This is a genomic window from Streptomyces sp. R44 (assembly GCF_041053105.1).
GTDB lineage: Bacteria > Actinomycetota > Actinomycetes > Streptomycetales > Streptomycetaceae > Streptomyces.
The window spans coordinates 5,230,456-5,342,129 of record NZ_CP163444.1; the positions used below are offsets into that span (position 1 = coordinate 5,230,456).

Below are 111,674 nucleotides of genomic sequence, written 5' to 3' on the forward strand. Positions count from 1 at the left end.
GCTGCCGAACATGGCCGTCTGGGGAGCGGCGTACGGCCTCGGGCCCGGCTTCACCCTCGGTACGGGCGCGCTCGCGACCCCGCTGGGACTCGTCGGCGACCCGACCGTGCCGCCCTTCCCGCTCCTGGCCGCGCTGCCCGCCGAGGGGCGCGGGACCTGGGTCCACTGGGCGGCCGCGGCGGTCCCGCTGGCCGCCGCAGTGGTGCAGGGCGGCCTCGTGGGCCGTGCGGCGCGGAGCCGCCCGGCCCGGGAGGCGGCCCTGACGGCGCTCGGCGCGGCCTGGGGGTGCGGGGCGGCCGTGGCCGTCCTGGCGGGCGCGGCGGGCGGCCCGCTCGGCACCGGCCGGCTCTCGGCGTTCGGCCCGGTGTGGTGGCAGGCGGGCGCGGCCGCGGTGCTGTGGGGGGTCGGCGTGGGAGTTCCGGTGGCCTTGGGGGTACGGGCCTGGGGCCGCCGGGTGCCGCGCTCCCAGAGGCCGGTGCCCGTGCCGGAGCCCGCGCCGGGCCCGGTGGCGGCCGCGGTGGTCCCTGCCGGTGCGACGGAGGCCCGGCCGGAGGCGGACGAGCCCAAGGCGCCGGACCTGGAGGCCGGCGGCACCGGCCGGGCCGCCGAGAGCGACCCGTACACCGACGCGTACACCGCCCCGATCGGCGACCCCTTCGACGATCCCGGCTTCGAGCCGTACGACTACCTCCCGGCGGCCTGGGAACCGTCCCCTCCGCCGCCCCCCGCGGCCCCGGACCGGCCGTAGGGGACTACTCCCGCACCCCGAAGCCCGCGCGCAGCGGCTTCGGCAGGAGGTCGTTGCAGGCCAGCTGGCCCGCGTGGGTGAGGGCGTCGTCGCGGCACTCGTAGAAGTCGCGGTAGACGAGCTGCATGGTGAAGCCGACCGCGACGATCATCAGGGCCACGCTCGCCGCGACGAGACCGCTGATCGCCGCCGTCCGCATCGAGCGCAGCGGAGCGATCGCGGCGGACGCCCCCGCCGGCTGTCCCTCGGAGGGCGCCGGAGGTGTCGGAGGCTGCGACGGCGACGGCGAGGCCGGCTGTGATGTCGACGACAGTTCCCCGGCCGCCTTCGGCTTGCCGCGCAGCGAGCTGATCGCCCAGTAGAGACCGAGGGCGCCGAGGAGCAGCGCCAGCTCCGGGATCTCGAAGATCGCGAAGAAGAAGGCCCACATGCCCGCGAGGATCGCGTACCGCGCCCGCCGCTGTACCGGGTCCGTCGGGTCCCAGCGCATCCCCGGGCCCTTCCCGGGCCCGCCCTGCCCGGGGCCGCCCTCCGGCCCGCCCTGACCGGCTCCCCGGCGCTCCGGACCCCGGCCGAAGCCGTCCTGGGAGGGGCCCGGCTGGCGCGGGCTCCACCGGCCGTCGGACGGCCCCGACGAGTCCGGGCCGCCGGACGTGTCGTCGTCCGAGCCCTCCGGGTGCCGCGGCTGCCACGGCTGATCCGGGCGGCCCTCGGGCGGCGGCGCGAACGGGTTGTTGTCGTCCGTGGACTGGCGTTCCGGCATCTGCTGAACGTCTTCCCTCTGTCGTCGTGACCGCGGCCGCACCCACGGCCCCTGCTGGCGTCGGACCCTGACGCTACCGCCCTGCTCCGCCCCCGTCCCGTGGGGGCCGTCCCGTGTGCCGGTATCGTTGCTGACGGTCGAGCCATTCGTAGGGTTCCCCGTATCGAGGGGCACGATTCGTTCGTACGACCGCACAAACACCACGGAAAGAGTGACCCAGTGGCTGCCGCCCGCCTCGTCGTCCTGGTCTCCGGCTCCGGCACGAACCTCCAGGCCCTGCTCGACGCGATCGACGCCGACCCCGAGGGCTACGGCGTGGAGATCGTCGCCGTCGGCGCCGACCGCGAGAACATCGTGGGTCTGGAGCGTGCGGAGCGGGCCGGTCTCCCCACTTTCGTGTGCAAGGTGAAGGACCACGCGACCCGCGAGGAGTGGGACCGCGCGCTGACCGAGGCCACCGCCGCGTACGAGCCGGACCTGGTCGTCTCGGCCGGTTTCATGAAGATCGTCGGCAAGGAGTTCCTCGCCCGCTTCGGCGGCCGGGTCGTCAACACCCACCCGGCGCTCCTCCCCAGTTTTCCCGGTGCCCACGGGGTGCGTGACGCCCTCGCCTACGGCGCGAAGGTCACCGGGTGCACCGTCCACTTCGTCGACGACGGTGTCGACACCGGCCCGATCATCGCCCAGGGCGTGGTCGAGGTGCGGGACGAGGACGATGAAGCCGCTCTGCACGAGCGCATCAAGGAAGTCGAGCGCTCGCTGCTCGTCGATGTCGTGGGGCGTCTCGCCCGGCACGGCTACCGCATTGAGGGACGAAAGGTTCATGTCGGTGAACACGGACACCGTTAAGCCCATCCGCCGCGCGCTGGTCAGCGTCTACGACAAGACGGGGCTCGAGGAGCTGGCCCGCGGTCTGCACGAGGCCGGTGTCGAGCTCGTCTCCACCGGTTCCACCGCCGGGAAGATCGCCGCCGCCGGGGTCCCCGTCACCAAGGTCGAGGAGCTGACCGGCTTCCCCGAGTGCCTCGACGGGCGCGTCAAGACCCTCCACCCGCGCGTGCACGCCGGCATCCTCGCCGACCTGCGCCTGGAGTCGCACCGCGAGCAGCTCGCCGAGCTCGGCGTGGAGCCCTTCGACCTGGTCGTCGTGAACCTCTACCCGTTCCGCGAGACGGTCGCCTCCGGCGCCACCCCGGACGAGTGCGTCGAGCAGATCGACATCGGCGGCCCGTCGATGGTCCGCGCCGCGGCCAAGAACCACCCGTCGGTCGCCATCGTCACCAGCCCCGAGCGGTACGCCGACGTGCTCGCCGCCGTCCAGGCCGGCGGCTTCGACCTGACCGCCCGCAAGCGGCTCGCCGCCGAGGCCTTCCAGCACACCGCCGCGTACGACGTGGCCGTGGCCTCCTGGTTCGCCGACGACTACGCCGCCGCCGACGACAGCGGCTTCCCGGACTTCCTGGGCGCCACGTACGAGCGCAACAACGTGCTGCGCTACGGCGAGAACCCGCACCAGGGCGCCGCGCTCTACGTCGACGGCACGGGCGGCCTCGCCGAGGCGGAGCAGCTGCACGGCAAAGAGATGTCGTACAACAACTACACGGACACCGACGCCGCGCGCCGGGCCGCGTACGACCACACCGAGCCCTGCGTCGCGATCATCAAGCACGCCAACCCGTGCGGCATCGCGGTCGGCGCCGACGTCGCCGAGGCCCACCGCAAGGCGCACGCCTGCGACCCGCTGTCCGCGTTCGGCGGCGTCATCGCCGTCAACCGCCCGGTCTCCGTCGCGATGGCCGAGCAGGTCGCCGAGATCTTCACCGAGGTCATCGTGGCCCCCGGCTACGAGGACGGCGCGGTCGAGATCCTCGCCAAGAAGAAGAACATCCGGGTCCTGAAGGCCGAGGGCGCCCCGTCCAACCCGGTCGAGGTCAAGCCGATCGACGGCGGTGCCCTCCTCCAGGTCACCGACCGCCTCCAGGCCGAGGGCGACGACCCGGCGAACTGGACCCTGGCGACCGGCGAGGCGCTCTCCGCCGAGGAGCTCGCCGAGCTCGCCTTCGCCTGGAAGGCCTGCCGCGCGGTCAAGTCCAACGCGATCCTGCTCGCCAAGGACGGCGCCTCGGTCGGCGTCGGCATGGGCCAGGTCAACCGCGTGGACTCCGCGAAGCTGGCCGTCGAGCGGGCGGGCGAGGAGCGGGCGCGCGGCTCGTACGCCGCCTCCGACGCCTTCTTCCCCTTCCCCGACGGCCTGGAGATCCTCACGGCCGCCGGCGTGAAGGCGGTCGTCCAGCCGGGCGGCTCGGTCCGTGACGAGCTCGTCGTCGAGGCCGCGAAGAACGCGGGCGTGACGATGTACTTCACCGGCACGCGCCACTTCTTCCACTGATCCCGGGGATGTGACGGAGGGCCCGTCGGTACGCACCGCGTACCGGCGGGCCCTCCGCGTACGGGTCAGCTCATCCAGCGGTCACAGGAGTTCACCCACTGGTGGGAGCGGATGTTGTTGTTCATGGTGTTGCCGTCGCTGAAGGTGTTCCGGGAGAGGTCGTCGACGAAGAACTCCTCGGCCTTCAGGCAGTTGTAGCCGCCGCCGTTGTTCTCGTAGTAGAAGAACTTCACGATGGAGTAGCTGCCGGTGTAGCCGGCGTTCATGACGGACGACGCCTTGTCGGCCGCGTTGGTGAAACCGCCGCCCGCCGCGTTCCAGTCGGCGTCGTTGCCGGCGGCGCTGCCGAGGTACCCGTTGCAGTACGTGCCGTCGTAGGCGTACACGTTGCCGTTCCGGCCCGGCCAGATGTCGTTGCAGTGGTTGCTCGCCGTGCCGGAGCTCGATGCCTGGGCCGCCGTGGCGGGGGCCACGAGGCCCGCGACGGCGAGGCCGAGGGCGGCGACGGACGTACCGATCCTGCGCATGGTTCGCTCCTTCGGTGGGTGCGGGTGGTGACGGTGGGTCGTTCAGACCCGGGCGCCGGTGATCCCGGCGGCCCGCTCGTAGGCCCCGCGCTGGAGCCGGCGATGCGCGTCGAGCTCCTCGCCGTACTGCTCGCGCAGGGCGTTCAGGTAGTGCGTCTGGCGCTCGCGGGCCACGGCGGCCAGCGAGGTCTCGCGGGCGCAGCGCGCCTCGGCGACCGCGGTGCGGGTCTCGCTCGCGAAGTCCCGCGTACGGGCCGCGGCGTCCCGCGCGGCCGTCGGGTCGGGGTAGGCGAGGCCGGCCCGGCGCATGCAGGCCGCCCAGCCCGCGAGGGCGGTCGTGAACCGCTCGTCCCGCAGGACCCGGGGGACGTACAGGGGCTGCAGATTGGTGACGGCCTTGTCGGCTCGGAACCAGGCGTCCGGGTCCCCGTACAGCTTCCGCTCGGCCTCCTCCGAGCAGCCGCCGAGCCGTTTGCGGACGGTCGCGGTGCCGCCGGGGAGCTTCGTGCTGAGGATCCTGGCCCGACGGCCGCCGTCCAGCGCCTCGTCGTAGGCCGTGCGGCGCTCGGCCGAGAGGCCCTGGCGGTACGCGCCGTTCGGATTCGTCCGCCGGTACCGGTCGGCCGCGGCCGCGATCCGGCTGCCGTAGCCGTGCTTCCGCGCCCACTCGACGTCGTCGCTGACGTAGCCGGGCTCGCGGCTCTCCTCCAGGCTGAGCCGGGGGCTCGTCCAGTACGAGAAGCCGGCCCGGTTCATGCACCGCTTGATCAGCACCTCGTCGGCGTCCGAGATCCGCAGCTGCTCGGCCTGCGTCAGCTCGCGCTCCGGCGGGGCGGCGGGCTCCGGTCGCGAGCAGCCGGCCGTCACCGCCGCGACGACGGCGACGACCGCGCCCGCGCGAACGAGCAGGTGCTTCATCCTCGGCCCCCCTGGTGACTGCGCCGCCCGTCCGCGGCGCAGTCACACCATGCGGCCGCCGGGGGCCGCGGGGTACCTCGTAACTCCTAGGGAAGCGCTACGGTTCCGGCGCCGTCCCAGGTCAGGGGCCTCAGCAGGTCTTGGTCCAGGTGTGCGAGGCGATCGGCCGGCCGAGGGCGAGGTCGCGGCGCGCGCCCTGCCGTACGCAGCCCAGGCCGTCCTTCAGGTTCTTCTCCGCGAAGTAGGCGACGTGGACGAAGCCCTTCGGGTCGGCGGAGCCGTTGTTGAACACCGAGCGGGGCTTCCGCTTCCGCGCCCAGTCGCAGACCGTGTCGCCGTCGAACCACTCGGGATCGTCGTTGAACCACGCGCACATCTCGCCCCGGCCGCCGGGCTCCGAGAAGAAGCAGACGTCGCCCGGCGCGCAGCGCTCGTACCCGGCGGCGGTGTTCTGCGCCGCCTTCTTCCCGACCGGCTCGTCGCGCAGCGAGTTCAGGCCGAAGCCCGCCGCCGTCAGCACGGCGAGCGACACGGCGAGGAGCGGGACGAGCCGTCTTCGACGGCGGCGCGGCATGCGGCCCGCGGCCGCCTCCCGGACCCGGCGGAGCAGGGACGTCGCGTCGTGGACGGCCCGCTCCCCGTGGGTGCGGCTCAGGCAGTCCGTGACGATCTCCCGCCACGGTTGCGGGAGTTCGGGGGAGAGGCGGAGTTCCTCCTCGCCGCGCGCGTAGCGCAGGGCGGCGTCCCGGCGAGCGGTCGGCGTGCCGCCGGGAAGGGGGGAACAGCCGGTGAGGACGAGGTGGGCCAGGACACCGAAGGCCCACACGTCGGCGCTGGGCCGGATGCGGGTGCCCCGGTCGCCGACCTCCGACCAGAGCAGCTCGGGCGGGGTGTAGTCGGGGGTGGCGAAGCCGGAGGCGTAGGCGTGGCTGCCCTCCAGCTCGCTCGCCGTGCTGAAGTCGCCGAGGCGGACGCTGCCGTCCTTCATCAGCAGGACGTTGCCCGGCTTGAGGTCGCCGTGCACCCAGCCCGCCGTGTGCAGCTGGTGCAGGCCCTCGCAGATCTGGACGAGCAGCGCGGGCCCGGACGGCGGCGGCGCGCCGGTCCCGGAGAGCAGTGACTGGAGCGGGCGCTCGGCCTCCTCCAGTACGAGGACGGTGGCGCCGTCCAGGTCCGGATGTGCCGGGTCGTCGACGGTGAGGGTCTCGTACAGCCGGATCAGGCGGGGCGAGCGGAGCCGGCTCAGCAGCTCGACCTCGCGTTCGGCGAGGTCGCGGAGGTGGCGCAGCTGACGCGGGGTGCGGGTGCCGGTCGGGAGGAACTTGAGGGCGGCCCGGGAGCCGTCGCTCCGCCGTGCCGCGTACACGCTGCCGAAGGCTCCCGCGCCCAGCGGGCGCTCGACGACCCAGTCGCCGATCTCGTAGCCGACCGGCACGGTCAGCGGGAAGGCGGTCACCGCGCGACCTCGGCCAGGGTCGACAGGTCGTCCTCGCGGACCAGGTCGAAGCGGAGGGCGAGGGAGACCAGGGACTCCTTCTTGCCGTTGAGGCGCGGGCCCCCGTCGGCTCTGTCGGGGCCCGGCTTGAGCCGTAACTTCACGGCCAGGTAGTCGATGTTCCACTGCACGGAGGCACGGTTCACCGCCGGCCACACCGGGCGCAGCCGCCCCACGATCTGCTCGACCGTCGGCAGCGGCGCGTGCGGGGCGCCGCGCAGGCGGGACTCGCAGAGCGCGGCGAGGACGAGGAAGTAGCGCTTGGTGCGGTCGAGGGGGAAGGCGAGCGCGGTCGGCTCGCCCTCCCCGGAGGCCTGCGCGCACTCCACGTAGTCGTGGCGGGGCGCCCAGACGCAGAAGTCGAGCAGGTCGCCGCCCGCGGGCAGGACGACCCGCGAGAACTCGAACGGCACCGGGGCGTCGACCCGCCCCGGTGCGATCTTGATGTGCTCCCCGGCGCCCTCCGGGTTCTCGACGACGTAGGTGGAGGCGGTGCTGAAGTTGCTGAGCGTCCAGTAGCTCGCCGTCGCGCCGATCTCTCCGGCGGTGCGGGACACCCCGGGGTGGGGGATGTCCAGGTGGCGACGGTGTCCGCCGGCCGTGCGAGGGGTGGTGCGGCCGGAGTCGTACGGGGTGGTGCGGCCGAAATGGAGCCTTTCGCCGGGCGCCAGTCTGAGCTGGCTTCCGGGGTCCGCGGCGTGTGCGGGCACCACGATGATGCTGTACATGACGCTTCCTTTCCCCGAGGTCTGCGGGGGTCAGGCTAGGAAGCTCCGATAAACGAATGCAGAACGTCATCCTCCGTGCACGGATCCGGACGGGGGCCGGGGAGGGCCGGCTGCGACAGATCCGCCGAACGGGTGGACTCTGGTCTAATGGGTTGCTCTTTTGTCGGCCGCCGGTTGTGGGGGACGTGGTGTTGGACGTACTGAACAGGCCCGCTGCGGAGTCCACCGAAGCGGAGCCGTCCGACGGCCTCTCCCCGGCGCCGCTCCGCCCGTACCTGATCCTCGCGGGCGTCCTCTGCGGCCTGTACTTCCTGTACTCCTGGGTGCAGTACGCGCACTTCCGCACGCCCTCCTGGGACCTCGGGATCTTCGGCCAGTCGGTCCGGGCGTACGCCGAGTTCCGGGCCCCCCTCGTCGACATCAAGGGCCCCGGCTTCCCCATACTCGGCGACCACTTCAGCCCCGTCACCGCGCTCCTCGCGCCGCTCTACTGGATCTGGCCCTCGCCGGTCTCCCTGCTCTTCGGGCAGGCCGCGCTCTTCGCCGCCTCCGTCGTCGTCGTCGGCCGCACCACCCAGCAGATCCTCGGCAGCCGGGCCGCCGGCATCGGGCTCACGCTCGCGTACGGCCTGTCCTGGGGGCTCCAGGAGGCCGTCAAGTCCGACTTCCACGAGATCGCCTTCGCCGTCCCGCTGCTCGCCCTGACCTGCCGGGCCCTGCTCCTCGGGCGCTGGACCGCGGCCGCCGCCTGGTCCGCCCCGCTCGTCCTGGTCAAGGAGGACATGGGCCTCACCGTCGCGATGGTCGGCGCGGTCCTCTTCCTGAAGGGGCGCAAGCGTCTCGGCGCGGCCCTGGCCGGCTTCGGCGTGGCTGCCTTCGCACTGACGGTCCTCGTCCTGATCCCGGCGGCGAGCAAGCTCGGCCAGTACGACTACTGGTCGAAGATCGAGAAGACCGGCACGGGCGCCGACACCTCCTTCGGGCAGGTCGTCGCCGACGCCCTCGGCTCCGGCGAGCGATGGGAGATGGTCTTCTACCTGCTCGCGATCACCGGCTTCCTCGCCCTGCGGTCCCCGCTGGTCCTGCTCGTCCTGCCCACCCTCGGCTGGCGCTTCCTCTCCCAGGACGCCAACCACTGGGGCATGCACTGGCACTACAGCGCGATCCTGATGCCGGTCGTCTTCCTGGCCCTCGTGGACGGCGTCCGCTCGGTCCGCACCTCGCCGCGCGCCTGGCTCGTCTCGTACGGGAAGGTCGTGATCCCGGTCGCGACGGCGGTCGCGCTCGCCCTCGCCGCGAACCTGCCGCTGCGGGAGCTGACGAAGGCGGAGACGTACCGGACGGACACCCGGACCCTGGAGGCGCGGGCGGCGGTCGACGCGGTGCCCGAAGGGGCGAGCGTCGAGGCGGACGTCTCGCTCCTCGCCCACCTCACGGCGGACCACCGGGTCTACTGGGTGGGCACCTCGAAGGGGGCCACGCCGGACTATCTCGCCTTCGACCTGCGGGGCTGGGGGCAGCAGGTGTCGGATCCGGCGCAGCTGGCTTCGCAATTGCATCCGGAGGCGCGCTACGAGATCACCTACCGCTCGGACGGGTTCGCGGTCCTGAAGCGGCAGTGACACGCGGGAGGGGCGGGATCCGGAAAACGGATCCCGCCCCCCACCGGTTCACGCTCAGTACTGCTGCCGGTTCCGGTTGAACCAGGCCGAGCCGTCCGACTTCGCCGTGAAGACGATGATCATCACGCCGAGGGCGAGGCTGACGACGCCGAGCGGCAGCGAGAAGAGGCTGAACAGCACCGCGAAGGAGGCCCAGACGATCGCGCCGATCCGGACGCCGTTGCCGCCGGACGCGAACTTGGCGGCGAGCACCATGCCGAGGACCGCGAAGATCAGCGACACGACACCGGCGCCGATCATGATGCCCTGGCCCAGGTTCGCGAAGGTCTCCTCGTCGCCGGACAGGGCGCCCTGCTTCTCCAGCTCGCTGGTGAAGGTGAAGGAGAGGGCGATCGCGGCGATGCCGCCGATCAGGTTGAGGACGCTCATGATCCACAGCATCACGCGCGCCGACTTCACACCGCCCGGCATCTCCATGACCGCGCCCGGGTACCCGCCGCCGTACGGCGAGACCGGCGGGGCCGCCGGGTAGCCGTAGCCCTGCTGCGGGACGCCCTGCGGGGCCTGCTGCGGGTAGCCGTACCCGGGCTGTCCCTGCGGCTGGCCGTACCCGGGCTGCTGTCCCTGCGGCTGGCCGTAGGGGTTGTTCGGATCGCCGAAGCTCATCGCGGGATTCCTCCGTGAAATTCTCTGTGCGGGGACGACGCGGCCCGCGCGGAGGACCTTCACGGCATTTGAGCGGATCTCCCCCCGGCACTTTCCGCGGTACTACGCGGATCATCGTCGTCGCAACGTCGACTTCTTGTCCAGTCGATACGTCGCGGAGTTGTGCAGATGCAACCCGTTGTTCCGCATCGCCGGCCCCCGCGCGAGAGCGAATTGGAACAAGGCGGGGGTCATCCGGGAGGATGTCTCCATGAGCGCCCAGATTCTCGATGGCAAGGCCACCGCAGCCGCGATCAAGTCCGATCTGACCGTCCGTGTGGCGGCCCTCAAGGAGAAGGGCATCACGCCCGGCCTGGGCACGGTCCTGGTCGGTGACGACCCGGCCAGCCAGAAGTACGTCGCCGGAAAGCACCGCGACTGCGCGGAGGTCGGCCTCGCCTCCATCCAGCGCACCCTGCCGGGCACCGCCACCCAGGAGGAGATCGAGGCGGTCGTACGGGAGCTCAACGAGGACCCGGCCTGCACCGGCTACATCGTCCAGCTGCCGCTGCCCAAGGGCATCGACGAGAACCGCATCCTGGAGCTGATGGACCCGGCCAAGGACGCGGACGGCCTGCACCCGACCAACCTCGGCCGGCTCGTCCTCAACGAGCCCGCCCCGCTGCCCTGCACGCCGAACGGCATCGTCACCCTGCTCCGCGCGCACGGCGTGGAGATCAACGGCGCCGAGGTCGTCGTCGTCGGCCGCGGTGTCACCATCGGGCGTCCGATGCCGCTCATCCTGACCCGCCGCTCCGAGAACGCCACCGTGACCCAGTGCCACACGGGCACCCGGGACCTCTCGGCCCACCTGCGCAACGCCGACATCATCGTCGCGGCCGCCGGCGTGCCGCACCTGATCAAGCCCGAGGACGTGAAGCCGGGCGCGGCCGTCCTCGACGTCGGCGTCTCCCGCAACGGCGAGGGCAAGATCGTCGGAGACGTGGACCCGGGCGTCGCCGAGGTGGCCGCCTGGATCTCCCCGAACCCCGGCGGCGTGGGCCCGATGACCCGCGCCCAGCTCCTCGTCAACGTCGTCGAGGCCGCCGAGCGCGCGGCCGCGGCGCTCTGACGTGAGCTCCGGGACCCCGGGGGCGCCCGAGAACCCGGACGGGGACGCGTCGCCGACCGAGGGAACCAAGCCCGTCACGGGCGGTTTCAAGCGGCCGAAGCCCACCCTCACCACCGACACCGCGCGCCCCGAGGGCGGCGGCCGGGCGGCCCCCGGCGACGCCCCGGCGCCCGCGCGCCAGTGGCCGCTGCTCACCGTCCTCGTGCTCGCCGGGCTCGGCCTGCTCGTGGTGGGCACGGACCCGTTCCCGCAGGCCTTCCGGGTGGGGGCGATCCTGGTCGGGGCCGCGCTCCTCACGGGGGCGGCGCTGCGCCGGGTGCTGCCGTCCGTCGGCATGCTGGCCGTCCGCTCCCGCTTCACGGACATGATCACGTACGGGGTGATGGGCGGCCTGATCGTGCTGCTCGCGCTCATGGTCCAGCCGGGGCCCTGGCTGAGGATCCCGTTCCTGGAGGACGTACTCCACCTCACGGTGACGTGACCGTCCGGCTCGTGAGCAACGGCGCCCGCCCTCTCCCCCGTGGGAGGGCGGGCGCCGTCACGATCAAGGGTCATGTACGTGCCAAGGTCGGTTCAAGCTCCGTCGGTGCGCTGTGGCACGGAAGTGACCATTCCGCTACGTCGCCCCCACGTCGGCCTCCGCCGCACGGCCCCGGAGGGCTCCCGGACGGGTGGCAGTGAGCCGGACCACAAGGGGGTGGGGATTCGAGGGGGCCCGGGTCGGATAGCCTGACCGCTGGATATCTCTTCATGTCGAGACACCGATCGATCAAGAGAGCTATCCCGCACCAGGGGCAGGGACCCCCACCGCCAGCTGTCTTACGGAGATCGCCATGACCCGCACTCCCGTGAATGTCACCGTGACCGGCGCGGCCGGCCAGATCGGCTACGCGCTGCTCTTCCGCATCGCCTCCGGCCACCTGCTCGGCGCGGACGTGCCGGTCAAGCTGCGCCTCCTCGAGATCCCGCAGGGCGTGAAGGCCGCCGAGGGCACCGCCATGGAGCTCGACGACTGCGCGTTCCCGCTGCTCAAGGGCATCGACATCTTCGACGACCCGAACAAGGGCTTCGAGGGCGCCAACATCGGCCTGCTCGTCGGCGCCCGCCCGCGCGGCCCGGGCATGGAGCGCGGCGACCTGCTCGCCGCCAACGGCGGCATCTTCAAGCCGCAGGGTGAGGCCATCGCCGCCCACGCCGCGGACGACATCAAGGTCCTCGTCGTCGGCAACCCGGCCAACACCAACGCCCTGATCGCCCAGTCCGCCGCCAAGGGCGTCCCGGCCGAGCGCTTCACCGCGATGACCCGCCTGGACCACAACCGCGCGCTGACGCAGCTGGCCAAGAAGACGGGCTCCTCCGTCACGGACATCAAGCGCCTCACCATCTGGGGCAACCACTCCGCGACCCAGTACCCGGACATCTTCCACGCGCAGGTCGCCGGCAAGAACGCCGCCGAGATCGTCAACGACGAGGCCTGGCTGGCCGAGGACTTCATCCCGACCGTCGCCAAGCGCGGCGCCGCGATCATCGACGCCCGTGGCGCGTCCTCCGCGGCCTCCGCCGCCAACGCCGCCATCGACCACGTCCACACCTGGGTCAACGGCACCGCCGAGGGCGACTGGACCTCCATGGGCGTCCCGTCCGACGGCTCCTACGGCGTCCCGGAGGGCCTCATCTCCTCCTTCCCGGTCACCTGCAAGGACGGCGCGTACGAGATCGTCCAGGGCCTGGAGATCAACGACTTCTCCCGCGCCCGCATCGACGCCTCCGTCAAGGAGCTCTCCGAGGAGCGCGACGCGGTTCGCGAGCTCGGCCTGATCTGAGGCTGAATCCAGCTTCACACTCCCGGCGTCCCCGGGCCGTACGACCGACCGTACGGCGCGGGGGCGCCGTTTTCCGCCGCCCGTTGTGGGCATGCGTTCCTCCCCCAGACTTCGTCCGGGAGGTGCCCCCAGGGCGGAACGATTGCCCACAACGGGGCGGTTCTCAGAGACGCCCCGTCTCCCGGAGTGTCGTCGTCAGGGACCGTACGGCCGTCAGCGTCCGTGTCAGGAGACCGTCCCCGAACGTGATGCGCGTCGCGCCGAGCCCGCCCAGTTCGGGGAAGGTCGGCCCGCCCGGGACGGACAGCGCGTTGACGGGCAGGTCGCCGAGCGCCGCGCGCAGGGCCGGCAGGTCGGACGGCGGCGCCGCGATCGGGTAGACGCAGTCCGCGCCGGCCGACGCGTAGAGCCGGGCCCGGGCGACCGCCTCCGCCAGGGGGTCCGGGGACCGGCGGATGTAGACGTCGATCCGCGCGTTGACGAAGAGCGAAGGGCCCGCCTCCGCCCGTACCGCCGCCAGCCACTCCGCCTGCGCCTCCGGGTCCTTCAGCGCCCGGTCGGGACCGCTGTCCTCCAGGTTGACGCCGACGGCACCGGACTCCCGTACCCGCTCGACCAGTTCCGCCGCCGGAAGGCCGTACCCGCCCTCCAGGTCCGCCGTGACGGGTACGGAGACCGAGCGGACGACGCGTGCCACCGCCGCGAACATCTCCGACGGCGGCGTCGCCCCGTCCTCGTACCCGAGCGAGGCCGCGATCCCCGCGCTCGGCGTGGCGAGCGCCGGATACCCGGCCGCCTCGAAGGCGCGGGCGCTGGCCGCGTCCCACGGGCCGGGCAGCACCAGCGGGTCGTCCGCGGACCGCTCCCGGTGGAGGGCCCGCAGCTCCGCGGCGGTCACGCCGGCTTCGGGGTGTAGTGGCCGGGCGTCATCCGGGTGGTGACGCCGATCCGGTTCCAGGCGTTGATCGTGACGATCGCGGCGACGACCCGGGCGAGTTCGGTCTCGTCGAAGTGCGCGGCGGCCCGCGCGTACACCTCGTCGGGCACGAAGCCGTCGGTGAGGACGGTGACGGCCTCGGTCAGCGCGAGCGCCGCGAGCTCCCGCTCGGTGTAGAAGTGCCGGGACTCCTCCCAGGCCGCGAGCTGCACGATCCGCTCGATGCTCTCGCCCTCCGCCAGCGCGTCCTTGCTGTGCATGTCGACGCAGAAGGCACAGCGGTTGATCTGCGAGGCCCGGAGCTTGATCAGGTGGTACAGGGTCGGGTCGACGTCCTTCGCGGCCGCCGTCTCGAGCCGGACCATCGCCCGGTAGAACTCGGGGAGGCGCTCGGGGAGGGACATCCGGGGCGCGTGCTCGTGCGCGTACACGGTCTGTTCTGTCTCTGCCGTCGTCATGCCGTCCACCGTACGGAGCCGATGGCTCAGCGGTATGGTCCATTTCCATGGCGAACGACTGGGCCACTTTCGGGGCCGACCTCCATCTGGAACTCCGCGGCACCCGGCTCCGCGCGGGCCTCATGGACGCCCTGCGGGAGGCGGTCCGCAGCGGCCGCCTGGAGGCGGGCACCCGGCTGCCGTCCTCCCGCTCGCTCGCCGCCGACCTCGGCATGGCCCGCAACACCGTCGCCGACGCGTACGCCGAGCTGGTCGCCGAGGGCTGGCTCACCGCCCGGCAGGGCTCCGGGACCCGCGTCGCCCGCCGGACCGCGCCGCGCGCGCCGGCGCCGTCCTCCCCGTCGCCGTCGGCCGGAGCGGGCCGGGGCAGGCCCGCCGCGCCCGCGCACAACCTTCAGTCCGGCACCCCCGACCTCGCCTCCTTCCCGCGCGCCGACTGGCTCAAGGCCTACCGTCGGGCGCTCACCGACGCCCCCAACGAGGCCTTCGGGTACGGCGATCCGCGCGGCAGGCCCGAACTGCGCGCCGCACTCGCCGAGTACCTCGCCCGTGCCCGCGGCGTGCACGCCCGGCCCGGGCGGATCGTGATCTGCGCGGGCTTCGTGCACGGCCTGACGCTGCTCGGCCAGGTGCTGCGGGCCCGCGGCGTGCGGGACGTGGCGGTCGAGTCGTACGGGCTCGGGCTCCACGAGGAGCTCCTCAGAAGCGCCGGACTCGGCACCCCCGTCCTGGGCTTCGACGAACGCGGCACGAGGACCGAGGAGTTGGCGGGGCTCGACGGGTGCGGGGCGGTCCTGATGACGGCCGCCCACCAGTACCCGCTGGGCGGCGCCCTGCCCCCGGACCGGCGGGCGGCGGTCGTCGACTGGGCGCGGGCCTCCGGCGGCCTCGTCCTGGAGGACGACTACGACGGGGAGTTCCGCTACGACCGGCAGCCCGTCGGAGCCCTGCAGGGCCTCGACCCCGAGCGCGTCGTCTACTTCGGCACCGCGAGCAAGTCCCTCGCGCCCGGCCTCCGCCTCGCCTGGATGGTCCTGCCGGAGCGCCTGGCGGAGGAGGTCGCGGCGGCGAAGGGGGCCGTGGACTGGTCGTCGAGCGCGCCGGACCAGCTGGCGTTCGCCGAGTTCCTGCGCTCGGGGGCGTACGACCGGCACGTACGGGCGATGCGGCTGCGCTACCGGCGGCGCCGCGACCAGCTGGTGGCGGCCGTCGCCGCGCACTCGCCGGAGACCCGGGTCAGCGGCATCGCGGCCGGTCTGCACGCCGTCCTGGCCCTGCCGCCCGGCACCGAGCAGGCCACCCTGCGGGCCGCCGCCTGGCGCGGCCTCGCCGTCCAGGGCGTCAACCAGTTCCGCCGTACCACCGTGCCGGCCACCCTCGACGGCCTGGTCGTCGGCTACGCCACGCCCCCCGACAGCGGCTGGCAGGGCGCCCTGCGGGCCTTGTGCGGGGTACTGCCCTGAGGGGTCAGGAGGGGGCGGTCGGCTCCGCGGCCGGTTCCGGCTCCGGGGCCGGTGCCTCGCCGAAGCGGGCCAGGGTCAGGGAGCCCGCCACCGCCACCGCGAAGCCGGCGATCGCCAGCCAGCCCAGTCCGTCCCGGGTGCTGTCCCCGAGCCAGATCACCCCGACGATCGCCGGGCCGATCGTTTCTCCCAGCACCGCGCCCGCCGTCGCCGTGGTCACCGAGCCGCGCTGGAACGCCGAGGTCAGCAGCAGGAACGCGGCCCCGCCGCCGACGAGGAGCGCGTACCAGACGGGATCCGTGAAGTCGATGCCCTCGATCAGCCGGACCGCCACCTCCACCACCCCGAAGCCGACCCCCGCCCCGAGACCGAGGACGAGCGCCCGGGACCGCACCGGCAGCCGCCCCGCCACCACGCCGAGCAGCAGGACCCCGAAGGAGATCCCGAGGAGCACCCAGTCCAGCGCCGCCGAGCCCTCCCGGTGCCCCTCCTTGCCCGAGGCGAAGGCCAGCATCGCGAGCCCCAGGCAGACCACGGCCACGGCCACCCACTCCACCCGGCTCAGCTGCACCCGCAGCACCCGGGACGCGATGACCGCCGTGACCGCCAGACTCGCGGCGAGGGCCGCGCCCACCACGTAGATGGGGAGCGTCCGCAGGGCCACGATCTGCAGCACGAAGCCCAGACCGTCCGCCCCCAGGCCGGCGAGATAGCGCCACTGCTGCAGGGCCCGCCACATCAGCGCGACGTCGACACCGCCGCCCGTCCCCGGCTCGGCGGCCCGCGCCGCCATCGCCTGGAGGACCGAGGCGGCACCGAAGCACACGGACGAGGCCAGCGCACAAATCATCCCGAGAAGCACAAAGCGACTCTAGGCCGTGAGGCCGGAAATCACCGGCCTACACTGTGCGGTCGCGAGGCGCGCGCGACGCGTTCGCGAGGGCGAAGGGGAGGCGACGGACATGCGCAGGCTGAGGTCGAGCACGGTGGTGCTCGGCGGGATGGGTGTGCTCGCGGCGACGATCACCGCGTGCGGTTCGGAGCCGGACAAGCGGTGCGTGGACCCGCTGACCCGGGAGGAGCTGCCGAGCTACGAGTGCCAGAGCGGCGGCGGCAGCAGCGACGACGACAACGGCTCCACCCACCGCGGCTCGTACTACTACGGCGGTTCCGTCCGCGACCGCAAGGTGAGCGGCGGCAGCTTCGACAAGACCGCCGTGGACACCGGCGGCTTCGGCTGCTCCGGCACCGGCGGCGGCTGAGGCGGGCCCGGCATCATGCAGCGCCACACCATCGAGCCCCGGCCCGGCTGGCAGGAGACGGTCGAGGAGCAGGGGCTCGTCTATCCGCTGACCCGCTACCCGGACGGTTCGCTGCGCCCGTACTGGGACGAGAGCGCGTACTACTCCTTCTCGCTGCCCGAGGTCGAGGCCCTGGAGGAGGTCGTCGAGGAGCTCCACGCGCTGTGCCTGGCGGCGGCCGCGCACATCGTCGAGGAGAACCGGTTCGCCGAGCTCGGGATCACCGACCCGAGGCTGGCGGGCCTGGTCGCCGAGTCCTGGCGGCGCCGTGCCGAACTGCCCTCCCTGTACGGCCGCTTCGACCTGCGTTACGACGGCACGGGGCCGGCCAAGATGCTGGAGTACAACGCCGACACCCCGACCTCCCTCGTGGAGGCCGCGAGCCCGCAGTGGTTCTGGATGGAGGAGCGGTTCCCCGGCGCCGACCAGTGGAACTCACTCCACGAGCGGCTCGTCGACGCCTGGAAGCGCCAGGCCCACCTGCTGCCGCCCGGCCCCCTCCACTTCGCCCACTCGGACGGCGACGAGCTCGGCGAGGACCTGATGACGGTCGCGTATCTGCGCGAGACCGCCCAGCAGGCCGGGCTGGACACCGAGGCGCTCTCCGTGGAGCGGATCGGCTGGGACCGGCTCTCGCGCCGCTTCGTCGACGACCGGCTCCGCTTCATCCGCAGCTGCTTCAAGCTCTACCCGTGGGAGTGGCTGACCACCGACCGCTTCGGCCGGCACGTCCTGGACACCCTCGACAACGGCGGCGGCACCGGCACCACCTGCTGGATCGAACCGGCCTGGAAGATGCTGCTCTCCAACAAGGCGCTCCTCGCGATCCTGTGGGAGCTGAACCCGGGCCACCCGAACCTGCTGCCCGCCTACCTCGACGGGCCGCGCGAACTCGCCGCCACCACCGGCTGGGTCGCCAAGCCGCTGCTCGGCCGCGAGGGCGCGGGCGTGACCCTGCACGAGGCCGGTACGGAGCCCTTGGTACAGGACGGGGAGGCCTGCTGCTACCAGGAGCTGGCCCCGCTGCCCGACTTCGACGGCAACCGGGTGGTGCTCGGCGCGTGGGTCGTCGAGGACGAGGCGGCGGGGCTCGGCATCCGGGAGTCGGCGGGGCTCGTCACCGACGAGTACGCCCGCTTCCTCCCGCACGTCATTCTGTGACGTAGTCCCGCAGCGGCGCCGGCTTCAGACCGGCCGCCTCCGCCGCGTCCAGGGCCCGCTCCAGGTCCTGCGTCACCGTCTCGTTGAAGTGCAGCAGGATGATGTCGCCGGCCTTGAGCCGCGGGGTCGGCGGGGTCCACCCGCCCCAGGTCGTGAGGTCGTACGTCCACGTGACCAGCGCCTTCGCCCCGCACTCCCGCGCGGTGGTCCGGGTCGTCCCGTCGTACGTGCCGTACGGCGGGCGCAGCAGCCGCGGGCCGTCGCCGAACTGCGCGAGGTGCTGGTCGCGGGCCCCGCACACCTCCGCCTTCTGGCCCGCCGCGTCGAGGGTGGTCAGGTCCGGGTGGCCGACGGTGTGGTTCTCGACGCGGGAGCGGCCCTGGTCGAGCAGGGTGTGGAAGTAGCCGGAGTCGTAGGAGTACGCGCCGGGGAGCAGGAAGAGCGAGGCGGGCACCCGGCGGTCGAGCAGCAGCCGCGCGGCGGCGGGGTCGTGGTACCAGCCGTCGTCGAGGGTGATGAAGACGACCGGGTCGGTGGTCTCCACGTGGGAGACCACCGGGACGGGCTCGGGCCAGGCCGCCTCCGGGGCGGCGTGCGCGGGTCCGGCGACCGCGCCGAGGAGCGCGAGCGGGACGAGGGCGGCGAGCGCGGCACGCAGGGCGTGACGCAGACGGAGTCTCGGCATGGCGGCATCATTGGCCTAGACCAAGTCCGGTGTCAATGCGCCGAGTCGGCCACCCGCCACCCCCTGGAAGCGGACCCCGTCAGTCCGACAGAACCCCCCTCAACTGCTCCAGACCCCAGTCCAGGTCCTCCTTCGAGATGACCAGCGGCGGAGCGATCCGGATCGTCGAACCGTGCGTGTCCTTCACCAGGACCCCACGCTCCATCAGCCGCTCCGAGATCTGCCGGCCCGTCCCCTTCGAGGGCACGATGTCGACGCCCGCCCAGAGCCCGCGACCGCGCACGGCCTCCACCGCACCGCCGCCCACGAGCAGCCCCAGCTCCGCGTGGAGGTGCTCGCCCAGCTCCGCCGCCCGCTCCTGGAACTCGCCCGTCCGCAGCATCGCGATCACCTCCAGGGCCACCGCGCACGCCAGCGGGTTCCCGCCGAACGTCGACCCGTGCTCACCCGGCCGGAACACCCCGAGCACCTCGCGGTCGGCCACCACCGCCGACACCGGCACCACGCCGCCGCCCAGCGCCTTCCCCAGGATGTACACGTCCGGCACCACCCCCTCGTGCTCGCACGCGAACGTCCGCCCCGTCCGGCCCAGACCCGACTGGATCTCGTCCGCCATGAACAGCACGTTCCGCCGACGCGTCAGCTCCCGCACCCCCGCCAGGTAACCGGCCGGCGGGACCAGGACCCCCGCCTCGCCCTGGATCGGCTCGATCAGCACGGCCACCGTGTGCGCCGTGACCGCCGCCTCCATCGCCGTCAGATCCCCGTACGGCACGATCTCGAACCCCGGCGTGTACGGCCCGTAGTGGTCGCGCGCCTCGTGGTCCGTCGAGAAGCTCACGATCGTCGTCGTCCGGCCGTGGAAGTTGTTCGCCGCCACCACGATCTTCGCGTGCCCGTCCGGCACGCCCTTCACCTCGTACCCCCACTTCCGGGCGGTCTTCACGGCCGTCTCGACCGCCTCCGCCCCCGTGTTCATCGGCAGCACCGCCTCCTTGCCGCACAGCTCCGCCAGCTGCGTACAGAAGTCGGCGAACCGGTCGTGGTGGAAGGCGCGCGAGGTCAGCGTCACCCGCTCCAGCTGCGCCTTCGCCGCGTCGATCAGACGCCGGTTGCCGTGCCCGAAGTTGAGCGCCGAGTACCCGGCGAGCATGTCGAGATAGCGACGGCCCTCGACATCGGTCATCCAGGCGCCGTCCGCCGAGGCGACGACGACCGGAAGGGGGTGGTAGTTGTGAGCGCTGTGCGCGTCCGCGGAAGCGATCGCGTCTTCTGTCCTCGACACGGGATCTCCGTTCGTCCTGCGGCTCGGGGGGTGGCTCGTCCCCAGGGGGCTGTGGCCCCTTTCTTATCGTCGCTCGGATGCCGGACAGGGAAACCTCGGCGACGGCGCGCCAGCTACCCTGGAAACACGCACGGCGACTGGCGTACGGGGAAGCGACCCCGGGGGAGCCGTGCGCGCTCCACCACACGAGGTGCCGCTCGCCTGGGCATCACGGGCCCCCGGTCCCGTGCGCACCTCCGCCCCGGGACCGTTCCGCCGAACGCCCGGAGGACACCGCCATGACCACCCCGCAGCAGCACCCCGCGCTCGCCGCCGCCGACCCCGAGCTCGCCGCCCTCGTCGGCGCCGAGGAACGGCTCCAGGCCGAGACCCTGCGCCTCATCCCCAGCGAGAACTACGTCTCCGCCGCCGTCCTCGAAGCCTCCGGCACCGTCCTCCAGAACAAGTACAGCGAGGGCTACCCCGGCCGCCGCTACTACGAGGGCCAGCAGAACATCGACCAGGTCGAGACCCTCGCCGTCGAGCGCGCCAAGGCCCTCTTCGGCGTCGACCACGCCAACGTCCAGCCCTACTCCGGCTCCCCGGCCAACCTCGCCGTCTACCTCGCCTTCGCGAAGCCCGGCGACACCGTCATGGGCATGGCCCTGCCCATGGGCGGCCACCTCACCCACGGCTGGGGCGTCTCCGCCACCGGCACCTGGTTCCGCGGCGTCCAGTACGGCGTCCGCCAAGACACGGGCCTCATCGACTTCGACCAGGTCCGCGAGCTCGCCCTCAAGGAGCGGCCGAAGGTCATCTTCTGCGGCGGCACCGCGCTGCCCCGCACCATCGACTTCGGCGCCTTCGGTGAGATCGCCCGCGAGTCCGGCGCCGTCCTCGTCGCCGACGTCGCCCACATCGCCGGCCTGATCGCGGGCGGTGCCCACCCGTCCCCCGTCGGGCACGTCGACGTCATCTCCACGACCACCCACAAGACCCTCCGCGGCCCGCGCGGCGCCATGCTCATGTCCACCGAGGAGCACGCCAGGGCCCTCGACAAGGCCGTCTTCCCCGGCCTCCAGGGCGGCCCCCACAACCAGACCACCGCCGCCATCGCCGTCGCCCTCCGCGAGGCCTCCCAGCCCTCCTTCCGCGACTACGCCCACGCCGTCGTCGCCAACGCCCGGGCCCTCGCCGAGGCGCTCCTCGCCCGCGGCTTCGACCTGGTCTCCGGCGGCACCGACAACCATCTGATCCTGATCGACCTCACCCCCAAGCAGGTCCCGGGCAAGATCGCCGCGAAGGCCCTCGACCGGGCCGGCATCGTCGTCAACTACAACACCGTCCCCTACGACCCGCGGAAGCCCTTCGACCCCTCCGGCATCCGCATCGGCACGCCCTCCCTCACCTCCCGCGGCCTCACCGCGGACCACATGGACCAGGTCGCCGAGTGGATCGACCGCGCCGTCACCGCCGCCGGCACGGGCGACGAGGACACCCTCGCCGCCGTCCGCGCGGAGGTCGCCGACCTGATGGCCGCCCACCCGGCCCCGGGCCTGCCGGTCTGACCGGCCGCTAACCGGCCACGGCCCCGCGGATCAGGGCCGCCAGGTCCTGGGCGTGGGTGTCGTCCGCGCTCGCGCTCAGGCGGCTGCGGGTGAACGCGAACGACAGCTCGCGTCCGGGATCGGCGAAGGCGATGCTGCCGCCGCTGCCGTTGTGGCCGAACGCGGTGGGCTCGCCGCCCGTCTCGGGCAGGCCGAGGAAGTAGCCGAGCCCCTTGGGGACCGGCGCGCCCAGGATCCGGTCCGGCTCGCGGGTCCGGAGCTCGTACAGCAGCGGCAGCCGCTCGGCCGGGACCAGCCGGACGCCGTCGACCTCGCCGATCAGCGCCGCGTACATCCGGGCCGCGGCGTGCGCCGTGAGGGTCGCGGCGGCCGGTGCGTCGGCGCGCAGGTAGTCGGGGCGGTTGGCGAGCCGGGCGCAGGGCCACACGCCGGGGTTCGGCACGGCCAGGAGGAACGGCGCGTCCTCCGGGATCGCGGCGAGCTTCTCCTCCCAGCTGCCCGCCACCAGCGGGACCACCCGGTCCGCGTGCGCGTCGGGTGTCCCGTAGAAGAGCGAGTCCGCGATGCCCAGCGGCTCGGTGACGTACGTGCGCAGCGCCTCGGCGACGGGGAGTCCCGTGGCGCGGCGCACGGTCTCGCCGAGGACCCAGCCGAAGGTCCAGCCGTGGTAGCCGGTGGCGGCGCCCGGCTCCCACAACGGCTCCTGCGCGGCGATCAGCGCGCACATGTGGTCCCAGTCGCACAGCTCCTCCGGCGTGATCGCCGGCGGCAGCTGCGGCACGCCCGTGCGGTGGGTCAGCGCGTCGCGGACGGTGGCGCGGTCCTTGCCGTGGGCGCCGAACTCCGGCCAGAGGGCGCTGAGCGGGGTGTCGTAGTCGAGCAGTCCGCGCGCGACGAGGACGTGGACCAGCGTCGCCGTGACGCCCTTGCCGGTGGAGAAGCTGTGCAACAGGGAGGCGGCGTCCACCCCCTCGCCCGCGTACGCGTCGACGATCAGCTCCCCGTGCCGGTACGCCGCCACCTGCACCGCCGATTCCCGGCCCGAGTCGACCAGCCTCCGGACGACGTCCTCGACCCGTGCCTGTACGTCTGCCATCGGTTCCCCCTCCGAATGCTTCGAGCACGAGGTGTGTTTCTCGTCTCACGGGGCACGATGCCACGTCCGGTTCCGGGGGTCGCACCTGAGAGAATGATGAACATGGCCTCTGACAGTCCCCGTGTGCTCTCCGGAATCCAGCCCACCGCAGGCTCGTTCCACCTCGGCAACTACCTCGGCGCCGTCCGCCAGTGGGTCGCCCTGCAGGAGTCGCACGACGCCTTCTACATGGTCGTCGACCTGCACGCGATCACGGTCCCGCAGGACCCCGCCGAGCTGCGCGCCAACACCCGGCTCGCCGCCGCCCAGCTGCTCGCCGCCGGGCTCGACCCCGAGCGCTGCACCCTCTTCATCCAGAGCCACGTCCCCGAGCACGCCCAGCTCGGCTGGGTCATGAACTGCCTCACCGGCTTCGGCGAGGCCTCCCGCATGACCCAGTTCAAGGACAAGTCCGCCAAGCAGGGCGCCGACCGCGCCACCGTCGGCCTCTTCACGTACCCGATCCTCCAGGTCGCGGACATCCTGCTCTACCAGGCCCACGAGGTCCCGGTCGGCGAGGACCAGCGCCAGCACATCGAGCTGACCCGCGACCTCGCGGAGCGCTTCAACGGCCGCTTCGGCGAGACGTTCACGATCCCGAAGCCGTACATCCTCAAGGAGACGGCGAAGATCTTCGACCTCCAGGACCCGACGATCAAGATGAGCAAGTCGGCGTCCTCGCCGAAGGGTCTGATCAACCTCCTGGACGACCCGAAGGCCACCGCCAAGAAGGTCAAGAGCGCCGTCACCGACACCGACACGGTGATCCGCTTCGACCCGGAGAACAAGGCCGGCGTCTCCAACCTGCTCACCATCATGTCCACGCTCACCGACACGTCCGTCGAGGACCTGGAGAAGAGCTACGAGGGCAAGATGTACGGCGCGCTGAAGACGGATCTCGCCGAGGTCATGGTGGACTTCGTCACGCCGTTCCGGGCCCGCACGCAGGAATACCTGGACGACCCGGAGACGCTGGACTCGGTCCTGGCCAAGGGAGCGGAGAAGGCCCGCGCGGTCGCCGCCGAGACGCTGGCGCAGACGTACGAGCGCATGGGCTTCCTGCCCGCCAAGCACTGAGTCCTGGGACCCTGGCCGAAAGGGTGGTGCAGGCCGCACACTGGCGGCTGCACCACCACACAACGACTCGACGACGGACGACGGAGGAGAACGACGTGGGGACCGTAACGCTCGGCGTTTCGATCGCGGTCCCGGAGCCCTACGGCAGCCTGCTCCAGGAGCGGCGCGCCGGCTTCGGGGACCCTGCCGCGTACGGCATCCCCACGCACGTCACGCTGGTCCCGCCGACCGAGGTGCCCGAGGAGCGGCTGCCGGAGATCGAGGCGCACCTCGCGGGTGTCGCCGCCGACCACCAGCCGTTCCCCGTGCGCCTGGAAGGCACCGGCACCTTCCGTCCGCTCTCCCCGGTCGTCTTCGTGAAGCTGGCGGAGGGCGTGCCCCTCTGCAACGCCCTCCAGCACCGGATCCGCGACGAGGCCGGCCCCCTCGCGCGCGAGCTGCAGTTCCCGTACCACCCGCACGTCACCGTGGCGCACGGCATCTCCGAGGAGGGGATGGACCGGGCGTTCGAGGAGCTCGCCGGGTACGAGGCGGCCTGGACCTGCCGCTCCTTCGCGCTGTACGAGCAGGGCCCGGACGGGGTCTGGCGGAAGCTGTACGACTACGAGTTCGGCAGCGGCCGCCCGATCGCCGCGGTCCCCGCGCAGGGCGGCAGCCCGGTGGACACCCCGGCGCCCACCGCCTAGCCGGCCAGATCACACCGGAAGGCGGCGGAACAGCGGCCTCGGCACGTGCCGTACCGCCGCCATCACCATCCGCAGCGCCCCCGGCACCCACACCGTCTCCGAGCGGCGCCGCAGCCCCAGCTCGATCGCGCCCGCGACCGCCTCCGGGGTCGTCGCGAGCGGCGCCTCCGCGAGCCCGGCGGTCATCTTCGAGCGCACGAACCCGGGCCGTACGACCATGACGTGCACGCCCGTGCCGTGCAGCGCGTCCCCGAGGCCCTGGGCGAAGGCGTCGAGGCCCGCCTTCGACGAGCCGTAGATGAAGTTGGCGCGGCGGGCCCGTTCGCCCGCCACCGACGACAGCACCACCAGCGAGCCGTGCCCCTGCGCCTGGAGCGCGCCCGCGCACACCAGTCCGGCCGAGACGGCGCCCGTGTAGTTGGTCTGCGCGACCCGGACGGCGGCGACCGGGTCGGACTCGTCGCGGGCCTGGTCGCCGAGGACGCCGAAGGCGAGCAGCACCATGTCGATGTCCCCCTCGGTGAAGATCTTCCCGAGCCGCTCCTCGTGCGACTCGGTGTCGAGCGCGTCGAACGGCACCGTGCGCACGTCCGCGCCGAGCGCGCGCAGCGAGTCGGCGGCGGCCGTGAGCGCGGGGGAGGGGCGGCCGGCCAGCCAGACCGTACGGGTGCGGCGCGCGATCAGCCGGCGGGCGGTGGCGAGCCCGATCTCGGAGGTGCCGCCGAGGACGAGCAGGGACTGCGGGGCACCGAAGGCGTCCTTCACGGGAACTCCTGGAGATCTAGAGACGGAGACGGCGGGCCAGGTCCGAGGTGAGGACCGACCGGGGGTCGAGCGCGGCGCGCAGCGCCCGGAACTCGTCGAGCCGGGGGTACATCGCGGCCAGGGTCTCCGGCCGGACCCGGGAGTCCTTGGCGAGGTAGACCCGGCCGCCGGCACCGACGACCTCCTCGTCGAGCGCGTCGAGGAAGCGGCCGAGCCCGGGGAGGCCGGTGGGGAGGTCGAGGGCGAGGGTCCAGCCGGGAAGGGGGAACGACAACCAGCCGGGATCGCCCGCGCCGAACCGTTTCAGGACGGCGAGGAACGAGGGGCAGCCCCGGTCCGCGATCCGCCGCACGATCCGGCGGAGGGTGTCCTCCTGCCCGTACGGGACGACGAACTGGTACTGGACGAAGCCGCCGGGCCCGTAGATCCGGTTCCAGTGCGGGACGCCGTCGAGGGGGTGGAAGAAGGCCGGAAGCGACTGGAGGCTGCCGGTCGCGGCGCGGGGGGCCCTGCGGTACCAGAGCTCGTTGAAGAGCCCGACGGTGGTGCGGCCGAGGAGCCCGCCGGGGACGTACGGCGGCGGGGCGGGCAGCCGGCCCGGCCGGAAGGCGAGCGGATCGCGGCGGGCCCGGTGGCGGCGGGGGAGTGCGTCGTACGGGGCGTGGTCGCCGCGCGTCAGGACGGCCCGGCCGGTGGCGGCGCCGCGGGCGAGCAGGTCGATCCAGGCGACGGAGTAGCGGTACGCGTGGTCGGTGGCCGTGAGCCGGGCCATCAGCTCGTCGAGGTCCGGGACGCGCTCGGTGTCCACGCGCATGAGGGAGGTCTCGACGGGGAGCAGCCGCAGGGTGGCGGAGAGGATCACCCCGGTCAGGCCCATGCCGCCGGTGGTGGCGTCGAAGAGCGGTGTCCCGGGGAGCACGGTCCTGATCTCGCCGTCGGCGGTGAGGAGTTCGAGCGCGGTCACATGGCGGCCGAAGGAACCCGAGACGTGGTGGTTCTTGCCGTGGATGTCGGCGCCGATCGCGCCGCCGACGGTCACGTACCGGGTGCCGGGGGTGACCGGGACGAACCAGCCGAGCGGCAGCAGGGCCGCCATCAGCCGGTGCAGGCTGACGCCGGCCTCGCAGACGACGAGCCCGGCGGTGGTGTCGACGGCGAGGATCCGGTCGAGACCGGTCATGTCGAGGACGGTGCCGCCGGCGTTCTGCGCGGCGTCGCCGTACGCACGGCCGAGGCCGCGTGCGACGGCCCCGCGGCGCCCACAGGCCCGGAGGGCCTCCGCGACCTCGGCGTGCCCGCGGGGCCGCTGCACGCGCGCGAGGGTGGGGGCGGTGCGGCCCCAGCCGGTGATCGCTTCGCAGTCGTCGTCCAGGACGTGGGTCTCGACAGCCATGAGGGTGACCGTATAGCCGTGCTTGTGCCTTATGCCGGTATTGCATGCCGGTTCGTCGAAATGGGTGATTAAAGGAGTGTCAGGAAAGAGACCTCGTGCCCTCGCCCGCGGCCCGAGCGAGAGTCACGTAGACCGACTCGAACGGCGAGGCCCGACAGGGGGCAACACGGATGCGCGACGCACAACGGGCCGAAGCGGAACGGCCGGGCGGGGCCGCGCCCGGCCGCGCGGACGACGTGGGCCCGGCCGCAGCCCCGGCCGGTCCCACCACCGGGCGCCCGGACACGCCGCCGCCGGCCCCGACGGGACGGCCCGACGAGCCCGACGCCCCGGCGGTGCCGCCCGTTCCTAGGGGCGACGCCCCGGCCGTGTCACCGGCCTCTACGGGCGACGTCCCGGCCGCGCCGCCCGCCCCTACGAGCGACGTCCCGGCCGGGCCGTCCGCCGGACCGCTCGCCGAAGCGTCCGCCCCCGCAGACGACGCCCCGGCCGCGCCGCCCGGCGAGCCGCCTTGGCTCCTCGTCGAGCGCCGGGTGCTCGCCGCGCTGCGGGAATGCGGGCATCGGCCGCGGGTGGCCGTCGCCGCCCGTGGGCTCTCCCTCAGCGGCGAGCACGGCGCCCTCTGGCTGGCCGCCGGGCTCGCGGCCGCCGCCCTCGACCCGCCGCGCCGGCGCGACTGGCTGCGCGGTACCGCCCTCGTCGCCACCGCGCACCTGGCCAGCATGGGCGTCAAGCGGCTCGTACGGCGGCCCCGGCCGGCCCCGGGCACGTACGAGCCCCTGGTCCGTACAGCCGGCCGCCACTCCTTCCCCAGCTCCCACGCCACCTCCGCCGCCGCCGCGGTCGTCGCCTTCGGCGTGCTCCATCCGACCGCCGGCCGGCTCGCCGCCCCCGTGGCCGGCGCGATGTGCCTCTCCCGTCTGGTCGCCGGCGTCCACTACCCGAGCGACGTCGCCGTCGGCGCCCTGCTCGGCGCCGCCACGGCCGCCGCCGGTCGACGTCTCCTCGTCGCCCCCACGCGCGCGCGTGGCGAGGGGCTCTCGTGAGCGAGCGGGCCGGGGCCGCCGTCCTCGAAGCCCCCGCCGTCGTCCAGCACACGCCCGCGCCCACACGCGGTGGGCGGCTGCTCGGGCTCGTCCGGACCGCCCGGCCCCGGCAGTGGGTCAAGAACGTCCTCGTCCTCGCCGCCCCCGCCGCCGCCGGACGCCTCGGCTCCTGGCAGACCGGCGCCCGGCTCGCCCTCGTCTTCGCCCTCTTCACGGCCGCCGCCTCCGCCGTCTACCTCCTCAACGACGCCCGTGACGCCGAGGCCGACCGCGCCCACCCCGCCAAGTGCCGCCGCCCCGTGGCCTCGGGACAGGTGTCCGCGGCTCTCGCCGCCGGCACCGGCATCGTCCTCGGCCTCGGGTCCGCCGTCGCCGCCGCGTTCCTGTGCGGCCCGCTGACCGCCGCCCTGCTCGTCGCGTACCTCGCCATGCAGGTCGCGTACTGCGTCCGCCTCAAGCACGTCCTCGTCGTCGACCTCGCCGTCGTCGCCACCGGCTTCCTCATGCGGGCGATGATCGGCGGGGTCGCGCTCGGCATCCCGCTCTCCCGCTGGTTCCTCATCACGACCGGGTTCGGCGCGCTCTTCATGGTCGCCGCCAAGCGGTACTCCGAGGCCGTCCAGATGGAGGGCACCGACGGCGCCACGCGCGCGCTGCTCACCCAGTACACGACGGGGTACCTCCGGTTCGTCTGGCAGCTCGCGGCCGGCACCGCCGTCCTCGGCTACTGCCTGTGGGCCCTGGAGGCGGGCCCGGTGGAGACGTCCCTGCCGTGGCGTCAGCTCTCCGTCGGCGCCTTCGTCCTCGGGGTCCTGCGGTACGCCGTCTTCGCCGACCGCGGCGCGGCGGGCGCGCCCGAGGACGTCGTGCTGCGCGACCGGCCGCTCGCCGTCATCGGCCTCGCATGGGCCGCGCTGTACGGGATGTCGGTCGCGGGTCTGTGAGCCCCGGCAGGGGATTCTCGTCACCGGGGCATCCGACCACCCGGGTGATCCGACGGCGCGAGGAGTAGACGTACGACATGGACTGGCTGAGCAAGCTCCCCGTCATCGGCCCGTGGGTGACCCGCCTCATGCGGACCCACGCCTGGCACGCGTACGAGACCCTCGACGAGGCGCACTGGACGCGGCTCGCCGCCGCGATCACCTTCGTCTCCTTCATCGCCCTCTTCCCGCTGATCACGGTCGCCGCCGCGATCGGCGCCGCGCTCCTCACGCCGGATCAGCTCGACACGATCGAGAAGAAGATCAGCGACCAGGTGCCCGGCATCTCCGACCAGCTCGACATCGCCGGGCTCGTCGCCAACGCCGGCACCATCGGGCTCGTCGCCGGCATCGTCCTCCTCGTCACCGGCGTCAGCTGGATCGGCTCCATGCGCGAGTGCCTGCGTGCCGTCTGGGGACTGGACGCCGTCGAGGGCAACCCGTTCCTGCTCAAGGGCAAGGACGGGCTGATCCTCCTCGGCCTCGGCGGCGTCGCGGTCGCCTCGCTCGCCGCGTCCTGGCTCGGCTCCACCGCCGTCGGCTGGAGCGCCGACCGGATCGGCATCTCCAGCGGGGGCGCGGGCGGCGTACTGCTCCAGGCGGCCGCCGTCCTCGTCGCCGTCGTCGCCGACTTCCTGATCCTGCTGTACGTGCTCACGCTGCTGCCGGGCGTCGAACCGCGCCGCCGCGACCTGGTGGTGGCGGCGCTGATGGGCGCGGTCGGCTTCGAGCTGCTGAAGCTGCTGCTCGGCGGCTACATGAGGGGGGTCGCGGCGAAGTCGATGTACGGGGCGTTCGGCGTGCCGGTCGCCCTGCTCCTCTGGATCAACTTCACCGCGAAGCTGCTGCTGTTCTGCGCGGCGTGGACGGTCACGGAGCCGGGTCGGAGGAAGACGGAGACGACGACCCCGGACGGTCAGGAGTCCCCTGAGGGTCCTCGGACTCCCGAGTCTCCGGAAGGTCCTCGGAACGGCGGCGCCGCGCAGCCCCCGCGGCCAGCGGCCAGCGGCGGTTGACCAGGAAGACGGCCGCGGCCAGGAGGACCAGGACGCCGCCCGCCACGCCCAGGGCGATCCCGATCCCGCCGGACTTCTGGGCGGCCGACGCGTGGGCGGGCTCCTTCGGGGCGTTCTTGCCGGGTGCCGGCGCCGTCCCGTCGTCGGGGGTGGCGGACGCCGTGCGCTCCGAGCGCGGCGGCACCAGTTCACCGACCGGCGTCACCTTCCCGGCGGCCGCGAAGCCCCAGTCGAGCAGCCGGGCGGCCTCCAGGTAGACCGCGTGCTGCTCCTTCGAGGAGGGGTTCATGACGGTGACGAGCAGGACCCTGCCGTTGCGCTCGGCGACACCCGTGAAGGTCGCGCCCGCGTGCGTCGTGTTGCCGTTCTTGACCCCGGCGATGCCCTGGTACGGGGCGACGCCGATGTCACCGGTGAGCAGCCGGTTGGTGTTCTGGATCTCGAAGGTCTCGCGCTTCTTGCCCGGCTTGGCCTCGCCGGGGAAGGCGGCGCGGGGCGTGGCGGCGTACTCGCGGAAGTCCTCCTTCCGCATGCCGTTGCGGGCGATGAGCGTCAGGTCGTACGCGGAGGAGACCTGGCGCGGGGCGTCGTAGCCGTCCGGGGAGACCACGTAGGTGTCGAGGGCCTGGAGGTCGGCCGCGTGGTCGTTCATGTCCGCGACGGTCCGGCTGAGACCGCCGTTCATGCTGGTCAGCACGTGGACGGCGTCGTTGCCGGAGCGGAGGAAGACCCCGAGCCACAGATCGCGGACGCTGTAGGTCTGCTTCTCCTTGATGCCGACCAGGCTGGAGCCCGCCCCGATGCCGGCCAGGTCCTGGTTGGTGACCAGGTGGTTCTCCGTCTTGTTGGGGAACTTCGGCAGCAGGGTGTCCGCGAAGAGCATCTTCAGCGTGGAGGCCGGGGCGAGCCGCCAGTGCGCGTTGTGCGCGGCGAGGATCTGGCCGCTCTCCGCGTCCGCGACGATCCAGGAACGGCCCGACAGCTCCTTCGGCAGCACCGGGGCACCGGGCAGCAGCTGCACCTGCGTCCCCGGCTTGCCGAGCTGCGCACCGCCGACACCGGACATCACGGCGGGAGGCTTGGGCTGCTTGTCCTTCCCGTCCTTTCCGTCCGCGTGGGCCGCGGGCGCGGCGGTGACGAGCGGCAGGAACACGGCAGCGGCGACCGCCCAAGCGGTCTTCTTCGAAGCAGACACGGTCGAGAACGTACAGGTACGCACGACCGACACGAACCCCGGCAGGCGGTTCAGCCGCGCTCGTCCACCCGGAAGCGGGGGCCATGGGACGGACGGTGATACTGGGGTCATGAAGCTCAGCCGCCGTGTCTCCTGGTTCCTGCTCGCGTTCGGCATGTGGTCCTGGTTCATCTGGGTCACTTTCGTCAAGAACCTCTGGAACGACGGGAGCGGCCTCGCCTTCGACGACGCGGGCGACCCGACGGCCTACTTCTGGGTTCATCTGCTGCTTGCCGTCACGTCCTTTGTCCTGGGGACGGTGATCGGCGTGATCGGGTTGCGCGGGGTGCGCGCCGCGCGCCGCGCGGACGCCTAGAAGAGGGGTTCCGGGGGCGTGGTCGTCTTTCTGCTGGTCCTGGTCGTGGTGCTCGCGCTGCTCGGGACGGTGCACTGGTACGTGTGGCGGCGTCTGGTGCGCGACGTCACGGCGCCCGGCGGGCTGCCGCGCCGGCTCGGTACGGCCGCCGTCGTGGCCCTGCCGCTGCTCTCGATCGCCGCCCTGGTCTCCTCGCGGGCCGGCGCGCCCTTCGCGCTCCAGCAGGCGGTCGCCTGGCCCGGCTTCCTCTGGCTCGCCGTGCTCCTGTACCTGGTCCTGGCGCTGCTGGCCGGCGAGGCCGTCCGGCCGCTCCTGCACGCCTGGCTGCGCCGCCGTGCGGCGGAGCCCGTGGCCGCCCCCGTACCCGTACCCACGTCCGTGACGGCGGCCGCCGAGCAGCCCGAGCCCGCGGCCCTCGGCCCCTCCCGTCGTCTCTTCGTCTCCCGGGTCGTCGCCGGGTCCGCTGCCGCCGTCGCCGTCGGGACCGTCGGGTACGGCACGTACGGGGTGCTGCGCGGGCCCCGGGTCAAGCGGGTCACCGTCCCGCTCGCCAAGATCCCGCGCGCCGCGCACGGTTACCGGATCGCGGTCGTGTCCGACATCCACCTCGGGCCGATCCTGGGCCGCGCCCACACCCAGCGGATCGTGGACTCGATCAACGCCGCCCAGCCCGATCTGATCGCGGTCGTCGGCGACCTCGTCGACGGCACCGTCGAGAACCTCGGCCCGGCCGCCGAGCCGCTCGCCCGGCTCCGCGCCCGGCACGGCTCCTTCTTCGTGACCGGCAACCACGAGTACTTCTCGGGCGCCGACGCCTGGGTCGACCACGTCCGGGAACTCGGCCTGCACCCGCTGCGCAACGCGCGCGTGGAGATCCCGGCCGGCTTCGACCTCGCCGGCGTCGACGACGTCGCGGGGGAGAGCGAGGGCCGGGGCCCCGACTTCGGGCGGGCCCTCGGCGACCGCGACCGGGCCCGCGCCGCGGTGCTCCTCGCGCACCAGCCGATCGTCATCCACGACGCCGTACGCCACGGGGTGGATCTGCAGCTCTCCGGCCACACCCACGGCGGCCAGCTCTGGCCCGGCAACTACCTCGCCGAACTGGCCAATCCGACCGTCGCCGGGCTCGAACGGTACGGGGACACCCAGCTGTACGTCTCCCGGGGCGCGGGTGCCTGGGGGCCGCCGGTGCGGGTGGGGGCGCCCTCCGACATCACGATCGTCGAACTCGCCTCGAAACAGGCCTGAACGGAACGTGTCACTCCCCGCGCCGGAGTCGATACGTGCTGCTCATCGGCTTAAATTCTCATATCCCGGACATATACCTGTGGTGTGAAAGTTTTCTCTTCCACTTGTGAAACCCGTGTGATGGGATGCAGCCATCGCGACGTTTCCGGGGGCCGTCGCATCAGGGGTGGTATCCAAAAAAAGGAAGCACGGCAATGCGGTCGACGGTCCGTCTGCGGATCCTCATCACTTGTGGAGTACTGGTGGCCGCCGGAGTGGGGGGCTGGCAACTCCTGCCCTCCGACGGCGAGCGGACCGACCCGATCACCGTCGGCACCACCGACGAGGTGACCTCGCTCGACCCGGCCGGCGCCTACGACGCCGGCTCCTGGGCCATGTACAGCAACGTCTTCCAGTCGCTGCTGACGTTCAAGCCGGGCCTCAGCCAGCCGGTCCCGGACGCCGCCGAGAGCTGCAAGTTCGTGGGCACCAGGCTCACCACGTACCAGTGCACGCTCCGCGACGACCTGACCTTCGCCAGCGGTCGCAAGATCACCGCCGAGGACGTCAAGTACTCCTTCGAGCGCATGCTGCGCATCAAGACGGACGTCGGCCCGCAGCCGCTCTTCCCGACCCTGAAGAACGTCTCGGCCGAGGGCCGTACGGTCACCTTCCACCTGAGCGGCCGTGACGCCACGTTCCCGCTGAAGGTGGCCACGGGCGCCGGCTCGATCGTGGACAAGGACCAGTACCCGGCCGACAGGCTGCGCACGGGCACCGCGGTCGACGGCTCGGGGCCGTACCTCCTCAAGGAGTACAAGGAGGGCGAGTCCGCCCGCCTGGAGCCCAACCCCCGGTACAAGGGCGCCGTCAGCAAGGCCGGCCACACGGTCCTCGTGAAGTACTTCGGCCAGTCCGAGGACCTCGCCAAGGCCTGGAAGGCGAAGGAGGTCCAGGTGACGCACCGCCAGCTGCCGCCGGCCTTCCTCTCCACCCTGGACACCAAGGACGGGACCCGCGTCACCGAGGCGGAGAGCGCCGAGATCCGCAACCTCAACTTCAACGTCCGGCCCGGCTCGCCCATGGCGGACAAGGCCGTACGGCAGGCCGTCGCCGCCGTCCTCGACCGCCCGGCGATCACCACGGGCGCCTACAAGGGCACGGTCGAGCCGCTGTACTCCCTCATCCCGCAGGGCTTCGTCGGCCACAGCACCGCCTTCTTCGACGTCTACCCGCAGCCGGACGCGAAGAAGGCCAAGGGCCTCCTGAGGGCGGCCGGGGTCAAGACGCCGGTGAAGTTCACGTACGGCTTCCGCAAGGACGCCACCTACGCCGCCGAGGCCGCCGAGGTCAAGCGGCAGCTGGAGGAGACCGGCCTCTTCGAGGTCAAGGTCGTCGAGGCCGACTGGCAGAGCTTCCAGAAGGGTTACGCGAAGGGCAGCTACGACGCCTACCCCGTCGGCTGGCTCCCCGACTTCCCCGACTCCGACAGCTTCACCGCGCCGCTCGTCGGCACCGCGAACACCCTGCACAACGGCTTCTCCAGCAAGCGGATCGACAGCCTGATCTCCTCGACGCAGCAGTACAGCGACCGGGCCAGGGCGACGAACGACTTCAAGGAGATCCAGGACGAGGTCGCCTCCGACGTCCCGCTCGTCCCGCTGTGGCAGAAGAAGGACTACGTCCTGTCCACGGAGGCGGTCGCCGGCTCCCAGTACCTGACGGACGGCACGGGCATCTGGCGCCTGTGGGAGCTCAGCTGGATCTGAGGATCCCTCGGGAGGCCTCTTACGAGGCCTCCTGCGGCTTCGCGCTCGTCTTCTTCTCGGGCTTGCCCGAGGCCGCCATTCCGGCCGCCGTCGGCATGAAGTCGGAGAGCAGTTCGTGCGTCTCCTTGACCAGCGGACGCAGGATCCGGAAGCGGGAGAGCGAGATCGCGCGGGCGGTGACCGGCGCGAGGCGCTCCACCAGGCGCCGGCTGTTCGCCGCGCCCTCCGAGCGGTCGTACACCCAGAACAGCACGAGGCCCATCTGCTGGAGCCACAGCAACCGCGGGAGCGCTTCCCTCAGTTCGGGGTCGACCTTGACCGTGGCTCCGGAGATGACCCGCCGGTGCACCTCGATCGCCGCCTCGCGCGGGCCCTCCGACTCGGGGGAGAAGGGGCTGAGCGGGCTGTCCGGGTCGGCGGCGTTCTTGAAGAACTGGGCCGCGAACTCGTGGTACGGCTCCGCGATGTCGAGCCAGCCGAGGTAGACCCCGCGGATCCGGGCGGTGAGGTCCTTCTCGGGGCCGGTCAGGATGGGCTCGACGGCCGCCTGGTGCTCCTCGGCGATCCGGTCGTAGAAGCCCTGGACGAGGTGCTCCTTGGAGGAGAAGTAGTAGTACGCGTTGCCGACGGAGACCCCGGCCTCCTGGGCGATGGCCCGCATCGTCGTCTTGTCGTAACCGCGCTCCTTGAACAGCCGGAGCGCGGTTTCGAGGATGAGCGTGCGGGTCTGCTCGCTCTTGGGGGCCTTCTTCTCTTCCGTCACGGACCCGAGCCTAACCGGGCGGACCTGGCGCCTCGCAGCGCCCGTCGCCGCACCGCCCGTCCCCGCCGTGGCCGTCCTCCTGTCCCGGCCCCTTGAGGGCCTCGCGCCATTTCGCGGCCGCCAGGACGGTCATCCGGGCGAAGGGCTGTCCGGCGGGGGTGGAGAGCCAATGGGCCTTGGCCCGGTGGTCGGCCAGGGCCCAGAGGCAGACGATCCAGGCGGAGGTCTCCCGGTAGACCTGGCCCCGGTCCCCGATCACGGTGATCTCCCGCAGGGTCGCGGCGTGGTCGAGGGCCGGGAAGAGGCGCCGTGCCTGCTGCGATCCCGCGGGTACGAGGTCGAGCGGGACGAGCTGCCGCTGGCGCAGCAGCCAGTGCCTGAGGTGCACGCAGAGCGGGCAGTCGGCGTCGTACAGCACGGTCAGGCGTCCCACGGGGGTCGTGGGCCTCGCCGGGGCCGGCGCCACGGTCAGGCCTGGGGCGCGGGCGGGGCCCAGGGGCCGCCCTTGGGGTTCGCGGTCCAGCCCTGCGGGCCGACCGGGGGCACCTGCTCGCGCTCCATGACCCCGCGGCGGCGGATCTTGTTGAGCACGTACACGTTCCCGAGGTGCATGACGCCGAGGACGAGCAGGACCACTCCGAGCTTGACGGAGAGGGCCTCGAAGAGTGCCCGGGCGTCGATGACGGCGGCGTCCTGGCTCAGGTAGAGGGCGACGAAGCCGAAGTTGACGAGGTAGAAGCCGACCACGAGGAGGTGGTTGACGGCGTCCGCGAGCTTCTCGTTCCCGTGCAGGACGTCGGAGAGGAAGATCCTTCCGTTGCGGCTGAGCGTGCGGGCGACCCAGATGGTGAGGGCCACGCTGATCAGCAGGTAGACGATGTACGCGACGACAGTGAGGTCCATGCCCCACCCTCCCTTGAACGCGTTCAAAAGCTGGCAGTCATGACTGTAGACCTCCTCTTGAACGTGTTCAAGTCAGTTGGTGGCGGGGGTTCTGTTCGGGGTGGCCAGGCAGGAGCCCGGCGCTTAGGGTCGGGCGGGTGACGCTCTCTCATGACCTGGCCGGCACCGGCCCCTCGACCGTCGTCCTGCTGCACTCCGGGGTCTGCGACCGCCGGATGTGGGACGGGCAGTTCCACGCGCTGGCCGAGGCGGGACACCGTGTCGTCCGCTGCGACCTCCGCGGCTTCGGCGACAGCCCGATCGACGCCCCGCACACCCACGCCGAGGACGTACGCGCCCTCCTCGACCACCTCGGCGCCGAGCGCGCCGCCGTCGTCGGCTCCTCCTTCGGCGGCCGCGTCGCCCTCGAACTCGCCGCCCTCCACCCCGGCCGCGTCTCCGCCCTCGCGCTCCTGGGCCCCGCGATGCCCGGCATGGCGCCGAGCCCGGAGCTGCGCGCCTGGGGCGCCCGCGAGGACGCGCTCATCGAGGCGGGCGACCTCGACGCCGCCGTCGAGCTCAACGTCGACACCTGGCTGGGCCCCGAGGCCCCGGAGGCCGCCCGCGCCCTCGTACGGGACGGGCAGCGGCGCGCCTTCGACCTCCAGCTCGCCGCCCCCGAGGAGCACCACCCCGTCCCCGCCGAGGTCACCCGGGACGACCTCGCCCGGATCCAGGCCCCCGCCCTCGTCGCCGCCGGCGCCCACGACCTGGCCGACTTCCGGGCCGTCGCCGACGAGCTCGGAAAGCTCCTGCCCGCCGCGCGCCGCGTCGACCTCGACTGGGCCGGCCACCTCCCCGCCCTGGAACGCCCCGACGAGACGGCCCGGCTGCTGCTCTCCTTCCTGGCCGAGGTCTCCGAGCTCAGCCCCGGCGTATCTGCGCGGTGATCGTCGCGTCGGTGATCCGGTCGTCGGCGGCGAGCAGCAGCGCCTTCGACAGGATCACCGACAGCAGTCCGCCGTCCTCCTCGAACGGCAGGAACACCTTCCCCCGGTCCCGGGAACGGTCGGTCACGATGCACAGATAGCTGTCGTCCGGCTCCATCAGCACGTTCCCCGAGCCCAGATGGATCCGGTACGCTCGCAGCTCGCCCCGCACCCGCAGGAACCGGTCGGTCAGCTCCACCCGGTCCGCGATCCGGGTCCGGGGCAGCAGCCGGGCCAGCGTCTCGCGCCGGATCAGCGCCGACTCCGTGAGCTCACCGAACGACCAGCTCTCCCAGTACCCGTCGTACGCCCGGTCCTCCCCGCGGTCCCGCCAGTTCGGATCCGCCCCGATCGACGCCACCCCCACGAACAGGTCGACGTCCCGCAGCGCCTCCGAGAGCACCAGCGCCGGTACGCCGGCGAGCGCGACCGCCTCCCAGGCGCCCCGCGCCCCCGTCCTCCTCTCGAACCGCACCTGGTCCGTGGAGCAGAGCCGGGCCACCCCGTCCCGGCTCGCGCCCTCGTCGACCAGCTCCACGAAGAACCGGGCCCGCCAGCGCGCCCCCTCGCCGGCCGGCAGCTCGCCCGGGGCGGGCAGCTCCTTCACCAGCTCCGAGGACCAGCCGTCCGAGAAGTACCCCAGGTGGTTCCCGGTCCAGCCGCGCTCGGTCATCAGGGCCCGCGCCTGCCCGTACCGCAGGACGTGCCCCGCGAAACGGTTGGAGTACGAGCCGGTCACGAGCTCCGCCGGAGTCAGCGGGTACACCTCGCGGAACACCTGCTTGAACGGCTGGCGCTCCTCCCGCTCCGTCACCGCCGTCCGCCAGGCGGAGACCTCCTCGCCGCCGGCCCGCAGCGGATGCCACAGCCGCAGCCGGGCGCCCGGACCGACCGGACGCGCCGTCCCGTCCTCGGCCGCGAGGGCCCAGCCGCCGCCGGTGCGCTCCGGCAGGCCCGCCGTCCACGGCTCCTCGACATCCTCCGTGACCTCCCAGAGCAGGGCGCGGGCCAGTACCCCCGTCACCGGATGGTCGACGTAGTACCGCTGCCAGTCCGCCGCAGACCAGGTCGTCCCCGCCGCGAGGTGCTCCTCAAGGCGCGACCGCTCGGCGGCGACCAGCGCCTTCAGCTCCTTGACCCCGGCCCTGACCTCCTTCAACTCCTCGGCACGCGCCTCCCGGACCGCCTTCGGCGCCGTCTTCAGGAGCCTCCCCTCCGGGCCCCTGAACGACAGCGCGACCGTGCCCGGCTCCCGTAGCGACAGCTCCGCCGTGTACGCCCCGAGCGGCACCTCCCGGACCCCGCGCCCGTCCAGACCGAGCGTGGCGACCCCGCGCTCGCGGAGCATCGACGGGGTGAGCCCGGCGCGGGCGGCGACCGCCTCCAGGGCCTTGGTGATGCCCTTGTTCACCGTCCGGTTCTTCACCGACCTCGGCAGCCGCCCCAGCCACTGCACGGCCTCCTCGCCCCGGGCGCCCCCGCACTCCCCGAGCACCGCGACGGCGGTCGTGGCCAGCGGCTGACTGCGGCAGCTGCCGCCGGAGCCGCCGAGACCGGTCCCCGCGTGGCGCGCGACGGCCCCCACCGCCGGCACCACCCAGTCGGCGTCGATGTCGAGCGCCGCCCACAACAGCCCGCGGACCAGGTCCGTGTTGGGCCCGCTCGTGAGCCCCCAGGAACTCATGGACCAGGGACCGAGATCGCTCAGCCGGTGCTCCTCCTGCGCGAGGAACCCCTCCAGGAGACACCGCACCACCACCGGCCCCCGCTCGGCCCCGGCGAGGAGCTCGGCGGACCGGCGCCGCCAGACCCGGGTGGCGCGCGGCTTGTCGAGCAGGGCGCAGTGCCCGAGGAACTCCGCCACGCCCGCCCCCGCGAGCAGCTCCCCGTGCAGGCCCCGCATCGCCGGCCCGTAGTCGTCGAGCGAGTCGAGCAGCCGGCGGGGGAGCCGACCGGGCACCACCACCGGCTCGCGGTCCAGGAGCGCGTCGATCCTGCCCCGTATCCCGTCGTACCGCGCGCCGCGGTGGTAGACGGTGTCCCGTTCCGTCATGAGCCGGAGCGCCCGCAGCCGCGTCCGGTCGAACTCGCCGCCCCGCGAGGCCACCTGGCCGGCCGCCGCGAGCGCGATCGGGACGACGTCGAAGAAGTCCTCCCGCACCTCGTGCGGGGCTCCCTCGGCGTCCTTGCCGACCAGTTGGGCGAGGAGCAGATCGGACTCCTGCTCCGTCCAGTCCAACTCCCTTTCGACCAGCTCCGCGAGGGCCGCCGAGGCCGCCTCCTGGTACGCCGGACGGAACGCCAGGCGCTGGAGCAGGGGCGCGCACGCCCGCAGCCCCGCGGTGTCGAGCCCGTCCATGAACTGCTCGACCGGGCCCCGCCCTTCGGCGCGCTCGCGGCGCATCGCCTCCATCAGCCCGTCGTGCGGGCTCGTGATCCCCACCATGCCCACGACGGTAGAGGACCCCACTGACAGCGCAGCGCTAGGCGACGAACCGCCTCACGCCCGGCACCAGCGCCGTCCCCGCGCAGCACCCGCCGACCACCACCGCGGCGGCCAGCAGCGGTACTTCGGGGCCCCAGGCCGAGGCCGCGAGCGGGGCCAGGGCGTAGCCCAGGGGCATCGCGGCGAGGGAGAGCAGCCAGTCGTACGAGGTGACCCGGGCGAGCGCGTGCTCGGGCACCGCGCGCTGGACGGCGGTCTGCCACACGGGGGACAGGAAGCCGAGTCCCGCCTGCGCTAGCCCGTACGCCGCGATCGTCAGCGGCGCGGGGGCGGCGAGCGCGAGCAGGACCAGCGGCAGCGCGTAGGTGGCGAGGCCGAGGTTCGCGGTCAGGACCGGGCGGCGGGGGTTGACCCGGTCGGCGAGCAGCGCCCCGAGGAGGAAGCCGACGGCGCCGACCTGGAGGAGGATGACCCAGGTGGTGGCGCCGCCGAGCCGCTGCACGGCGATCGCGGGCCCGAGGGTCATCAGGACGGCGGCGGCGCCGTTCCAGGCGCTGTGGCCGACGAGGCTGGTCCAGTACCAGTCCCGGGAGCGGACCTCCTGCCAGCCCTCGGCGAGGTCGGCGCGGAGCGAACGGCGCGGGATCGGGACGCGCTTCACCCGTACGGCCGTCAGGAGCAGGGCGCTGACGGCGAAGGTGGCCGCGTCCAGGACGAACGCCCAGCCGGGGCCCACGGTCAGGACGAGGGTGCCGGCGAGCGCGGGTCCGGCGAGGCGGCTGCCGCTCTGGGCGACGCTCATGGCGGCGTTGGCCCGGTGCAGCGACTCCGCCTCCACCGTGCCCTTCACCAGGGGCGAGCCGGTCGGCATGGCGAAGGCTCCGGCCGCCCCGCCGAGGGCCTCGGCGACCGCGAGGACGGCGAGGCTGGGGGTGCCGCCGAGCAGCTGGACGCCGACGACGAGCTGGGTGGCGCAGCGTACGAGATCGGTGGTGAGCGCGACCGTACGGGCGTCGAAACGGTCCCCGACGACGCCTCCCACCGGCAGCAGGAGCAGCTTGGGGACCATCGCGCAGCCGAGGACCAGGGCGAGCGCCGAGGTGGAGCCGGTGGCCTCCAGGACGGCGAGGGCCAGGGCGGCGGGGATGGCGGCGTCGCCGAGGAGGGAGAGGGCGCGTCCGGTGAAGAGGAGGCGGAAGGAGCGGGTGCGCAGGGGGTGGGGGACGGGCGGGGGCGCGACGGGGCGCTGGGAGGCGGTGGCCATGGACCGCAGAGTATTTCGGCACCGAATAATTCGTCAACGAAATACTTCTCGTGAGAAGAGTGCCCCGCCGACGTACGATCACCCCATGGCGCACCCCGAGGAACCGCAGGAACCGCAGGAACCGCGCGACTGGACCGACGACCACGTCGCCCGCTGGCAGCCCGTCCTGCCCGGCCTCGACCCCGTCATCGAAGGCGCGGTCACCCGGATGAAGAAGCTCTCGGTCCATCTGCGCCGGGTCAGGGAGCAGTCCCTCGTCGACTTCGACCTGGAGCGCCACGAGTTCGACACCCTCCACAAGCTCGCGGGCCGCGGCGGCAGCGCCGCCCCCTCCGAACTCGCCCAGGACCTCGACCTGGCCCCCGCCTCCGTCTCCGGGCGCCTCGACGTCCTGGAGAAGCGCGGCTTCGTCCGCCGCACCCCGTCCACGACCGACCGGCGCCGGGTCGTCGTCGAACTCACCGCGTCCGGCCGGGAGACCTGGCTCGGCGCGATGGACGTCCTCGGCCACGAGGAGTACCGGCTGCTCGGTGTCCTCGGCCCCGAGGAGCGCGTCCTGCTCAACGACCTGCTGCGCCGGATCATGGTCGAGGCCGAGGCGGGCGGCCCCGCCCAGGGCTGGCACGCCTGACGGGGCGCTGTCAGTGGCCGTCCCTACGCTGCTCGGCATGGGAACGGTGACCTTCGTCGACGAGACGACCTCGGGGGGCCGCACGGCCGGCCCCCGCCTGCCCGTCACGGAAGAACGGCTCACCCTGCGGGAGCTGATCCGCCGCCGGGTCGCCCACGAGGCGGCCGCCGCCGACGCCGAAGCGGCCTTCGCCCGGGCCGTCGAGGCCTTCGGGCGCAACGGCTTCCTGGTCCTGGTGGGCGACCGTCAGATCGAGGAGCTCGACGAGACGGTGACGGTGGGTCCGGAGACCGAGGTCGTCTTCCTCAGACTCGTTCCCCTGGTCGGCGGCTGAACGACCTCCGTCACATGCTCAGCGAGCGCGCGTAGTTGAGCTGCCCCATCACCCACTGGAAGGTGTCCGGCCCGGTCGCCGGGATCATCGTCGAGTGGTGGCGCCCGCCGCTGGTGACCGTGACCTGGATGAAGCCGGTCGTGGTCTTCTCCTTCATCAGCAGGAACAGCAGGCCGAGCAGGCAGAAGATGAAGAAGATCACGGCGAGGACGATCGCCACGGTCGGCATCTTCTCCTCGGTCCGCGACATGTCCATCGCGTTCCACACGGCGCCCTTGAGGGGCATGTTCCCGGCCGGCGTGATGATCTGGTCGCCGACCACGGTGATGTCACCGAGGCTCAGCACCGGCGCCCCGCCGCCCGCCGGCGCGTGCTGCGGCGGCACCGGCACGCCGCCCGGCAGGGTCGGCTGGTAGGGCGGCGGCGTCTGCGGGTACCCGTACGCCGGTGCCCCGGGCGCCGCGTCCTGCGGATACCCGTAGGCCGGCGTCCCGCCCTGCTGCCCCGGCCCCCACTTGTACTCACCCTCCGCGTAAGGGTTCGGCTCGCTCATCAGTCCCCGTCCTCCACAAAGAAAAAAGCCCGCTCCTGCACGCCGCAGCGTACAGAAGCGGGCTTCCCGCCGTACCAGTGGTCAGAAACGACGCGTGATCAGCGCGCGCTTCACTTCCTGGATGGCCTTGGTGACCTCGATGCCACGCGGGCACGCGTCGGTGCAGTTGAACGTCGTGCGGCAGCGCCACACGCCGTCCTTGTCGTTCAGGATCTCCAGGCGCTGCTCGCCCGCCTCGTCACGCGAGTCGAAGATGAAGCGGTGCGCGTTGACGATCGCGGCCGGACCGAAGTACTGGCCGTCGTTCCAGAAGACCGGGCAGGACGACGTGCACGCGGCGCACAGGATGCACTTCGTGGTGTCGTCGAAGCGCTCGCGGTCCTCGGCGGACTGCAGACGCTCGCGCGTCGGCTCGTTGCCCTTGGTGACCAGGAACGGCATGACGTCCCGGTACGCCTGGAAGAACGGCTCCATGTCGACCACGAGGTCCTTGAGGACCGTGAGGCCCTTGATGGCCTCGACCGTGATCGGCTTCTCCGGGTTGATGTCCTTGATCAGCGTCTTGCAGGCGAGCCTGTTCTTGCCGTTGATCCGCATCGCGTCGGAGCCGCAGATGCCGTGCGCGCAGGAGCGACGGAAGGTCAGCGTGCCGTCGACGTCCCACTTGATCTTGTGAAGGGCGTCGAGGACACGCTCCTTCGGGTCGATCTCGATCTGGAAGTCCTCCCAGACCGCGGCGTCCGAGACCTCGGGGTTGAAGCGCCGGATGCGCATCGTGACCGTGATGTACGGGGAGGCGGCGGACTCCGCCTCGACCTTGTCCAGTACGGGGGTAGCCATCAGTACTTACGCTCCATCGGCTGGTAGCGGGTCGTCACGACCGGCTTGTAGTCGAGACGGACGGTCTCGGAGCCGTCCTCGCCGACCTCGCGGTACGCCATGGTGTGGCGCATGAAGTTGACGTCGTCGCGGTTCGGGTAGTCCTCGCGGTAGTGACCGCCGCGGGACTCCTTGCGCGCCAGGGCCGAGACGGCCATGACCTCGGCCAGTTCGAGCAGGTTGCCCAGCTCGATGGCCTCCAGGAGGTCCGTGTTGAAGCGCTTGCCCTTGTCCTGGATGGACACGTTCTCGTAGCGCTCGCGCAGCTCGGCGATCTTCTCGACGGCCGTCTTGATGGTCTGCTCCGTGCGGAACACCATCACGTTGGCGTCCATCGTCTCCTGGAGCTCACGGCGCAGGTCGGCGACCCGCTCGTTGCCCGTGGAGTTGCGCAGCTTCTCGATCTGCGCGACGACGAGCGCCTCGGGGTTCTCCGGCAGCTCGACGTAGTCGTGCTTCGCGGAGTACTCGGCGGCGGCGATGCCGGAGCGCTTGCCGAAGACGTTGATGTCGAGCAGCGAGTTGGTGCCGAGGCGGTTGGCGCCGTGCACCGACACGCAGGCGACCTCGCCGGCCGCGTACAGGCCCGGGACGACGGTGGTGTTGTCCGAGAGGACCTCACCCTCGACGTTCGTCGGGATGCCGCCCATGGCGTAGTGCGCGGTGGGCTGGATCGGGATCGGGTCCGTGTACGGCTCGATGCCGAGGTACGTACGGGCGAACTCGGTGATGTCCGGGAGCTTGGCGTCGAGCTGCTCCGGCGGAAGGTGCGTCAGGTCCAGGTAGACGTGGTCGCCCTCGGGACCGCAGCCGCGGCCCTCGCGGATCTCCGTGTAGATGGAGCGGGAGACGACGTCACGGGACGCGAGGTCCTTCATGACCGGCGCGTACTTCTCCATGAAGCGCTCGCCGTCCTTGTTGCGGAGGATGCCGCCCTCACCACGGGCGCCCTCCGTCAGCAGGATGCCCATGCGCCAGATGCCCGTCGGGTGGAACTGGAAGAACTCCATGTCCTCCAGGGGCAGACCGCGGCGGTAGCAGGCGGCCTGGCCGTCACCGGTCAGGGTGTGCGCGTTGGAGGTCACCTTGAAGAACTTGCCGGTGCCGCCGGAGGCGTAGATCACGGCCTTCGCCTGGAAGATGTGGATCTCGCCGGTGGCCAGCTCGTAGGCGACGACGCCCGCGGAGTGCTTGACCCCGTCGACCTCGGTGATCAGCTGGTCCAGGACGTAGAACTCGTTGAAGAACTCCACGCCCTCCTTGACGCAGTTCTGGTACAGCGTCTGGAGGATCATGTGGCCGGTGCGGTCCGCGGCGTAGCAGGACCGGCGGACCGGGGCCTCGCCGTGGTTGCGGGAGTGACCGCCGAAGCGGCGCTGGTCGATCGTCCCGTTGGGCGTCCGGTTGAACGGCAGGCCCATCTTCTCCAGGTCGAGGACGGCGTCGATGGCCTCCTTCGCCAGGATCTCGGCGGCGTCCTGGTCGACCAGGTAGTCACCGCCCTTGACCGTGTCGAAGGTGTGCCACTCCCAGTTGTCCTCCTCCACGTTCGCCAGCGCGGCGGCCATGCCGCCCTGCGCGGCGCCCGTGTGGGAGCGGGTGGGGTAGAGCTTCGTCAGGACGGCGGTGCGGCTGCGCTTCGTCGACTCGATGGCGGCGCGCATGCCGGCGCCGCCGGCGCCGACGATGACGGTGTCGTACTTGTGGATCTTCATGACGTGGATTACCTCAGCCCCGTGCCTAGCGGATGTTCGGGTCGAAGGTGAAGATCACCAGCGTGCCCAGAAGGATGGTGAACACCGTGGCGGTGTACAGCAGGCCCTTGAGCCACAGGCGCGTGTTGGCCCGCTCCGCGTAGTCGTTGATGACCGTACGGAGACCGTTGGCGCCGTGCAGCATGGCGAGCCAGAGCATCAGCAGGTCCCAGACCTGCCAGAACGGGGACGCCCAGCGGCCGGCCACGAAGGCGAAGCCGACCTTGGTGACGCCGCCGTCCAGGAAGAGCTGGATCAGCAGGTGGCCGAGGACCAGGACGACGAGGACCACGCCCGAGAGGCGCATGAAGAGCCACGCGGCCATCTCGAAGTTGCCGCGGGTCGCGCGCGGGGTCTTGCCCGTGCGCTTGCGGGGGGCCTCGATGTACGGCGCGGGGTTGTCCACGTCGTAGTGCGCGCCGCCCTCGACGGGGCCGATCGCTGCGGAGGTCGTGTCAGCAGACATGAGTGGCGTCAGCTCCCGAACAGTTCACGTGCGGCGTGGCCGAGGACGGGGTACAGCGAGCCCGCCATCAGCACGACCCAGATGCCCACGACGGTCCAGAGCATCTGCTTCTGGTAGCGCGGGCCCTTGGACCAGAAGTCCACGGCGATGACCCGGAGGCCGTTCAGCGCGTGGAAGAGGATGGCGGCGACCAGGCCGTACTCCAGAAGAGCGACGATCGGCGTCTTGTAGGTCGCGACGACCTCGTCGTACGCCTCGGGGGAGACGCGGACGAGAGCGGTGTCCAGCACGTGTACGAACAGGAAGAAGAAGATGAGGACGCCGGTGACTCGATGAGCCACCCAGCTCCACATTCCTTCCCGGCCGCGGTACAGCGTTCCAGCCGGCACGGAAAAACCCTCCGGGAGCGGGGATCAGGGCCGGCCGGCTTCTCTGTCGGTCAGACCCGGCCGGGTACGGTCCACCGGCCCCGGTCATCGTAGCGACGACTTGTCGGTTCGCTCGCGCGGGGTCCATCGGTGTGATCAAACAGGCACGGACGGACTATCACACGGCCCCGAATCGCCGCATTTCGGACGAATTCACGGCGTGGTGACGCCGAAGGTGAGGCGGGCGCGGGCGAGCCGGCGGAGTTCGTCGGCGGCCACCACCCGCTCCTCCTCCGGTTCGTTGCCGAGACGTGACCGGATACCGGCCAGTACGCGGTCGAGACGCTCGTCGGGCCGGACTCCGTCCAGGCTGATCACGAACGCGTGCCCGAAGCGGCTCTCGTACGCGGCGTGCGCGGCGCCCAGCGCCATGAGGGCCGCCGGCGGGGCGTCGGGGTGCGGGGCGGCGGCGGACTCGGCGGCGAGCGCCTCGTCCAGCTCGGCCCGTGACAGGTCGTAGCAGGCCTCGTCCGCGGCGGCGAGCAGGGCGTCGAGCGTCGGGTAGGGGCGGTGCGCGCTCACCCGTTCGGCCCAGCGCCGACTCGCACAGCAATCGAACAGGAGTGCCTCCGCGGCCCCGGCCGACGCGGCGTTGAAGCGGACGAGCCCGGAGAGATGCCGGGCCGCGCCCTGCTGGGTAGGTATCGCAGGCGTGTCCGTGGAGCCCGGCTTCCGGCAGGGGGCGTGGGTGTCGCGGGTCAGCGTGGGCTCCGGTACTCCGGGACGGGCGGGGTGGGCGTGACGCAACGTTATCGACGGGATGAGGGAAGTGTCCGACGGATGCGCGAATTTCACCCGGAAGGGAGAGTTTCGGAACACATGATGGACGATCGGCTTCCGGCTCCGTCGACTGGTCGGACCCTCGTCCGTGGGGGAGGATCCGAGTGATGCGTTACTCCTTCCGGGGGCCTCGCCGGGGCCCCGCACTTCTGGCGACCGCGGTGGCACTGGCCACCGTGGCGGCCTGCTCGAACGGTTCTCCGTCAGGTCCGACCACCCCGGGCGCCTCCGCGAGCAGCGCGCCCACGAGCGCCGCGCCGACCACCCCGGCACCGAAACCGACGCCGACGAAGACCTACCCCCTCTCCACCGCGCCGCGCACCATCCCCTCCGTCAGTGCCCACGAGGCCGCCCGCGGTCCCGGCTGGAAGCCCGCGCCCACGGGCGGGGTCGTCCTCGCCGCGAACAGCGAGGCCCTCGCCGACGAGGGCCGGCTGATCGCGGGGGAGCTCGGCATCCCGTACCGCGGCGCCGCCGCGGCCGGACCCGGGGACGTGGAGCTGGCCGTGGGCGGGACGGGCGCCCCCGAGTCGTACACCCTGACGGTCCGCGACGGCCGCGTCCGGATCGCGGGCCCCGACGAGGCCGGCGTCTTCTACGGCACCCGCACCCTCAAGCAGTCGGTCAAGGCCACCGGCGCGATGCCCGAGGGGACCGTCACCGACCGGCCGGCGAAGCCGCAGCGCGGACTCAACGTCGACATCGCCCGCAAGCCCTTCACCGCCGCCTGGATCGAGGACCGCATCCGCGAGATGGGCGACCTCAAGCTCAACCAGCTCGGGCTGCACTTCTCCGACGACCAGGGCTTCCGGATCGAGTCCGCGAGCCACCCCGAGGTCGTCTCCGCGCAGCACCTCACCAAGGCCGAGGTCCGCCGGATCCTCGCCCTCGCGGCGAGCCGCCACGTCACGGTGATCCCCGAGATCGACTCCCCGGGGCACCTCGGCGCCGTCATCGCCGCCCACCCGAACCTCCAGCTGGTCAGCGCGAGCGGCCGGACCCCGCGCGGGGCCGTGGACATCTCCGACCCCGACTCGGCGCGGATCGTCGACGACCTGCTGCGCGAGTACGCCCAGCTGTTCCCCGGGGCCTGGTTCCACCTCGGCGCCGACGAGTACGTCGCCCTCATGTCGAAGAACCCCGAGGCGACCTACCCGCAGCTGGCGCGGGCCGCGCGCGCGAAGTACGGGCCCTCCGGCCGTGTCCAGGACCTCGCCACCGGCTGGCTGAACGACCGCGCGGCCGTCGTCCGGCCCGCCGGGAAGATCCCCAAGGCCTGGAACGACGGCTTCTTCACGGGCGGGGTGGCGACCGCGGCCAAGGACATCGAGGTCGAGTACTGGACGGGCAAGGAGATCGGCGCCCGGCAGCCCGTCTCGTACCTGGGCGCGGGCCGCAAGCTGGTCAACCTCAACGACCTGTACCTGTATTACGTCCTCGGCCAGCCCAACAAGTTCACGTACCCCACCGGCCGCCGGATCTACGAGGAGTGGACGCCGCTCGTCGTCCGCGGCCGGACCCCGGTGCCGGCGCGGTACGACTCCCAGATCCTCGGCGCCCGTTTCGCGGTCTGGGGCGACCTGCCGAGGGCCCAGACGCAGGCTCAGGTGGCAGCCGGTATCCGCCTCCCGCTCACGGCGCTCGCGCAGAAGCTCTGGGACCCGGCGAAACCGACGCTGACCTGGGAGCAGTTCAAGGCGCTCGCGGCGAAGGTGACCTGATTTTTGTCGTGGACGCGATCGGTCCGCATCGCGTACGTTCCCCCGGCGGCGGCCGAGCGGTCGCCGCACGTCCCTATGGGGGGGACCCACACCATGCGCATGCTCAAGAATCCGAACGGCCTGGCGCAGGCCGTCGTGGCCCTGCTCGCGGGCAACATCCTCTTCGACGTCGTGCTCGCCGGCATCGAAGCGAGTGAGCTGGGGGCCGACGACGCGGGCTACCCCGAATCCGCCTCCTTCGTGCCGGCCGACGGCGCCTACGTCCTGGCCGGCCTGGTGCACCTGGCGACCATCGTCGTCTTCATCATCTGGTTCCACCGGCTGCGGAACAACGCCGAGGTCTGGGCCTCCGACCTGCAGACCCGTACGCCGGCCTATGCCATCGGCGGCTGGTTCATCCCGATCGGCAACTTCTGGATCCCGCGGTCGGTCGCCGCGGAGATCTGGCGGGCCAGCCGCTGGGAGCCGTACGCGGCCGACGCCAAGGGGGAGCTGACGCTGCTCAACAGCTGGTGGGTGTGCTTCGTCGTCAGCGGCGTGACGGACTCGATCGCCGGGCGCCTGTACGAGGACGCCGCAACCGTCGAGGCCTGGGAGATCGCGATCGTCTGGTCCCTCGCGGGCTACGGCCTCAACCTCGTCACCGCCGTCCTCGCCATCCTCCTCGTCCGTCGTCTGACCTCTATGCAGCACGCCAAGGCCACTGGCATGATTCCGGCCGCGCAGTGACGAAAAAGCGCCCCCCGGCGCAGTAGTGGAAGTACTGCGTCCGCATCGGGTGGCGAGGAGGCGTCCATGACGTCGGTGAACGGCCGGAGCCTGCTGGAACTGATCGACGGGGCCGACGAGCGAGGGCTGGCCGCGGCCGGACTCGCCTGCCTCGACCGCTGTCTGCCGCTGCTCGCCCCCGACCGGGCCGACGCCCTGCGCCCCGTGTGGGCCGCCGTCGCGCGCGGCGACGGCGGCGCCTGGGGCGAGGCCGTCGCCAAGGCCCGCGTCGAGCTCGACGTCGACGGTACGGAGGAGGCCGGGGCCGTACGCGCCATGCTCGCCGAAGCCCCGGCGGCCTGGACCGCCGAGGCCCTGCGCGCCTGGGCCGGGGACTGCTCCGTCACGGCGCTCGCCCTGCACGGGCGGTTCGACGCGGCGGGGGTGCCCGACGGTCTCGTCGAGCGCTGCCGGGCCGGGGACGCGGACGGCGCGGGCCCGCTGCTCGCCGGGGAGCTCCGACGCCAGCAGGCCGTCCTCGAAACGGTCGCCCACGGCCCGACCGGACTGCGCCGGGCGCGTGAACTCTCGGTCGAGGGCGGCCGGGTGCTGCGCGCGGTCGTCTCCCGCCGGGCCCGCACCGCCTGACCGTCAGGCCTCCGGCGCCTGGATCGCGATCGAGGCGATCGTCTCCGCGATCTCCCGCTCCGCCGTGGCCTTGTCCAGGCCGAGCCCGCTCAGCACGCCCTGCCCGTCCTCGTGCTCCAGGAGGGCGAGCAGGATGTGCTCGGTGCCGACGTAGTTGTGCCCGAGGCGCAGGGCCTCGCGGAACGTCAGCTCCAGGACCTTCTTCGCCGCCGCGTCGTACGGGACGAGCGCGGGCACCTCGTCGGCGGCCGGCGGCAGTGTCGCCGTGACCGCCGCGCGGACCTGGTCGAGGGTCACGCCCCGCGAGGTGATCCAGTGCGCCGCGAGGCCCTCCGGCTCGGCGAGCAGGCCGAGCGCCAGGTGGGCGGGGAGGGTCTCGGCGTTCCGGGCGGCGGTGGCCTCGTTCTGGGCGGCCATGACCACGTTCCGGGCGCGCGGGGTGAAGCGGCTGAACCCGGCGTTCGGGTCCATCTTCTCGGCGTCCGGCTCCTTGGGGACGAAGCGCTTCTGGGCCGCCTGGCGGGTGACGCCCATGCTGCGGCCGATGTCGGTCCAGGAGGCGCCGGAGCGCCGGGCCTGGTCCACGAAGTGGCCGATGAGGTGGTCGGCGACGTCGCCGAGGTGGTCCGCCGCGATGACCGCGCCGGAGAGCTGTTCCAGGGCGTCCGGATGGACCTTCTTGATGGCTTCGATGAGTTCGTCGAGACGGACAGGGACATTCAGACCGACTGGATTCGTCATGAGGCAACCTTAGGTTGACACCTCTCCACTGTCAACGGTCGGTTGACACCCGAAGGGCGTACTGCGCCCCGGGAAGCGAGACGTCGCGAGAAAGAGTGAGAAAAGAAGGAAAGAAGAAGGGGGAAATGGGGGGAAATGGGAGACGACCGGGGCCGCCACCCCCCACAGGAGAGGCCCCGGTCGTCGTCCACGGAGCCGCAGCACGGCTCCGTACTCCTCTCAGCGCCGCCGGTGCGTTTTCTGTCACACCCCTCCGGACCGGCCGGAGGTTGCAAGTTGTACAAAGACCCCGGACCGCGTGGACGTGACGCCGCGACACCACGTAGCGTGCAGGTGCGCGAGGCCGCGTGGCGGGGTGACCAGCCGCGATGACGCGGGGCGCGACCACGTCACCGACGAACAGGGTTTGGGGAGTGCTGGGGGACGACGCGGAGCTGACGGCCGCGGTGCTCGCTGCGCAGGACGGGGACGAGAACGCGTTCCGTACTGTGTACCGCGCCGTGCAACCCCGGCTGCTGGGCTACATACGCACACTGGTCGGCGAGGCGGACGCCGAGGACGTCGCCTCCGAGTCCTGGCTCCAGATAGCCCGCGACCTCGACCGCTTCGACGGCGACGCCGACCGGTTCCGCGGCTGGGCCGCCCGGATCGCCCGCAACCGCGCCCTCGACCACATCCGGATGCGCGGCCGCCGTCCCGCCGTCGGCGCCGACGAGACCGAACTCGCCGACAAGCCCGCCGACGCCGACACGGCCGGCGAAGCCCTGGAAGCCCTCGCCACCGGCGACACCATGCACCTGATCGCCCAGCTCCCGCAGGACCAGGCCGAGGCCGTCGTCCTGCGCGTCGTCGTCGGCCTCGACGCCAAGAGTGCCGCCGACACCCTCGGCAAACGCCCCGGCGCCGTGCGCACCGCCGCGCACCGGGGGCTCAAGAAGCTCGCCGAACTCCTCGGGGCCGACGGGCAGGGCGACGGCGCGGGAACCGTCGTCCCCCTGGACGGCGTCCCTCCGCAACGCGGCCGGACACCGGGGTCCGTGGCCCCCGGCGGTGTGACGCAATCACGTCCGCGTACGCAGAAGGACATGTGATGGCCGACGAGCGGTACCAGTGGCTCGACCAGGAGGCCGCGGAGCGGCTGCTCCGCGGCGAGCCGGTCGAGGCCGTCGACGACCGTGCGCGCGCCCAGGCCGAGCGCCTCGCCGAGGCCCTCGGCACGGCCCGTGTCCCCGCCGTCCCGCCGGCCGCGCGGACCGAACTGCCGGGCGAGGCGGCGGCGCTCGCCGCCTTCCGCAAGGCCACCGCCGAGCGGGCCGCCGCGGCCACCGCGTCCGCGTCCGCCGGCCGCACCGGCGCGGCCGACCTGGGCCGGGTCCGGCTCGCCCCCGTCACCGCCCCGGCCCGCCGCTGGGGACGTTCCGTGCGGTACGGACTGGCCGCCGCGGTCGCCGCCGTCACGGTCGGCGGCGTGGCCGTGGCCGCCGGCACGGGTGTGCTGCCGCTGGTCGGCCCGGCGCCCGCCAGCTCCGTCTCGGCGGGGGAGACCACCGACCCGCTCGTCTCGAAGGAGCCCGGCATACGCCAGGACCCCGAGACGCCCCCGACGGGACAGGACGGCGGCGAGCCCACGCCCGGCTCGTCCCCCTCGGCCGACTCCGGGTCCACCACCCCGACCCCCCGCGTCCCGGACGGACGCGGCACGGTCACCCCGGGCACGGGCACCCCCGAGCCCGGCAAGCCGTCGGGCAAGGACACCTCTCCCGAAGCCGCACGCGAGAAGGCCCTCATCGCCTGCCGTGAGTACCGGACGGGGAAGCTCGACGCCGCCGGCCGGCAGCAGCTCACGGGCGCCCTGCGCAAGGGCGAGACCCTGCGCGTCTACTGCGACCGGATCCTCTCCGGCGACACCGGTGCGCCCCAGGACGGATCCAAGGGCGACGGCAAGGACGACGGGGGCAAGGACGACTCCGGAAACAGCTCCGGCAGCGACCGCGGGAGCGGCTCGCTGGGCGGTTCCAACGGCGGTTCCAACGGCAGCTCCAACGGCACCGACAGCGGCTCCGCCAGCTCCGGGAACCGGGCCGGGAGCGTCCTTCCGGACGCCCAGCTCCAGGCCGGGGCCACCCTCGCGCTGCCCGCCGGAATCACCGCCGAGGCGCGCCTCCCGCTCGGGGTGTAACACTTCTCGGCCCGTCGGCGCAGTAAGAAATGCCGACTGGTCATCGGCCGCGCAGAGAGCCGGGGTTCCCCCCGTACCTACGGCTCCGCGCACTCGGCGCGGGTGGGACACGTTCCCCCGGTCCCACCCGCGCCCCTTCTTCTCCCTCCGCTGCTACCAGTGGACGACGACCTTGTCGCCGACCTTCACCTGGTCGAAGAGCGCGGAGAGCTTGACCTTGTCCCGGACGTTGACGCAGCCGTGCGAGGCCCCGGCGTAGCCACGGGCCGCGAAGTCCGCCGAGTAGTGCACGGCCTGGCCGCGGCTGAAGAACATCGCGTACGGCATGGGCGTGTGGTAGATCGTCGACGTCCAGTCCTTCGCCTTCCACTCCACCTTGAAGAGGCCCTCACGGGTCGGCGTGTTCTCCGAGCCGAAGCGGACGTCCATCGACGAGACGACCTTGCCGTCGATCATCCAGGCCAGCGTCCGGCTCTCCTTGCTGATGCACAGCACCCGGCCGGTCATGCACCGCGGGTCCGGGGTGTCCAGCTTGTTCGTCGTCGACGGCTTCAGCTCGTCTGCGGTCGGCTTCCGGGTGGCGGAGAGCAGCTGCCGCCACGTCGCCTCGTCGACCGAGCCGGTCTGCGCCAGCCCCCGCCGCGCCTGGAACTTCTTCACCGCGGTCGCCGTCATCGTGCCGTAGAAGCCGGTGGGCGCCCGGTCGAAGAAGTCGAGCTGACGCAGCCGCGCCTGGAGCTCGCGCACCTGCTCGTTCTCGTCCCCGTCACCCATGAGCCGCTTCGCCACGGGCTTCCCGGAGGTGGGCGCGGCCGTGGGCGACGGCGGCTTGTCGTCCGTGGTCGGGGTCGAGCTCGGGGACGTCGTCCCGGGCGCGGTCGTGCTCGGCGCGGGAGCCGTGCTCGTACCCGTACCGGGTCCGGTACCCGCCGCGTCCGGCGTACAGCCGGCGGCGAGTGCCACCGCCGCAGCCGCCAGGACCACTCTGCGTATGACGGACGTGGACCGCTTCATCGTTTCCCCCCGGGGTGTGTCGTGTGTACGTAGGGATGCTTCCCGGGCGCGTGCGGTTGCGCACGTGAGGAAGAGAGTGCGCATCCTGTGAGGAAGGTCCCGGCGCGCCGCCCTCCATCGCCCCACTACAGTCCGTCGCGAGGGTCGGTACCGCCGGGTGATCAGGTCGATCGGGAGGCACAACGCATGGCGCGCGAGTCGGAGTCGGGACTGCCCATCGAGCCGGTCTACGGACCGGACGCCCTGGACGGATGGGATCCCGCCGAGAAGCTGGGCGAGCCGGGCTCGTACCCCTTCACGCGCGGTGTGTACCCCTCGATGTACACCGGGCGGCCCTGGACCATGCGGCAGTACGCCGGCTTCGGCACCGCGGTGGAGTCCAACGCCCGCTACAAGCAGCTCATCGCCAACGGCACCATGGGCCTGTCGGTCGCCTTCGACCTGCCGACCCAGATGGGCCACGACTCCGACGCCCCGATCGCGCACGGCGAGGTCGGCAAGGTCGGCGTCGCCATCGACTCGATCGACGACATGCGCGTCCTGTTCGACGGGATCCCGCTCGACAAGGTCTCCACGTCGATGACGATCAACGCCCCCGGCGCGCTCCTCCTGCTGCTCTACCAGCTCGTCGGCGAGGAGCAGGGCGTCCCGGCGGACCGGCTGACCGGCACGATCCAGAACGACGTGCTCAAGGAGTACATCGCCCGCGGCACGTACATCTTCCCGCCGAAGCCCTCGCTGCGGCTGATCGCCGACATCTTCAAGTACTGCAGGGCCGAGATCCCGAAGTGGAACACCATCTCGATCTCCGGCTACCACATGGCCGAGGCCGGTGCCTCGCCCGCGCAGGAGATTGCGTTCACCCTCGCCGACGGCATCGAGTACGTCCGCACGGCCGTCGCCGCCGGCATGGACGTCGACGACTTCGCGCCCCGCCTCTCCTTCTTCTTCGTGGCCCGCACGACGATCCTGGAGGAGGTCGCCAAGTTCCGCGCCGCCCGCCGGATCTGGGCGCGGGTGATGAAGGAGGAGTTCGGCGCCGAGAACCCGAAGTCGCTGATGCTCCGCTTCCACACCCAGACCGCCGGCGTGCAGCTCACCGCCCAGCAGCCCGAGGTCAATCTGGTGCGCGTCGCGGTGCAGGGCCTCGCGGCCGTCCTCGGCGGCACGCAGTCGCTGCACACCAACTCCTTCGACGAGGCCATCGCCCTGCCGACGGACAAGTCCGCCCGCCTCGCCCTGAGAACCCAGCAGGTCCTCGCCTACGAGACGGACGTCACCGCCACCGTCGACCCCTTCGCCGGCTCGTACGTCGTCGAGAAGATGACGGACGACGTGGAGGCCGCCGCCCTGGAGCTGATGGGCCGGGTCGAGGAGATGGGCGGCGCGGTCAGCGCCATCGAGCGCGGCTTCCAGAAGAACGAGATCGAGCGCTCGGCCTACCGGATCGCGCAGGAGACCGACAGCGGCGAGCGGGTCGTCGTCGGCGTCAACCGCTACACGGTCGACGTCGAGGAACCGTACGAGCCGCTCCGCGTCGACCCGGCGATCGAGGCCCAGCAGGCCGAGCGCCTGGCGAGGCTGCGCGCCGAACGGGACAAGGCGGCCGTGGACGCGGCCCTCGCCGAGCTGAAGAAGGCCGCGGAGGGCACGGACAACGTCCTCTACCCGATGAAGGACGCCCTCAGGGCCCGGGCCACCGTCGGCGAGGTCTGCGACGCGCTGCGCGCCGTCTGGGGCACCTACGTCCCGACCGACGCGTTCTGACCGATTCCGCCTGTTGAAATTTAAAGCGGAGTGTCGTACCGGTATGCGACACTCCGCTCCATGCTGGGTGTCACCGATCTTCCGACCTATCTCGCAGGGCTCGTCCTCATCATCCTCCTCCCGGGGCCGAACTCGCTGTACGTGCTGTCCGTCGCCGCCCGCAAGGGCACCCGCACCGGATACAAGGCCGCCGCCGGGGTGTTCACCGGCGACGCGGTCCTCATGACGCTCGCCGCGCTCGGCGCCGCCTCGCTCCTGCAGACCACCCCGCTCCTCTTCATGATCGTGAAGTACGCGGGCGCGGGCTACCTGGCCTGGATGGCGTACGGGATGCTGCGCGCCGCCCTGGCGATGTGGCGCACCCGGCACGAGGCCGTCACCGAGTCCGCCGCCGAGCCGGACGCCGGGCCGTCCGAGCACCCGTACCGCCGCGCGCTGATCATCAGCCTCTTCAACCCGAAGGCGATCCTCTTCCTGATCTCCTTCTTCGTGCAGTTCGTGGACCCCTCCTACGCCTACCCGGCGCTGTCCTTCCTGGTCCTCGGCACCCTGCTCCAGCTCGGCAGCTTCCTCTACCTGACGACCCTCATATTCGGCGGCACCCGCCTCGCCGCCGCGTTCCGGCGCCGCAAGCGCCTCTCCGCCGGCGCCACCACCGCGGCCGGCGCCCTCTTCCTCGGCTTCGCCGCGAAGCTCTCCCTGGCCGGTGCTTGACCCTGGCGCCACTCGTTCACCCGTTCGCGTGAATCCTCCGGGTGCGCGAAAAAACAGCCTGAGGTGGCATTACGGTCGCACCGTGACGACCTCCGCCACGGCAGCCGGTGGCACGGCCTATGCCCGGTACTCGTATCGGCTGCGCGTGTCATCCACGGCGCTTGCCGCTCTGCTTGGGGAGTGGGATCGGTGCCGGTGGATCTGGAACGAGTGCGTCGTACGGTCGAAGAAGGCGCATGCCGACGGCGAGAAATGCGGACCGGCCAGGCTGGACAAGATGCTCACCGAGGCACGAGCTATCACGCCGTGGCTCGCGCAGGGTTCATCGGTGCCGCAGCAACAACTCATCCGCGACTTCGGCAGAGCCCGCACGAAAGCGCTTAAGGACATCAAAGACCGCGTGCCTGTTCGGCGGCGGGCGGGACTCCCGACGTACAAGAAGAAGCGCGAGGCCGATCCGACACTCAACTACACGCGGAACGGTTTCTGTTTGAAGGGTGGACGTCTGCACCTCGCGGGCAGGGTCGTACTGTCGGTGGTGTGGTCACGGGCGCTACCGGCCGATCCGACGTCCGTGCGTGTCTACCGGGACGCCCTCGGACATTGGTACGCCTCTTTCGTGGTCCCTGCCACGACCCAGCCCCTGCCCGAGACCGGAGCGGCGCTTGGCGTCGACTGGGGCGTGAAGGAGATCGCCACCACCACAAGCGATGCCCACGACCTTCCGCATCCTGAGTTCGGCCGAAAGTCGAAGGAGCGGCTGTCCCGGTACGACCGGATGATGGCCCGCCGCAGGCCCGGACGGGGGAAGCCGGCTTCAAAGGGATACCGGGAGGCGAAGCGGCTGCGGGTGAAGGCGCATCAGAAGGTCGTCAGGCAACGCGTGGACACTAGTCGCAAGTGGGCGAAGAAGGTCGTGCGCGACCATGACGCCATCGCGATGGAGGATTTCCGTCCCCGGTTCCTCGCCAAGACGACGATGGCCCGGAAGGCCGCCGACGCGACGATCGGCGCGACCAAGAACGCCCTGATCGAAATGGGCCGCAAGCACGGGCGAGACGTCCGTCTCGTGAACCCGGCATACACCACCATGGACTGCGCGCGGTGCGGAGCGAGAGCCAAGCACGTGCTGCCGCTGTCGGAACGTACGTACACGTGCGAGGCATGCGGAGCGACGTCCCCGAGGGACAAGAACTCGGCCCGCGTGATGCTCGTCCGGGCAGGTCTGGACCCGGCTGGTGTCGAGGGCGTGAGACCTCTTGGGGCGCAGCTCCAGGAGGCGGCCCGAGCCAGGAATCCTCTCCCTGAGCAGGGATGGGAGCATTCAAACGGTGTGAGGGTCGAAACTCGAAGCTCGTGACACCGCGCTTGACTCTCACGCCGTGTCAGAGTTTTGAGTAAGGGGCGTCATGTTCGCCATCGGAGACTTCGCCCGGCACGGGCGGGTGTCGGTCCGGATGCTGCGCCATTACGACGCCATCGGACTGCTGCGCCCGGCCCACGTCGACCCGTACAGCGGCTACCGCTTCTACTCGGCGGACCAGCTCGCCCAGCTCAACCGCGTCATCGCGCTCAAGGACCTCGGCTTCACCCTCGAACAGGTGGGGGCGATCCTCCGGGACGAGATCGGCGCGGAGGAGCTGCGGGGGATGCTGCGGCTGCGCCAGGCCGAGCTGGAAGCCGCCCTGGAGGCGGCGCGGGCCCGGCTCGCCCAGGTCGGTGCGAGGCTCCACGCCATCGAGAGCGAGGGACGCATGTCCACGCAGGACGTCGTCGTCAAGAAGGTTCCCGCCGTCCGGGTCGCCGAGCTGAGCGGGGTCGCCGAGAGCTTCGGCCCGGAGGACATCACTCCGGTCATCGGACCGCTGTACGAGGAGCTGTGCGGCCGCCTGGAGGCCGCAGGCGTCACCGGGTTCGGCCCGGCCGTCGCGTACTACGAGGACGCGGGCAGGGGGGACGGTTCGGTCCGCGTGCACGCGGCGACGACCGTGCCCGAGGGCACCGTCGCGGAGGGCGTCGAGGTGCACGTCCTGCCCGGCATCGAGGAGGCCGCCACCATCGTCCACCGCGGTTCGATGGACGAGATCCTGCCGACCGTGCAGACCCTGGCCGCCTGGATCGACACCAACGGCTACCGCTCGGCCGGCTACGCCCGTGAGCTGTACCTGGAGTGCCCGGAGGACCCGGCCGGCTGGGTCTCCGAGATCCAGGAGCCGATCGTCCGCGCCTGATCGCACCGCTGCGGGCCCGGGACCCCCGCACGGGTTCCCGGGCCCGCCGTTCCGGTGGGGGTCGCTACTTCCTCAGCGCCTTGCGCAGCCGCAGCGCGCGGCGCGCGAGCCGGCGGACCTGGGGGTGGCGGGGGATCGGCAGACCCCCCGGCAGGTTCAGGACGGTGAGGCGGCGGCGGGTGAAGTGGTGCCGGGTGCGCTCGGCGAGCGGCCCCGACAGGTGCCGTACCGCCGCCTCCCGCAGCTCCGGGCGTATCTTCGGCTGCATCGCGAAGCCGACCGCCGCGACCAGGTCGTTGAGCTCCTCCGTACCGATCCCGTCGGCGCCGCCCTCCTCCCGGGGCTCCAGGGGCGGGACGACCGCGTCGACGACCGTGAGCGGGATCCGGTTGCTGTTCTGGAACGGGCTGAGCCGCTCCAGGAGGGTGCGCGTCCCGACCCGGGCGACCGGCACCCCGTAGAACGCCGACGCCGTGAGCAGCGCCGTCGAGAAGCAGCCGACGACGAGCGCCGGCCGCAGCTCGCGGTAGAGCACCTCGGCGAGGACCGGCCGGTCCTCGACGGTCAGGACGGCGCCGAGCTCCTCCGCCGCCTCCACGAGGGTCCGCGACCAGGCGTCCGGGGCCATCGGGTGCGGCTTGAAGACGAGACGCCGGTGGCCGCGGGCGATCGCGCCCCGGACCATCCGCAGGTGCAGCTCCTCCTCCTCGGCGACCGTCAGCAGGTTCAGCGCGGCCAGGTACTGGCCGAGGAGCAGCGCGGGGCCGTCCTCCGAGGAGGCCGCCGGCCCCGCCAGCTCCTCCACGACCTTGGTGAACGCCTCCGTCGCCACCCGCTCCGGCACCGCCCCGAACTCGCCGAGCAGCAGCGGTTCCAGGCCGGGGACCAGGTCCAGGTGGAGCAGCCGGCCCACGCGCCCGCCGATCAGCGGGTCGATCTTGTTGCGGGTCGGCCCGTAGCTCATCAGCCCGTCCGCGTACACCGTGATCGGCGCGTCGGGCAGCAGCTGGGCGATGGCGAGCGCGGGCGTCACCTGGAGCGACTCCAGGGCGAGTTCGACGCGGTCGTCGCCGAGGTCCCAGAGCTTGCGCAGATGGCGCTGGAGCATCGGGAGGTCGCCCGGGCGCGGGGTCCAGCCGGACGGGTGGAGCGGGGAGATCGTCTCGTTCCAGGACAGGACGGAGTCGAAGCGGCCGCGCAGCGCCCCGAAGCCCTCGGCCTCGTCCAGGGCGGGGGTCGTCTCCGGGACGGGCGCGTTGTGGGTGACGAGGAGGATCCGCCGGTCGGCGGGCCCGAAGCAGCCGCTGTCGAGGGCGGCGGCGAGCGTCACCGCGCCGTAGAGGGTCGAGGCGCAGAAGATCTGGGTGGTCCGGCGGGCGCTCACGCGGCCACCTCCGGCTTCGCGTCCTCGCCGGCCGCACGGGCCGGTGCCGCCGGCGGTGGTGCGGGGCGGCGCCTGCGCAGCCGGCGCAGCATCGCCGCGCGGTCCCCGCCCATCGCGGTCAGGGCCTCGTCGAGGACCTCCTGGGGCATCCGCCGCAGCGCGCCCGCGCTCATCGACTTCAGCAGCCGCGCCACCTCGGGTTCGAACCTTTCGATCGAACCGATGTGATGGGAAATGACCGCGCAATACGTGCGGACGGCTTTGGGGAGAAGGAGCTCCGCGTCCGCGTCCTGTGCCGTTTCCTCGATCACCTGGTCGAATGCGCGGATGAAATCCAATTGACGGACATCACCGATCTGGGTGAGCGAGGTCGTCACCCCGCGCCGGTAGAACACACCGATTTCTCCGACAGCGGCGAACGATTCCGCCTCGCGGTGGAGTTTCCAGATCCAGGGCCGGTCCTCGGCCGTGCGGAGGCCGTGCGGGAAGTGCAGGAGACCCCGGTCCAGGAGCCGCCGGTGGTAGATCCCGGCCCAGGCGTACGGATAGTCGACCGAGGTCGTCCGGTGCGAGGGCAGGATCGCGTCCCGGGGCCGCAGCACCTCGCCGCGCCGGGCGACCGGCGCCCGGCGCACCGCGCGGTTGCGGCCGGTGACCGTGACGTGGTCGGTGCGCAGGAAGTCGCACCCCAGCTCCTCGGCGGCGGCGACGAGCCGCCCGTAGTAGCCGGGCGCGAGCCAGTCGTCCCCGTCGAGGAAGGCGATGTACTCCCCGCGGGCGGCGTCCAGGCCGGTGTTCCGGGCCGTGGCGAGGCCCTCGTTGTGCGCGTGCCTGATCAGGACGGCACCCGGGATCTCGCGCGCGGCCCGTTCGAGGAGCTCCGGGGTCCCGTCCGACGAGCAGTCGTCGACAAGGAGGAACTCGAAGTCCTCGCGGGCGTTGGCCCGCAGGCTCGTGAGGGTGTCGGGGGCGTATGTCTGCACGTTGAAGAACGGCACGACGACGGAGAGCTTGACCACGCGGCCGACGCTAGGCGCCGCCCCGGCATTACCGCCGACCGCCGGGCAGCCTTTCGGTGAACACCAAGCGGCGGGCCGATTAACCGCCTTTACCGGCAGGGGAAATCGGCCTCACGACGTCCGGAAAACGCCCCGCTTCAACGGGCGGAGAGGCTCTGTTCACCGTTTGTTGTGGCCCAGTTGGGCCGGAAAGCGGAATGCCCTTCTAGCGTCCTCGGCGTGCCAGCAAGTACCAGAGAAGCGGTACGGGTCGCCGTACTCGCCGACTCCGACACCCGGTGGAAATGGGGCGCCCTCACGGCGCGCCGCATCACCACGGCGACCGCCGAACCCACCGGCTTCGTCCTGCGCGGACGGGCCACGCCCACCGCGCGCCAGCTCGCCGAGACCGGGGTGTCCCGGACCGCCCCGCGCGAGGTGACGGGCGCCGAGTTCCTGCGCGCGATACGGGACGCGGAGGCGCGCGGCGAGGGATACGACGTCCTCGTGCTCGCCCTGGTCGGCGGCACCGTCCGGGCCGTCCTCCAGGGCCTGGCCGACCTCGCCCTCGACCGGCGACCGGTGATCGTCACCGGCTACGTCGGCGTCGTCTACGAGAAGCTGACCGACGGCCTCCTGCTGCGCCACGGCGCCGACGTGGTCCTCGCCAACTCCCGCCACGACGCCGAGCGTTTCCGCGCCGTGTACGAGGGCGTGGGCGCCGGCGCCGCATCCGTCGTCGAGGCCGCACTGCCCTTCCTCGGCGGCGCCCCGCACACCCCCGAGGCCGGCCGCGACACCCTGGTCTTCGCCGCACAGCCCTCCGTCCCCGCCACCCGCGCCGAACGGGCCTACGTCCTGCGGCGGCTGATCGGGCACGCCCGGCTCCACCCGGACCGCGAGGTCCTCCTCAAGCTCCGCTCCAAGCCGGGCGAACACACCACGCACCTGGAGGAGTTCCCCTTCCAGAAGCTGGTGCGCGAACTCGACCCGCCGGCCAACTTCCGCCTCGTGTACGGGCACATGGGCGAGGTCCTCGACCGCACGGACCTCCTTGTCACGGTCTCCTCGACGGCCGCCCTCGAAGCGCTCCACCGCCGGATCCCCACCGCGATCCTCACCGACCTCGGGGTCCGCGAGGCGCTCGGCAACCACCACTTCGTCGGCTCCGGCCTGCTGACCTCCTTCGACCGGCTCGACAAGGGGGACGCGCCCACGCCCGACGAGACCTGGCTCGCCCGGCAGGGCGTGGCCTCCGACAGCCCGTACGAGGCCGCCTTCGACGCCGCCCGCGACCGGGTCGCCGCACTCCTCGCGCAGCCCGCCCTGCCCCCGATCAGCCCCTACTACACCGCGGAGACGGCCCCCGGCTACCTGCCCGGGATCCTCGCCCGCCACCGCCTGGACGTCACCGCGCCCGAGCCCCGCGAGAGCGGACTGCGCCGGGTCGTCCGGGAGGCCGCCCGGGGCGCGTACCGCCACGGCGTCCAGCGCGTGGCCCCCGTCATCCGCCGCCTGGGAGAACTGTGATGACCCCGACCGTGCCGACCGTCCTCGCCGTCATCCCCGCCCGGGGCGGCTCCAAGGGCGTGCCCGCCAAGAACCTCGCCCCGGTCGCCGGGATCCCCCTGGTCGCCCGCGCCGTGCGGGCCTGCCTCGGCGCCCGCCCCGTCACCCACGTCCTGGTCTCCACCGACGACCCCGCCATCGCGGCCGCCGCCCGCACCGCCGGGGCCGAGGCCGTCCGGCGGCCCGCCGAGATCGCGGGCGACACCGCCACCAGCGAGGCCGCCGTCCTGCACGCGATGGACGCCTTCGAGGCCACCCACGGCCGCCCGGCAGACGTGGTCCTCCTCGTCCAGTGCACCAGCCCCTTCCTCACCTCCGCCGAGGTCGCCGAGACCGCCGAGCGCGTCACCTCCGGCGCCGCCGACACCGCCTTCACGGCCGCCCCGTCCCACGGCTTCCTCTGGCGCGAGACCGAGTCGGGCGCCGAGGGCGTCAACCACGACAAGGCCCACCGCCCGCGCCGCCAGGACCGGGAGCCCGAGTACCTGGAGACCGGCGCCGTCTACGCGATGGACGCGGCCGGCTTCCGCGGCCACGGGCACCGCTTCTTCGGCCGCACCGCGCTCGTCGTCACCGACCCCGCCCGGGTCCTGGAGATCGACGACCCGCACGACCTCGCCCGCGCCACGGCCCTCGCGCCGCTCCTCGACGAGCCCGTCACGCCCGGCTTCGCCGACGTCGACGCCGTCGTCCTCGACTTCGACGGCACCCAGACCGACGACCGGGTCCATCTCGACGCCGAGGGACGCGAGTTCGTCTCCGCGCACCGCGGCGACGGCCTCGGCATCGCCGCCCTGCGCCGCGCCGGACTGCCCGTCCTCATCCTCTCCACCGAACAGAACGCCGTCGTCGCCGCCCGCGCCCGCAAGCTGAAGATCCCCGTGCTGCACGGCATCGACCGCAAGGACCGCGCCCTCAAGGAGTGGTGCGAGGCCGAGGGCATCGACCCGCAGCGCGTCCTCTACGCCGGCAACGACGTCAACGACCTGCCCTGCTTCCACCTCGTCGGCTGGCCCGTCGCGGTGAGCAGCGCCCACGACTCCGTACGGGCCGCCGCCCGCGCGGTCACCGTCACCCCGGGCGGCTCCGGAGCGATCCGCGAGATCGCCGCCTGGCTCCTCGGACCCGAGCTGAACACCCCCAACCCGTAAGGAACCGCACCATGAGCACCCGTCTGCGCACCCTCGGCACCAAGACCGCCGGCCCGGGCCACTCCGTCTACGTCTGCGGCGAGATCGGCATCAACCACAACGGCGACCTCGACAACGCCTTCAAGCTGATCGACGTGGCCGCCGAGGCCGGCTGTGACGCCGTCAAGTTCCAGAAGCGGACCCCGGAGATCTGCACCCCGCGCGACCAGTGGGACATCGAGCGCGACACCCCCTGGGGCCGGATGACGTACATCGACTACCGCCACCGCGTGGAGTTCGGCGAGGACGAGTACCGCGCCATCGACGAGCACTGCAAGGAGCGCGGCATCGACTGGTTCGCCTCCCCGTGGGACACCGAGGCCGTCGCCTTCCTGGAGAAGTTCGACGTCCCCGCCCACAAGGTCGCCTCCGCCTCCCTCACGGACGACGAGCTGCTCCGCGAGCTGCGCGCCACCGGCCGCACGGTGATCCTCTCCACCGGCATGTCGACGCCGAAGCAGATCCGCCACGCGGTCGAGGTCCTGGGCAGCGACAACATCCTGCTCTGCCACGCCACCTCCACGTACCCGGCCAAGGCCGAGGAGCTCAACCTGCGCGTCATCCAGACGCTCCAGGAGGAGTACCCGAACGTCCCGATCGGCTACTCCGGCCACGAGACCGGCCTCCAGACCACCCTCGCCGCCGTCGCCCTCGGCGCCACCTTCGTCGAGCGCCACATCACCCTCGACCGCGCCATGTGGGGCTCCGACCAGGCCGCCTCCGTCGAGCCGCAGGGACTCCAGCGCCTCGTCCGCGACATCCGCACCATCGAGGCCGCGCTCGGCGACGGCGTGAAGAAGGTGTACGAGTCGGAGCTCGGCCCGATGAAGAAGCTCCGCCGGGTCCAGGGCACCGTCGCCGCATGACCCGGCAGCTGGCGTTCGTCGAGAGCCCGGTCCAGCTGCTCAATGTCCTGGAGTGGGCGCACACGCAGGATTCCGGGGGCCGTACGGCCCCCTCGACCGGTGGGTCCGCGGACGCCACCCCCCTCACCGTCGTCGTGCTCTCGCCGACCGACCCCATGTCGCGGGGCCAGCTGCGCCGGATGGCCCAGCTGGCCCGCGACCAGGGCCTCACCGTGCGCTGGCAGGAGGCCCGCGGCGGCCGCGGCGCGCTCGTGCGCACCCTGCGGGAGCTCGCCCGGCCGCTGCGCTCGGCGGAGCGGGTGATCATCGGGGACCCGTTCTCCCGGTACGTCCAGCTCCTCCTGACCCTGTTCGCCCCCCGGCACCTCACGGTCGTCGACGACGGCACCGCGACCATGGAGTACGCCGCCCAGCTCGGCCGTGGCGAGCGCCTGGTGCGCTGGCACCGCAAGGGCAGCCTCGGCCCGCGCGAGCTGGTCCTCGCCCCGGTGACCACGCTCGCCCGGCGGAAGCTCGCCCCCACCCGGGGCCGTACCGTCGAGATCTTCACCTCGCTGCCCCTGGAGGCCCCGCCCGGAGTCACGGTCACCGAGAACGCGTACGCCTGGACCCGGGACACCTTCGGCCCGCCACTGCTCACCGGCGGCGCGGACCTGGTCGGCACCTCGCTCGTCGAGACGGGCGTCGTCGACGCCGACCACTACGCGCGCGTGGTGAGCGAGCTCGCCCGCGCCCACGGCGCCACCCGCTACTTCGCGCACCGCCGGGAGAGCGCCGAGAAACTGCACCGGATCGCCGTCGAGACGGGCCTCCAGGTCGTCCGGCCCGATCTGCCCCTGGAGCTGATCGCCCGGCGCGGCCCCATCGGACGCACGGTCGTCAGCTTCCCGTCCACGGTCGTGCACACCCTGCCCCTGGCCCTCGCCGGCACGGGCGTGAAGGTCGCCGTCATCGACATAGCGCCCGAGTGGCTGCGGGCGACCGCCTCACCGCGCGCCCAGGGCTTCCTGGCCGGGATCACGGGCACCGCGGCCCACGAGGTCGACCGGCTCACCACCCGGGCGGCACATCCGGCCGATCGGCTCGAATTCGGCTGAGGGTACCCACAAGGAGTGAGCTTCATGCCTGCGAAACCGAGATTCTTTCCCCTAAGGGGCTGAACTTTTCGTGATCAACGGGCAGTTGACCTCTCCACGGGCCTACCCTTCAAAGGGTGAACCAGTTGAAGTCCCGTGAGCCAGACTCCGTCACCCTGCCCGGAACGCTGTCCGACTCCCTGCGCGCCGAACTCGTCGCCTTCCGCAGGGACTTGCACATGCACCCCGAGCTCGGCAACCAGGAGTTCCGTACGACCGCCGCGCTCAAGGCCCGCCTGGAGGCGGCCGGCCTCGCGCCGAAGGTCCTTCCGGCGGGCACGGGACTCATCTGTGACATCGGCACCCGGGACCCCGGCCGGTCCATGCTCGCGATCCGCGCCGACCTCGACGCGCTGCCCATCCCCGACGTCAAGACCGTCGCCTACCGCTCCACCGTGGCCAACCGCGCCCACGCCTGCGGACACGACGTCCACACCACCACCGTCCTCGGCGCCGGCCTCGTCCTCGCCGAGCTCGACCGCCGCGGCCTGCTGCCGAACGCCGTACGGCTGATCTTCCAGCCCGCCGAGGAGGTCCTGCCCGGCGGCGCCGCCGACGCCGTCGAGGCCGGCGTCCTGGACGGCGTCGGCCGGATCATCGCCGTCCACTGCGACCCCCGCGTCGACGCCGGGAAGATCGGGCTCCGGGTGGGCCCCATCACCTCCGCCTGCGACCGCCTGGAGATCACCCTCGACGGCCCCGGCGGCCACACCGCCCGCCCGCACCTCACCACCGACCTCGTCACCGCCGCCGCCCGGGTCGCCACCGACGTCCCCGCCGTCCTCGCCCGCCGCGTCGACGCCCGCTCGGGCCTCTCGGTCACCTGGGGCCGCATCGAGGCCGGCCACGCGCCCAACGTCATCCCGCAGCACGCCGCCCTCTCCGGCACCGTCCGCTGCCTCGACCTGCCGACCTGGCGGGAGGCGCCCGACCTGGTCCACGCGGCCATCGACGAGGTCGCCGCCCTGCACCGGGCCAAGTCGACCGTCACGTACGTCCGCGGCGTCCCCCCGGTCGTGAACGACCCGCTCGTCACCGAACTGCTGCACGACGCCATGACGGCCCGCCGGGGCACGCACGCGATCGAGGACACCGAGCAGAGCCTCGGCGGCGAGGACTTCTCCTGGTACCTGGAGCACGTCCCCGGCGCCATGGCCCGTCTCGGCGTCCGCACCCCCGGCGACACCCGGGTCCGTGACCTGCACGCCGGCGACTTCGACGTGGACGAGCGGTGCATCGACGCCGGGGTGGAGCTCTTCACGGCGGCGGCCCTGCTCGACGGGACGCCCGAGCGCTGATTTCCGGCCGGACGGAGACGGGGAACGGCGCCGGACGGACGTGACCGGCGCCGTACGAAGGCCGAGAACCGCCTCGAACACGCTCGCTCGTCCGTCCGGCCCACCGCCGTCCCACGTCCGGCCCAGCGCCCGGCGCGTCGCCTCCCGCGCCCTGTCCGGGCACCCCGCGTCCGCGGTATAACCGGCGGTACCGGGCCGAACGCCCCCGGTCGCCTCCGTCGGCCGGTTCGCGACGATCCGATAACGACTCATGAACGGGTCTTTAACTGACATCTACGCGCGTTACGATCGCCGCGAAACCAGCGCCGGAAGAGGCGCTTTCGGTCAGTCTTGAAGGGACCCTCCTCTTGCGCCGGATCACCAGGATCACGACCGTGGGCATCGCCTCCGCGGCGCTCGCCCTGTCCGTCACCGCGTGCGGCAAGTCGTCGAACGACACGAGCTCCAGCTCCAGCTCGACCGCGGGCGCCGTCAAGGCCGCCATCGCGTACGACATCGGCGGCCGCGGCGACCAGTCGTTCAACGACGCCGCCTTCGCCGGCCTGCAGAAGGCCGAGAAGGAGCTCGGTGTCAAGGGCTCCGAGGCCGAGCCGTCGCAGGGTGAGAGCGACGCCGACAAGGTCGCGCGTCTGACCTCCCTCGCCCGCGCCGGCAACAACCCGGTCATCGGCGTCGGCTTCTCCTACGCCCCGGCCATCGCGAAGGTCGCCAAGTCCTTCCCGAAGACCACGTTCGGCCTCATCGACGACACCTCGGTGACCGCCCCGAACATCGCCAACCTCGTCTTCAACGAGGAGCAGGGCTCCTACCTGGCCGGCGTCGCCGCCGCCAAGGCGTCCAAGTCCGGCACGGTCGGCTTCATCGGCGGTGTCGAGGTTCCGCTGATCAAGAAGTTCGAGGCGGGCTTCACCCAGGGCGTCAAGGACACCAACCCCAAGGCGAAGGTGCTCACCCAGTACCTGACCCAGCCGCCGAACTTCGACGGCTTCTCGAAGCCCGACCTCGGCAAGGCCGCCGCGCAGGGCCAGCTCGACAAGGGCGCCGACGTGATCTACGCCGCCGCCGGTCTCGCCGGCGCCGGTGCCATCGAGGCCACCGCCACCGCGGGCAAGTGGGCCATCGGCGTCGACTCCGACCAGTACAACCAGGCGGGTCTGGCCTCGTACAAGGACCACATCCTGACCTCGGTCACCAAGGACGTCTCCGGCTCGGTCTTCAACGTGATCAAGTCGGTCAAGGACGGCAAGCCGCAGACCGGTGAGATCCGCTACGGCCTCGCCACCAACGGCGTCGGCCTGGCCGACTCCAACCCGGCGTACATGAAGATGACGGACCTCATCGCCGCGGTGGACAAGGCGAAGAAGGACATCGTCGACGGCAAGATCACGGTCAAGACCGCTCCGTAAGGACACCCAGGTCACGACCTGAGCCCGGGCCCGGCGTCCGGTGGCACCCCCACCGGACCCGGGCCTCGGCCCCATTCCCGTACGGGTTTTCATTTTTCGGCAGCGCTACGCGTGTAGATGTCTCCCTGGCACGATAACTTCGCCCCGCCCTGCCCTCCCGCTCCCACTCCTTCCGGCCAAGGAGAGTGCGTCATCAACGCGTCCAGCCCCCCTGCCGTAGAACTGCACGGCATCACCAAGCGATTCCCCGGCGTCGTCGCCAACAAGGACATCGCCATCACGGTCCGCAAGGGCACCGTGCACGCCCTCATCGGCGAGAACGGCGCCGGCAAGTCGACCCTCATGAAGATCCTCTACGGCATGCAGAAGCCGGACGAGGGCACGATCGCCGTCGACGGCGAGCAGGTCACCTTCTCCAGCCCCGGTGACGCCATCGCGCGCGGCATCGGCATGGTGCACCAGCACTTCATGCTCGCCGACAACCTCACCGTCCTGGAGAACGTCGTCCTCGGCGGCGAGAAGCTCTACGGCATCGGCGCCAAGGCGCGGAAGAAGATCAAGGAGATCTCCGACGCGTACGGCCTCGGGGTCCGCCCCGACGCCCTCGTCGAGGACCTCGGCGTCGCCGACCGGCAGCGCGTGGAGATCCTCAAGGTCCTCTACCGCGGCGCCCGGATCCTCATCCTCGACGAGCCGACCGCCGTGCTCGTCCCGCAGGAGGTCGACGCGCTCTTCGACAACCTGCGCGAGCTCAAGTCCGAGGGCCTCACGGTCATCTTCATCTCGCACAAGCTGGGCGAGGTCCTGAAGGTCGCCGACGACATCACCGTCATCCGCCGGGGCACCACGGTCGGCACCGCCGACCCGAAGACCGCCACCACCAAGCAGCTCGCCGAGCTGATGGTCGGCAGCGAGCTGCCCTCTCCGGAGACCCGCGAGTCGACGGTCACGGACATCCCCATGCTGAAGGTCGAGAACCTGACGCTGGTCGAGAGCGGCATCACGGCAGTCCCCCAGGTGTCCGCCGCCCGCATGGTGTCCCCGATGGACACCTACGTGCACGAATCCGCCGAGGTCGGCCGCAAGCTCCTCGACGACGTCTCGCTCACCATCCACAAGGGCGAGATCCTCGGCATCGCCGGCGTCGAGGGCAACGGCCAGACCGAGCTCATCGAGGCCCTGATGGGCATGTCCACCCCCGACGCGGGTGTCATCACCCTCGACGGCGAGGACATCTCCAAGGTCTCCGTGCGCAAGCGCCGCGAGGGCGGCATCGGCTACATCCCCGAGGACCGCCACCGCCACGGCCTGCTCCTGGAGGCCCCCCTCTGGGAGAACCGCATCCTCGGCCACGTCACCGAGGCGCCCAACTCCAAGCGCGGCATCCTCGACCCGAAGGCCGCCCGCAAGGACACCGAGCGGATCGTGCGCGAGTACGACGTCCGCACGCCCGGCATCGACGTCACCGCGTCCTCCCTCTCCGGCGGCAACCAGCAGAAGCTGATCGTCGGCCGCGAGATGAGCCACAACCCCAAGTTCCTGATCGCCGCCCACCCCACCCGCGGTGTGGACGTCGGAGCGCAGGCGCAGATCTGGGACGCGATCCGGGACGCCCGCCGCGCGGGCCTCGCGGTGCTGCTGATCTCCGCCGACCTCGACGAGCTGATCGGCCTCTCCGACACCCTCCGGGTCATGTACCGCGGCAAGCTGGTCGCCGACGCCGACCCCGCCACCATCACGCCCGAGCAGCTGGGATCCGCCATGACCGGCGCGGCCACCGGCCGGCTCGAAGGCACCGAAGAGCAGCCCGAAGACGGTGACGCCCGATGAAGAAGATCGACAAGGACAAGCTGATCATCGGGGCCGCAGGCCCCGTGCTCGCGCTGGTCTCGTCCTTCGTGCTCACCGTCCTGGTGCTGCTCGCGACGGGCCTCGACCCGATCGAGCCGATCCGTCTGATGATCGAGAACGCCGGGTACTCCGACGTCCAGGTCCTGATCGTCAACTACACCGGAATCCTCTATCTGGCGGCCCTGGGTGTGGCCATCGGCTTCCGGATGAACCTCTTCAACATCGGCGTCGAGGGCCAGTACCGCCTCGCCGCGATGGTCTCGGCGCTGGTCGGCGCGGCCGTCGACCTGCCCGGTCCGCTGCACATCCTGCTGATCGTGGTCGTGGCCATCGCGACCGGTGCGATCTGGGCCGGTATCGCGGGCATCCTGAAGACCACCCGCGGTGTCTCCGAGGTCGTCTCCACGATCATGCTCAACGCCATCACCACCTCCCTGGTGGCCTGGCTGATCCTCCCGAAGAACTTCGGCGTCCAGCCCGCCGGCTCCAACGACCTCACCACCGGTCAGATCCCCGAGTCCGGCTGGTTCCCCGGCATCGACATGGGCGACGGCGGTGAGATCTACGGCTTCACCTTCGTCGCGCTGGCGCTCGGCGTCGTCTACTGGTTCGTCATCAACCGCACCCGCTTCGGCTTCGACCTGCGCGCCACCGGTGAGAGCGAGTCCGCGGCCCAGGCCAGCGGCGTCGACGCCAAGAAGATGATCCTCACCGCGATGCTGATCTCGGGTGGCCTCGCCGGTCTGGCCGGCATGCCGATCCTGCTCGGCGAGTCGCACACGTACAGCCTCGCGTTCCCGGTCGGCGTCGGCTTCACCGCCATCACCGTCGCCCTGCTCGGCCGCAACCACCCGGTCGGCATCCTCTTCGCCGCCCTGCTCTTCGCGTTCCTCGAGAAGGCGTCCTCCAGCCTGGACATCGCGGGGTACCCGAAGGAGATCACGCAGATCATGCAGGGCATCATCGTGATCGCCGTGGTCGTCTCCTACGAGCTCGTCCGCCGTTACGGCACCCGCCGCCAGCAGCAGAAGGTCGGCGAGGAGCTCGCCGCCGGCGGCGCCATCAAGACCGACAAGGAGGTCTCGGCATGAGCACCGGCACCGTCGCCAAGCCGAGCGCCGCGCCCAAGAAGGCCGGACGCCGCAAGCTGACCTGGCCCTGGATCCTGCTGATCGTCGCGGCCGGCCTCGTCCTCTTCTCGTTCGTCCGCGCGGTCTCCGGGGCCGACGACCTCACCTCCGTCGGCCAGATCTCCGGCGCGCTCCAGCTCGCCGTGCCGATCGCCATGGCCGGTCTCGGCGGTCTGTGGGCCGAGCGCGCGGGCGTCGTGAACATCGGCCTCGAAGGCATGATGATCCTCGGCACCTGGTTCGGCGCCTGGGCCGGCTACCAGTGGGGCCCGTGGACGGGTGTCGTCGTCGGCATCCTCGGCGGCGCTGTCGGCGGTCTGCTGCACGCGATCATCACGGTCACGTTCAACGTGAACCACATCGTCTCCGGTGTGGCGATCAACATCCTCGCGGTCGGCTTCACCCAGTACCTGTCGAACTTCACCTTCGCCGAGGCCGAGGGCGGCTCCTCCAAGCAGTCCCCGCGCATCGACAAGATCACCGACATCACCATCCCGGGACTCTCGGACTGGCTGATCGACCTCCAGCAGAAGCACTGGTTCCTGATCTCGGACCTCGCCGGCATCCTCGGCGGCCTGGTCACCCACCTGTCGCTGCTGACGATCGTGGCCGCCCTGCTCATCCCGGCCACCTGGTGGCTGCTCTGGCGCACGTCCTTCGGCCTGCGCCTGCGCTCCTGCGGTGAGAACCCGGTCGCGGCCGAGTCGCTGGGCGTCAACGTCTACAAGTACAAGTACATCGCCGTCGTCGTCTCCGGCGGTCTCGCCGGCCTCGGCGGCGCCTTCCTCGCGATCGTCTCCACCGGCATCTACCAGGAGGGCCAGACCGGCGGCCGCGGTTACATCGGTCTCGCCGCGATGATCTTCGGCAACTGGATGCCCGGCGGCATGGCGCTCGGCGCGGGCCTCTTCGGCTTCACCGACAGCCTCAAGATCCGTGGCGGCGCCGAGAACGTCCACGCGCTGCTGCTGCTCGTCGCGGTGCTCCTGGTGATCGCCGCCGCGTGGCAGCTGTACAAGAAGAAGTACTTCTCCGCGGTCGCCTCCGCGATCTTCTCCGCCGGCTTCTTCATCTGGTACTTCGTCACCGACGAGGTCCCGAGCCAGTTCGTCGACGCCGCCCCGTACGTCACCACCCTGCTCGTGCTCGCCCTCTCGGCGCAGCGCCTGCGGATGCCGAAGGCGGACGGTCTGCCGTACCGCAAGGGCGAGGGCAAGTGACGCCCGCCGCTGCGAAGCCCGACTGGGACCTGCTCCGGGAGACCGCCCGCGAGGCGATGTCCCACGCGTACGCCCCGTACTCGGGCTATCCGGTCGGCGCGGCGGCCCTCGTGGACGACGGGCGGGTGATCTCCGGCTGCAACGTGGAGAACGCCTCCTTCGGCCTCGGCCTGTGCGCCGAGTGCGGGCTCGTCTCGCAGCTCCAGGCGACCGGCGGCGGCCGGCTCACGCACTTCGTGTGCGTGGACGGCCGCGGCGAGTCCCTGGTCCCGTGCGGGCGCTGCCGGCAGCTCCTCCACGAGTTCGGGGGCCCCGAGCTCGTCCTGGAGACCCCGGCCGGGTTCCTGACCCTGGCGGAGATGCTCCCGCAGGCCTTCGGCCCTGACCACCTCGCGAAGTAGCACGAGGTCGCGGCCCCTGCCCTTCGGGCAGACGACGGGATTTCGCGGCCGCGACCTGAGCGGCCCTTCCGCCACCATGGAAGGGTCGCTCCCCCTTTCCCCCTCTATGCGCGTAGAAAGAGGCACCACCATGGACGTCATCTCCGTCATCCGCACCAAGCGGGACAAGGGCGAGCTGAGCCCCGAGCAGATCGACTGGGTCATCGACGCGTACACCCGCGGCGAGGTCGCCGACGAGCAGATGTCCGCCCTGGCCATGGCCATCCTGCTCAACGGCATGAACCGCGCGGAGATCGCCCGCTGGACCGCCGCGATGATCGCGTCTGGCGAGCGCATGAACTTCGACTCCCTCTCCCGCCCGACCGCCGACAAGCACTCCACCGGCGGAGTCGGCGACAAGATCACCCTCCCGCTCGCCCCGCTCGTCGCCGCCTGCGGCGCGGCCGTGCCGCAGCTCTCCGGCCGCGGCCTCGGCCACACCGGCGGCACCCTCGACAAGCTGGAGTCCATCCCGGGCTGGCGCGCGCTGCTGTCCAACGAGGAGATGCTGCACGTCCTCGACACCACGGGCGCGGTCATCTGCGCGGCGGGCGACGGCCTGGCCCCCGCCGACAAGAAGCTGTACGCGCTCCGCGACGTGACGGGCACGGTCGAGGCGATCCCGCTGATCGCCTCGTCGATCATGTCGAAGAAGATCGCCGAAGGCACCGGCTCCCTGGTCCTCGACGTCAAGGTCGGCACCGGCGCCTTCATGAAGAACATCGAGGACGCGCGCGAGCTGGCGCGGACGATGGTCGGTCTCGGCACGGACAGCGGCGTGAAGACGGTCGCGCTCCTCACCGACATGGCGACCCCGCTCGGCCTCACCGCGGGCAACGCCCTGGAGGTCCGCGAGTCGGTCGAGGTCCTCGCGGGCGGCGGCCCGAAGGACGTCGTCGACCTGACGGTCGCCCTCGCGGCCGAGATGCTCGCCGCCGCCGGCATCAAGGACGCCGACCCGGCGAAGGCCCTCGCGGACGGCTCGGCCATGGACGTCTGGCGCCGGATGATCGCGGCCCAGGGCGGCGACCCGGACGCGACCCTCCCGGTCGCCCGCGAGCAGCACGTCGTCACGGCCCCGTCGACCGGTGTCCTGACCCGCCTCGACGCCTACGACATCGGCATCGCCGCCTGGCGCCTGGGCGCGGGCCGCGCCCGCAAGGAGGACCCGGTGCAGGCGGGCGCGGGCGTCGAGCTCCACGCGAAGCCGGGCGACACGGTGACGGCGGGCCAGCCGCTGCTCACCCTCCACACGGACACCCCGGAGAAGTTCGACTACGCCCTGAAGTCGCTGACGGCCACGTGGGACATCGCGGCTCCGGGCACGGAGTTCACCCCGAACCCGATCGTCCTCGACCGCATCGCCTGAGGTCCGGGACGGCGACGGGAGCCGGTGCGAGGACTACACCGGCTCCCCGAGCAGCCCCGGCAGCTCCCGCATGTGGTCGAAGACCACCGTGCGCGGGCCCATCAGGCGGTCCGCCCGCGTCAGGCCCCCGCAGTAGCCGAAGGCGCGCATGCCGGCCGCGCGGGCGGCCTGGACGCCGTACGGGCTGTCCTCGACGACCGCGCAGCGCTCCGGCGGCACGCCCATCGTGGCCGCCGCGTGCAGGAACAGGTCCGGGGCGGGCTTGGCGCGGGCGACGTCACGGGCGCTGAACACCCGACCCTCGAAGCGGTCGAGCAGTCCCGCCCGGCCCAGGTTCTTCCGGATGCTGCCGTGGCTGCCGTTGGAGGCGAGGCAGTACGGGACGGCCAGGCTGTCCAGGACGTCCGTGACGCCCTCCACGGCCGTCAGCTCGGCGTCCAGCGCGTCCTCGTACCGCTGCCTGAAGGGGGCCTGCCAGCCGGGTTCGAGCGGCCGGCCCCGCCGCTCCTCGACGATCGCCGTGAGCATCTCGTGCGAGGAGCCGACGAAGAACTCGGCCATCTCCGCCTCGGTGAACGTCGCACCGAGGGAGGCGAACACCTCCCGGTCCACCCGGCAGTAGATCCGCTCGCTGTCCACCAGAACACCGTCACAGTCGAAGATCACCAGTTCGACAGGCTCAAGAGTCATGATCGAGAGCGTAGCGATGAGTTCCGTGCGCCCGGGCGGTCTCCCCGGTGTGGACACCAGCCAGCCCCTCGTCATGACCCTGCCCGCCCGCCCCGGCCCGGAGGACGTCGCCCGGCTCTGCGCCGAGCTCGCCGCCGCCCCGCCGGGCGAGGTCGTCTGTGAGGTCGGCGCGCTCACCGGCGCCGACCTCACCGCCGTCGACGCCCTCGCGCGCCTGAAACTCGCCGCGAGCCGCCGTGGCCACCGCATCCGCTTCGAGGGAGCAGGACCCGGACTACGGACCCTGCTCCACCTCACCGGCCTGGCCGAAACGCTAGGCCTCTAGCCGCGCCGGCAGGTCGAAGAGCGGGAACCAGCGCTCCGTGTCCAGGAAGAAGTCCATTCCGCCGACCTTGCCGTCCCGCAGCTCCAGGACGATCAGCGCCCAGGGGCTGAAGCCGCCCGCCGGGTCCGGGTGGTAGTGCGCGAAGGCCGGGGAGCCGTTCGCCACGGTGGCGACCAGCTTCGAGCCCCGGCACACGTCGCCGACGCCCAGCATCCAGCCCACGATGTCGTCGTGGCCCCGCAGCCACAGGTCGTACGGCGGCATGGACATCGTCGCGTCCTCGTGGAGGAGCGCCGTCAGCGCCTTCATGTCGTAGCCCTCGAACGCGGCGACGTAGCGCTCCAGGAGCGCCTGCTGCTCCTCGTCCAGCGGGTTCGCCGGGTCGGAGGCCGCCGGGGCCTGCTCGGCGAGGGTCGCGCGGGCGCGCTGGAGGGCGCTGTTGACCGAGGCGACGGAGGTGCCGAGGAGCTCGGCGACCTCGCTCGCCTTCCAGGCGAGGACCTCGCGCAGGATGAGCACGGCCCGCTGCTTGGGCGGCAGGTGCTGGAGCGCGGCCACGAACGCGAGCCGTACGGACTCGCGGGACAGCGCCGTCTCCGCCGGATCGCCCGCCGTGGGCAGCACCCGCCCGTCGGGGATCGGCTCCAGCCAGGTGATCTCGGGCTGCTTCACGAGCTGAGCCTGAGCGACGGGCGTCGGGGAGGTCAGATCCATCGGGCGCGCCCTTCTGTTCCCCGCGTTCAGCGCGTCCAGGCAGACGTTGGTGGCGATCCGGTACAGCCAGGACCGCAGCGAGGAGCGGCCCTCGAAGGAGTCGATGGCCTTCCAGGCGCGGACCATCGTGTCCTGCACCGCGTCCTCCGCCTCGAAGGAGGAACCGAGCATCCGGTAGCAGTAACCGGTCAGCTCCCTGCGGTACTTGTCGAGTTCCTCGGTCGTCGCCGTCGCGGCATCGCTCATCGGGTCCACACCCCACTCACCCCTCACCGGCACCCGTTCGGTGCCGGTGAGAGGGAAGCTACCTCAGCGGACCGACAGCCGGGGTCAGGTTCCCGGCTTGCGGCCGTAGACGAAGACGTCGTCGCCGTTCCTGAGCAGATTCCAGTACGCTTTCGCGTCCCTCGGCGTCATGTTGACGCAGCCGCCGGAGCCCGGCGGGTTCCACATGGACTTGGTGGTCGAGTGGAAGGCCTGGCCGCCGTCGAAGAACTGCGAGTACGGCATGGAGACGTGGTAGAGCGTCGACCAGTGGTTGATGTTCCGCCAGTAGATCTTCTTGGAGCCGGTACGGGTCTCGGTGCCGTCCTTGCCCGTACGGACCGGAACCGGCCCGTACTTGAGGCGCGAGCCGTCCTGGATCCAGCTGAGCTGGCGGGTCAGGTCGACGCAGGCGATCCGGCCCCGGTTGGTCGGGCAGGTGCCCGCCCGGTTGGGGTTGGTGCCGGCCGCCCTCTGCTGGAGCATCGTGTTCATGGTGCGCCAGGTGACCGGTCCGGCGTACCCCACGGTCGGGGTGATGCCGTGCTTGGCCTGGAAGGCCTGGATGGCCTGACAGTCGGCGAGCGACTGGCGCCCGTCGACCGGCCGTCCGAGGAACTTCTCCACCTGCTTCTGGTACGGCCCCGTCGTCACGTTGCAGGACGCCGCCTGCGCCGGGGCCGTACCGAGCGCGATCGTCATCGGCACCACGAGCGACGTGATGCCGGCGGCGATGCCCGCCCTTCTGCCTACGAGCCGCGAGATTCTTTTCATGATCGTCAACTCCCCCTTGAGTCCCTGTACTTGAGGACGTAAGGGGGAGTTTGACGGTTGCAGGCCCGCAGCGGGAGACCGCCTACGCCGCCGCCGGGTGCAGACGCCGCGCCTCGACGCGCGCGCTGTGCGAGCCGTACAGGGTGACCGAGACGACCCCGAGGACCGCGACCAGGCCGATCAGGACGGTACCGGCCCAGCCGCCGGCGTGGAAGGCGATCGCGCCGAGCGTGCCGCCCGCGCTGCTGCCCAGGTAGTACGCCGACTGGTAGAGCGCCGAGGCCTGCGCGCGGCCCGTCTTCGCCGTGCGGCTCACCGAGGAGGAGGCGACCGCGTGGCCCGCGAAGAAACCGGCGGTGATCAGGACCAGGCCCACGAGGACCAGGGCGAGCGAGTCGGACAGCGAGCACAGCAGGCCCGCCGCCGTCGTGGACACCGCCAGGTACAGCGCGCCGCGCCGGCCGAGACGGCCGACCAGCTTGCCGGCCGCGGCCGAGGAGACCGTACCGACCAGGTAGATCAGGAAGATCGAGCCGATCACGCCCTGCGGCAGCGAGAACGGGGCCTCCACCAGGCGGTAGCCGATCACCGTGTACACCGCGCCGAAGACCGTCATGAACAGCGCGCCGATCACGTACAGCCGCATCAGCAGCGGGTCGGCGAGGTGCCCCCGGACGGTCCGGGCGAGCGCCTTCGGGTTCAGCGTGCCGGGGGTGAAGTGCCGGGCCTTCGGGAGCAGCGCCCGGAAGGCGAGCGCGCACACCAGGGAGGTCAGGCCGACGGCGGCCAGACCCGCGCGCCAGCCCCACAGCTGGGAGACCCAGCCGGTCACGAGCCGGCCGCTCATGCCGCCGATCGAGTTGCCCGCCACGAAGAGGCCGATCGCGGCGACCAGCGCCTTGGGCCGCACTTCCTCGGCGAGGTAGGCCATCGCCGAGGCCGGGAGGCCCGCGAGCGCGGCGCCCTGGACCGCGCGGAGCGCGATCAGCGACTCCAGGTTCGGGGCGAGCGGCACCAGGAGGGCCACGGCGACCGCGACGGAGAGGGAGGCCGTCATCATCGCGCGCCGCCCGAAGCGCTCCGAGAGGGCGCTGAGCGGCAGGACGCAGAGGGCGAGGGCGCCGGTCGCGGCGGAGACCGTCCAGGAGGCGGCGGAGGCGGTGGCGCCGAACTCGGCCGAGATGGCCGGGAGGAGGGCCTGCGTGGAGTAGAGGAGGGCGAAGGTGGCCAGTCCGGCGGCGAAGAGCGCGAGGCTCGTCCGGCGGTAGCCGGGGGCACCGGGGGAGAGGCGGGTGTCGGCGGACGCGGTGGTGGCGGCCGCCTTGGTACTGGCGGAAGGCATGTCACGAACGTAGGACGGTCCGCTTCATGCGTCCAATGCACGGAACTGCTGTAATCGTTCCCATGGTGCATGAGTACAGGCCACAGCCTCGGCTGTCACCGAACAGTAACGAAGAAGACATGGGACTGCTGCTCGCGCCGCGGCTCGCGTACTTCGCCGCCGTCGCCCGGCACGAGCACGTGACCCGCGCCGCGGCCGAGATGGGCGTGCCGCAGTCGACGCTCTCGCGGGCCATGGTCCGGCTCGAACAGGACCTCGGCGTCACCCTCTTCGCCCGGCGCGGCCGCACGGTCTCCCTGACCCCTGCGGGCCGCCGCTTCCTCACCGCCGCCGAGCGGGCCCTCGCCGAGGTGGAGCGGGCCGCCGACACCGTACGGGCCGACGCCGACCCGACCGCGGGCCGGGTCGCCTTCGGCTTCCTCCACACGATGGGGTCCGAGACCGTCCCGGGCCTCATCCGCGCCTTCCGCGTCGACCATCCCCGGATCCGCTTCACCCTCGTCCAGAACTACGGCGAGGCCATGATCGAGCGGCTGCGCGCCGGCGACCTCGACCTCTGCCTGACCTCCCCGGTGCCGGACGCCCCCGACCTGGTGGCCCGGCGCCTCGACGAACAGCGGCTTCGGCTCGTCGTCCCGGACGACCACCGGCTCGCGGGCCGCAAGCGGGTGCGGCTCGCCGAGGCCGCCGAGGAGACCTTCGTGACCCTGGAGCCGGGGTACGGGCTCCGCCGCATCACCGACGACCTGTGCGCGGAGGCCGGCTTCAAGCCGCGGGTCGCCTTCGAGGGCGAGGAGGCCGAGACCCTGCGCGGCCTCGTCGCCGCCGGCCTCGGCGTCGCCCTGCTCCCGCCGCCCGCCGTGCCCCGCCCCGGTGTCGTCGAACTGACCGTCACCGCGCCGCGCGCGGTCCGCGAGATCGGCGTCGCCTGGCTGGACGGCCACCCGGACACGGCCCCGGTGGCCGCCTTCAAGAAGTTCCTGCTCGGCAGGCGCGGCCACCTGCTCCCGAAGGAACCGTCACCTCCGGCGTGAGCCGTACCTCGACGCCCCGAACCCCGCCGCCAGCGGCATCCGCAGGCCGAGCGGCGGGGGAGCCGCCATCGCGTCGGTCACCGGGCGCGCCACCGGCCGGGAGAACAGGGCGCCGAGCACGAAGTCCGCGGCGAGGGCCCGGACCTCCGCCGCGTACTGGCGCAGCGCGTGGCCGTCCGAGTGGACCTCGAAACGGCAGGTCTCCCGGTTCGCCTTCTTCGCCCGCTCGGCGAACCGGAACGACAGCTCCGGGTCCGTCCGCGCGTCGTTCGTGCCGTGCACGAGCAGCACCCTGCGCCCCACCAGCTGCCGCACCGGCTCCGGCTCCGCCGCCACGTCGTCCTCCGGCAGCCACGGCGCGAGCGCGAGCACCGCGCCGACCGCCGGATGCCCGGCCGCCCGCAGCGCCGCCCGGGCCCCCATCCCGTGGCCCAGGAGGCAGACCGGGACGTCGCCGTAGCGCCGTACGGCCTCCTCGACCGCCCAGGTGGCGTCCGCGACGAGGTCGGCGTCCGTGCCGTTCCAGCCGCGCGCCCGGTAGCGCACCACATGCGCCACGAGCCCCTCGGGCCGGCCCGCCCGCACCAGTTCACGCGCCGGTGGAAGCATCGCGGCGTGCGCCCGCGCGGACGCCCGCCGGGCCGACACCGGCTCGCCGTCCGGCAGGAGCAGCACCACGCCGCCCACCGCCGCCACCGCCGACCGGGAACCGACGGGGCGCCCGAGCCGGGGTCTCCGGGTCTCGGGCGGCCCCACGAGTGCGAAGTACGCCATGGCAGAACAGTCTCAGAAGGCGAGGTGTACGCCAGTCGTACGCGCGGTCTCTGTTACGTATCGTCCGGAGAGCGAACGCCCTTTGCTCCTATACCCGTTCGAACCGGGCCACCGAGCCGACGACCGCGAAGCCCCTCCGGCCGTACCAGGTGTGCGGCCAGTCGCCCGCGAAGGCGGTGAGGAAGCGGGTCGTGCAGCCCGCGGCGGCGGCCTCGTGCAGGGCGGTGTCCAGCACCCTCCCCGCGTACCCGCGCTTCAGATGGGCCTCCACCGTGACCAGGTCCTCGATCTGCGCGATCCCCGCCGCCGGATCCATGTACAGATCGGCCCAGGCGGCCACCTCCCCCTCCGGGGTGTACGCGGCGAAGAAGCGGACGACGTCGGCGCCGCGCCGCCGCGCCACCCGCCGCTCCACCAGGTGCGCGATCTGCTCGGGCGTCGCCCGCGGGGCGAACCGCGGCCAGGACTCGGCGACCGGGCCGCGCAGTTCGTCGAAGTCCACCTCGCGCGCCCCACCGTGCTCCGGCACCGGACCGGTGTGCGCCATGATCAGGGTGGTGGCGTGCCGGAACCCGGCCCGCTCCATCGGCTCCACGCAGGCGGCGGCGACCTTCTCGTCGAGGACGTACGCGAAGCGGTACGGGAGATGGCTCTGCGCCTCGTCCGTGTAACCGGCCAGCGCCTCCGGGTCCACGGCCCCGTAGGCGAGCACGTGATTGTTCCATCGGGAGTGCCGGTAGGCGTCGTCGAGCACCGCGACGGCGCCCGGGAACTCGACGGTGCGGGCCGCCTGCCGGCGGTGGAAGTCGGACAGGAAGCGGTGGATGCGCGGGAGTTCGGGTGCGGTTGAGGTCATGCGGGCAGGCTAGGGCCTGTCCGACAATTCCCGCCGGGTCCGTGCCGTCCCCGCCCCGCCACGAGAAAAACGGCGCCGCACGGGGTGTTCTACGCGCGTAGGGGCTAGAGTGCGGAAATGACGAGCCAGACCCCCAACGTCCCCACCGCGGACCAGATCCGCCGTGCCCCGAAGGTGCTGCTCCACGACCACCTCGACGGCGGACTGCGCCCCGGCACGATCATCGAACTCGCCCGGGAGCAGGGCTACGAGCAGCTCCCCGAGACGGAGCCCGACAAGCTCGGCATCTGGTTCCGCGAAGCCGCCGACTCCGGCTCCCTGGAACGGTACCTGGAGACCTTCGCGCACACCTGCGCCGTCATGCAGACCCGGGACGCCCTCTTCCGCGTCGCCGCCGAGTGCGCCGTCGACCTGGCCGAGGACGGCGTCGTCTACGCCGAGGTGCGCTACGCCCCCGAGCAGCACCTGGAGGGCGGTCTCAGCCTCGAAGAGGTCGTGGAGGCCGTCAACGAGGGCTTCCGCGAGGGCGAGCGGCGGGCCAGGGCCAACGGCCACCGCATCCGGGTCGGCGCCCTGCTGACCGCCATGCGGCACGCCGCCCGCGCCCTGGAGATCGCCGAACTCGCCAACCGCTACCGCGACACCGGTGTCGTCGGCTTCGACATCGCGGGCGCCGAGGCCGGCTACCCGCCCACCCGCCACCTCGACGCCTTCGAATACCTCAAGCGGGAGAACAACCACTTCACGATCCACGCGGGCGAGGCCTTCGGGCTCCCCTCGATCTGGCAGGCGCTCCAGTGGTGCGGTGCCGACCGGCTCGGCCACGGCGTCCGGATCATCGACGACATCGAGGTCGCCGACGACGGCTCGGTCCGCCTCGGCCGCCTCGCGGCCTACGTGCGGGACAAGCGCATCCCGCTCGAGATGTGCCCCTCCTCCAACCTCCAGACCGGCGCCGCCGCCTCCTTCGCGGAGCACCCCATCGGTCTGCTCCGCACCCTCCATTTCCGGGCCACGGTCAACACGGACAATCGCCTCATGAGCGGGACGAGCATGAGCCGGGAATTCGAGCTGCTGATCGACGCATTCGATTACACGCTCGACGACATGCAGTGGTTCACGGTCAATGCGATGAAATCAGCGTTCATTCCTTTCGATGAACGACTCGCCATGATCAATGAGGTCATCAAGCCCGGATACGCCGAGCTCAAGTCCGAATGGCTGTTCCAGCAGACCGCGACGACCAGCGAGTCTTCCCGTACGGAGGGCTGAAACACGCCCCGCGCAGGGGTCAGGAGCGGCCGGGTTCTCGCGACACCCGGCCGCTTTTCGGTGTTTGCGGAGGCGACGTTCGCTGGTTAGGTTGCAGAGCCGCTCTCCATTCCCAGGATTTCCCCGCCCGGCTTTCCTCGAAGCCCCCGGATTCCCCAAGGAAGATCTTCTGATGAAGCAGTCTGCCGCCAAGAAGCTCGGTGTCGCCGCTCTCGGTGCCGCTTTCGTCGCCGCCGGTGCAGGCGCGGCCAACGCCGCGTCGTCCCTGCCGCTCGACGCCGACGCGCTGGGCACGGTGACCCAGGCCGTCCCGCTGGGTGACGGCCTCACCACGCTCCCTGACGGCGCCTCCGAGTCCCTCGGTGCCGGCCAGGGCGCCCTCGGCCAGGGCCTCGACCAGGGCGTGAAGACCCTCCCGGCCGCCGCCGGCCAGGCCACCCAGAACCTCCCGCTCGACGCCGCCGCCGGCGGCCTCGGCGCCACCCCGCTCGGCGGCCTCCTCGGCGGCCTGCCGCTGAACGGCCTGCCGCTCGGCTGACCCCCGCCGCACACGCCGAAGGGGCGCGCACCCGGAACCCGGGTACGCGCCCCTTCGGCGTACGCACGGCCCTACCAGGCCGTGCTCGCGGTCTTCTCCGCCGGCAGGAAGATCCACAGGCCCAGGTAGATCAGGAACTGCGGTCCCGGCAGCAGACACGAGGCCAGGAAGATCAGACGCATCGCCGTCGCGGAGATGCCGAAGCGCCGGGCCAGCGCCGCGCACACTCCGCCGAGCACGCGTCCTTCACGGGGGCGGGACAGTGCGGCCATGGTGGGCTCCTTCGGAGTCGGTCCGGGAGCCGCTCCTCCGGGCTCCCGATGACTCCATCCTGCCGTCGTGAACGGGGACGAAGCGTCCGTCTACGGGGCGATCGGGACCCTGGAAATCGTCGGGGTCGCACCCTGAGTCGCCTTCCGGTCCGGGGCCTCGCGCCTGCGGCGCAGCCGGCTCCGGCAGGCCGGGACGATCAGGAGATGCGCGAGGGCGACGCCCGTCGTGTTCAGGAGTACGGAGTCCACGTCGACGACCTGCCCCGGCACGGCGGTCTGGAGCAGCTCGATCGCCAGCGACACGAGGGCGCCGGCGGCGGTCGTACGGGTCAGGGAGGCCCAGCCGGAGACGTGCAGCCGTCCGTCGGCCATCGGGAGCAGCACGCCCAGCGGGGCCAGGAGCAGCAGGCCCTCACCGATCAGCCGGGCCGCCTCGACGCCGCCGAGCGCGAGGTCGGCCTGCAGGCCGTGCAGCGGGATCGTGTTCGGCGCGGTCACCCAGGCGACGTCCCGTGGGCGCAGGCTGACCCAGGCGACGAGCAGCAGATGCGCGAGGAGGAGGACGAACCCCGCCACGCGGACGACCATGGCGGCCTGGCCGCCCGAACCTTGACGCTGCACGCCCCCCAAGACGCACGCCAGAGCGGAATCGGTTCCGCGCGCCCCCCCGTTGTGGGCAGGCGTTCCGCCGGGGCGTGGGGGTCCCCCCTGCTCGAGCGAAGCCGAGAGCTTGGGGGAGGGTGGGCACACGGAACGGCGCCCTTGCCGGCGCCAGAGGCTTCCGCGCCTGAACCCGCACCGGATGTACGCCGCCACGATGGGTGCGGGTCAAGGCGCGGAACGCGGAGGCGCCGCGAGAGGGCGCCGTCCCGTGTGCCCACCCGTCCCGCCCCAGCGGGACGATTGCCCACACGGCGCAGGGCGCGGGCCCACACGGGCGCGGGGTCAGCCCGCAGGAGTCGGTGGGGTCGTCGGGGGGGTCGTGTCCGGGCGTTCCCGGACGTCGGCCGTGCAGCGGTACCGCTTCGGGGCGTACGGGCCCGGACCGCCGAGCAGCACCGTGTGACCACCCGCCCCCGCCGAGCTCTCCGCGAACGTGCAGACGAGCTGCGACAGGGCCGTCGGCGCCAGGTCCTCCGGCTGCCGGCTCAGTCGCAGCGAGCCCGCCGGGTCGCCCCGGCGCCCGCCGGTGACCGTCAGCGGCCCCCGTACCTCGGTCGTGAAACCGGCCTCCCGCTCGCTCTCCGAAGGCGCGGCGAGCAGCTGCGCCAGCAACCCCCCGGCCGTCCGCACCGGATCGCCGCCCGCCTTCTCCTCCGGCAGCGGCGACCTGCGGTCCACCGCCTCCAGCTGCGAGCCGCAGACCAGGAACACCCGGACCGGCACTCCCTGAGCCGCCGCCTCGGACGTACCGTCGTCGGTCACGCTGCACGGGACCCGCGAGGGCGCGGCGCCCGCGTCCACCGGGACCGAGGTGGTCCGGATGCCGCAGCCGGTGAGCAGTGCGGTGAGCGCGACCGCCATGACAGTGACGCGACGTCTCACGCTTCCTCCACCTCGCCCTGGCTGCTGCGCGTCTGGACCTCGCGCGTGATCCCCGAGGCGTCCAGCGGCAGTCGCAGGACGAACACCGCGCCGTCGACCTCGCCGTCCTCGCCGACCGAGTTCGACGCCGTGATCGAACCGCCGTGGATCAGCGCGTTCTCCATGGCGATCGACAGGCCGAGCCCGCTGCCGTCGGACCGCGGCCGGGACGCGCTCGCCTTGTAGAAGCGGTCGAAGACGTGGGGGAGTACGTCCTCCGGGATGCCGGGGCCGTGGTCCCGTACCGCGATGACCAGCTCTTCCTCGTCCGTGCGGACCGAGACCCGCACCGGCGAACCGCCGTGCTTGAGCGCGTTCCCGATCAGGTTCGCCAGGATCACGTCGAGGCGGCGCGGGTCGAGGGGCGCGACGATCCCGCGCTCCGCGTCGAGCTCCACCGCGTCCAGCCAGGCGCGCGCGTCGATGCACGCGGTGATCTGGTCCGCGATGTCCACGTCGTCGAGGACGAGCCGCGCGGTGCCCGCGTCGAAGCGGGTCACCTCCATCAGGTTCTCCACCAGGTCGTTGAGGCGCCGGGTCTCGCTCACCACGAGCGCGACCGCGGGGGCGATCATCGGGTCCAGGGAGTCCTGCTCGTCCTCCAGGACCTCGGTGACGGCGGTCAGGGCGGTCAGCGGGGTCCGCAGCTCGTGCGACATGTCGGCGACGAACCGCCGGGAGGACTCCTCCCGCGCGCTCATGTCCGCGACCTTCTTCTGCAGCGACTCGGCCGCGCTGTTGAACGTACGGGACAGATCGGCCAGTTCGTCGGCGCCGGAGACCCGCAGCCGGGTGTCGAGCTTCCCCTCGCCGAGCTGCCGGGCCGCCTCGCCGAGCCGGTGCACCGGGCGCAGCACGGTCGTCGCCGCGACCTGCGCGAGCAGCACCGAGCCGGCCACCGCGAGCGCGGTGGCGATCCCCAACGACCAGGCGAGCGAGTTCAGATCGGCCTTCTCCGCGGCCAGCGACTTGAACATGTACCCGGAGGGGCCGCCGCCGTCGATCCGCGTCCCGCCGACGAGGTACGGCGTCCCGTTCCGCTCCGTACGCTGCCAGAACAGGTGGTACGGATACGCGTTGGCGTCCGTCACCTGCCGCTTCGTGTCCACGGCCTCCTGCAGCGAGCGCGGCACGTCGGCCAGGGTGAAGTCGTCCGGGTCCGAGGCGCCGACGATCGGCTTGCCCGCGGCCCGCTCGCCGAGCAGCAGCACCTGGTAGTCGGCGGCGCCGCCGCTCGCCATCTGCTCGGCGGTCCGCCGCAGGTCGTCCTGGGTGGGCCGGAGCGGCAGCGTCGCCGCCCGGTTCTGCATCTCCTGCCGGAAGTCGTTGAGCGCCCCGTCCTGGGTACGGGTCAGCACCGCCTCACGGTTCAGCCAGTACGCGATGCCGGAGGCGGCGACGGCCGCGGTGAGCGCGACGAGGGCGAAGACGACGACGAGCCGCAGCCGCAGGCTGGAGAGCCGCAGCCGCGCGTAGATCCCTTTGCTCACGCAGGGACGTCCAGCCGGTAGCCGACCCCGCGGACGGTACGGATCAGCGTCGGCGAGGACGGCACGTCCTCCACCTTGGCGCGCAGCCGCTGCACACACGCGTCGACGAGCCGCGAGTCGCCCAGGTAGTCGTGCTCCCACACGAGCCGCAGCAACTGCTGCCGGGACAGCGCCTGTCCGGGCCGCCGGCTCAGCTCCAGGAGGAGCCGCAGCTCGGTCGGGGTGAGCTGGAGGTCCTCGCCGTTCTTGGTGACCGTCATCGCCGAACGGTCGATGACCAGCGAGCCGTACGTCGCCGAGTCCGTCGACTCGCGCTCCCCGCGCCGCAGCACGGCCCGGATGCGGGCGTCCAGGACCCGCCCCTGCACCGGCTTCACGACATAGTCGTCGGCGCCGGACTCGAGGCCGACGACCACGTCGATGTCGTCGCTGCGCGCGGTCAGCAGGATGATCGGCAGCTGGTCGGTCCGGCGGATGCGCCGGCAGACCTCGAAACCGTCGATGCCGGGCAGCATGACGTCGAGCACGACCAGGTCCGGCCGCTGCTCGCGCAGCAGCTGGAGACCGTCCTCGCCCGTGGCGGCGGTGGCCACCCGGTGACCCTGCCGGGACAGGGAGAGTTCGAGGGCCGTCCGGATGGCGTCGTCGTCCTCGATCAGCAGCAGAAAAGGCACGCCGTCATTCTGGCCCATTCGGCCGTCCGAGATCGACCGCTGTGCGACTCGCTTCTGTTCCGTTCCCTGTGACACGGCTGTGACAGTCGGCGGACAACGCCATGAAGTCCGGCGGGCAAGCTTCTTGGCACACGGACCGAAACACACTCCAACCGACGGGGGGCGCGAGATGAACGCACTGCACAGCACCACCTCAAGCGCAGTTGTCACGCGTCTCCACGACGTCGTGCGGAGCACGGAGAAGTCCGGCGCAGTGAACGGGCGGGGGTGCGTTCGCAGCGTCGGGCGTCAGCGCAAGGCGCCGTACATGGTGGCCGTTGCTGACGGGGGAGCGGCGTACGGGGAGGTCACGGGGGAGCGCACGAGCTGCTCGGAAGCCGAGTTCACGGCTTACGTGCAGGAGCGTCGTGCCTCCCTGTACGCCACCGCCTACCACCTCACCGGTGACCGTTTCGAGGCCGAGGACCTGCTCCAGAGCGCGCTGTTCTCCACGTACCGCGCCTGGGACCGGATCAGCGACAAGGCGGCCGTGGGCGGCTACCTGCGTCGCACCATGACGAACCTGCACATCAGCGCCTGGCGCCGGCGCAAGCTCAACGAGTACCCGACCGAGGAGCTGCCGGAGACGGTCGGCGAGACGGACGCGATGCGGGGCACGGAGCTGCGCGCGGTCCTGTGGCAGGCCCTGGCCCGGCTGCCCGAGCTCCAGCGGACGATGCTGGTGCTGCGCTACTACGAGGGCCGTACCGATCCGGAGATCGCGGAGATCCTGGACATCAGTGTCGGCACGGTGAAGTCGAGCATCTGGCGCTCGCTGCGGCGACTGCGCGAGGACGAGGTGCTGAGCTTCGGCCGTGACGAGGAGGAGTCCTTCGGCGAGCTGGTGGCCTGAAGGTCGGGGGGACACGCCCGGCAGGGGCCCACGGGGGAAACGGGGGCCTGTGCCGGGACGGGGGAAACACGGGGGAACCGTACGGGGGTACGGGGAAACACGAAGCGGGTCGTACGAGTCCGGGGGGTCTCGTACGACCCGCTTCGTGCGTCCTGGGCGGTTGGGGCTACACCGGCGTGCGGTGGCGGCCCGCCGCCGCCGCGGCCAGGCGGCCCAGGGCTTCCGGCTTCGCGCAGGGGTGGGCGCCCAGGGCGGTCTGGCGGGCGACGATCGCGCGCTCGGCGCGCATCAGGCGCCAGCCGCGGCGCAGCAGGAACGGCACGGACTTGCGGCCCTCGCGGAGGTCGCGCAGGAGCCGGCGGCGGAACGTCGTGGAGGGGCGGCCCCGCAGGCACAGCGCGTCCGCGAGGACGTCCAGGTCGCGGCAGCGGTTCACGATCTCGGCCGCGAAGATGCCCTCCGCCACGAAGAGCGGCGTCCGCGCGATGTCGAGCCGCTCCCGGTCCACCCGGGAGCTGGTGGCGATGTCGTACACCGGGACGTCGGTCCGCCCCGTACGGCACAGCTCGACGATCGCGGCGACGGCGGCGTCCGCGTCCCAGGACCGTGGGGAGTCCCAGTCGATGTCCGTGGAGCCTTCGACGAGCGGGAGCGACGGGTCGCCGGCCTCCTTGTAGAAATCGTCGAGGCGCAGGACCGGAAGGCCGGCGACGGCGGCGAGGGACGACTTGCCGGAGCCGGAGGGGCCCGCGAGCAGGACGACCCGGGTCGGGATCGGTTGGGAACTCACGGAACACCAGTGTGAGGCATTCCCCCGTCCAGGGGACCACCGAGGAAGGCCGTTGGTATCGAGCATCACACCTCGACTACTGTCGGTGCCCGCCCGCTCACCCCCTGGAAGGATCCTCATGGCGCGTCACGCAGACCACCGGACCCCCCGCCGCAGCGCCCTGCTCAAGGCCGGTCTCACCGTCACGGCGGCGGGCGCGGCGATGCTCGGCGCGGGTGCCGGGGCGCAGGCCGCCGCCCCCGTACCGCTGCCCGTCGACTCGCTGAGCCGGACGGACGCCGCCGCGGCCGGGTCCGGCGCGCTGGAGGGCGTGACCCACGGCGTGGGCCCGCTGACCCGGCTTCAGCTCGACCCGCTGGCCAACACCGGAGTGGACCCGCTCGACAACGGCCTCGGCACCCAGGTCGCCGACTTCAAGCCGATCGGCACCAACGTGGTCACCGACCACGTCACGAAGGGCGGAGCGGTGGCCGATCTGCCGCTGGCCGGCCCGCTGACGCGGGGGCTGCTTCCGTAGCGTTCCGCAGGGGGACCTCGCGTACGAGCCAGGCCACCGCGAACGCCAGGGCGGCGAGCACGGCCGTGCCGAGCAGCACCCCGTGCACCCCGCCGGTCACCGCCGCCCGCACGCCCTCCCGTACCGGCTCCGGCAGCCGTGCGGCCTGGGTCGGGGTCAGGTTCGTGTCTGTCCCCGCGAGGCGCGCGGTGAAGACGGCGCCGAGGGCCGCGACGCCGAGGGAGCCGCCGAGGGTGCGGACGAGCGTGACGGTGCCGCTCGCCGCGCCCATGTCCCGGGGCGGGGCGCCGTACATCGTGATGAGCAGGGTCGACTGCATGAGGAAGCCCATTCCGGCGCCCAGGATCACGGTGAGCGCGGACGCGACGGCCGTCGGGGTGTCCACGTCGAGCAGGAGCAGGGCGAGCGCGCCCGCGGTCATGAGCCCGCCGCCGAGGATCGGGTAGATCCGGTAGCGGCCGTCGCGCGCGATCAGCCGGCCCGTGACGAGCTGGACGCCGACCATGCCGAGCATGAGCGGCAGCAGGAGCAGTCCGCTCGCCGTGGACGTCCGGCCGCCGACGAACTGGAAGTACTGCGGCAGGTAGTTCATCGCGGCGATCATGCCCGCGCCGACCAGGAGGCTCAGGATCTGCGCGAGGGCGAAGTTCCGGCTGTGGAACAGCCGGGGCGGGATCACCGGCTCGGCGGCGCGCCGCTCGGTCCTGACGAACAGGGCGAGAGCGGCGACGGCGGTCGCGGTCAGGGCGAGGATTCCCGGCGAGGTCCAGGCGTACCGCGTTCCGCCCCAGGTCGCGAGCAGGGTCAGGGCGAGGATGCCGGTGGTGAGGAGCAGGGCCCCGGCCACGTCCACGCGGGCCCGGACGCGCGGGGTGCGGACGCGCAGCCCGAGGGAGACGAGCAGCAGCGCGGCGATGCCGACGGGCAGGTTGACGTAGAAGGCCCAGCGCCAGTTCAGGTGGTCGGTGAGCAGCCCGCCGAGGAGCGGGCCGCCGGCGAAGGCGACCGGGAGCATCGCGCCGGTGATCGCCTGGACCTTCGGGCTGTCCTCAGGGGAGACGACGGTGCCGATCAGGGCGAAGGCGCCGACCATCAGGCCGCCGGCGCCGACGCCCTGGAGGGCGCGGAAGGCGATGAGCTGGTCCATGCTCTGGGCGAGGCCGGAGAGGGCGGAGCCGGTGAGGAAGACGGCGACGGCGGAGAGGTAGGCGCCCTTGCGTCCGTACAGGTCGCCGGCCTTGCCCCACAGGGGGGTGGTGACGGCGGCGGTGAGGAGGTAGGCGGTGACCACCCAGGACAGCCGGTCCAGGCCACCGAGTTCGCCGGCGACGGTCGGGAGCGCGGTGCCGACGATCGTGCCGTCGAGGGTGCCGAGGACGATGCCGAGCATGAGCCCGGTGAGGCCCGGGTAGGGCAGCGCCCTTCGCTGGTCGGTCATGGTCAGGCTCCGTACGGCTTCTTGGCGCGGGCCTCACGGAGGGCGTCGGCCCACCAGACGAGCCGTTCGAGCATCGCCTTCGCGGCGGTGTCGGCGCCGGCGTCGACGGCCTTGCCCTCGGCGTCGAACTGTCCCCAGACGCCGGCGAGTCCGACCGACTCGCGGAGGGTGACGGCGTGCAGTTCGGCGAAGACCCCGCGCAGGTGCTCGACGGCGCGCAGGCCGGCCGAGAAGCCGCCGTAGGAGACGAAGGCGACGGGCTTGGCGTGCCACTCCTTGTTGTGCCAGTCGATCGCGTTCTTCAGGGACGCGGGGTAGCTGTGGTTGTACTCGGGCGTGACGACGACGAAGGCGTCGGCGGTGGCCAGGCGGGGGGACACGGCCCGCAGGAGGGCCAGGTCGGCCTCGTCGGCGGGGGCCTGGCCGAGGTGCGGGAAGACGGTGGGCAGCGGGGTCTCGGCGAGGTCGATCACGTCGACGGCCAGGTCGGGGCGGTCGGCGGCATGGCCGGCGAGCCAGTGCGCGACGGTCGGGCCGAGGCGGCCTTCGCGGGTCGAGCCCTGAATGACGGCGAGGCGGAGCGGCGTGCTCATGGGTCCCCCTGAAGCGCGTGGTTGTGTACGGCGTACACCGATGGGTGTACAACGTACACGTCGATGTGTACGTCGTCCACAAGGCATACGCTGTACGCGACACAAGGAGGCCGGAGTGGCGAAGAAGGACGAGACGGACCGCGTCTCGCTGTGGGAGCGGCTCGATCGGCCCGCGGCGGCACCCAGGGCGTCCCTCACCCCGGGCCGGATCGCCGAGGTCGCGATCGGGATCGCGGACCGTGAGGGATTCGCCGCCGTCACCATGCGGAAGGTCGCCGCCGAACTGGGCGTCGCGCCCATGGCCGCGTACCGGCACGTCGACGGCAAGGACGAGCTGTGGGCCCTCATGGTCGACCGGGTCGCGAGCGAGCTGGAGCCCCCGGAGGCAGGCGAGGGCTGGCGGGACACCCTGCGGGACCACGCGCACCGCACCCGCGACGGGATGCTGCGCCACCCGTGGCTCGCCCAGCTGCCGACCCCGCTCTTCGCCCTCACCCCGAACCGGATGGCGGCGGCCGAGCGGCAGCTGGCCTCGCTCGACGGCCTCGGCCTCGACGTCGACTCGATGATGGCCGCGTTCCGTGCGGTCGGCGCCTATGTGCACGGCGCCGTGCAGGCGGAGGTCGCCGTCGCGCTCTACATGAAGGAGCAGGGCTGGGCGAACGCCGACGAGACCCGCCGGGGGCTCGCCCCGCAGATGACGTACCTGCTCGGCACCGGCCGCTACCCGACCTACCGGACGTACGCGCTGGGGGCTGCCCGCAAGGACGACGCGGGGTGGCTGTTCGAGACGGGTCTCGAGTGCGTGCTCGACGGGGTCGCGGGCCTGATCGAGCGCGGCGGCGCATGACGAACGGCCCCCGGGAGCTCCCGGGGGCCGTTCGTCATGGGGGTTCCTAGTACGAGGAGCCGCTCGCGCCCAGCGAACCCGTGGGGTGCCAGACCGTCTTCGTCTCCAGGAACGCGGTCATGCGGTCCGTGCCCGGGGACTCGGCGAAGTCCTCCTCGGTACGGGGGCGCAGGACGCGCTTCAGGTTGTCCGCCGCCGCGATCTCCAGGTCACGGGCCAGACCGGTGTCCGCGCCCGTCAGGTCGATCGCGTTGACGTCCTGGTGGGCCGCGAGGTGCGGGCCCATCTCGGCGGCCTTGCCGGAGAGGATGTTGACCACGCCGCCGGGGAGGTCGGAGGTGGCCAGGACCTCGCCCAGGGAGAGGGCGGGGAGCGGGGACTTCTCCGAGGCGATGACCACCGCCGTGTTGCCCGTCGCGATCACCGGGGCGATCACCGAGACGAGGCCCAGGAAGGACGAGTCCTGCGGGGCCACGACCGTGACGACGCCCGTAGGCTCCGGGGTCGACAGGTTGAAGTACGGGCCGGCGACCGGGTTCGCGCCGCCCACGACCTGGGCGATCTTGTCGGTCCAGCCCGCGTACCAGACCCAGCGGTCGATCGCCGCGTCGACGACCACGGCCGCCTTCGACTTCGACAGGCCCTCCGCGTCCGCGACCTCGCGGACGAACTGGTCCCGGCGGCCCTCCAGCATCTCGGCCACGCGGTAGAGGATCTGGCCGCGGTTGTACGCGGTCGCGCCCGCCCAGCCGCCGAAGGCCTTTCGGGCCGCGACGACCGCGTCACGCGCGTCCTTGCGGGAGGAGAGCGGCGCGTTCGCCAGCCACTTGCCCTTCGAGTCGCTCACCTCGTACACCCGGCCGCTCTCGGAGCGGGGGAACTTGCCCCCGACGTACAGCTTGTAGGTCTTGAAGACACTGAGGCGCGTCACATCAGACATCGAGGTAGGCCTCCAGACCGTGGCGGCCGCCCTCGCGGCCGAAGCCCGACTCCTTGTAGCCGCCGAAGGGCGAGGTCGGGTCGAACTTGTTGAACGTGTTGGCCCAGACGACACCGGCCCGGAGCTTGCTGGCGACCGCGAGGATGCGGGAGCCCTTCTCCGTCCAGATGCCCGCCGACAGGCCGTACTGGCTGTTGTTGGCCTTCGCGACCGCCTCGTCGGGCGTACGGAAGGACAGCACCGACAGGACCGGGCCGAAGATCTCGTCGCGGGCGATCCGGTGCGCCTGAGTGACGTTCGTGAAGAGCGTCGGGGCGAACCAGTAACCGGCCGACGGGATCTCGCACGCGGCGGTCCAGCGCTCGGCGCCCTCCGCCTCGCCCTGCTCCACGAGCGAGGTGATGCGGGCCAGCTGCTCCGAGGAGTTGATGGCGCCGATGTCGGTGTTCTTGTCGAGCGGGTCGCCGAGGCGGAGCGTCGACAGGCGGCGCTTCAGGCTGTCGAGCAGCTCGTCCTGGATCGACTCCTGGACGAGGAGGCGCGAGCCCGCGCAGCAGACCTGGCCCTGGTTGAAGAAGATGCCGTTGACGATGCCCTCGACGGCCTGGTCGATCGGGGCGTCGTCGAAGACGATGTTGGCGCCCTTGCCGCCCAGTTCGAGGGTGACCTTCTTGTGCGTACCGGCGACGGAGCGCGCGATCGACTTGCCGACCGCCGTCGAACCGGTGAAGGCGACCTTGTTCACGTCCGGGTGCTCGACCAGCGCGGCGCCCGTCTCCCCGTACCCGGGAAGGATGTTGACGACGCCCTTCGGCAGCCCGGCCTGGCGGCAGATGTCCGCGAAGAACAGGGCGGAGAGCGGGGTCGTCTCGGCCGGCTTCAGGACGACCGTGTTGCCGGTCGCGAGCGCGGGGGCGATCTTCCACGCCAGCATGAGCAGCGGGAAGTTCCACGGGATGACCTGGCCGGCCACGCCGAGCGGCTTCGGGTTCGGCCCGTAGCCGGCGTGGTCGAGCTTGTCGGCCCAGCCCGCGTAGTAGAAGAAGTGCGCCGCGACCAGGGGGAGGTCCGCGTCGCGGGTCTCCTTGATCGGCTTGCCGTTGTCCAGGGTCTCCAGGACGGCCAGCTCACGGCTGCGCTCCTGGATGATCCGGGCGATGCGGAAGAGGTACTTGGCGCGCTCGGAGCCGGGCAGCGCCGACCACTTCTCGAAGGCCTTGCGGGCCGCCTTCACCGCGCGGTCGACGTCCTCGGCGCCCGCCTGGGCGACCTCGGCGAGGACCTCCTCGCTGGACGGGGAGACGGTCTTGAAGACCTTGCCGTCGGCCGCGTCGACGAACTCGCCGTCGATGAACAGGCCGTAGCTCGGCGCGATGTCGACGATCGAACGCGACTCCGGTGCCGGTGCGTACTCGAATGCAGATGCCATGTTGATCAGTCCACCGTCACGTAATCGGGGCCGGAGTAACGGCCGGTCGCCAGCTTCTGGCGCTGCATCAGCAGGTCGTTGAGCAGGCTGGAAGCGCCGAAGCGGAACCAGTGGTTGTCCAGCCAGTCCTCACCCACGGTCTCGTTGACGAGAACCAGGAACTTGATCGCTTCCTTGGTGTTGCGGATGCCGCCGGCCGGCTTCACGCCGATCTGCACGCCGGTCTGGGCGCGGAAGTCGCGCACGGCCTCCAGCATGAGGAGGGTGTTCGCCGGGGTGGCGTTGACCGCGACCTTGCCGGTCGAGGTCTTGATGAAGTCCGCGCCGGCCATCATGCCGAGCCAGGAGGCGCGGCGGATGTTGTCGTACGTGGACAGCTCGCCGGTCTCGAAGATCACCTTGAGGCGGGCGCGGTCGCCGCACTCCGCCTTGATCGCGGCGATCTGCTCGAAGACCTCCAGGTACCGGCCGGCGAGGAAGGCGCCACGGTCGATGACCATGTCGATCTCGTCGGCGCCGGCGGCGATGGCGTCGGCGGTGTCGGCCAGCTTCACGGGGAGCGCGGCGCGGCCGGCCGGGAAGGCGGTGGCGACCGAGGCGACCTTGACGCCCGAGCCCGCGACGGCGGCCTTGGCGGTGGCCACCATGTCGGGGTAGACGCAGACGGCGGCCGTCTTCGGGGTCGTGCGGTCGGTCGGATCGGGGTTGACGGCCTTGGCGGCGAGCGCCCGGACCTTGCCCGGGGTGTCCGCGCCTTCGAGCGTCGTCAGGTCGATCATGGAAATGGCCAGGTCGATGGCGTACGCCTTGGCCGTGGTCTTGATCGAGCGGGTGCCGAGGGACGCGGCGCGCGCCTCCAGGCCGACGGCGTCGACGCCGGGCAGCCCGTGGAGGAAGCGGCGCAGCGCACTGTCGGACGTGGTCACGTCGGCGAAAGCGGATGCTGCGGATGCAGTGGTGGGCATGGTCACCAGTCGAGCATATCTACGCGCGTAGCGACCTGTACAGGGGCGCCCCTTCATGGAGCCCGAGGTCACAGGGGGTCCGACGGCGTGGTGACTCCTGTCACACGCTCGTGACACGGAGCGGACGGCTCCCCCATACAAGATCAATAGATTCTTATCAGCAGCCAGCCAGACCTCACCGGCCCTTCCCGATCGAGATGTCAGCCAGGCATGCGGCTCTTCCTCATCCACCTGTGACCTGCCTCAGGAGTCGTTATGCGCACCGCCCTTCGCACCGCCCTTGCCGCCGCGCTCGTCGCCGGCGTCGCCGCCACCCCGGTCCTCGCGGCCGGCAACGCCTTCGCCGCCGGTACGACCCCGGCGCCGACGGTCACCGCGAGTGCGAAGGCCACCGAGCCGGCGAAGGCCGCCGCGCCCGCCGAGGCCACCCCGGTCCGCACCGTCGAGCTCGCCGGCGGCCTGTCGGCGAAGGTGTACGCCAAGGGCGACCAGCACCCGTACTTCACCGCCACGGTCCTCAAGGGCGGCACGGTCCTCGGCGAGCTGAAGGCCGGTGCCGGCTACCCGCAGCAGGACACCAAGGTCTTCGCCGGACACGCGGTGACCCTGACCGCCGAGGGCAAGGTGACCGCCGTCGCCGTCGACGCGAACGGCACCCTCGTCCGCACCGTCGAGCTCGCCGGCGGCCTGTCGGCGAAGGTGTACGCCAAGGGCGACCAGCACCCGTACTTCACCGCCACGGTCCTCAAGGGCGGCACGGTCCTCGGCGAGCTGAAGGCCGGTGCCGGCTACCCGCAGGAGGACACCAAGGTCTTCGCCGGGTACTCGGTGACCCTGACCTCCGAGGGCGAGGTGACCGCGACCGCGGCCGGCACGCAGCAGGGCACCCTCGTCCGGACCGAGACCCTCATCAACGGCACGATCGCCAAGATCTACAAGGTCAAGGACCTGCACCACCGCGCCGAGCTCTTCCACCAGGGCAACCCGGTCGGCGTCCTCGACGCCATCACCCGCCCGGTCGCCGGCAACGACAACGGCGAGTTCTTCGTCCTCTTCGAGGACGGCCGCACCCTCAACTGGGAGCGCAACTACGTCCCCGGCGCCGAGCCCGGCATGTACGTCCTCGCCGACGGCACCGTCCTGGAGCTCGCCAAGAAGGACGGCCGCTACGGCCTCCAGCTCATCGAGAACGGCCACGGCCGCGGCTTCACCTACCTGACCGGCTCCCGCCAGGTCTGGACGTACGGCAAGGCGGTCGTCGTCCTGGAGCAGGACGGTGGCTTCGCGGCCTACATCCCGGGCTCCACGAAGCAGGCCGCCCCGGAGCTCGTCCAGAAGGGCTCCAAGCCCGCCCCGGGCCCCGTCGTCACCGTCGGCGAGTGCACCGTCCGGCAGGACATCCCCTCGGTCTTCGCGCTGCTGACCGTGACGCTCACCAACGACCTGGAGAAGGGCCCCAAGGCCGTCCTCAAGGACGAGGCCGGCAAGCCGATCGTCACCGTCGACCGCGCCCACCCGGCCGACCTGGGCCAGGGCCTCACGATCAAGGGCGCGAACACGGCCACCCCGCAGCTCGGCCAGCGCACCCAGGGCGGCGACACGCCGTACCGGTGGACCGCCTTCCCGAAGCTCCCCAAGGGCTGCGAGAAGGACGCCGCCGGCACCCCGGCGGGCAACAACGGCACCACCACCGACACCGGGCAGACCTCCGTCATCCCGCAGGGCGGCGTCGCGGCCGGTGCCGAGCTCGGCACCCAGGGCGACTCCACCGCCCTGATCGCGGCCGGCGCGGGCGCGGCCTCCCTCGCCGCCGCGGGCCTCGGCTTCGTCGTCCTGCGCCGCCGGGCCGGCTCCCGCGCCTGATCCGTACGGGAGCCCGCGCCTGATCCGTACGGGATCCAAGACCGATCCGTACGGGATCCAAGACCGATCCGTACCGGACCCGCGCCCGATCCGTACCTGATCGCGCGCCAGGTCCCGCACTCCTCCCCCTGCCCTGACCCGAGCAGGTGACACCCCACCCCAGGCCGGTCGCCGCGTCCCGCGCGGCGGCCGGCCACACCCCTTCCCCCAGCCCGCCCGGAGCCGTCCCGTGAGCCGTCGACCCGCCCGTACCCGTACCGCTTCCCTCGTCCTCGTGGCCGCCCTCGCCGCCCTCACCGGCTGCTCCGCGGCAGCGGACACCACGCCCGCCCACATCTCACAGGCCACCGCCCCCGCGCCGACCGCGAGCACGGCCCCCGTGAAGCCGATGGCGCGGTCCCTGCCCGTCCGGGTCCGGGTGCCCGCCGCCGGGGTCGACACCGGGCCCGTCCTCCCGCTCGGCCTGAACACGGACGGCACCGTCGAGGTGCCCTCCGTCGCCGACGCCGACCGCATCGGCTGGTACGACAAGGGCGTCACCCCCGGGCAGACCGGCCCCGCCGTCCTCATCGGCCACTTCGACACCGCCCGCGGCCCGGCCGTCCTCAAGAACGTCTCCAAGGTCCGCGTCGGCGACGAGATCACCGTGACCCGCGCCGACCGCACGACCGCCGTCTTCCGCGTCCGGGAACTGCAGCAGGTCGACAAGGACGCCTTCCCGACGGCCAAGGTCTACGGCGACACCACCCACCCCGAGCTGCGCCTCGTCACCTGCGGCGGCGAGCTCGTCGACGGCCACCGCCCCGACAACATCATCCTGTACGCGGATCTCGTGGCCGCGCGGGCCGCCTGAGCCCCCCACCCGCCCCCTGAGGCACAATCGGCGGCATGACGACCCCCGAGCCCAGCCACGAGCCGAGCCCCGAGCAGCCGTCCGCAGGAAAGACCCCCGCGGGACAGACCCCCGCCGACAAGGTCTTCCGGTCGCCCCTCGGGGTCGCGAGCGGGGTGTTCCTGCTGCTCCTCACGGCCTTCTTCGCCGGGGACTCGATGGTCCGCGGCGAGGGCCGCACCCCCTGGATCGCGCTCGCGATCCTCGTCCTCGCCGTCCCGCTGATCGTCGCCTTCACGATCCGGCCCGCCGTGTACGCCAACGACGACCGGCTCCGGATCCGCAACCCGTTCCGGTCGATCGTGCTGCCCTGGGCCACGGTCGCCGACGTCCGCGCCGGCTACTCCAGCGAGGTCTTCACGCAGGAGGGCGCCAAGTACCAGCTGTGGGCGATCCCCGTCTCGCTGCGCCAGCGGAAGAGGGCCGCCCGCCAGGCCGCCCGCGCCTCCCAGGACGACCCGCACGGCCGTACCTCCGTCACCGCCGACGTCCGGGACGCCGCCTCCCGCACCGCCCCCAGCGACAAGACCATCGCCGACCTGCGCGAGCTCGCCGAGCTGCGCGCCGGGACCCCGGGCGCGCAGGGCGAGCCGGAGGTGCGCTGGGCGTACGAGATCGTCGCCCCCGCGCTGGCCGGGCTGCTGCTCCTCGTCATCCTGATCGCGACGGGCTGAGCCGCACCCCCGCCTCCCGGCCGGATGTCCCGGGGCCGAGCCCCGTCAGGGCGCTCCTTCCCACACCAGGAGCATGTGGCCGCCCAGCCACGCCGAGGAGAGCGCCGCACCCGTGAGGACGAGGGCGGCGACGTGCCACCGCGCGCGGGCGATCCCCGCGGCGAGCGGCAGCAGCAGCGGGAAGCCCGGCAGCAGGAAGCGGGCCCGCGGGAACCAGACGCCGCCGCTGCCGAGGACCACGAGCAGCAGCACCCCCGTGAACACGAGCAGCGGCAGCGGCTGCCGGTCCGCGAGACAGCACACGTACAGCGCGGCGGACACCAGCAGCACCAGCGACACGACGGTCAGGAAGAGCGGCGGGGACGCGCTGTGGAGGAGGTACCGGCGCAGCGCCCGCAGGGTCACCGCGCCGCCGTCCCACTGGTTCCCCCAGCGCCGCTGCACCTCGAAGTAGCCGTCCCAGCGCCCCCGGACGAGCGCCACCCACCCGACGTACCCGAGCCAGCCGAGGGGCGCCGTCAGGGCGGCGGCCAGGGCCCGCCGCTCGCGCCGGGCGGCGAGGAGCCCCGCCACGCCGACCGCCACCGCGACCGCCAGCCCCGTCGGCCGGGTCAGCCCGGCGGCCACCGCGAGGCCTGCGGCCCACGCCCAGCGCCCGCCGAGCACCGCGTACAGCGCCCAGGCGGCGAGCGCCGTGAACAGCGACTCCGTGTACCCCATCCACTGCACGGCGGCCACCGGCGAGGCGCCCCACAGGACGGCGAGGACCGTGCCGGCCCGACGCCCGTGCAGCCGGTCGCCGACCGCGAACACCCCCCAGGCGGCGAGCAGCGAGCACACCACCGCGAGCCCGAGGGCGACGGAGGCGCGGGAGCCGGGGAGGACCGCCGAGAGGAGCCGGACGAGCCCGGGGAAGAGCGGGAAGAACGCCAGGTTCCGGGGGGAGGACGGCTGGGTCGTGTACCCGTGCCCGGCGATGTCCAGGTACCAGAGCGAGTCCCACGTACGGGCGAGCAGCGGCCACAGGCCGTGCCCCTTCAGATGCGCCCAGCGGGCGAGCACCGCAAGACCCAGGAGCCGTACCGTCAGGAATCCGAGCAGCGCCGGGGCCGCGCGCCGCAGCGCGCCGCCTTCCACGGCCTCGGGGGCGGCGGCGGTACGGGGGGCGGGGACGTACGGCACGGGGGTGACGGACACCGGGTCACCCTGGCGCGCGCCCCCGGCGCGCGGTCCACGCTTTACGTCACGTGCCGTAGGGGGTTCACCCGGACGGGCGAGGGCCGGTACGGATTACCTTCCGTACCGGCCCTCGGCGGTCCTCCGGGCCGATGTCCTGTCGGCCTGATGTCCCGCGCCCCGATGTCCTGCGCCCCGACGTCCTGCGCCCCGGCGGCCTACAGCCCGGCGGCCTCGGACAGATCCCGCTTGATCGCGGCGAGGATCTCGGCGCCCGTCGCGCGGGCGGTCGCCAGCTCGCTGCCGTCGCCGACCGGGACGACGACCTCCAGGTAGCACTTGAGCTTGGGCTCGGTGCCGGAGGGACGGACGATCACCCGGGCCTTGTAGTCGCCCTCCAGGTGGTAGCGGAGGCCGTCCGTCGGCGGCAGGGACTCGGTGCCCTTCGTCAGGTCCTCGGCGGAGACGACCGTCAGACCGGCGAGCCGGACCGGGGGACGCTCGCGGAGCGTGGCCATCGCGGCGGCGATGATCCCCAGGTCCTCGACCCGTACGGACAGCTGGTCCGTGGCGTGCAGGCCGTGCGCCACCGCCAGGTCGTCGAGCAGGTCGGTGAGGGTGCGGCCCTGCTCCTTGAGCACCGAGGCCAGCTCGGTGACGAGCAGCGCCGCCGTGATGCCGTCCTTGTCGCGGACGCCCTCGGGGTCGACGCAGTAGCCGAGCGCCTCCTCGTAGCCGTACCGCAGTCCGTCGACGCGGGCGATCCACTTGAAGCCGGTCAGGGTCTCCTCGTAGCCGACGCCCGCCGCCTCGGCGATGCGGCCGAGGAGGGACGAGGACACGATCGACTCGGCGAAGACGCCGGTCGCGCCCTTGTGCACCAGGTGCGCGGCGAGCAGCGCGCCGACCTCGTCGCCGCGGAGCATCCGCCAGCCGCCCTCGACGTCCGCGTCGGGCACGGCCACGGCGCAGCGGTCGGCGTCCGGGTCGTTCGCGATGACGATGTCGGGGTCCACGGCCCGGGCGGCCTCGAAGGCCAGGTCCATGGCGCCCGGCTCCTCCGGGTTCGGGAACGCGACCGTCGGGAAGGCCGGGTCCGGGTCGGCCTGCTCGGCGACGAGCGCGGGCGGCGGGAAGCCGGCCCGGTCGAACGCGGCCGTGAGGACCTCCTTGCCGACGCCGTGCATGGCCGTGTAGACGGTCCGCGCGGTCCGGGGGGAGCCGGGGGTCAGGACGGCGTCCGTACGCTCCAGGTAGGCCGCCAGGACCTCGTCGCCGAGGGTCTCCCAGCCGGTCTCGGGCCGGGGCACGTCGTGCAGCGAGCGGATGGCGTCGATCTCGGCGGCGATCTCGGCGTCGGCCGGCGGGACGATCTGCGAGCCGTCGCCCAGGTAGACCTTGTAGCCGTTGTCGCGCGGCGGGTTGTGGCTCGCGGTCACCTCGACACCGGCGACGGCGCCCAGATGCCTTATGGCGTACGCGAGGACGGGCGTCGGCAGCGGGCGGGGGAGGACGGCCGCGCGGAGTCCGGCGCCGGTCATCACGGCGGCGGTGTCGCGGGCGAAGTCGGCGGACTTGTAGCGGGCGTCGTAGCCGATGACGACGAGTCCGCCCTCCTGGCCCTTCGCCTTCAGGTACGCGGCGAGGCCGGCGGCGGCCCGGATGACGACCGAGCGGTTCATCCGCATGGGTCCGGCGCCGAGCTCACCGCGGAGCCCGGCCGTGCCGAACTGCAGCGTGCCGCTGAACCGGGCGGCGAGCTCGTCGCTCGCGCCGGCCTCGATGAGTCGCGCGAGCTCCTCGCGGGTCTCGCTGTCGGGATCCTCGGCGAGCCAGGCCTGGGCCCGGGTGAGGAGGTCGTCCTGCGTCACGGTGTGCCTTTCGGGGAGGGCGGGGCGGGTGCGTTCTGGTGCGGGCGGGGTGCGGGGCGTGTGCCGCTGCGCGGAGCCTTTCCCCGCCCCGCCCCTTCCCGAACTGGGGGCAAGCCCCCAGACCCCCGTACGGCCTGCGGCCGTGTCCTCGAACGCCGGACGGGCTGAACTTCAGCCCGTCCGGCGTCAGGACCGGGGTCCGGGGCGGAGCCCCGGTTACGGGAAGGGGCGGGGGAGAGGCCCCGCGCGGCGGCACCGCCCGCGACCGTCAGATTCGGTCCAGGACCCGCGTCAGCAGCTCACCCATCCGGGCCGCCGAGTCGCGCCCCGCCTGCAGGACCTCTTCGTGGTTGAGCGGTTCGCCCGAGAGCCCCGCCGCCAGGTTGGTGACGAGCGAGATGCCCAGGACCTCGGCCCCGGCCTCACGCGCCGCGATGGCCTCCAGGACGGTGGACATGCCGACGAGGTCGCCGCCGAGCACGCGGACCATGTTGATCTCGGCCGGGGTCTCGTAGTGCGGGCCGGGGAACTGGACGTACACGCCCTCCTCCAGCGTCTCGTCGACCTCCTTGCACAGCGCGCGCAGGCGCGGCGAGTACAGGTCCGTCAGGTCGACGAAGTTCGCGCCGACGATCGGGGAGGCGGCCGTGAGGTTGAGGTGGTCGCTGATCAGGACCGGCTGGCCGGGGCGCATGCCCTCGCGGAGGCCGCCGCAGCCGTTGGTGAGGACGACGGTCTTGCAGCCGGCGGCGACGGCGGTGCGGACGCCGTGGGCGACGGAGGCGACGCCCCGGCCCTCGTAGAAGTGGGTGCGGCCGAGGAAGACCAGCGCGCGCTTCTCACCGATCTTGTACGAGCGGACCTTGCCGCCGTGGCCCTCGACGGCCGGCGGCGGGAAGCCGGGGAGCTCGGTCACCGGGAACTCGGCCTCGGGGGCACCGAGGGCGTCGACGGCGGGCGCCCAGCCGGAGCCCATGACCAGGGCGACGTCGTGGTTCTCGACTCCGGTCAGCTCGCGAAGACGTGCGGCAGCGGCCTCGGCGGCCTCGTACGGGGTGGCAGTTGCGTTCACTGACTCTCTCGCCTCGGGGAGGGGGGTCCGAGGGGAGCCCCGGACGGATTTGGTACGCGAAGCAGCGTAGCCGGAGAATTCCTACGCGCGTAGATGACGATGCTGACGGACATGCGATCGTTGTCTTGTCGTTTCCGACGAATGGAGGATTCCGGTCACCCGGTCGGATCAACCCGGCCGGATCGGCGCGGCCCCGGCGACCCGCCCGGATCAGCAGGGGCGCTTCCGCAACTCCATCACGTAGTCGTGCGGCGCGCCCGCCGACTCGGCCGCGTCGGCGACCTCGCCCAGGTACCGCGCGGACGGCAGCCCGCCCTCGTACGCGTTGAGGACGTACACCCAGGCCGGCTCCTCGCCGTCCAGGGTGTGCACCCGCACCCGCATCCGCCGGTAGATGTCGAGGCCCACGCCCTCCCAGCGGTCCATGGAGTCCTCGTCCATCGGCGCGATGTCGTACAGCGCCACGAAGACCTGGGAGCGGGGGGCCTCCACGATGGTGGCCAGCGCCCCCTCCCAGCCCATCTGCTCTCCGCCGAAGGTCAGCCGCCAGCCGTTCAGCCAGCCGGTGCCGCGCAGCGGGGAGTGCGGTGCGCGGCGGCTCATCAGCCGCGCGTCGAGGTTGCCGGCGAAAGCGGCGTAGAGCGACATGGGACCGAGGGTACGGGAGGGGGCGGGCTGCCCGGAGAACCGTGAGGTGAAGGCCGTACGAGGGGCTCCGGCGGCCCCGGCGCGAGGCAGCGCCCGGCGTGCGGGAGAATGGGGTACGCACTTGAAGCGTGCGGGACAATGGCGTACGCACTGCACCCCAGCGGGGGGACCCCCCGGCAGAACGAGAGCGCGAGGCGTAGATCCCAGTGACCCGGATCGTGATCATCGGCGGCGGACCCGGCGGATACGAGGCGGCCCTGGTGGGCGCCCAACTCGGCGCGGAGGTGACCGTCGTGGACTGCGACGGCCTCGGCGGCGCGTCCGTCCTGACCGACTGCGTCCCCTCGAAGACCCTGATCGCCACCGCCGAGGTGATGACCACCTTCGACTCCTCCTACGAGGAGCTGGGCATCATCGTCGCGGACGACACCCCGCACATCGAGCAGGCCGCTCGTGTCGTCGGCGTGGACCTCGGCAAGGTGAACCGACGGGTGAAGCGCCTCGCGCTCGCCCAGTCCCACGACATCACCGCCTCCGTGACCCGGGCCGGCGCCCGGGTCCTGCGCGGCCGCGGCCGGCTCTCCGGGCGGCAGGCCGTGGACGGCTCGCGCCAGGTGGTCGTCACCGCCGCCGACGGCACCGAGGAGACGCTGACCGCCGACGCCGTGCTGATCGCGACGGGTGCCCACCCGCGCGAGGTGCCCGACGCCAAGCCGGACGGCGAACGCATCCTGAACTGGACGCAGGTCTACGACCTGAAGGAGCTCCCCGAGGAGCTCATCGTGGTCGGTTCCGGTGTCACCGGTGCCGAGTTCGCCGGCGCCTACCAGGCGCTCGGCTCCCGCGTCACGCTCGTTTCCAGCCGCGACCGCGTGCTCCCGGGCGAGGACCCGGACGCGGCCGCCGTCCTGGAGGACGTCTTCCGGCGCCGCGGCATGAACGTCATGGCCCGCTCCCGCGCCGAGTCCGCCAAGCGGGTCGGCGACCGGGTGGAGGTCACGCTCGCGGACGGCCGGGTCATCTCCGGCACCCACTGCCTGATGGCGGTCGGCGCGATCCCGAACTCGGCCGGGATGGGCCTGGAGGAGGCGGGGGTCAAGCTGAAGGACTCCGGCCACATCTGGACCGACAAGGTCTCCCGTACCTCCGCCCCCGGCGTGTACGCCGCCGGTGACGTCACCGGTGTCTTCGCGCTCGCCTCGGTCGCCGCCATGCAGGGCCGGATCGCGATGTACCACTTCCTCGGCGACGCGGTGGCCCCGCTGAACCTGAAGACGGTCTCCTCGAACGTCTTCACCGACCCGGAGATCGCCACCGTCGGCTACACCCAGGCCGACGTGGACGCGGGCAAGATCGACGCCAAGGTCGTCAAGCTGCCGCTGCTGCGCAACCCCCGCGCGAAGATGCAGGGCATCCGGGACGGCTTCGTGAAGATCTTCTGCCGTCCGGGCACCGGCATCGTGGTCGGCGGCTGTGTCGTCGCGCCGAAGGCGAGCGAGCTGATCCACCCGATCTCGATCGCGGTCGACAACAATCTGACGGTCGAACAGATCGCAAACGCTTTCACCGTGTACCCCTCCCTGTCGGGCTCGATCGCGGAAGTGGCACGGCAGTTGCACACCCGAAAGGCGACGGGCGAGGCGTAACGCCCGGCCCCGGCCCGGCTCCCGCCTGCGGGAACGGTTCGCCGACTCGGACAACCCCCGGCAAGGCGGGACATAGATCGATCAACGACGGGGCCTCCCATACCACTTGGAGGCCCCGTCTGTGCGCATCTTCTGCAATTCGGCGCATACTGCTGAAAACTATCGGCCGGTCACGTTACTGTCAGTTTCGTGTTCGCTGCAGAACGTCGCCAGTTGATCCTCGAAATGGTGCGAGCCAATGGGGCCGTGTCGCTCCGCGAGCTCGCCCGCGTCGTCCAGACCTCTGAAGTGACCGTACGGAGAGACGTACGGGCCCTTGAGGCAGAAGGACTCCTCGACCGCCGCCACGGCGGTGCGGTGTTGCCGGGCGGATTCACGCGAGAATCCGGCTTCCCGCAGAAATCCCATCTCGCCACAGCGGAGAAGACGGCCATCGCCGACGTCGCCGCGAGCCTCGTCGAAGAAGGCGAGGCCATCGTCGTCGGCGCCGGGACGACCACGCAGGAGCTGGCCCGCCGGCTCGCCCGCGTGCCCGGCCTCACCGTCGTCACCAACTCCCTGCTCGTCGCCCAGGCCCTCGCCCACGCCAACCGGGTCGAGGTCGTCATGACCGGCGGCACCCTGCGCGGCTCCAACTACGCGCTGGTGGGCAGCGGGGCCGAGCAGTCGCTCCAGGGGCTCCGGGTCTCCCGGGCGTTCCTCTCCGGGAGCGGCCTGACCGCCGAGCGCGGCCTGTCCACGTCCAACATGCTCTCCGCGAGCGTGGACCGGGCGCTCGTGCAGGCGGCGGCCGAGGTCGTGGTCCTCGCCGACCACACCAAGCTGGGCTCCGACACCATGTTCCAGACGGTGCCGACGGACGTCATCACCCGCCTGGTGACCGACGAGCCCCCGGCCCACGACGAGCGGGCCGCCACCGAGCTCCAGGCCCTCGCCGACCAGGGCGTGCAGATCGCCGTCGCCGGTACGGGCGCGGCCGCCGGCCCCTCCGGCGGCGACCAGGTCCCCCCGGGCGCCCGGCCCCGCCGTGACATGCCGCTCCCCGTCCAGCGCGGACGGATGGCGGCCGGTCAGTTCCGGGGACCGGGCGGCGGAATGGCCGCGGAGACGCTGGAACGTACGGCCCGGGTCGCGGACATGCGCCGCCGCTGACGTCAGCCGCAGTACCTGAACTCAGCCGCAGTACCCGAGGGACCCTCCCCCAGGGGTCCCACGCCGATCCCGAATGAGCTCAGCCCTTCAAGCCCCGCAGCGTCAGCGCGAGCAGACGGTCCGCCAGCTCCGCGTCCTCCGGGCACTGCTCGGCCGCCAGCGCGATCGCGTTGGTCAGCTGCATCAGGTCGCCGATCGACACATCGGCCCGCACCTGCCCCGCCTTCCGGGCCCGTTCGAGCAGTCGCTCGCCCGCCGCGCGCAGCGGATCGCTGCACCGCGCCAGGGCCGAACTCCGGTCGTACGAGGCGGACATCAGCGCGTGCGCGAGTCCCCGGTACTCGCCGGCGTGCGCGATCAGGGCCCGCAGCCACTCCACCAGGGCCGCGCACGGCGCGTCGGCCTCCGCCAGCTCCCGTGACCGGTCGAGCAGTTCGGCGAGCGCCTCCTGGAAGACCGCGTTCAACAGGTCGGCCCGGGTGGGGAAATGCCGGTAGAGGGTGCCGATGCCCACGCCCGCGCGGCGCGCGACCTCCTCCAGGGGCGCGTCCGCGCCCTGTTCCGCGAAGGCGGCGCGGGCTTCGATGAGCAGTCGCTCGTGGTTGCGGCGTGCGTCGGCGCGCATGAGCGCGGGGCCCTCCCCTCGACGAAGGGCCCGCAGGCGGCTGCCTGCGGGCCCTTCGTACGGTACTGCGTGCGACGGTCAGTCCTTGATGTCGCAGATGGCGGCGCCGGAGGTGACGGAGGCGCCGACCTCGGCGCTCAGGCCCTTGACGGTGCCGGAGCGGTGGGCGTTGAGGGGCTGTTCCATCTTCATGGCCTCCAGGACGACGATCAGGTCGCCCTCCTTGACCTCCTGGCCCTCCTCGACCGCGACCTTCACGATCGTGCCCTGCATCGGCGAGGCGAGGGTGTCGCCCGAGGCGGTCGGGCCGGACTTCTTCGCCGCGCGCCGCTTCGGCTTCGCACCGGCCGCCAGGCCGGTACGGGCCAGGGTCATGCCCAGCGAGGACGGCAGGGAGACCTCAAGACGCTTGCCGCCGACCTCGACGACGATCGTCTCGCGGCCCGCCTCGTCCTCCTCCGCCTCCGCGCCGGCCGGGGCGAACGGCTTGATCTCGTTGACGAACTCCGTCTCGATCCACCGCGTGTGGACCCGGAACGGGTCCGCGGTGAACGCCGGGTCGACCACGACCGCCTGGTGGAACGGAATGGCGGTGGCCATGCCCTCGACCTTGAACTCCGCGAGCGCGCGGGCCGCGCGCTGCAGGGCCTGCTCGCGGGTGGCGCCGGTGACGATCAGCTTGGCCAGGAGCGAGTCCCAGGCCGGGCCGATCACCGAGCCGGACTCCACGCCCGCGTCCAGACGGACACCAGGGCCGGTCGGCGGCTGGAAGAGGGTGACCGTGCCGGGCGCGGGCAGGAAGTTGCGGCCCGGGTCCTCGCCGTTGATACGGAACTCGAAGGAGTGACCCCTTATGGCCGGGTCGTCGTAGCCGAGCTCCTCGCCGTCCGCGATCCGGAACATCTCCCGGACCAGGTCGATGCCCGCGACCTCCTCGGTCACCGGGTGCTCGACCTGCAGACGCGTGTTGACCTCCAGGAAGGAGATCGTGCCGTCCGTGCCGACCAGGAACTCGACCGTGCCGGCGCCGACGTAGCCGGCCTCCTTCAGGATCGCCTTCGACGCCGCGTACAGCTCCGCGTTCTGCGCCTCGGTCAGGAACGGCGCCGGGGCCTCCTCGACCAGCTTCTGGTGGCGGCGCTGCAGCGAGCAGTCACGCGTCGAGACCACGACCACGTTGCCGTGCTGGTCGGCGAGGCACTGGGTCTCGACGTGGCGCGGCTTGTCGAGGTAGCGCTCGACGAAGCACTCGCCCCGGCCGAAGGCCGCGACGGCCTCACGGACGGCGGAGTCGTACAGCTCCGGGACCTCTTCGAGGGTCCGGGCGACCTTCAGACCACGACCGCCACCACCGAAGGCGGCCTTGATCGCGATCGGCAGGCCGTGCTCCTCGGCGAACGCCACGACCTCGTCCGCACCCGAGACCGGGTCCGGGGTGCCGGCGACCAGCGGCGCACCGGCGCGCTGCGCGATGTGCCGGGCGGCGACCTTGTCACCCAGGTTCCGGATCGCCTGCGGCGGCGGACCGATCCACGTCAGACCCGCGTCCAGGACCGCCTGGGCGAACTCCGCGTTCTCGGAAAGGAAGCCGTAACCCGGGTGGACCGCGTCCGCACCGGAATCCTCGGCGGCCTGGAGCACCTTGGCCATGTCCAGGTAGCTGGTGGCCGGAGTGTCACCGCCCAGAGCGAACGCCTCGTCAGCCGCCCGGACATGCAGAGCATCCCGGTCCGGATCGGCGTACACGGCCACGCTGCCGATACCCGCGTCCCGGCACGCCCGGGCCACACGGACAGCGATTTCGCCACGGTTGGCGATGAGCACCTTGCGCACGATGGCTCCCTCCTTGAAACAAGCTGAGTTTAGGGACTGCCGACACGGCCTTTCGACCCGTCCCCAGTGGTGAGCTTGCCCACACGGAGCGTGACCCCGGGCCCGCTCGGGTCGTGAATTCCCTTGTCGCACCACGGTACGCAGGGTTCCTTTACGGCACAGTAGCTCCGAGGTGTGGCGCAGGTCTCTGTTCTTGTAGCCAGGGGCCATTCGGGTTTCTTTGTGGAGTCCCTACGAATGGCTCGACGATTCTTTGCCCCGCCGCCGTCGCGTCGCGCGCCGTCGCCCGCCGTGTGCGAACTCTTGTCCGGGGGTTTACCGGCCAGTAGCCTTCGCGCTGTCGACCGTACTGTCGGTAACAGGCGATTCCAGGGGGTGGCCGAGGTGGCCCGCAGACCGATAGCCCTCGTGACGGCCGCGGTGCTCTTCCTCGAAGCGCCCGGCATCGTCGCGATCAACGCCGTCATGGCGGGTTTCGTGGAGGCCCAGACGATGTCCCTCGACGGCATGGACCCCGACGCGATGGTCGCCGGCACCTGGGGACTCGGCATCGGCTCCGGCGTCGCCCTCGTCGTCTGCGCCCTCGTCGCCCTCGTCGCGGGCATCCGCGACCGCCGCCCGGGCCGCTTCGGCCGCGGCCTCCTCATCGGCTGCGCGGTCGTCCACGGCATCCTCGGCGCGGTCGCCGTCGCCCTGCTCGGCTGGCCCGAGTTCGCGTTCCTGGTGACGGTGCTCGGGCTCGTCGTCCTCACCCTGGTGGCGTACGGGAGCGACGTCGAGGAGCCGGTCACCGGCGCGGAGCCGAAGGCGTGAGGACGACGACCTCGTTGCGCAGGCCCATGACGATGTCGTCACCGTGGGCAGCAAGGGCATCGATGGGCAAAGGCATCGTGATCGCCTCGATCGGTTGACCGAGGACGAGGTCGGTGATCAGCAGGGTGGAGTCCGCGCCACCGCTGAGAAGATGGGGACGGTCGGCGATCTCCACACAAGCCAGCGCGTTCACCGACCGGAAGTGGGCGGGGAGCTCGTGCCGCAGCGCACGGGTGGCGAGGTTCCAGACGCGTAGCTTGCCGGAGTCGCTGCCGGTGATCGCGTGGGGTGTGCCCTCGATCGTGGCGCAGACGACCGCGTTGATCCACGACTCGTCTCTCGGGTCCAGTTGGGCCACCAGTGTGTATGCGACGAGATCCCAGACCCGGGTGACGCCGCTGGTGTGTCCCGTCAGGGCGTACGGCCGGCCGGAGAACTCCGCGCACGTCAGGGATCGGATCGGATCGGCCTCGGTGGGCAGGGCTCCACGCATCGAACGGTTCGTGAGATCCCAGACCTCGGTCCCCGTGTGGTAGTCGAGGAGCACGTGGGGCCGCCCCTCGATGAGTACCTCGGCCACGCCGCCTTCGGACCAGTGCGTGCCCTTGCCCTTGAGGAGCGTGGCGAACGACCTGCCGGCCGCCAGGTCCCACAGGCGTACGGTCTTACCGTCGGACGACAGGGCGAGAGGTGGTCCCGAGACGCCGGGATGCACGGCTGCCACCGCACTGGTCCAGTCGGCCCGGACCTTCAGTCGGGAGCGGACCGAGCCCCGTGCCAGATCGCGGATCTCGAGCGTGGCCCCCGCGTCGACGGTCACGATGTGTGGGCGGCCCTCAAGGGCGACGGGTAGCACGCTGCGCACTTGCGCGGCGTGTCCGGGAAGCGTGGCGTAGTCACTGTCCTCGGTCAGGTCCCACACTCGCACCAGGCCGTCCAGACCGCCCGTGACGGCGTACGGCCGTCCGTCCACGACGGCGGCCACCGCCATCACCATGTCGGTGTGGCCACTCAGGGGAGGACGACGCCGGCTGCCGTCCAGGGCCCATACTCGTACGAGTCCGTCATCGGACACCGCCACGGCATGAGGCCTGCCGTCGATGTCCACGCAGGTCAAATCGTTGAAGGCCCGCGGTGGCCGTGGGTGCGTCGCCCGGAGTGTGCCCGTCGTCAGGTCCCAGACACGGACCTCGTCGAAATCGTCATGACCGACGAGATGAGGACGATCCTCGAGGATCGTGGGAATCACCTGCCGAGGAATTCTTCCCTGCACGGTCAACGGTGGCCGCGCCTGCCCGTCGATCAGGTCGACGACGTGAAGAAGGCGGTCGGAGTCACCCGTGGTCACGGCGTGGGGGCGGCCGTCGATGTCTGCACAGGCCACGGCGTACGCGACAGAATGCCCGGACGGCACTGTCCGCCAGGCGTCGTCGATGAGGTCCCAGACGCGCAGGTCCGGGCCGTCCACGAGGACCGCGTGGGGTCGTCCTCCGACCGCTGTGCAGACGATGTGCCGGATGCCCCATGGGGTGTCCACGGGGACGCGACGATGGGTCTCCGCGACGAGGTTCCAGATGTGGATCTCGTCGCCGAAGAGTACGAGGGCCCAGGGCTGTCCATCGACCTCCGTCGTGGTCATCGCACGGACTGTGGGTGCCGGCCCGAGGTAGCGCCCGTCCGCGGGGAGACGCATGAGCGGTCGACTCGTGGCGAGGTCCCACACATGGAGCGTCGTCCTGGACACGGCGAGGACATGGGGCCGACCCTCGATGGCCACGCATGCCACATGAGTCACCGGGCCGTCCGCGTCCAGCACGCTGTGCAGAGCGGGGTGGACCAGCCCCCCGGTCGCCCAACGGGGCCGCCACGGCCTGTCTCGTGCCAGCTCGGCTGCCAGCTCGCGCAACCCGTAGCGCGCCGCGTCCACCGCCAGGACGTCCCGACGACCCGGGACGTCGAAGTACCGGTGGACGTCCGCTGAGGCGCGGTACACCGACCTCCGTTGCCGCCCCTCCGGTGTCGTCACCGCGTCCAGCGCCCGCAACAGCTCGGGCGGGGACGCGTGCACCAGGTACTCCGAGTCGCCCAGCAGCCTGTCGAGGCAGCCGCCTCCGGCCGCGTGGGAGGCGAGGTGGTCCCGTACGTAGGCGTGTGCCGCCGCCCAGTCTCGTACGCCCGTGCGAGGGTCCGTCGGGACCCGTTCAAGCAGGGCTTGGGTCATCGTCCGGTGTGCGTCCCTGTCCGGGCCGGGGCGGCGCAGGTACTCCGCCATCGTCTCGTGGAACAGCCGATAGGCGGAAGTCCCATCGGGCCCCTCCGTCTCGACCACGTACGAACCCGCGTGCTCGTGCAGCCAACGCAGGTCGTCC

At 72.2% G+C, this 111,674-nt stretch carries 108 protein-coding genes, 1 pseudogene and 1 riboswitch (2 of these 110 only partly in view); of the genes and pseudogenes, 55 read left to right on the plus strand and 54 right to left on the minus strand.

What is annotated here, in order from left to right:
* Positions 1–748, plus strand: partial view of a DUF6350 family protein gene (locus AB5J54_RS24460; protein ID WP_369146040.1) — the 3' portion only. The gene continues 728 nt to the left of window position 1, outside the view; the window shows 748 of its 1,476 coding nt (coding positions 729–1,476); the start codon falls outside the window, past its left edge; its stop codon occupies positions 746–748.
* A 4-nt stretch (positions 749–752) separates the two neighbouring features.
* Here the strand turns inward: AB5J54_RS24460 and AB5J54_RS24465 are convergent, their stop codons facing one another.
* A complete protein-coding gene (locus tag AB5J54_RS24465) occupies positions 753–1,511 on the minus strand; it encodes a hypothetical protein (protein WP_369146042.1) in 759 nt (252 codons plus the stop codon).
* Positions 1,512–1,730: 219 nt separating this feature from the next.
* Here AB5J54_RS24465 and purN point away from each other — a divergent pair, with 219 nt between their 5' ends.
* On the plus strand, positions 1,731–2,360 hold the full coding sequence (purN, locus tag AB5J54_RS24470; RefSeq protein ID WP_369146043.1) for a phosphoribosylglycinamide formyltransferase: 630 nt from the start codon (positions 1,731–1,733) through the stop codon (positions 2,358–2,360).
* Positions 2,335–3,900 carry a bifunctional phosphoribosylaminoimidazolecarboxamide formyltransferase/IMP cyclohydrolase gene (gene purH, locus AB5J54_RS24475; RefSeq protein WP_369146044.1) on the plus strand — a complete coding sequence of 522 codons (1,566 nt, stop codon included), beginning with the start codon at positions 2,335–2,337 and terminating at the stop codon, positions 3,898–3,900. Before purN ends, purH begins: the two co-directional genes overlap by 26 nt.
* A 65-nt stretch (positions 3,901–3,965) precedes the next feature.
* Here the strand turns inward: purH and AB5J54_RS24480 are convergent, their stop codons facing one another.
* The 4 genes from AB5J54_RS24480 to AB5J54_RS24495 all read right to left on the minus strand — a co-directional run bounded on the left by AB5J54_RS24480 (position 3,966) and on the right by AB5J54_RS24495 (position 7,568).
* On the minus strand, positions 3,966–4,427 hold the full coding sequence (locus AB5J54_RS24480) for a hypothetical protein (protein WP_369146045.1): 462 nt from the start codon (positions 4,425–4,427) through the stop codon (positions 3,966–3,968).
* A gap of 42 nt (positions 4,428–4,469) precedes the next feature.
* Positions 4,470–5,345, minus strand: a complete 876-nt coding sequence (locus AB5J54_RS24485; RefSeq protein ID WP_369146046.1) for a hypothetical protein — start codon at positions 5,343–5,345, stop codon at positions 4,470–4,472.
* 130 nt (positions 5,346–5,475) lie between these two features.
* Positions 5,476–6,801 carry a protein kinase gene (locus tag AB5J54_RS24490; protein ID WP_369146047.1) on the minus strand — a complete coding sequence of 442 codons (1,326 nt, stop codon included), beginning with the start codon at positions 6,799–6,801 and terminating at the stop codon, positions 5,476–5,478.
* Positions 6,798–7,568, minus strand: coding sequence for an FHA domain-containing protein (locus AB5J54_RS24495; RefSeq protein WP_369146048.1), 771 nt, complete (start codon positions 7,566–7,568; stop codon positions 6,798–6,800). The genes AB5J54_RS24490 and AB5J54_RS24495 overlap by 4 nt, the downstream gene beginning before the upstream one ends.
* A gap of 200 nt (positions 7,569–7,768) precedes the next feature.
* On the opposite strand from AB5J54_RS24495, the gene AB5J54_RS24500 reads away from it, so the two are divergent.
* Positions 7,769–9,190: a DUF2079 domain-containing protein gene (locus AB5J54_RS24500; RefSeq protein ID WP_369149444.1), complete on the plus strand. Its 1,422-nt coding sequence runs from the start codon at positions 7,769–7,771 to the stop codon at positions 9,188–9,190.
* 54 nt (positions 9,191–9,244) lie between these two features.
* On the opposite strand, the gene AB5J54_RS24505 is transcribed toward AB5J54_RS24500, so the two are convergent.
* Positions 9,245–9,856, minus strand: coding sequence for a hypothetical protein (locus AB5J54_RS24505; protein WP_369146049.1), 612 nt, complete (start codon positions 9,854–9,856; stop codon positions 9,245–9,247).
* 250 nt (positions 9,857–10,106) lie between these two features.
* Between AB5J54_RS24505 and AB5J54_RS24510 the strand changes: the two genes are divergently transcribed.
* From AB5J54_RS24510 to AB5J54_RS24520, 3 genes are all read left to right on the plus strand, one after another.
* The gene (locus AB5J54_RS24510; protein WP_362653660.1) at positions 10,107–10,967 is read left to right on the plus strand and encodes a bifunctional methylenetetrahydrofolate dehydrogenase/methenyltetrahydrofolate cyclohydrolase; all 861 of its coding nucleotides are present in this window, start codon (positions 10,107–10,109) and stop codon (positions 10,965–10,967) included.
* 1 nt (position 10,968) lies between these two features.
* Positions 10,969–11,448 carry a DUF3017 domain-containing protein gene (locus tag AB5J54_RS24515; protein WP_369146050.1) on the plus strand — a complete coding sequence of 160 codons (480 nt, stop codon included), beginning with the start codon at positions 10,969–10,971 and terminating at the stop codon, positions 11,446–11,448.
* 352 nt (positions 11,449–11,800) lie between these two features.
* Entirely contained in the window at positions 11,801–12,790 is a 990-nt protein-coding gene (locus AB5J54_RS24520; protein ID WP_369146051.1) for a malate dehydrogenase, read from the plus strand.
* 163 nt (positions 12,791–12,953) lie between these two features.
* Here the strand turns inward: AB5J54_RS24520 and AB5J54_RS24525 are convergent, their stop codons facing one another.
* Complete coding sequence (locus tag AB5J54_RS24525) at positions 12,954–13,688, minus strand: isocitrate lyase/phosphoenolpyruvate mutase family protein (RefSeq protein ID WP_369146052.1); 735 nt, start codon at positions 13,686–13,688, stop codon at positions 12,954–12,956.
* On the minus strand, positions 13,685–14,185 hold the full coding sequence (locus AB5J54_RS24530; RefSeq protein WP_369146053.1) for a carboxymuconolactone decarboxylase family protein: 501 nt from the start codon (positions 14,183–14,185) through the stop codon (positions 13,685–13,687). The genes AB5J54_RS24525 and AB5J54_RS24530 overlap by 4 nt, the downstream gene beginning before the upstream one ends.
* Positions 14,186–14,232: 47 nt before the next feature.
* Between AB5J54_RS24530 and AB5J54_RS24535 the strand changes: the two genes are divergently transcribed.
* Entirely contained in the window at positions 14,233–15,648 is a 1,416-nt protein-coding gene (locus AB5J54_RS24535) for a PLP-dependent aminotransferase family protein (RefSeq protein ID WP_369146054.1), read from the plus strand.
* 4 nt (positions 15,649–15,652) lie between these two features.
* On the opposite strand, the gene AB5J54_RS24540 is transcribed toward AB5J54_RS24535, so the two are convergent.
* Positions 15,653–16,498, minus strand: coding sequence for a hypothetical protein (locus tag AB5J54_RS24540; RefSeq protein WP_369146055.1), 846 nt, complete (start codon positions 16,496–16,498; stop codon positions 15,653–15,655).
* 112 nt (positions 16,499–16,610) lie between these two features.
* On the opposite strand from AB5J54_RS24540, the gene AB5J54_RS24545 reads away from it, so the two are divergent.
* Together AB5J54_RS24545 and AB5J54_RS24550 are read left to right on the plus strand one after the other, a co-directional pair.
* Entirely contained in the window at positions 16,611–16,910 is a 300-nt protein-coding gene (locus AB5J54_RS24545; protein WP_369146056.1) for a hypothetical protein, read from the plus strand.
* Between the two features lie 15 nt (positions 16,911–16,925).
* The gene (locus tag AB5J54_RS24550) at positions 16,926–18,110 is read left to right on the plus strand and encodes a glutathionylspermidine synthase family protein (protein ID WP_369146057.1); all 1,185 of its coding nucleotides are present in this window, start codon (positions 16,926–16,928) and stop codon (positions 18,108–18,110) included.
* On the opposite strand, the gene AB5J54_RS24555 is transcribed toward AB5J54_RS24550, so the two are convergent.
* Both AB5J54_RS24555 and rocD read right to left on the minus strand, forming a co-directional pair.
* On the minus strand, positions 18,100–18,795 hold the full coding sequence (locus AB5J54_RS24555) for a polysaccharide deacetylase family protein (RefSeq protein WP_369146058.1): 696 nt from the start codon (positions 18,793–18,795) through the stop codon (positions 18,100–18,102). The two genes, AB5J54_RS24550 and AB5J54_RS24555, sit on opposite strands and share 11 nt — an antisense overlap.
* Positions 18,796–18,874: 79 nt before the next feature.
* Positions 18,875–20,080 (minus strand): ornithine--oxo-acid transaminase, encoded by a 1,206-nt coding sequence (rocD, locus tag AB5J54_RS24560; RefSeq protein ID WP_369146059.1) that lies wholly within the window; start codon positions 20,078–20,080, stop codon positions 18,875–18,877.
* 123 nt (positions 20,081–20,203) lie between these two features.
* Positions 20,204–20,294: riboswitch (ZMP/ZTP riboswitch) on the plus strand.
* 64 nt (positions 20,295–20,358) lie between these two features.
* Between rocD and glyA the strand changes: the two genes are divergently transcribed.
* Positions 20,359–21,627, plus strand: coding sequence for a serine hydroxymethyltransferase (gene glyA, locus AB5J54_RS24565; RefSeq protein ID WP_369146060.1), 1,269 nt, complete (start codon positions 20,359–20,361; stop codon positions 21,625–21,627).
* A 7-nt stretch (positions 21,628–21,634) separates the two neighbouring features.
* On the opposite strand, the gene AB5J54_RS24570 is transcribed toward glyA, so the two are convergent.
* Positions 21,635–22,723 (minus strand): serine hydrolase domain-containing protein, encoded by a 1,089-nt coding sequence (locus tag AB5J54_RS24570; RefSeq protein WP_369146061.1) that lies wholly within the window; start codon positions 22,721–22,723, stop codon positions 21,635–21,637.
* A 102-nt stretch (positions 22,724–22,825) separates the two neighbouring features.
* Between AB5J54_RS24570 and trpS the strand changes: the two genes are divergently transcribed.
* Both trpS and AB5J54_RS24580 read left to right on the plus strand, forming a co-directional pair.
* A complete protein-coding gene (gene trpS / locus AB5J54_RS24575; RefSeq protein WP_369146062.1) occupies positions 22,826–23,839 on the plus strand; it encodes a tryptophan--tRNA ligase in 1,014 nt (337 codons plus the stop codon).
* 95 nt (positions 23,840–23,934) lie between these two features.
* Positions 23,935–24,525, plus strand: a complete 591-nt coding sequence (locus AB5J54_RS24580; RefSeq protein ID WP_369146063.1) for a 2'-5' RNA ligase family protein — start codon at positions 23,935–23,937, stop codon at positions 24,523–24,525.
* A 9-nt stretch (positions 24,526–24,534) separates the two neighbouring features.
* On the opposite strand, the gene AB5J54_RS24585 is transcribed toward AB5J54_RS24580, so the two are convergent.
* Positions 24,535–25,290, minus strand: a complete 756-nt coding sequence (locus AB5J54_RS24585) for a decaprenylphospho-beta-D-erythro-pentofuranosid-2-ulose 2-reductase (protein ID WP_369146064.1) — start codon at positions 25,288–25,290, stop codon at positions 24,535–24,537.
* A gap of 16 nt (positions 25,291–25,306) precedes the next feature.
* On the minus strand, positions 25,307–26,683 hold the full coding sequence (locus AB5J54_RS24590; RefSeq protein WP_369146065.1) for an FAD-binding protein: 1,377 nt from the start codon (positions 26,681–26,683) through the stop codon (positions 25,307–25,309).
* 533 nt (positions 26,684–27,216) lie between these two features.
* On the opposite strand from AB5J54_RS24590, the gene AB5J54_RS24595 reads away from it, so the two are divergent.
* From AB5J54_RS24595 to AB5J54_RS24605, 3 genes are all read left to right on the plus strand, one after another.
* A complete protein-coding gene (locus tag AB5J54_RS24595) occupies positions 27,217–27,729 on the plus strand; it encodes a phosphatase PAP2 family protein (protein WP_369149446.1) in 513 nt (170 codons plus the stop codon).
* Positions 27,726–28,673: a decaprenyl-phosphate phosphoribosyltransferase gene (locus tag AB5J54_RS24600; protein ID WP_369146066.1), complete on the plus strand. Its 948-nt coding sequence runs from the start codon at positions 27,726–27,728 to the stop codon at positions 28,671–28,673. Before AB5J54_RS24595 ends, AB5J54_RS24600 begins: the two co-directional genes overlap by 4 nt.
* A 77-nt stretch (positions 28,674–28,750) precedes the next feature.
* Entirely contained in the window at positions 28,751–29,728 is a 978-nt protein-coding gene (locus AB5J54_RS24605; protein WP_369146067.1) for a YihY/virulence factor BrkB family protein, read from the plus strand.
* Here AB5J54_RS24605 and AB5J54_RS24610 read toward each other — a convergent pair.
* A pseudogene (locus AB5J54_RS24610) lies at positions 29,709–30,923 on the minus strand (D-alanyl-D-alanine carboxypeptidase family protein); the annotation flags it as partial. The gene AB5J54_RS24605 and the pseudogene AB5J54_RS24610 sit on opposite strands and share 20 nt — an antisense overlap.
* 109 nt (positions 30,924–31,032) lie before the next feature.
* Between AB5J54_RS24610 and AB5J54_RS24615 the strand changes: the two are divergent.
* From AB5J54_RS24615 to AB5J54_RS24625, 3 genes are all read left to right on the plus strand, one after another.
* Positions 31,033–31,278: an SCO4848 family membrane protein gene (locus AB5J54_RS24615; protein WP_369146069.1), complete on the plus strand. Its 246-nt coding sequence runs from the start codon at positions 31,033–31,035 to the stop codon at positions 31,276–31,278.
* An 18-nt stretch (positions 31,279–31,296) separates the two neighbouring features.
* On the plus strand, positions 31,297–32,526 hold the full coding sequence (locus AB5J54_RS24620; RefSeq protein ID WP_369146070.1) for a metallophosphoesterase: 1,230 nt from the start codon (positions 31,297–31,299) through the stop codon (positions 32,524–32,526).
* Between the two features lie 194 nt (positions 32,527–32,720).
* Positions 32,721–34,274, plus strand: coding sequence for an ABC transporter substrate-binding protein (locus AB5J54_RS24625; protein ID WP_369146071.1), 1,554 nt, complete (start codon positions 32,721–32,723; stop codon positions 34,272–34,274).
* Between the two features lie 19 nt (positions 34,275–34,293).
* Here AB5J54_RS24625 and AB5J54_RS24630 read toward each other — a convergent pair whose 3' ends face one another.
* From AB5J54_RS24630 to AB5J54_RS24640, 3 genes are read right to left on the minus strand one after another with little or no spacing between them, the layout of a single operon-like run.
* On the minus strand, positions 34,294–35,037 hold the full coding sequence (locus AB5J54_RS24630) for a TetR family transcriptional regulator (RefSeq protein ID WP_369146072.1): 744 nt from the start codon (positions 35,035–35,037) through the stop codon (positions 34,294–34,296).
* Between the two features lie 10 nt (positions 35,038–35,047).
* Positions 35,048–35,470, minus strand: a complete 423-nt coding sequence (locus tag AB5J54_RS24635; protein ID WP_369146073.1) for a thiol-disulfide oxidoreductase DCC family protein — start codon at positions 35,468–35,470, stop codon at positions 35,048–35,050.
* Positions 35,471–35,505: 35 nt separating this feature from the next.
* Complete coding sequence (locus tag AB5J54_RS24640) at positions 35,506–35,940, minus strand: hypothetical protein (RefSeq protein WP_369146074.1); 435 nt, start codon at positions 35,938–35,940, stop codon at positions 35,506–35,508.
* 137 nt (positions 35,941–36,077) lie between these two features.
* On the opposite strand from AB5J54_RS24640, the gene AB5J54_RS24645 reads away from it, so the two are divergent.
* The gene (locus AB5J54_RS24645; RefSeq protein WP_369146075.1) at positions 36,078–36,869 is read left to right on the plus strand and encodes an alpha/beta fold hydrolase; all 792 of its coding nucleotides are present in this window, start codon (positions 36,078–36,080) and stop codon (positions 36,867–36,869) included.
* On the opposite strand, the gene AB5J54_RS24650 is transcribed toward AB5J54_RS24645, so the two are convergent.
* A complete protein-coding gene (locus AB5J54_RS24650) occupies positions 36,844–39,354 on the minus strand; it encodes a DUF4132 domain-containing protein (RefSeq protein ID WP_369146076.1) in 2,511 nt (836 codons plus the stop codon). The two genes, AB5J54_RS24645 and AB5J54_RS24650, sit on opposite strands and share 26 nt — an antisense overlap.
* 37 nt (positions 39,355–39,391) lie before the next feature.
* Positions 39,392–40,618: an MFS transporter gene (locus AB5J54_RS24655; RefSeq protein WP_369146077.1), complete on the minus strand. Its 1,227-nt coding sequence runs from the start codon at positions 40,616–40,618 to the stop codon at positions 39,392–39,394.
* An 85-nt stretch (positions 40,619–40,703) separates the two neighbouring features.
* Between AB5J54_RS24655 and AB5J54_RS24660 the strand changes: the two genes are divergently transcribed.
* Positions 40,704–41,249: a MarR family winged helix-turn-helix transcriptional regulator gene (locus AB5J54_RS24660; RefSeq protein ID WP_369146078.1), complete on the plus strand. Its 546-nt coding sequence runs from the start codon at positions 40,704–40,706 to the stop codon at positions 41,247–41,249.
* A gap of 37 nt (positions 41,250–41,286) precedes the next feature.
* Positions 41,287–41,583: a hypothetical protein gene (locus AB5J54_RS24665; protein ID WP_369146079.1), complete on the plus strand. Its 297-nt coding sequence runs from the start codon at positions 41,287–41,289 to the stop codon at positions 41,581–41,583.
* 10 nt (positions 41,584–41,593) lie between these two features.
* On the opposite strand, the gene AB5J54_RS24670 is transcribed toward AB5J54_RS24665, so the two are convergent.
* From AB5J54_RS24670 to AB5J54_RS24695, 6 genes are all read right to left on the minus strand, one after another.
* Entirely contained in the window at positions 41,594–42,136 is a 543-nt protein-coding gene (locus tag AB5J54_RS24670) for a hypothetical protein (protein WP_369146080.1), read from the minus strand.
* An 81-nt stretch (positions 42,137–42,217) separates the two neighbouring features.
* Positions 42,218–42,976: a succinate dehydrogenase iron-sulfur subunit gene (locus AB5J54_RS24675; protein WP_041130880.1), complete on the minus strand. Its 759-nt coding sequence runs from the start codon at positions 42,974–42,976 to the stop codon at positions 42,218–42,220.
* On the minus strand, positions 42,976–44,730 hold the full coding sequence (gene sdhA / locus AB5J54_RS24680) for a succinate dehydrogenase flavoprotein subunit (protein WP_369146081.1): 1,755 nt from the start codon (positions 44,728–44,730) through the stop codon (positions 42,976–42,978). Before sdhA ends, AB5J54_RS24675 begins: the two co-directional genes overlap by 1 nt.
* A gap of 25 nt (positions 44,731–44,755) precedes the next feature.
* On the minus strand, positions 44,756–45,235 hold the full coding sequence (locus AB5J54_RS24685) for a succinate dehydrogenase hydrophobic membrane anchor subunit (RefSeq protein WP_366040856.1): 480 nt from the start codon (positions 45,233–45,235) through the stop codon (positions 44,756–44,758).
* 8 nt (positions 45,236–45,243) lie between these two features.
* The gene (sdhC, locus tag AB5J54_RS24690; protein ID WP_015035721.1) at positions 45,244–45,624 is read right to left on the minus strand and encodes a succinate dehydrogenase, cytochrome b556 subunit; all 381 of its coding nucleotides are present in this window, start codon (positions 45,622–45,624) and stop codon (positions 45,244–45,246) included.
* 192 nt (positions 45,625–45,816) lie between these two features.
* Positions 45,817–46,308: a 2-oxo-4-hydroxy-4-carboxy-5-ureidoimidazoline decarboxylase gene (locus tag AB5J54_RS24695; RefSeq protein WP_369149447.1), complete on the minus strand. Its 492-nt coding sequence runs from the start codon at positions 46,306–46,308 to the stop codon at positions 45,817–45,819.
* A 242-nt stretch (positions 46,309–46,550) separates the two neighbouring features.
* On the opposite strand from AB5J54_RS24695, the gene AB5J54_RS24700 reads away from it, so the two are divergent.
* The 3 genes from AB5J54_RS24700 (at position 46,551) to AB5J54_RS24710 (ending at position 49,520) form a co-directional block, all read left to right on the plus strand.
* Positions 46,551–48,164, plus strand: coding sequence for a glycoside hydrolase family 20 protein (locus AB5J54_RS24700; RefSeq protein WP_369146082.1), 1,614 nt, complete (start codon positions 46,551–46,553; stop codon positions 48,162–48,164).
* 99 nt (positions 48,165–48,263) lie between these two features.
* Complete coding sequence (locus AB5J54_RS24705; RefSeq protein ID WP_369146083.1) at positions 48,264–48,893, plus strand: DUF4328 domain-containing protein; 630 nt, start codon at positions 48,264–48,266, stop codon at positions 48,891–48,893.
* Between the two features lie 66 nt (positions 48,894–48,959).
* A complete protein-coding gene (locus tag AB5J54_RS24710; RefSeq protein WP_369146084.1) occupies positions 48,960–49,520 on the plus strand; it encodes a hypothetical protein in 561 nt (186 codons plus the stop codon).
* Between the two features lie 3 nt (positions 49,521–49,523).
* Here the strand turns inward: AB5J54_RS24710 and AB5J54_RS24715 are convergent, their stop codons facing one another.
* Positions 49,524–50,261 (minus strand): Clp protease N-terminal domain-containing protein, encoded by a 738-nt coding sequence (locus AB5J54_RS24715; RefSeq protein ID WP_369146085.1) that lies wholly within the window; start codon positions 50,259–50,261, stop codon positions 49,524–49,526.
* A 413-nt stretch (positions 50,262–50,674) separates the two neighbouring features.
* On the opposite strand from AB5J54_RS24715, the gene AB5J54_RS24720 reads away from it, so the two are divergent.
* Both AB5J54_RS24720 and AB5J54_RS24725 read left to right on the plus strand, forming a co-directional pair.
* Positions 50,675–51,352 (plus strand): RNA polymerase sigma factor, encoded by a 678-nt coding sequence (locus AB5J54_RS24720; RefSeq protein WP_369146086.1) that lies wholly within the window; start codon positions 50,675–50,677, stop codon positions 51,350–51,352.
* On the plus strand, positions 51,352–52,440 hold the full coding sequence (locus AB5J54_RS24725) for a hypothetical protein (protein WP_369146087.1): 1,089 nt from the start codon (positions 51,352–51,354) through the stop codon (positions 52,438–52,440). The genes AB5J54_RS24720 and AB5J54_RS24725 overlap by 1 nt, the downstream gene beginning before the upstream one ends.
* A gap of 153 nt (positions 52,441–52,593) precedes the next feature.
* Here the strand turns inward: AB5J54_RS24725 and AB5J54_RS24730 are convergent, their stop codons facing one another.
* Positions 52,594–53,454: a peptidoglycan-binding protein gene (locus AB5J54_RS24730; RefSeq protein WP_369146088.1), complete on the minus strand. Its 861-nt coding sequence runs from the start codon at positions 53,452–53,454 to the stop codon at positions 52,594–52,596.
* 186 nt (positions 53,455–53,640) lie between these two features.
* On the opposite strand from AB5J54_RS24730, the gene AB5J54_RS24735 reads away from it, so the two are divergent.
* From AB5J54_RS24735 to AB5J54_RS24750, 4 genes are all read left to right on the plus strand, one after another.
* Positions 53,641–55,221 carry a methylmalonyl-CoA mutase gene (locus AB5J54_RS24735; protein ID WP_369146089.1) on the plus strand — a complete coding sequence of 527 codons (1,581 nt, stop codon included), beginning with the start codon at positions 53,641–53,643 and terminating at the stop codon, positions 55,219–55,221.
* A gap of 60 nt (positions 55,222–55,281) precedes the next feature.
* On the plus strand, positions 55,282–55,935 hold the full coding sequence (gene leuE / locus AB5J54_RS24740) for a leucine efflux protein LeuE (RefSeq protein WP_369146090.1): 654 nt from the start codon (positions 55,282–55,284) through the stop codon (positions 55,933–55,935).
* Positions 55,936–56,017: 82 nt separating this feature from the next.
* Entirely contained in the window at positions 56,018–57,295 is a 1,278-nt protein-coding gene (locus AB5J54_RS24745; protein WP_369146091.1) for an RNA-guided endonuclease InsQ/TnpB family protein, read from the plus strand.
* A gap of 49 nt (positions 57,296–57,344) precedes the next feature.
* Positions 57,345–58,166: a MerR family transcriptional regulator gene (locus AB5J54_RS24750; RefSeq protein WP_369146092.1), complete on the plus strand. Its 822-nt coding sequence runs from the start codon at positions 57,345–57,347 to the stop codon at positions 58,164–58,166.
* 64 nt (positions 58,167–58,230) lie between these two features.
* Here the strand turns inward: AB5J54_RS24750 and AB5J54_RS24755 are convergent, their stop codons facing one another.
* Both AB5J54_RS24755 and AB5J54_RS24760 read right to left on the minus strand, forming a co-directional pair.
* Complete coding sequence (locus AB5J54_RS24755; RefSeq protein WP_369146093.1) at positions 58,231–59,550, minus strand: alpha-2,8-polysialyltransferase family protein; 1,320 nt, start codon at positions 59,548–59,550, stop codon at positions 58,231–58,233.
* A complete protein-coding gene (locus AB5J54_RS24760; protein ID WP_369146094.1) occupies positions 59,547–60,569 on the minus strand; it encodes a glycosyltransferase family 2 protein in 1,023 nt (340 codons plus the stop codon). Before AB5J54_RS24760 ends, AB5J54_RS24755 begins: the two co-directional genes overlap by 4 nt.
* Positions 60,570–60,788: 219 nt before the next feature.
* Between AB5J54_RS24760 and AB5J54_RS24765 the strand changes: the two genes are divergently transcribed.
* From AB5J54_RS24765 to AB5J54_RS24815, 11 genes are all read left to right on the plus strand, one after another.
* Positions 60,789–62,078: a DUF6716 putative glycosyltransferase gene (locus AB5J54_RS24765; protein ID WP_369146095.1), complete on the plus strand. Its 1,290-nt coding sequence runs from the start codon at positions 60,789–60,791 to the stop codon at positions 62,076–62,078.
* Positions 62,078–63,268 carry an HAD hydrolase family protein gene (locus AB5J54_RS24770; RefSeq protein WP_369146096.1) on the plus strand — a complete coding sequence of 397 codons (1,191 nt, stop codon included), beginning with the start codon at positions 62,078–62,080 and terminating at the stop codon, positions 63,266–63,268. The genes AB5J54_RS24765 and AB5J54_RS24770 overlap by 1 nt, the downstream gene beginning before the upstream one ends.
* An 11-nt stretch (positions 63,269–63,279) precedes the next feature.
* Complete coding sequence (locus tag AB5J54_RS24775) at positions 63,280–64,173, plus strand: N-acetylneuraminate synthase family protein (protein ID WP_369146097.1); 894 nt, start codon at positions 63,280–63,282, stop codon at positions 64,171–64,173.
* Positions 64,170–65,270: a hypothetical protein gene (locus tag AB5J54_RS24780; RefSeq protein ID WP_369146098.1), complete on the plus strand. Its 1,101-nt coding sequence runs from the start codon at positions 64,170–64,172 to the stop codon at positions 65,268–65,270. Before AB5J54_RS24775 ends, AB5J54_RS24780 begins: the two co-directional genes overlap by 4 nt.
* 116 nt (positions 65,271–65,386) lie before the next feature.
* Positions 65,387–66,607, plus strand: coding sequence for an amidohydrolase (locus tag AB5J54_RS24785; protein ID WP_369146099.1), 1,221 nt, complete (start codon positions 65,387–65,389; stop codon positions 66,605–66,607).
* Positions 66,608–66,954: 347 nt separating this feature from the next.
* Entirely contained in the window at positions 66,955–68,013 is a 1,059-nt protein-coding gene (locus AB5J54_RS24790) for a BMP family protein (RefSeq protein WP_369146100.1), read from the plus strand.
* A 117-nt stretch (positions 68,014–68,130) separates the two neighbouring features.
* Positions 68,131–69,843 (plus strand): ABC transporter ATP-binding protein, encoded by a 1,713-nt coding sequence (locus AB5J54_RS24795; protein ID WP_369146101.1) that lies wholly within the window; start codon positions 68,131–68,133, stop codon positions 69,841–69,843.
* Positions 69,840–70,955: an ABC transporter permease gene (locus AB5J54_RS24800; protein ID WP_369146102.1), complete on the plus strand. Its 1,116-nt coding sequence runs from the start codon at positions 69,840–69,842 to the stop codon at positions 70,953–70,955. Before AB5J54_RS24795 ends, AB5J54_RS24800 begins: the two co-directional genes overlap by 4 nt.
* Positions 70,952–72,214 carry an ABC transporter permease gene (locus tag AB5J54_RS24805; protein ID WP_369146103.1) on the plus strand — a complete coding sequence of 421 codons (1,263 nt, stop codon included), beginning with the start codon at positions 70,952–70,954 and terminating at the stop codon, positions 72,212–72,214. Before AB5J54_RS24800 ends, AB5J54_RS24805 begins: the two co-directional genes overlap by 4 nt.
* Complete coding sequence (locus tag AB5J54_RS24810) at positions 72,211–72,615, plus strand: cytidine deaminase (protein WP_369146104.1); 405 nt, start codon at positions 72,211–72,213, stop codon at positions 72,613–72,615. The genes AB5J54_RS24805 and AB5J54_RS24810 overlap by 4 nt, the downstream gene beginning before the upstream one ends.
* A gap of 130 nt (positions 72,616–72,745) precedes the next feature.
* Positions 72,746–74,023, plus strand: a complete 1,278-nt coding sequence (locus tag AB5J54_RS24815) for a thymidine phosphorylase (RefSeq protein ID WP_369146105.1) — start codon at positions 72,746–72,748, stop codon at positions 74,021–74,023.
* Positions 74,024–74,056: 33 nt separating this feature from the next.
* Here AB5J54_RS24815 and AB5J54_RS24820 read toward each other — a convergent pair whose 3' ends face one another.
* A complete protein-coding gene (locus AB5J54_RS24820) occupies positions 74,057–74,713 on the minus strand; it encodes an HAD family hydrolase (RefSeq protein WP_369146106.1) in 657 nt (218 codons plus the stop codon).
* Between AB5J54_RS24820 and AB5J54_RS24825 the strand changes: the two genes are divergently transcribed.
* Positions 74,712–75,038 (plus strand): STAS domain-containing protein, encoded by a 327-nt coding sequence (locus AB5J54_RS24825; RefSeq protein ID WP_369146107.1) that lies wholly within the window; start codon positions 74,712–74,714, stop codon positions 75,036–75,038. The two genes, AB5J54_RS24820 and AB5J54_RS24825, sit on opposite strands and share 2 nt — an antisense overlap.
* On the opposite strand, the gene AB5J54_RS24830 is transcribed toward AB5J54_RS24825, so the two are convergent.
* The 3 genes from AB5J54_RS24830 to AB5J54_RS24840 all read right to left on the minus strand — a co-directional run bounded on the left by AB5J54_RS24830 (position 75,027) and on the right by AB5J54_RS24840 (position 78,132).
* Positions 75,027–75,998: a sigma-70 family RNA polymerase sigma factor gene (locus tag AB5J54_RS24830; RefSeq protein ID WP_369146108.1), complete on the minus strand. Its 972-nt coding sequence runs from the start codon at positions 75,996–75,998 to the stop codon at positions 75,027–75,029. The two genes, AB5J54_RS24825 and AB5J54_RS24830, sit on opposite strands and share 12 nt — an antisense overlap.
* 84 nt (positions 75,999–76,082) lie before the next feature.
* Positions 76,083–76,790, minus strand: a complete 708-nt coding sequence (locus AB5J54_RS24835; protein ID WP_369146109.1) for a L,D-transpeptidase family protein — start codon at positions 76,788–76,790, stop codon at positions 76,083–76,085.
* Between the two features lie 82 nt (positions 76,791–76,872).
* On the minus strand, positions 76,873–78,132 hold the full coding sequence (locus AB5J54_RS24840; RefSeq protein ID WP_369146110.1) for an MFS transporter: 1,260 nt from the start codon (positions 78,130–78,132) through the stop codon (positions 76,873–76,875).
* A gap of 62 nt (positions 78,133–78,194) precedes the next feature.
* Here AB5J54_RS24840 and AB5J54_RS24845 point away from each other — a divergent pair, with 62 nt between their 5' ends.
* Positions 78,195–79,166 (plus strand): LysR family transcriptional regulator, encoded by a 972-nt coding sequence (locus AB5J54_RS24845; protein WP_369146111.1) that lies wholly within the window; start codon positions 78,195–78,197, stop codon positions 79,164–79,166.
* Here the strand turns inward: AB5J54_RS24845 and AB5J54_RS24850 are convergent.
* Both AB5J54_RS24850 and AB5J54_RS24855 read right to left on the minus strand, forming a co-directional pair.
* Positions 79,152–79,940: an alpha/beta hydrolase gene (locus tag AB5J54_RS24850; RefSeq protein WP_369146112.1), complete on the minus strand. Its 789-nt coding sequence runs from the start codon at positions 79,938–79,940 to the stop codon at positions 79,152–79,154. The genes AB5J54_RS24845 and AB5J54_RS24850 overlap by 15 nt on opposite strands.
* An 88-nt stretch (positions 79,941–80,028) precedes the next feature.
* Positions 80,029–80,796 carry a GNAT family N-acetyltransferase gene (locus AB5J54_RS24855; protein WP_369146113.1) on the minus strand — a complete coding sequence of 256 codons (768 nt, stop codon included), beginning with the start codon at positions 80,794–80,796 and terminating at the stop codon, positions 80,029–80,031.
* 117 nt (positions 80,797–80,913) lie between these two features.
* Here AB5J54_RS24855 and AB5J54_RS24860 point away from each other — a divergent pair, with 117 nt between their 5' ends.
* The gene (locus AB5J54_RS24860) at positions 80,914–82,068 is read left to right on the plus strand and encodes an adenosine deaminase (RefSeq protein ID WP_369146114.1); all 1,155 of its coding nucleotides are present in this window, start codon (positions 80,914–80,916) and stop codon (positions 82,066–82,068) included.
* Positions 82,069–82,240: 172 nt separating this feature from the next.
* Positions 82,241–82,606: a hypothetical protein gene (locus AB5J54_RS24865; protein WP_369146115.1), complete on the plus strand. Its 366-nt coding sequence runs from the start codon at positions 82,241–82,243 to the stop codon at positions 82,604–82,606.
* A gap of 71 nt (positions 82,607–82,677) precedes the next feature.
* Here AB5J54_RS24865 and AB5J54_RS24870 read toward each other — a convergent pair whose 3' ends face one another.
* From AB5J54_RS24870 to afsQ1, 5 genes are all read right to left on the minus strand, one after another.
* Complete coding sequence (locus tag AB5J54_RS24870) at positions 82,678–82,878, minus strand: PspC domain-containing protein (RefSeq protein WP_369146116.1); 201 nt, start codon at positions 82,876–82,878, stop codon at positions 82,678–82,680.
* Between the two features lie 90 nt (positions 82,879–82,968).
* A complete protein-coding gene (locus AB5J54_RS24875; protein ID WP_369146117.1) occupies positions 82,969–83,499 on the minus strand; it encodes a VanZ family protein in 531 nt (176 codons plus the stop codon).
* Between the two features lie 324 nt (positions 83,500–83,823).
* Positions 83,824–84,402 carry a hypothetical protein gene (locus tag AB5J54_RS24880; protein ID WP_369149448.1) on the minus strand — a complete coding sequence of 193 codons (579 nt, stop codon included), beginning with the start codon at positions 84,400–84,402 and terminating at the stop codon, positions 83,824–83,826.
* A 17-nt stretch (positions 84,403–84,419) separates the two neighbouring features.
* Positions 84,420–85,952 carry an ATP-binding protein gene (locus tag AB5J54_RS24885; RefSeq protein WP_369146118.1) on the minus strand — a complete coding sequence of 511 codons (1,533 nt, stop codon included), beginning with the start codon at positions 85,950–85,952 and terminating at the stop codon, positions 84,420–84,422.
* Positions 85,949–86,626, minus strand: coding sequence for a two-component system response regulator AfsQ1 (gene afsQ1, locus AB5J54_RS24890; RefSeq protein ID WP_017239746.1), 678 nt, complete (start codon positions 86,624–86,626; stop codon positions 85,949–85,951). The genes AB5J54_RS24885 and afsQ1 overlap by 4 nt, the downstream gene beginning before the upstream one ends.
* Before the next feature lie 169 nt (positions 86,627–86,795).
* Here afsQ1 and AB5J54_RS24895 point away from each other — a divergent pair, with 169 nt between their 5' ends.
* Positions 86,796–87,518 carry a SigE family RNA polymerase sigma factor gene (locus AB5J54_RS24895; protein WP_369146119.1) on the plus strand — a complete coding sequence of 241 codons (723 nt, stop codon included), beginning with the start codon at positions 86,796–86,798 and terminating at the stop codon, positions 87,516–87,518.
* Between the two features lie 166 nt (positions 87,519–87,684).
* Here the strand turns inward: AB5J54_RS24895 and AB5J54_RS24900 are convergent, their stop codons facing one another.
* Positions 87,685–88,374, minus strand: coding sequence for an ATP-binding protein (locus AB5J54_RS24900; RefSeq protein WP_369146120.1), 690 nt, complete (start codon positions 88,372–88,374; stop codon positions 87,685–87,687).
* Between the two features lie 52 nt (positions 88,375–88,426).
* Between AB5J54_RS24900 and AB5J54_RS24905 the strand changes: the two genes are divergently transcribed.
* A complete protein-coding gene (locus AB5J54_RS24905; RefSeq protein ID WP_369146121.1) occupies positions 88,427–88,825 on the plus strand; it encodes a hypothetical protein in 399 nt (132 codons plus the stop codon).
* Here the strand turns inward: AB5J54_RS24905 and AB5J54_RS24910 are convergent.
* Together AB5J54_RS24910 and AB5J54_RS24915 are read right to left on the minus strand one after the other, a co-directional pair.
* On the minus strand, positions 88,758–90,263 hold the full coding sequence (locus tag AB5J54_RS24910; RefSeq protein ID WP_369146123.1) for an MDR family MFS transporter: 1,506 nt from the start codon (positions 90,261–90,263) through the stop codon (positions 88,758–88,760). The two genes, AB5J54_RS24905 and AB5J54_RS24910, sit on opposite strands and share 68 nt — an antisense overlap.
* A 2-nt stretch (positions 90,264–90,265) precedes the next feature.
* Positions 90,266–90,856 (minus strand): NADPH-dependent FMN reductase, encoded by a 591-nt coding sequence (locus tag AB5J54_RS24915; protein ID WP_369146124.1) that lies wholly within the window; start codon positions 90,854–90,856, stop codon positions 90,266–90,268.
* Between the two features lie 115 nt (positions 90,857–90,971).
* Here AB5J54_RS24915 and AB5J54_RS24920 point away from each other — a divergent pair, with 115 nt between their 5' ends.
* Positions 90,972–91,706 (plus strand): TetR/AcrR family transcriptional regulator, encoded by a 735-nt coding sequence (locus AB5J54_RS24920; protein WP_369146125.1) that lies wholly within the window; start codon positions 90,972–90,974, stop codon positions 91,704–91,706.
* 46 nt (positions 91,707–91,752) lie between these two features.
* Here the strand turns inward: AB5J54_RS24920 and AB5J54_RS24925 are convergent, their stop codons facing one another.
* The 3 genes from AB5J54_RS24925 to deoC are packed head-to-tail and all read right to left on the minus strand — an operon-like array spanning position 91,753 to position 95,040.
* Positions 91,753–92,646, minus strand: a complete 894-nt coding sequence (locus AB5J54_RS24925; protein ID WP_369146126.1) for an aldehyde dehydrogenase — start codon at positions 92,644–92,646, stop codon at positions 91,753–91,755.
* The gene (locus AB5J54_RS24930) at positions 92,639–94,075 is read right to left on the minus strand and encodes an aldehyde dehydrogenase family protein (RefSeq protein WP_369146127.1); all 1,437 of its coding nucleotides are present in this window, start codon (positions 94,073–94,075) and stop codon (positions 92,639–92,641) included. Before AB5J54_RS24930 ends, AB5J54_RS24925 begins: the two co-directional genes overlap by 8 nt.
* A gap of 5 nt (positions 94,076–94,080) precedes the next feature.
* Positions 94,081–95,040: a deoxyribose-phosphate aldolase gene (gene deoC / locus AB5J54_RS24935; RefSeq protein ID WP_352016886.1), complete on the minus strand. Its 960-nt coding sequence runs from the start codon at positions 95,038–95,040 to the stop codon at positions 94,081–94,083.
* Positions 95,041–95,295: 255 nt separating this feature from the next.
* Between deoC and AB5J54_RS24940 the strand changes: the two genes are divergently transcribed.
* From AB5J54_RS24940 to AB5J54_RS24950, 3 genes are all read left to right on the plus strand, one after another.
* Positions 95,296–96,903, plus strand: a complete 1,608-nt coding sequence (locus AB5J54_RS24940) for a hypothetical protein (protein WP_369146128.1) — start codon at positions 95,296–95,298, stop codon at positions 96,901–96,903.
* A gap of 229 nt (positions 96,904–97,132) precedes the next feature.
* Complete coding sequence (locus tag AB5J54_RS24945) at positions 97,133–97,756, plus strand: class F sortase (protein WP_369146129.1); 624 nt, start codon at positions 97,133–97,135, stop codon at positions 97,754–97,756.
* Between the two features lie 35 nt (positions 97,757–97,791).
* Positions 97,792–98,469 (plus strand): PH domain-containing protein, encoded by a 678-nt coding sequence (locus tag AB5J54_RS24950; protein WP_369146130.1) that lies wholly within the window; start codon positions 97,792–97,794, stop codon positions 98,467–98,469.
* Between the two features lie 45 nt (positions 98,470–98,514).
* On the opposite strand, the gene AB5J54_RS24955 is transcribed toward AB5J54_RS24950, so the two are convergent.
* The 4 genes from AB5J54_RS24955 to AB5J54_RS24970 form a co-directional block, all read right to left on the minus strand.
* Positions 98,515–99,651, minus strand: coding sequence for a glycosyltransferase 87 family protein (locus AB5J54_RS24955; protein ID WP_369149449.1), 1,137 nt, complete (start codon positions 99,649–99,651; stop codon positions 98,515–98,517).
* A gap of 212 nt (positions 99,652–99,863) precedes the next feature.
* The gene (locus tag AB5J54_RS24960) at positions 99,864–101,516 is read right to left on the minus strand and encodes a phospho-sugar mutase (RefSeq protein ID WP_369146131.1); all 1,653 of its coding nucleotides are present in this window, start codon (positions 101,514–101,516) and stop codon (positions 99,864–99,866) included.
* A 268-nt stretch (positions 101,517–101,784) separates the two neighbouring features.
* Complete coding sequence (locus AB5J54_RS24965; protein WP_366036144.1) at positions 101,785–102,588, minus strand: purine-nucleoside phosphorylase; 804 nt, start codon at positions 102,586–102,588, stop codon at positions 101,785–101,787.
* A gap of 210 nt (positions 102,589–102,798) precedes the next feature.
* Positions 102,799–103,236, minus strand: a complete 438-nt coding sequence (locus tag AB5J54_RS24970; protein WP_017239758.1) for a gamma-glutamylcyclotransferase — start codon at positions 103,234–103,236, stop codon at positions 102,799–102,801.
* A 206-nt stretch (positions 103,237–103,442) separates the two neighbouring features.
* On the opposite strand from AB5J54_RS24970, the gene AB5J54_RS24975 reads away from it, so the two are divergent.
* Both AB5J54_RS24975 and AB5J54_RS24980 read left to right on the plus strand, forming a co-directional pair.
* Positions 103,443–104,882 carry an NAD(P)H-quinone dehydrogenase gene (locus tag AB5J54_RS24975; protein ID WP_369146132.1) on the plus strand — a complete coding sequence of 480 codons (1,440 nt, stop codon included), beginning with the start codon at positions 103,443–103,445 and terminating at the stop codon, positions 104,880–104,882.
* A 189-nt stretch (positions 104,883–105,071) separates the two neighbouring features.
* Complete coding sequence (locus tag AB5J54_RS24980) at positions 105,072–106,034, plus strand: DeoR/GlpR family DNA-binding transcription regulator (RefSeq protein ID WP_366036147.1); 963 nt, start codon at positions 105,072–105,074, stop codon at positions 106,032–106,034.
* Positions 106,035–106,113: 79 nt separating this feature from the next.
* Here AB5J54_RS24980 and AB5J54_RS24985 read toward each other — a convergent pair whose 3' ends face one another.
* Both AB5J54_RS24985 and AB5J54_RS24990 read right to left on the minus strand, forming a co-directional pair.
* A complete protein-coding gene (locus tag AB5J54_RS24985; protein WP_369146133.1) occupies positions 106,114–106,659 on the minus strand; it encodes a TetR/AcrR family transcriptional regulator in 546 nt (181 codons plus the stop codon).
* A gap of 78 nt (positions 106,660–106,737) precedes the next feature.
* Entirely contained in the window at positions 106,738–108,492 is a 1,755-nt protein-coding gene (locus AB5J54_RS24990) for a biotin carboxylase N-terminal domain-containing protein (protein WP_369146134.1), read from the minus strand.
* Between the two features lie 375 nt (positions 108,493–108,867).
* Between AB5J54_RS24990 and AB5J54_RS24995 the strand changes: the two genes are divergently transcribed.
* On the plus strand, positions 108,868–109,305 hold the full coding sequence (locus AB5J54_RS24995; protein WP_369146135.1) for a hypothetical protein: 438 nt from the start codon (positions 108,868–108,870) through the stop codon (positions 109,303–109,305).
* On the opposite strand, the gene AB5J54_RS25000 is transcribed toward AB5J54_RS24995, so the two are convergent.
* Positions 109,280–111,674, minus strand: the 3' portion of a protein-coding gene (locus tag AB5J54_RS25000) for a caspase family protein (RefSeq protein ID WP_369146136.1). The gene runs 1,709 nt beyond the window's last position; the window shows 2,395 of its 4,104 coding nt (coding positions 1,710–4,104); its start codon lies beyond the right edge, outside the window — the gene reads right to left on this strand; the stop codon is at positions 109,280–109,282. The two genes, AB5J54_RS24995 and AB5J54_RS25000, sit on opposite strands and share 26 nt — an antisense overlap.

Excerpts from the sequence above, each read along its gene's own strand:
- AB5J54_RS24665 (WP_369146079.1), top strand. The coding sequence starts at position 41,287 with ATGGGAACGGTGACCTTCGTCGACGAGACGACCTCGGGGGGCCGCACG.
- AB5J54_RS24940 (WP_369146128.1), top strand. The coding sequence starts at position 95,296 with ATGCGCACCGCCCTTCGCACCGCCCTTGCCGCCGCGCTCGTCGCCGGC.
- AB5J54_RS24800 (WP_369146102.1), top strand. The coding sequence starts at position 69,840 with ATGAAGAAGATCGACAAGGACAAGCTGATCATCGGGGCCGCAGGCCCC.
- AB5J54_RS24880 (WP_369149448.1), bottom strand. The coding sequence starts at position 84,402 with ATGGCGGTCGCGCTCACCGCACTGCTCACCGGCTGCGGCATCCGGACC.
- AB5J54_RS24530 (WP_369146053.1), bottom strand. The coding sequence starts at position 14,185 with ATGACGACGGCAGAGACAGAACAGACCGTGTACGCGCACGAGCACGCG.
- AB5J54_RS24545 (WP_369146056.1), top strand. The coding sequence starts at position 16,611 with ATGCGCAGGCTGAGGTCGAGCACGGTGGTGCTCGGCGGGATGGGTGTG.
- AB5J54_RS24820 (WP_369146106.1), bottom strand. The coding sequence starts at position 74,713 with ATGACTCTTGAGCCTGTCGAACTGGTGATCTTCGACTGTGACGGTGTT.
- AB5J54_RS24540 (WP_369146055.1), bottom strand. The coding sequence starts at position 16,498 with ATGATTTGTGCGCTGGCCTCGTCCGTGTGCTTCGGTGCCGCCTCGGTC.
- AB5J54_RS24495 (WP_369146048.1), bottom strand. The coding sequence starts at position 7,568 with ATGTACAGCATCATCGTGGTGCCCGCACACGCCGCGGACCCCGGAAGC.
- AB5J54_RS24970 (WP_017239758.1), bottom strand. The coding sequence starts at position 103,236 with ATGTCGCTCTACGCCGCTTTCGCCGGCAACCTCGACGCGCGGCTGATG.
- AB5J54_RS24860 (WP_369146114.1), top strand. The coding sequence starts at position 80,914 with ATGACGAGCCAGACCCCCAACGTCCCCACCGCGGACCAGATCCGCCGT.
- trpS (WP_369146062.1), top strand. The coding sequence starts at position 22,826 with ATGGCCTCTGACAGTCCCCGTGTGCTCTCCGGAATCCAGCCCACCGCA.
- AB5J54_RS24865 (WP_369146115.1), top strand. The coding sequence starts at position 82,241 with ATGAAGCAGTCTGCCGCCAAGAAGCTCGGTGTCGCCGCTCTCGGTGCC.
- AB5J54_RS24510 (WP_362653660.1), top strand. The coding sequence starts at position 10,107 with ATGAGCGCCCAGATTCTCGATGGCAAGGCCACCGCAGCCGCGATCAAG.
- AB5J54_RS24655 (WP_369146077.1), bottom strand. The coding sequence starts at position 40,618 with ATGGCCACCGCCTCCCAGCGCCCCGTCGCGCCCCCGCCCGTCCCCCAC.
- AB5J54_RS24845 (WP_369146111.1), top strand. The coding sequence starts at position 78,195 with ATGGTGCATGAGTACAGGCCACAGCCTCGGCTGTCACCGAACAGTAAC.
- AB5J54_RS24640 (WP_369146074.1), bottom strand. The coding sequence starts at position 35,940 with ATGGACCTCACTGTCGTCGCGTACATCGTCTACCTGCTGATCAGCGTG.
- purH (WP_369146044.1), top strand. The coding sequence starts at position 2,335 with ATGTCGGTGAACACGGACACCGTTAAGCCCATCCGCCGCGCGCTGGTC.
- AB5J54_RS24775 (WP_369146097.1), top strand. The coding sequence starts at position 63,280 with ATGAGCACCCGTCTGCGCACCCTCGGCACCAAGACCGCCGGCCCGGGC.
- AB5J54_RS24835 (WP_369146109.1), bottom strand. The coding sequence starts at position 76,790 with ATGAAAAGAATCTCGCGGCTCGTAGGCAGAAGGGCGGGCATCGCCGCC.
- AB5J54_RS24780 (WP_369146098.1), top strand. The coding sequence starts at position 64,170 with ATGACCCGGCAGCTGGCGTTCGTCGAGAGCCCGGTCCAGCTGCTCAAT.
- AB5J54_RS24770 (WP_369146096.1), top strand. The coding sequence starts at position 62,078 with ATGACCCCGACCGTGCCGACCGTCCTCGCCGTCATCCCCGCCCGGGGC.
- AB5J54_RS24550 (WP_369146057.1), top strand. The coding sequence starts at position 16,926 with ATGCAGCGCCACACCATCGAGCCCCGGCCCGGCTGGCAGGAGACGGTC.
- AB5J54_RS24870 (WP_369146116.1), bottom strand. The coding sequence starts at position 82,878 with ATGGCCGCACTGTCCCGCCCCCGTGAAGGACGCGTGCTCGGCGGAGTG.
- AB5J54_RS24505 (WP_369146049.1), bottom strand. The coding sequence starts at position 9,856 with ATGAGCTTCGGCGATCCGAACAACCCCTACGGCCAGCCGCAGGGACAG.
- AB5J54_RS24670 (WP_369146080.1), bottom strand. The coding sequence starts at position 42,136 with ATGAGCGAGCCGAACCCTTACGCGGAGGGTGAGTACAAGTGGGGGCCG.
- AB5J54_RS24590 (WP_369146065.1), bottom strand. The coding sequence starts at position 26,683 with ATGGCTGTCGAGACCCACGTCCTGGACGACGACTGCGAAGCGATCACC.
- AB5J54_RS24910 (WP_369146123.1), bottom strand. The coding sequence starts at position 90,263 with ATGACCGACCAGCGAAGGGCGCTGCCCTACCCGGGCCTCACCGGGCTC.
- AB5J54_RS24675 (WP_041130880.1), bottom strand. The coding sequence starts at position 42,976 with ATGGCTACCCCCGTACTGGACAAGGTCGAGGCGGAGTCCGCCGCCTCC.
- AB5J54_RS24725 (WP_369146087.1), top strand. The coding sequence starts at position 51,352 with ATGGCCGACGAGCGGTACCAGTGGCTCGACCAGGAGGCCGCGGAGCGG.
- AB5J54_RS24605 (WP_369146067.1), top strand. The coding sequence starts at position 28,751 with ATGGACTGGCTGAGCAAGCTCCCCGTCATCGGCCCGTGGGTGACCCGC.
- AB5J54_RS24850 (WP_369146112.1), bottom strand. The coding sequence starts at position 79,940 with ATGGCGTACTTCGCACTCGTGGGGCCGCCCGAGACCCGGAGACCCCGG.
- AB5J54_RS24855 (WP_369146113.1), bottom strand. The coding sequence starts at position 80,796 with ATGACCTCAACCGCACCCGAACTCCCGCGCATCCACCGCTTCCTGTCC.
- AB5J54_RS24520 (WP_369146051.1), top strand. The coding sequence starts at position 11,801 with ATGACCCGCACTCCCGTGAATGTCACCGTGACCGGCGCGGCCGGCCAG.
- AB5J54_RS24485 (WP_369146046.1), bottom strand. The coding sequence starts at position 5,345 with ATGAAGCACCTGCTCGTTCGCGCGGGCGCGGTCGTCGCCGTCGTCGCG.
- deoC (WP_352016886.1), bottom strand. The coding sequence starts at position 95,040 with ATGCCCACCACTGCATCCGCAGCATCCGCTTTCGCCGACGTGACCACG.
- AB5J54_RS24795 (WP_369146101.1), top strand. The coding sequence starts at position 68,131 with ATGTCTCCCTGGCACGATAACTTCGCCCCGCCCTGCCCTCCCGCTCCC.
- AB5J54_RS24900 (WP_369146120.1), bottom strand. The coding sequence starts at position 88,374 with ATGCTCGATACCAACGGCCTTCCTCGGTGGTCCCCTGGACGGGGGAAT.
- AB5J54_RS24915 (WP_369146124.1), bottom strand. The coding sequence starts at position 90,856 with ATGAGCACGCCGCTCCGCCTCGCCGTCATTCAGGGCTCGACCCGCGAA.
- AB5J54_RS24830 (WP_369146108.1), bottom strand. The coding sequence starts at position 75,998 with ATGAGCGATGCCGCGACGGCGACGACCGAGGAACTCGACAAGTACCGC.
- AB5J54_RS24930 (WP_369146127.1), bottom strand. The coding sequence starts at position 94,075 with ATGGCATCTGCATTCGAGTACGCACCGGCACCGGAGTCGCGTTCGATC.
- AB5J54_RS24685 (WP_366040856.1), bottom strand. The coding sequence starts at position 45,235 with ATGTCTGCTGACACGACCTCCGCAGCGATCGGCCCCGTCGAGGGCGGC.
- AB5J54_RS24615 (WP_369146069.1), top strand. The coding sequence starts at position 31,033 with ATGAAGCTCAGCCGCCGTGTCTCCTGGTTCCTGCTCGCGTTCGGCATG.
- AB5J54_RS24950 (WP_369146130.1), top strand. The coding sequence starts at position 97,792 with ATGACGACCCCCGAGCCCAGCCACGAGCCGAGCCCCGAGCAGCCGTCC.
- AB5J54_RS24625 (WP_369146071.1), top strand. The coding sequence starts at position 32,721 with ATGCGGTCGACGGTCCGTCTGCGGATCCTCATCACTTGTGGAGTACTG.
- AB5J54_RS24815 (WP_369146105.1), top strand. The coding sequence starts at position 72,746 with ATGGACGTCATCTCCGTCATCCGCACCAAGCGGGACAAGGGCGAGCTG.
- AB5J54_RS24895 (WP_369146119.1), top strand. The coding sequence starts at position 86,796 with ATGAACGCACTGCACAGCACCACCTCAAGCGCAGTTGTCACGCGTCTC.
- AB5J54_RS24660 (WP_369146078.1), top strand. The coding sequence starts at position 40,704 with ATGGCGCACCCCGAGGAACCGCAGGAACCGCAGGAACCGCGCGACTGG.
- AB5J54_RS24535 (WP_369146054.1), top strand. The coding sequence starts at position 14,233 with ATGGCGAACGACTGGGCCACTTTCGGGGCCGACCTCCATCTGGAACTC.
- AB5J54_RS24730 (WP_369146088.1), bottom strand. The coding sequence starts at position 53,454 with ATGAAGCGGTCCACGTCCGTCATACGCAGAGTGGTCCTGGCGGCTGCG.
- AB5J54_RS24650 (WP_369146076.1), bottom strand. The coding sequence starts at position 39,354 with ATGGTGGGGATCACGAGCCCGCACGACGGGCTGATGGAGGCGATGCGC.
- AB5J54_RS24905 (WP_369146121.1), top strand. The coding sequence starts at position 88,427 with ATGGCGCGTCACGCAGACCACCGGACCCCCCGCCGCAGCGCCCTGCTC.
- AB5J54_RS24465 (WP_369146042.1), bottom strand. The coding sequence starts at position 1,511 with ATGCCGGAACGCCAGTCCACGGACGACAACAACCCGTTCGCGCCGCCG.
- AB5J54_RS24925 (WP_369146126.1), bottom strand. The coding sequence starts at position 92,646 with ATGTCTGATGTGACGCGCCTCAGTGTCTTCAAGACCTACAAGCTGTAC.
- AB5J54_RS24700 (WP_369146082.1), top strand. The coding sequence starts at position 46,551 with ATGCGTTACTCCTTCCGGGGGCCTCGCCGGGGCCCCGCACTTCTGGCG.
- glyA (WP_369146060.1), top strand. The coding sequence starts at position 20,359 with ATGACCACCCCGCAGCAGCACCCCGCGCTCGCCGCCGCCGACCCCGAG.
- sdhA (WP_369146081.1), bottom strand. The coding sequence starts at position 44,730 with ATGAAGATCCACAAGTACGACACCGTCATCGTCGGCGCCGGCGGCGCC.
- AB5J54_RS24710 (WP_369146084.1), top strand. The coding sequence starts at position 48,960 with ATGACGTCGGTGAACGGCCGGAGCCTGCTGGAACTGATCGACGGGGCC.
- AB5J54_RS24570 (WP_369146061.1), bottom strand. The coding sequence starts at position 22,723 with ATGGCAGACGTACAGGCACGGGTCGAGGACGTCGTCCGGAGGCTGGTC.
- AB5J54_RS24840 (WP_369146110.1), bottom strand. The coding sequence starts at position 78,132 with ATGCCTTCCGCCAGTACCAAGGCGGCCGCCACCACCGCGTCCGCCGAC.
- leuE (WP_369146090.1), top strand. The coding sequence starts at position 55,282 with ATGCTGGGTGTCACCGATCTTCCGACCTATCTCGCAGGGCTCGTCCTC.
- AB5J54_RS24705 (WP_369146083.1), top strand. The coding sequence starts at position 48,264 with ATGCTCAAGAATCCGAACGGCCTGGCGCAGGCCGTCGTGGCCCTGCTC.
- AB5J54_RS24985 (WP_369146133.1), bottom strand. The coding sequence starts at position 106,659 with ATGCGCGCCGACGCACGCCGCAACCACGAGCGACTGCTCATCGAAGCC.
- AB5J54_RS24805 (WP_369146103.1), top strand. The coding sequence starts at position 70,952 with ATGAGCACCGGCACCGTCGCCAAGCCGAGCGCCGCGCCCAAGAAGGCC.
- AB5J54_RS24480 (WP_369146045.1), bottom strand. The coding sequence starts at position 4,427 with ATGCGCAGGATCGGTACGTCCGTCGCCGCCCTCGGCCTCGCCGTCGCG.
- AB5J54_RS24750 (WP_369146092.1), top strand. The coding sequence starts at position 57,345 with ATGTTCGCCATCGGAGACTTCGCCCGGCACGGGCGGGTGTCGGTCCGG.
- AB5J54_RS24715 (WP_369146085.1), bottom strand. The coding sequence starts at position 50,261 with ATGACGAATCCAGTCGGTCTGAATGTCCCTGTCCGTCTCGACGAACTC.
- AB5J54_RS24555 (WP_369146058.1), bottom strand. The coding sequence starts at position 18,795 with ATGCCGAGACTCCGTCTGCGTCACGCCCTGCGTGCCGCGCTCGCCGCC.
- AB5J54_RS24735 (WP_369146089.1), top strand. The coding sequence starts at position 53,641 with ATGGCGCGCGAGTCGGAGTCGGGACTGCCCATCGAGCCGGTCTACGGA.
- AB5J54_RS24825 (WP_369146107.1), top strand. The coding sequence starts at position 74,712 with ATGATCGAGAGCGTAGCGATGAGTTCCGTGCGCCCGGGCGGTCTCCCC.